Here is a 115,343-nt window from a genome sequence, read left to right as displayed (position 1 = left end):
AGATCCACGGCGGCGACCCCTGCGGCTGCCACCAGGTCCCGTGTATCGAGCTTGAACAGTAAGTCGCCTTTTTCCACGCGCTGACCGGCATCGATATAACGATGCTGAATCCGACCGGCGATCTGAAAGGCCTGAGGAACTTCGTGGCGGCCTCGCAGGGTTCCTGAAAATCTCTGCGCTGTTGGGCCGGCGTCCTTTAGTTCAACTGTTTTTACCCAGGGATAGGGGCGCGGGCATCTGGGGGCGGTTCCGAAGACTGCTGACAACCAGACAGCATGAGCAGCGAGATAAACAGGGTCAGCATACAGCGCATGGCAGGTGTCCCGATTGGCAAAATCCAGATTTGAGTATCAGCTCTCACGGTAGCCGGACAAAACAAGTTGCAGGATGGCATCGCGAACGGTTTCCCTCCGCTCCATAGGCAGAAAATGAGTCGCCTCGCCGAGGACATTTACGTCAGCCTCAGGCAGCAGGATCTGCAGGCGTTTTCGCGCGGCCGGCGAGAAGGTTGACCCGCGTTCCGCCGCCAGCACGATAACCGGGCACCGCAACTGACGAATACCGGGCCAGGGGTTGTGTTCGGTATGGGCAAAAGTGGTGCTCTCCCACTCCGGCGCACACGCCAACTGAACTTGATCTTCCTGCGGTTCGAAGGCGTGCTGGATATAGGCTTCCAGCCATGCTTCGGGCCAGGTCTTGAAGCCACCGCGGCCCCGATAGTTGTCCAACGCAGCAGCGTGCGAGTCGAATACCGGGCGCCGACGTGCGGCTCCGGCGGCCAGTGACAACCGATGTGACTGGCGTAGCAGCTTGGCCAGCCACAACCTCAGGCCCTGCCCCGGATCCATGATTACGGGTTCCGCCAGAATCAGGCCCAGCACTTTGTCTGGCCGTCGGGCAGCGGCCATGATGCTGGTGGTGGCCCCAATGGAGTGGCCGGCAAGCCAGACCGGCTCATCCAGGCTATCCAGCAGAGCGGTCATGTCGCGATAGTAGGTTTCCCAGCCCCGGAATGTCGAAAAGTTCGCCGCACCGGCGCTGGCCCCGTGCCCCCGCATGTCCCAGGCCAGGACATTGACGTCCGTGGCAAGCTCATCAAGGAGGGGGCGGTACAGGCGGCCATGGAAACCCGTTGCATGCGCCCAGTGCAACGTGGGGCGCGCTTTGGATTGCGGCCAGCGCCACAGGGCGATCTCCGCGCCATCCGGCGCCTGGAATTGGTCGCGTTCAGGGTTGTTGTGCTTATTGTCCATGAAGATCTGCTTCTTTGGCCGCCATTGTCGGGAGCAACAACTGAACCTGACCGCTGGCGATCGGCTTGCGCTTATCGCCCTGCCAGCAGGTCACCCGGACCAGGCTGCTCCGCCTGCCTTGCCGGACAATTTCGGCGCTGGCGAACGTCGATCGGGCCTGCGCGGAGCGGAGGTAGTTAATGTGGCTGTCGAGAATGCGTGGGCAACGTTTGTCTGTATCCTGGCGTTGCGCAGCGACCCGCGCGGTAAGCTCCATCAGGGCGCCAAGCACGCCGCCATGGAGAGCAGGTAGCATAAAGTTGCCAATCAGCGCTTCACGACACGGCATATGAACCACTAGACCTACATCGTCGCGTTGAACCTCAAGACCAAGGTGCCGTGCGTAGGGAGTGCGCTCCAGCAGGGCCTGCCAGTCGGAACATTCTTTCCCGCTTTCTTGCCCGCTTTCGGAAGGGCCTGAGATGGGTTGTGCCGAATCGCCAGTCGTACTCATGCGCCCTCCTTTTTTCGTCCACCGGCCTGAAATTGCTGGCCCTGGGTGTTGCGCATGAAGGTGGCGCTTGCCGTCGCTAACAGCTCACTGTCACTCTCGCTGAGGATGTCGCAATGGATGAACGCGACCTCGTCCGTTAAATGACGACAGGTGGCCACCGCTACCAGGGCACGGTCGCCGCTGGCAGGCCGCAGATAATCCATGCGCAGATCCAGCGTGGCAATGGGCATCAGCTCCAGGGCCCCCGCAAATACCGCCAGGCCTCCGGCGGAGTCTGCCAGTGAGTAGAGCACGCTGGTGCAGATTTCTTTTGTATCCTCTTCGGCGAACATCCATGGCTGTGGGGTCAGGCGCATACAGACCTGGCCCTTATCGACAGAGACAACCTGCATACCCAGATCCCTGCCGTGGGGAACCTGTTCGGTGAACTGCCACGCCGTCGTCACAGCGTCACTGTGCTGAGCTCTGTTCGACTCCGTCATCAGATCTGCCCACCCCGGTTTGCATTTCGCGCAGGGGTGGAAGTGGGGGGAAACAGCTGATTTTGATAGGTCATTGCCATGTCAGTTTCTTCCGAATAACATTGTTGCTGGATTTTGGTTGGTTAACCAACCAAATGTCAAGAATCTGTTGTGGCAAATGGCACGCCACCCGTGCGATGGCGCACCACCAATGCAATGAGTCAGGTGGTTGCCGCTCTGATGAACAAATAGCTGGCTTGCTGAGGAGATGTTTAAGCCATGGTTAACAGACAGATGACTCCTGCAAGCAAACTGGGCGACCAGGGCGACGTTTTGTCTAACGCAGCCCGGCTTTTTCGTGAGAAAGGCTTTGAAAGGACGTCGCTCAAGGAGATTGCCGAGGCCTGCAATATGCTGCCCGGAAGTCTGTATTATCGTTACAACAGCAAGGAAGCGCTGCTTGTCGAGCTGATGCGCCGGGGGGTGGACCTGGTTACCGCAGAGGTCGAGTCGGCTTACGCCAGTTCGGATGACCCGGTTGAACGGTTGCGTCTTTGTATCAACGCGCATCTGCGAGCCCTGTTGGTCGATTCGGACGCGGTTTACGTGCTGCTGTTTGAATGGCGAGCGCTGGGCCCGGAGGCCCGCGAGGAAATCATCGAACTGCGTGACCAGTACGAGTCCTTGTGGGCCGATATCCTCGAAACGATGATTGCACAGGGCGTGATCCGGAAGAATGTTGACGGCCGTTTGCTCCGCCTGATCGGCCTTGGGGCGCTCAACTGGGTTGCAACCTGGTTCGACCCGAACGGGGCTCATTCACTCGACGCCATTGGCGACTTGATCTGGCAGATCGCGATGGACGGTGTGATCAATAAAGGGGGGCAGGCATAGGTTCTGGCTTCACAAACGCAAGCAAGTAGCCTCTGTTTATGATCGCTAATCATGCGGATGCACGGTTTGTCATCTGACATTTTGCCTGAACTGCTCAGGCGACTGGTCAAACCAGCGCTTGAAGGCGCGTCTGAAATTGGCAATGTCGTGATAGTTCATCAACGCGGAAATGGCCTCGATTGACAGTTGGCTTTCACGCAAATAGGTCGCTGCCTGCTGGGACAGAATCTCGTCGCGAACTTTCCGAAAACCGCTGCGTTCCTGCTTGAGTTTGCGTGCCAGAGTGCGTTTGCTCATGAACAACGAGGCCGCTGCTTCGTCTTCACTGAGCGTTCCGGGCGGTCGGGACAACATCATCATCTTCAGCTGGGTCTGATAGCTCGGTTGATCCGACTGAAGTTGCACAAGCATCGATTCACACTGTTGCAAGGCCAGACGATAGTTTTCGTGATTGGCGGACGCATTCGGTTCCCGACACAATGACATCGGCAACGTAAGTTTTACCTGATCGCAATCATAGTGAATCTGCCCGGATAAAAAATCGGCATACATTGCCTTATACTTTGGTTCAGGATGAGCGAAGTATATTTCAGCCTCATGCAAAGGGCGACCAATTATAAATTCGCCAAATTCAAAAAGGGCCTTAATCATCGCATCCGACAGGCACTGCTGTATGTCATCGTCCAGCGACTCCTGATAGTCCAGAATACACTCCAGGCGCTCGTTGACTTGCTGCAAATGCAGGTGGATGAAGCTAGCACGCGTGGGCAGAAAAGTATGAATCGCCTGCAGCGCAGTGAGAAAGTCGGGGCTGCTGTAAGCAACGAACCCCATTGCTCCATGGGTTGCCGGTGTCAGTCGCTTGCCGAGCCGCAACCCGAATTCCGGCAGGCCGGACAAGTCCAGTGCGTTGCGCAGAATCCGCATCTGCTGAGCTGCGGTAAGCAGGCTTTCCTCACTCAATAATTGCGCCACACCAAGCCCGGTGCCGAGCAGCAGACGTGGCAGTTGTTTGGCTGTTAAATCAAGCTCACGCGCAATTAGCCGTGAGTAATTCGATGGAATACCTGGACCGGTTTTTTGCAAATCACCCGCCTTCTGCGTCGTCATCATTGATCATCTCCGTCCTGAACGACCACTATTTTGTCTTTAAATGACTCTATGTTGTCAAGAAATGACCTGACAGAAGTATCGCCAGACAGCCAATATCTATCGGTGAATACTACGGGCAGGAGAACAACAATGGGTAAGATTACTTTTATAGAACATGATCAAACTAAACATGTCGCTGAGTTCAAAACTGGTTCCTCGGTAATGCAAATCGCCGTTGACAATCTGATCCCCGGTATTGACGGGGACTGCGGGGGGGAATGTGCCTGTGGCACCTGCCACGTCATCGTCTCGGACGATTGGTTCAGAAAGACAGGTACGCCTGGTGGTGAGGAAGAGCAAATGCTGTCAATGACCCCGGAGCGGGAGAGCACTTCGCGCCTGGGCTGCCAGGTGGTCATTACTGATGAAATGGACGGCATGACCGTGCATTTACCCGAGTTCCAGATGTGAACATAGGAGGACGCATGCCAACACTGTCTAAAACATTTGACGACATTCAATCCCGAGTGATCAATGCTACCTCCAGGGTGGTACCGATGCACAGGCAGATCCAGGGGCTGAAACTGTTAATGAGCGCCAAGAAGAAGGCCTTCGGCCCACGCCGGCCGGTGCCCGAATTTGTTGAATCAGTCATCCCGGACGTTAACACGCTGGCCCTTGAGGACATCGATGTCAGCAATCCATTTTTGTATCGGCAGGATCAGTGGCGCGCCTATTTCAAACGGTTGCGCGATGAGGCTCCGGCGCATTACCAGAAGAACAGCCCCTTCGGCCCCTTTTGGTCGGTGACTCGCTTTGAGGACATCATGTTCGTAGACAAGAGTCACGACCTGTTTTCCGCCGAGCCGCAAATCATATTAGGCGACCCTCCAGAGGGGCTGTCGGTGGAAATGTTCATAGCCATGGATCCGCCAAAACACGATGTGCAGCGCAGCTCGGTTCAAGGCGTGGTGGCACCGAAGAACCTGAAGGAAATGGAGGAGCTGATCCGATCGCGTACCGGCGATGTGCTTGACAGCCTGCCTCTGGGCCAGCCCTTCAACTGGGTGCCCACTGTATCGAAGGAACTCACCGGTCGCATGCTCGCAACCCTTCTGGATTTTCCTTACGAGGAACGTCACAAGCTGGTTGAGTGGTCGGATCGGATGGCCGGGGCAGCATCGGCAACCGGCGGCGAGTATGCCGAAGAAGAGATCATGTTTGACGACGCGGCTGACATGGCCTGGTCCTTCTCCAGGCTCTGGAGGGATAAGGAAGCGCGCCGCGCGGCGGGCGAAGAGCCCGGTTTCGATTTGATCAGCCTGCTACAGAGCAACGACGACACCAAAGATCTGATCAATCGCCCGATGGAGTTTATCGGCAATCTGACGCTGCTTATCGTTGGCGGCAATGATACCACTCGCAACTCAATGAGTGGTGGCCTGGTGGCCATGAACGAATTCCCAAAGGAGTTCGAAAAACTGAAGGCAAAACCGGAACTGATTCCGAACATGGTGTCGGAAATCATCCGCTGGCAAACGCCGCTGGCCTATATGCGCCGAGTCGCCAAGCAAGATGTTGAGCTGGGCGGCCAGACCATCAAAAAGGGCGATCGCGTTGTGATGTGGTACGCCTCGGGCAACCGTGACGAGCGCAAGTTCGAGGACCCCGATCACTTCATTATCGATCGCAAGGACGCACGAAACCATATGTCATTTGGCTACGGTGTTCACCGTTGCATGGGCAACCGCCTGGCCGAATTGCAACTGCGTATCCTATGGGAAGAGATTCTCAAACGCTTTGACAAGATCGAAGTCGTCGGCGAGCCGGAGCGCGTGCAGTCCAACTTCGTGCGGGGCTATTCGGAGCTGATGGTCCAGCTGACACCAAAAAGTTAATGAACAGGCTAACCAGGATGACGACCGAACAATTTGACTATGTCGTGGTTGGCGCGGGCTCGGCCGGATGTGCTGTCGCCAGCCGCCTGTCGGAGAGCGGTCGCCATTCTGTGCTGCTGCTTGAAGCCGGTCCGGAGAGCCGCCGCAACCCTTTCGTGAACATGCCGCTGGGTTTCCTGCAGCTAATGTTCAGCCGCCGCTACAACTGGCAGTTCAATACCGAACCGCAGCGTCACATGCACGACCGGGCGCTTTTTCAGCCGCGGGGCAAGATGCTTGGCGGTTCCAGCGGCATGAACGCGCAGGTCTATATTCGCGGGCATGCCCGGGACTACGACGAGTGGGCACGGCTGGGGTGCAAAGGGTGGTCATACGCCGAGGTGTTGCCCTACTTCCGCCGATCGGAACATTTCGAGCCCAAACTTACGCCGAATGAGGCAGAATTTCATGGTCAGGGTGGTCCGCTGAACGTTGCCGAGCGCCGCTATACCAATCCGCTGAGCACGGCGTTTGTCGAGGCGGCGACCCAGGCAAAGTACCGGCTCAATACAGATTTCAACGGCAGTGAGCAGGAGGGCGTGGGCTTCTACTACGCCTACCAGAAAGACGGCACACGCTGTAGCAACGCGCGGGCCTATCTCGAACCCGCCACGGCGCGTTCCAACCTGACGGTTTGCAGCGGCGCGTATGTCACCCGGGTGCTACTCGAAGACACCCGCGCCACCGGTGTCGAATACCGCGATACAAAGGGGCTGACGCAGGTCCGTGCCGGGCGCGAAGTTGTGCTCTGCGGCGGCGCGTTCAACTCGCCGCAACTGCTGATGCTGTCCGGGATCGGTCCGCGGGAGGAACTGTCCCGGCATGGCATAGAACTGCGCCATGCGTTGGGGGGCGTCGGGCAGAATCTTCAGGATCATATCGACGTGTTCGTGCGCGTCAGCGCCCGCAGCCGCCAAAGCATCTCGATGCATCCGAGTTACTGGCTCAAGGGGCTGTGGGGCGCTCTGACGTATCTGAGCGGCCGGCGGGGCGTGCTGTCGAGCAACGGCGCCGAGGCCGGCGGGTTCATCCGCTCCCGGCCCGAGGAGCCGGTACCCGACCTGCAGCTGCACTTCGCGCCAATGCTGTACGACGATCACGGGCGAGACCTGAAGACCGCGATGAGCGGTTATGGCTACGCGGTGATGATCTACGGGCTCAGGCCGTCGTCGCGCGGGCGCGTCGGTCTGCACAGTGCCGACCCGTTTGCCGCGCCGCTGATCGACCCCAACTACATGGCCGAGTCCGCCGATGTCGAGCGACTGGTGCGCGGTGTCCACCTGGTGCGCAAGATCCTGGCGCAGGCGGCGTTTGCCCCGCACCACGAGGTTGAGGTCTTGCCCGGGCCGGCGCTGCAGAATGACGACGATCTCGCCGCATGGGTACGGCGCAGCGGTGAATCAGCGTACCACCCGGTTGGCACCTGCAAGATGGGTGTTGATCCGATGGCGGTGGTCGATCCGCGCCTGCGCGTGCATGGCCTGCAATGCCTGCGGGTGGTCGATGCCTCCATCATGCCGACGCTGGTCGGCGGAAACACCAATCAGCCGGCAACCATGATCGGCGAGAAAGGTGCCGCGATGATACTTGAGGATGCCGGGGAGATGGTCGGCTGAGCTCCGCGCGCGCGGGCGTCACAGGGCTCAGTTGGCATCTGGACTTCTGATCAATCTGATTCCAAAGAACAGTAGAAAGAGACAGGCTATGGCAAACCAACAGAAAGAGACGACAGTCATCGTTGGCGGCGGGCACGCAGCAGGTGCGCTCCTGACAACCTTGCTGCAAAAGAAATATCAACATGAAGTGGTCCTGGTGGGCGAAGAGCCACATCCACCCTATCAGCGGCCGCCCCTGTCCAAGAACTACCTGGCAGGCGAGGTGGATCAGGAGTCGCTGTACCTCAAGCCGCGCTCGGTGTACGAGAACGCCGGCCATCAGTTGCGGCTCGGTGTACGTGCCGAACAAATTGATCGGGACAACAAGACCATCAGTTTGTCGGACCAGAGCACATTGAAATACGATCGACTGGTCCTGGCCACGGGGTCACACGTTCGACGCCTGAACGCACCCGGGGCTGACTTGAAGGGCATTCATTACCTACATGACATAGCTGACTCGGATGCCCTGCGTGAACAACTGGTTCCGGGGAAACGCTTGGTCATCGTGGGTGGTGGTTACATTGGCCTTGAAGTGGCATCCAGCGCTACCAAAAAAGGCGTTGATGTCACGGTACTGGAAGCGGCCGAGCGTCTTATGCAGCGTGTAACAGGCCCGGAAATGTCGGAGTTTTTTTACACCAAACACAGTAACGCTGGCGTGGATCTACGCCTGAACACGGCGGTAACCGGTTTCGAAGCTAGCGATCAGGGGCATGTGGCTGGCGTGACATTGGCGAGCGGCGGCACTGTACCGGCCGACATAGTGCTCGTTTCAGTGGGTGTGGCGCCAGAAACCGCCCTGGCTGAGGCCGCCGGCCTGCCCTGTGATGACGGCATTATTGTTGACGAGTTTACCCGCACAGAAGATCCAGCCATCCTGGCGATCGGCGACTGTACCCGCCACCGGAATCTTTTCTTCGAGAAGATGCAGCGCCTTGAATCTGTCGCCAACGCGGTTGATCAGGCCCGGACAGTGGCGGCAACCCTGATGGGCGAGAAGAAACCCTATAATAGCGCTCCATGGTTCTGGTCGAACCAGTATGACGTGCGTCTGCAGATGGTGGGGTTGTCGCAATATCATGATCAGCGTGTGCTGCGCGGAAGCCCGGAAGACAAGGGATTTGCGGTGTTTTATCTCCGCGACGGCTGTGTCATTGCTGTTGATGCGGTTAACCTGCCCATCGCTTTTATGGTCGGCAAGACCCTCGTTCAACAACGCAGGCAGGTCAATCCTGAAATGTTGAAGGATCCGGATATTGAACTGAAGTCCTTGGTGAGCGGTCAGTCCATAAATTGAAATTGACGACCGAGTAGAGCTGTGCCCTTAGTTTGCCCAAAATTGCGAAAGCAATGCACAACTCATACGGCCTATGGATATCATATCCTACGACCGACAGCTTTCAGTGAGCGCAAAGAATGCGTGAGCCACAACCGGCGGAATTTCCCGTAGCCAGACACATTACTGTTGCTCTGGTAAACCGAGAGCACCATAGCGGTGAAATAATTCTCTATATATCCCACTAATAACCTCACCTTGCAATTACCGACGAAAATATGAACTTGATTTTATCCACAAAGATAAAGCGAAGTCTCTATCGGCCATTATGGGTAGAGGTTCCGATCACTCAATCCTTCATAAGCAACATCGCCCATTCGGTGTCGACCTCTTGTTTTGGTTCATCTGAGCATATGCTTTTTCATGCGGATGGGTGGTGGCAGCCAAGACAGGGCTTTTCAGACTGCAAGCTTCAAGCGGTGTGTAAATCAAACACAGTAAGATTCCGGCTTATTGATGGTGGACATCAAGAACCGATAGTTACGAGCGGTATTAATGTTAAGACACTTGCTCGATTAAATGAAACTTGCGGGACTACTGAAAAGGTTTTCTATAGTAAGGACGTGCCGGTCCTGATGGCTATATACTACTCGACTAAACGATACGAGACCTTTAAATGATGTATAAGGCTGGGGCTATATACCTAAGGAAGATCTGAATAACCGCTGGTTTTTGCCCCTTTTCCGCAATCTTGGCGGAAAAGGGGCGCATTGGTCTTACGCTGCAGGTTTTTTATCAATCAGCAGGTTGCTGAAAGCGACCAGCAAATGCAGACGGTTGGTATACTTGGCATTTAAAAGCGATATGCGACTCCGATGCTCACGATAGTGGGGTCCACTTCCACTTCTGCCTGAACAGGGGCCGGGCCCAGGTTACCGGTGATATCCGCCTTGAAGGGTGCATATCTAACGTCAAAATTTGCCGACCAGTTATTGTGTATCTTCCAGCGAAAACCAGCCTGAACCGCAGGGGCCCATGTATCTTCGACGTCGAAGTCGGTTAGTGCGCGATCCTTTTCATCTAAAAAGAGAATCCGTCCTACACCCGCTCCAAAGTACGGAGAGAAGTTGCTACCCGTCAAGACATGATACTGAAGCGAAAGAATTACCGGACCATAATCTGTTTGACCAAGAAAAAGACCGGAGAGAGACTCTTCGCCCTGGAGGTCCGCACTAGCGGGAATGCCGCCAAAAATGTTGAATGCCAGCTGATTACTCAGAAAATACGACACGTCGAATGATATGGTCGTATCGTTGTTAATAGACAGGTTGGAATTTGGAACGGGGGCACCCCCCGCAGAGGCTGATCGCAAATCTTCATCGGTTAGAACTCTAGTGGCATTCAGCCCAACCACCCAGTCGCCTCTACTGTAAACCGGCTCAGATTGAGCGTTGGCCAGGCTCGCAGCAAGTGAAAGTAAAAGGAACGCCACTAACGAGACTTTACTAATTATTTTAGGTTTCATTTTTTTATTATCCTTTTTGGTATTAAAACAAATTGGCTTTAGGTAAAACTGCAATTTTTCGTAACACAAATGTCACTCATTGATGCTAGCTTGCCGGTTTACTGACTAATACTTCCCCATACTCAGAACGCAGCTTGTTTTTTAATACTTTCCCAGTGGCATTGCGTGGCAATCCTTCCACAAAGATCGCGCGATCCGGGATCTGCCACTTGGCGACTTTCCCCTGATAATGAGCAAGAAGTTCCTCCTCAGTAATATTTGCGTCGGGTATTTTTACTGCCAACAGGATCGGTCGTTCGTCCCATTTATCATGGGAGGCCGCCACTACGGCAGCTTCATTGATGGCAGAATGGCCCATTGCGATTCCCTCCAATTCGACTGTAGATATCCATTCACCACCAGATTTAATAATATCTTTTGAGCGGTCACGTATTGTCATAAATCCATCATCATTGATCGAAGCAACATCACCTGTCTCGAACCAACCGTCTTCCTCAAGAGTCTGATTTGGTTCAACACCGAAGTAATCGGCTACCACCCAATGACCACGGATGCGGAGATTTCCCTGAGCAATGCCATCTTCGGGCAGTTGATGACCGTCTTCTCCTACAATTTTGAGCTGCACCCCGTAGGGAGGCCGTCCCTGGCTTTCACGGATTTTGTTTCTTCCTTCCTCCGAAAGAGTATTGTGTTTCGACAGCAGTGCGTTGACGGTCCCGATCGGTGATGTTTCTGTCATTCCCCATGCATGGACAACTTCTACGCCATACTTACCACGAAACTCCGACATCATTGAGGGCGGACAAGCGCTACCCCCTATCACCGTCCGTTTAAGCGACTGTGCCGAGGAGCCAAGCTCGTCCAAAGCCGAGAGAAGTCCCTGCCAAATCGTAGGCACACCCAGCGCAATCGTTACGCTTTCTGAATCGATCAGCTTGACCAAACTTTGCCCATCCAGGCCAGGACCAGGCAACACCAGTTTGGCTCCAACCATCGCCGTAATGTAGGGTACCCCCCACGCATTTACGTGAAACATAGGAACAACCGGCATCACCACGTCCCGTGCCGATAAATTCAGTGCGTCGGGTTGAGCAGCTACCAGCGCGTGCAGAACGGTGGAGCGGTGTGAATAGAGCACCCCTTTGGGATTTCCGGTGGTGCCCGATGTATAGCAGAGGCTTGAGGCCTGGTTTTCGGCGATTTCAGGCCAATTCGCGTTAGGCGTTCCTCGCTGGAGAAACTCTTCATAAAACAACAAGCCTGGAAATTGCGCTGCAATTTCTTCGTCCGGTTCGGACATCAATACAAATTTCTCAACCGTCTCCAGTCGGTCTCGGATATTTGAAACAATGGTAAGGAACGTTTTGTCAAAGAATATGACTTTGTCTTGAGCATTGTTGATAACGTAAACGAGTTGTTCTGGAAACAGTCGCGGGTTAATGGTGTGACACACCATCCCGCCACCAGAGATGCCAAGGTAACATTCCAGGTGCCCCACGTTATTCCAACAAATGGTCGCGCACCGATCCCCCTGGACATAGCCTGCCGTTCGAAGCGCTGACGCAAGTTGTCGCGACCGCTCCGAAACAGTTGCCCAGTCAGATCGACTGGGATTTCCATCCGTTCCTATCGACACAATCTCAGCGTCTCCATGGTAGCGAGCAGCATGGTCGATCAAGGAATTCACGGTGAGCTCCATGTTCATCATTTGGCCAAGCACGTTTATCTCCTGTCGTTTTTGTAGTTGGTTGACGCGAGTATCTGGCGTCATTAAGGTCCAATGTAGAAGGCATAATCCGGGTTTGAACCTAAACATTTCCCAAGAGGATGTCGGCTGCATTTTCGGCAATCATCATGGTGGGTGCGTTGGTGTTACCGGCAACCAAACTGGGCATTATCGAGGCATCGACAACTCTTAGCCCTTCAATCCCTCTGACTTTTAATTCCGGATCAACGACTGAATCCGGATCCGCGCCCATACGACAAGTGCCAACGGGGTGGTAAATAGTCTCTGCATTTTCCCGGATAAAGTCCGCAATCTGACTGTCCGAAGACACCGAGTTTCCGGGCTTAATTTCTCGTTTACTATGTAAAGCCATTGTTGGTGCCCCGAGTATCCGTCGTCCAAATTTAACGGCCGAGATCATTGTTTTGATGTCTTCGGGGTTACTGAGATAATTGGGTTGAATCAACGGGTCGGCCAATGGGTCAGGGCTTTTGAGACCAATAAAACCGCGGCTTCTGGGCATTAGATCGCAAATATGCAAGGTGTACCCATACCCGGCCATCACTTTTCGTCCATGATCCTTCAGGTAAGTTGGCAAAAAGTGGAATTGCACATTTGGCCGTTCGCACGAGCGCTCGGATTTAACAAAGCCTCCGGACTCGGCAACATTACTGGTAAGAAATCCACGTCGCGCAAAGATATATGAGAATAATGCGCTCACGCCCCGAAACAGGAAACTGGGAGCAACGCCAATGGGCAAACGTGAGTTTGCCGCGTGCATGATCGTAATATCCAAATGATCAACCAGATTCTGGCCGACCTCAGGAAGATGATGCACAAGGGGGATCCCGTGTTTTCCAAGCTCTTCGCTATCACCGATTCCCGAAAGCATAAGTAGTTGTGGTGAATTAACCGCACCACCAGACAATATGACTTCACCGCCGTTATTGAGTCTAAGCTGGCGATATTCGCCCCCCTGGTTCAGTGTCACGCCGACTGCCCGCTTACCGTCCATTACCACCCGGGTTACCCGCGCGTCCGTTAGCACATCAAGATTAGGCCGGTTCTCCGCGACACGCAGAAATGCCTGCGCTGAACTCCAACGGCGACCATTTTTTTGTGTCACCTGGTAGAGTCCCAATCCCTCTTGCGTCTCTCCATTAAAGTCCGTGTTTATCGGGAGCTCTACATGAGGTGCCGCTCGAACAAAATCTCGACTCAACGGATTGACTGATTTGAGTTCACTTACGGTGAGCTCACCGCCCTCCCCATGGTAAGAATCTGCGCCAAAACGTTTATTATCTTCCAGTCGACGAAACAATTTTAAAGCGCGATCCCATCCCCAGAGGTCGGTCCCGGCAACTTGACCCCAGTGGTCATAATCGGCTTTGTGACCTCTGATATAGACCATGGCGTTGATAGAAGAGGACCCGCCAAGTGTTTTCCCACGAGGCCAAAACAGGCGGCGCTCCTTCAGATGTTCTTGAGGTTCGGTTTCAAGAGCCCAATTCAGCTTTTTACTATTGGAAAGGAGTGCTATACCTATAGGCATATGTATGAGTGGATTTTTATCCTTTGGGCCCGCTTCTAGCAACGCTACTCGCTTTGAAGAGTCCGCCGTAAGCCGATTGGCCAATACACAGCCCGCCGATCCCGCACCGACAATAATGTAATCGTACATAATAACTCTCTTATTATTTGATTATACTCAGCCCAGAATACGAACAGCAGCCTCTATAAGACGCCGGACCCAGGCTGTATAGGGTGGAAAAAGAAGATGCATAAGAGAATGTTTATCCTCCATCAACGCCTTTTCATGCGAAAAAGCGCGGAAACCGTATTCACCGTGTGCCGCCCCTATCCCGGAATTATTAACTCCACCAAACGGCAGGCCCGGATGTAGAAAATGCACAACTGTAAGGTTGACTCCTACAGCGCCGGAGCTCGTTCGCTCGATAATATCCGTGGCAAAAGCCTCGTTTTTGTCGAATATGTAAAGCGCAAGCGGTTTAGGGTTATCGTTGATTTTCTTGATAACCAGATCAATATCGTCGAATTCAATAACGGGTAAGATCGGGCCGAATAACTCCTCACGTGAAATATCCATGTCGCTCGATACATTTGAAATCAACGTCGGAGCAATAAAATTCTCTTCAGCATCTGTAACACCGCCTTCAAAGACTCTTGCACCTTTGTTTTTGGCATCATCTATCAGGTTTGAAACTCGCTGGAAATGACGTCGATTTACAATCCGGCAATAGTCGGCGGTCGATTTCTGGGCTTCTGGTGTTTTTCCATAGACTCGCCCAATTTCCGTTTTAAGTGCTTCATTGAATTGATCTGCGATATTAACGTGCACAAAAACATGATCTGGGGCGATACAGGTCTGTCCATTATTGGCAAACTTACCCCAGACAATGTTTCTCGCAGCCCTCTTTATGTTGGCATCTGGGCCAACAATGGTCGGGGACTTACCCCCCAATTCCAGTGTCACTGAGGAAAGGTTCTTGGCGGCAGCCTCCATGACCACCTTGCCTACCGCAGGACTGCCCGTGAAGAATATGTGGTCGAAGGGTAAGGCCAACAGTTTCTGCGCTACCGCGGCATCACCCTCAATCACGGAAACCAGATCGGGAGGGAAGGTTTCGGCGACAATGTTGGCAATCACCTTTGAGGTATGTGGTGTCATTTCCGAGGGTTTAATGATGGCTCCGTTCCCTGCAGCCAACGCTGAGACGAGAGGTCCGAGCGCAAGATTGAGCGGATAATTCCACGGTGCAATAATCAGGCACACTCCCTTTGGTTCTGGCCGAACATAAGATTTCGTGCCCAGAACACCAACGGATGCAGCCACTCGCTTCGGACGCATCCATTTACGCAAGTGTTTTTTAGTGTGTCGAATTTCCTGAAGCACCGGCAGGAGTTCAGTTAATTTGACTTCTGGAGCGGGTTTTCGAAAGTCCGCCGCGCAAGCCGCAATGATGTTTGATTCGTAGCGTTTAATTGAATCCCGCAGCTGGTCGAGCTGCGCTATTCGAGCCTCCAAGGTAAAACTTCCGCGACGCGCAAGTTGTGCCCGCTGTAGGGCCGCGAACGTTGAATCAATCGTATCGCTGGTTGACACATTGGGCAGCCCAACCTTCGCCAGACTAGCAATCTGCATTATAAAATCACCTCTTGCCGAACGAGACTGTTGTTATTTTCCATCGGATTACTAGTCTTCATAGAGGACATAGTCCTCTTTTGTGGCACCACAGTCCGGACAGCACCAATCGTCTGGAATATCTTCAAAACGAGTGCCGGCAGGGAAGCCTTCGGCTTCATCTCCGAGAGCTTCATCGTAGATATGGCCGCAAGTGATGCAGACCCACTTCCGATAGGTATCTTTTTGAGTCGAGTCTTTCGGCGATTTTGAAGAGTTAGGCTTGGGTTTCGCTTTGGGCTTTGTTTTATTTTTAGCTGAAGGAGTAGATGCGCCCGTTGCTTTCTGCGATGCTCCCTCGGTCTTAGCTTGGCTGGCAGGGCGGACCGCTGTATTGGTTGCGGACACCGAAAGTTCCGGGTTCGCTTCTTGAAGCGCAACGAAGTCAACCTTATCCCTGACGGCACAGTCTGGACAGGACCAGTCTTCAGGAATTTTTTCCCATGTCGTTCCTGCAGGAAAGCCTTCGTGCGGATCACCAACCACTTCGTCGTATACATAACCACAATCAGGGCATTGATACTTAGCCATTTAGAGCACCTTTCAAACGATATTATTGTCTTTGTTTTGGTAGCGCCCGACGCGCACCCTCTTTCAGGTGCACGTCAGAGGCTCTTTTTCTGCAACGTAAATAAAGTAAACGAGGTATATAAGTTCCGATTAGCCGATCATTTAGCCGCGGCGGTATCGACTGATTCAGAATCAGTCCCACCAAATTTACGCTCATAGAATTCACGCTTGCCGGGTTGAATCTGAATCTTATCGAGATCTCCTTTAGCCCAATCCAGCACCCGGTGGTCCATTATCGAACGAAACCATGAGGGAAACATTGCGGCCAGGAACATCCCGGGATATCCCGATGGTAAGGAAGGCAGGTCTTTGAAGTCGCGAAGCGATTGATAGGACCTTGTAGGATGGGCGTGATGGTCGGAATGTCGTTGCAAATGAAACAGAATCAGGTTCGACATAATATGGTTTGAGTTCCATGAGTGGTGCGGTTGTTGACGCTCATAACGTCCATCCGACATCTTCTCGCGCAGCAATCCGTAATGCTCAATGTAGTTGGCGCTGGTCAGCTGCCACCAGCCAAAGGCCATTTGAATGGGCAAAAAGATCAGCATTAAGGGACCAAAAAACGCCAGCAATCCCGCATAAAGCACAGCGGTCAAAATCATAGGCTGAAGAACTTCGTTCTCCAGGCTCCAGACACTTTTTCCACAACGACTGAGGCGCTGTTCCTCTAAATCCCATGCCCGCTTGAAAGCACCGGGAATTTCACGCAGTGAGAATGAGTAAATGGACTCACCCATGCGGGATGTCGCCGGGTCCATCGGCGTAGCCACATCACGGTGATGCCCCTTATTGTGCTCAATGAAGAAATGACCATATCCGACCACGGCGAGGACAAGCTTCGCCATCCAACGGTCAAACGTTTCTTTTTTATGGCCAAGTTCGTGGCCTGTGTTCAGAGCCAGACCATTCACGATTCCCAGGGAAAGGGCCAATGCCAGAAACTCGAAAACATTCATTGGTTGCGTGGATACCCACCAGGCACTGACAATCAAGGCCGCATAATGAATAGGAACAGTTAAGTAGGTCAGTACCCGGTAGTAACGATCCTGTTCAAGCCGAGGCACGGCCGACTCGGGGGGGTTGGAAAAATCCTCTCCAAACATGGCATCAATCAAGGGAACTGCGCCATACCAAAGGATCAACACCAATCCGTACCAAATGCTCCATCCAGTTTGGGATACCAAATAAAGGCCAATAAGAGGCGTCGCTGGCCACAGCACAGAAAGGACCCACAGGTGGCGTTTTCTGTCCACATAACCTTCGGCATCAGGGTCTCTCTGAAGAGACTCTGTTGTTAAGACATTTTCTGACATTGACATTAGGATCACCTTATTGTTTTTCAGCTTGATCATTTTTCTACATTGTGCGAACACCGAGTCCCTCAGGTGAACGGACAAGTTGTAGGCATGAACAGGTTTGGCCAGAACCGGAGATCAAACAACTACTCTAAGGGGTAGTTTTCGCACTAGACATCTATCAATATGCTTTCACCCCATAGCGCCCTCGCGTTTCGGGGAGACGAAGCAGGAGATCGGATTGTCATGACCCGCCATAGCTTGGAAGACTGGTGTCGGAGGATGTCTGAAAGGATGTGGGCTCGTCAGTGTTTCATTACTCAAGGGTGTTTAGACCGCTATTGCCTGAGCGCTTCTGCTACGCCTGAATCAAAGGTAGTTCTGTATCGGGCCCCGCCAGGCTATGGAAAATCTGTACAAGTGGCCTTGGCAGCAAACACTCGCGAACTGGAACTTGAGAGCGCCGTTTATATCAATACCCGGTCGTGCCCTGACTCATGTGACGTTAATGGCAGTTTGTTTGCAGCGTTAGTTTTATATCAACTCGAAGGAGTTGAATCCTGGCGCACGATAAAAAGTGACATCGACACCATCGAAGTTCTTCGAAACGCACTGTGTAATGCAAAAAAGACGATAAGAATTTGCCTTGATGGGGTTGGCGAGGCTAAACATACCGCGGATTTGATTGAGGATTTAATCTGTGAAACACCGAGCAATGTGAAATTTTTCATTGCACCGAGTCGCGTCGGGGCGTTGCCACGTTTGTCTATGATGGCGGGTGTTGTAACGTATGGTGCTGATGAACTTGTATTTACAGAAGAGGAGGTTAGTGAATTATCGGGTATGGGTGGCCCCGAAGCCAGCAACATCATAAAAGCGACCGGTGGATGGCCAGCACTTGTCAGGCTTATGTGCCGAACCCCAAACCCAAATCTCCCCGCAGCGACTTGGCCGGAAACTCGCTCGTATTTCAGGGACAACCTCTTAACTGCGTTACCCAATAGTACGAGGACCTTTCTTTGCAATGCAGCGATGCTCGAAGTAATCAGCGCTGAATGCTATGGCTATGTCTATAAGACAGAAGAGGCCGACCGGGAAATTACGTTTCTTAACGAACATTATGCTCTTTTAGCTCCCACCGGGACTTCTGCTGATCGTATGGATATGCACCCTGTGCTGCGAGAGTATTTGCGTAGTTTATTTAACACCACCCAACGAGAACGTCGCTCGTATGTACTGAAACGGGTCGCGTTCTGGCATTGGCGTAGGGGAGAGTACCTCCATTCAATCAATGCAGCTCTGGAAGCCAGTGACCATCGATGGGCTCGCGTCGTAAGTGACAGCATTATCCTGGACGTGGCACTCAGACAGGGTGAAATCGAAGTACTTCGTACCTGGTTTGGAAAAGTACCGGCTCGTACGATAAAAAAAATCGCTGCCTTGAGCATAGGTTACGCGTGGATTTTGTATTTCAGCCAACAAGCTCGTCAAGCAGAGGAAATACTGGTTAGTTCGCTTCATCCGAGCTCCAGGGGGGTGGGCGATCTTGATGAGGAAGGATGGCGGGAATTGGTTAATGCGATAGGCAAAGCTACACAGGATAAATTACTGGAGAGTCAGGTTCTCTGTCAAAAATGGATAGACGCCTTTGGCGACCGTAACATGGTTGGCAAAGGCGCAGCACTTACTTGCCAGGCATTCATTGCCTCCAGTGGACGCCATTTTGAAGAGTTGGAGCGATTGTCCCATCGAGCGGCTGTGGCCATCCAGTCATCCAATCAACATTACGCTTTTATTTGGCTTAAAACTGCAGAAATTCAGGGTGAACTGTTCAAGGGGGACATCGCCCGAGCAAGGAGTGTGTTGCTTCAAGCGAATAAAACAGCAGAAAAGATTCAGGTGCCAAAAACTTTTTTAAATAAAATGTTTGGCACCCTTGAGTTACAAATCCTGCACGAACAGAACCATCACCTGGTTACCCAGGAATCTGCACAGGCTTCGTTCGATTTCGCTTTGAACTATGGCGTTACAGATATTCTGTGGGGGTGTACACAGGCCTACAGCCGTTTTCTGTACCACCAAGGGTTCCGAGATAGAGCCATGGCCTTGTTGGAACAATCCCGCTTAGCCTCCTGCGAGCGAGAGCTCTCTCGTCTAAATATCCTGACTAAAGTTCAGTTAGCTGAGTTTACTCTCCTGAACAACGAGGAATTGGGTCCACCTATACTCCCCGATGAATGTGAGCTGACGTTCCTGCCAAATCAAAACCAGGCCATTCAAGCACGTATGGCCCTGGTAACCTCAATGTATAGACTACGGCTTGGGAAACAGTTTGGTGTCGCCGAAAAATATGCCAAACAAGCACTACAAAGCGCCAGCGCAATTTCAGACGCTAGAACCAGGATCGCCGCCCACTATTGTCAGGCCCTGGCAGCGTTTGCCCTCGGTTCATCAAAATCGGCGAAGCGCATGATTCTTGATGCAAACCTACTTTCGGAACATTTGAACTGTCACTTCACACGGCTCTGGATCAAAGAAGCGCTACTTTCTCTTAGCCCCCTTGCTCAGGATCTTTTTAACGATCTGCCAGACGACTCTGAAGCTAAAGCTACGAAGGATCCCGATGTCAGAATAGAAGACTCCAGCGTGCCACCTGTGCCCGGCAATGCCCACTCAACCATCACGATAAAGCAGATTTCTCTGTTGAAATGCGTAAGCAACGGAATGACCAACAGAGAAATCGCTGAACGGCTTCTTGTGACGGAGGATACCGTCAAATGGCATATGAAGAAGATTTTCAGCGAACTTAAAGTAACCAACCGGGTTCAGGCAGTCACTGAAGCTCGACTGCGCGGACTTTTATAGTGCTACAAAAACAAAAGAGGAATCGAGCGAATATGCAAAAAATAGTTATCATTGGCGCTGGAATAGCCAGCCTGACCGCCGCAGAGGCTCTCCGCCAGAATGGATTCGACGGAACGATTACCATTTTGGGCGAGGAAAACACGCTGCCTTACCAGCGTCCCCCGTTGTCCAAAGCCTATTTGACCTCAGATGAGTTGCCCTCGCCAACTCCGATCCGTTCTCCTAATTTCTTTCGGGACAACAAAGTTGAATTTGAACAAGGCGGTAAAGTAATAGCGCTTGAACGATCGGCAAAGCAAGTAGTGATTCAAGGCGGCAGGAAAATTAAATACGACACGCTGATTTTGGCAACAGGAGCGAGGCCACGTCCTATTGATTTACCTGGTGAGAGCGCAAAAAATGTTTTCTATCTCAGGAATCTTGACCACTCCACCGCATTACGTAATGCCCTGTTAGCCCCGGAATGCGAGAAGGTGGCCATTCTCGGCGCGGGTGTTATCGGGCTTGAAGTCGCCTCCGCTGCCAATCTACAGGGAAAACAAGTCTCTGTGTTTGAGGCCAACAGCCGAGCGATGTGTCGAGTAGCGTCACCATTAACAAGTAATTTTGTCAGAAACCGCATGGCCTCCGCCGGCGTAATGTTCTACTTCAATGCTAGCGTCAACCAGATTCTCACTGAGGGAGACCGAGTTTCCGGTATCCGTTTGTCCGACGGCACTACCAAACCCGCAGACGTCGTTGTTATCGGTATAGGAGCCATCCCCAATGCCGAACTTGCGCAAGACGCAAACCTGGATTGCGACGGTGGTATTATAGTAGACAGCGGCATGCGTAGCTCCGACCCTGACATATTTGCGATCGGAGATTGCGCTAAAGCCGTCAACGTTTCCACCAATACACCCATCCGAATAGAAACTATTCACAATGCCATGCTTCAAGCACAAATTGCGGCGGCTCATATTTGTGGTAAACCGTCTCCGCCTGCCTCTCCTCCTCGTTTTTGGTCAGATCTCAACGGCATGAAAGTCCAGTGTATTGGAATCGCCACTGGATACGACCGAATTCAGCGGCGTCCCACAGAGAGTGACAATGCCTGTGAATTCTGGCTCTTTTCCGGAGACCGGATGATCGCAGCTGAAACGGTCAATCTTCCCACCCGGCAAGCCAAGCTATCTAAAGCTCTCTCCGGGTAAGTGTAAGCGAGATGGGATGCAGCTCATTCTCATCTCTGAGATTTCTATGTGTCGAGCCTCGTGACTGAGCATATCCAGCTGCAGGGGGATTCTGGCCCTCCCACAAGCTCTGCTGTAGAGCAGGAGATACAGAATCGCCCAGCCCAGCTGTGATGGCCACAGTGACCAGTCATTCACCCGGGGCTTACCTAACGACCAGGAAAGTGGAGCAATTGCCAAAGCGATTATTCAGATGGGACATAGCCTAGGACTCGATGTACTGGCCGAGGGAATTGAGACCAAAGAGCAAGAAAACCATCTCCGAATCCTTGGCTGTGATGCGGGACAAGGCTATCTATATGCTAAGCCGCTCTCAGTCAAAAGGTGCGAGGAGTACCTACAAGTTACTGACTGGGTTTAATTGGCCCGATGGTGGTCATCGAATCAATTTGGGATCACCGGACGCTTAGTGTGCGCCGGCGTTATCGCACCATCTGAACGTTCGCTTTGCGACCCCTTCGGCCACTTTATGGTGTCAATCTCCGGCCACAATATGGTGGCATGACCAAGTGGTTTGAGCTGTGATTGCGAGTTATCCACAGAAATCGATGGATAAGTTGGCAAAAAAATATGGAAATCGTCGTTACGGCAAGGAGTTACATGGATGGTTAATTTATGATCAAACCAAGTTCAAAAGTACAACTCAAGGCAGCGACTAAAGGAGACTATTGGCTGTTCAGGATTGGCCTGTGTGTAGGATCGACAGCTCTGGTGCTTTCGCTGGTCAGCCAGTCTTTATTTGCTCCGATATTTCTGATGTTGGGTACAGGTTTGTGCCTCTACGGAAAGAGGCACGGTGTAGTTTCGTTGGTCAATCATATGGACGAGAAGTATGGAGAGTTCGCTGGTTATCGAATTCTCAGGTGGATACTCCGAGCCGTGTTGTACTGTGCCGCCTTGATTATTGGCGCTATTTTTGGGCTCATTACAGCGGAAACGAGAGCTAACCGCCGCCACTCTGGAATGGCCGACATGGTTGAACCGAATTTAGATGCAATTTGGGAGAGCGATCCCGCCAGGTATTATGAAAAGCAGGCACCGGGTCCCTTTGACCGATAAACCGTGATCAGTGGCATCCATGCCTGATTAATCGTTATTCCCTTGTTTTTTGAGTTTGATAACCGCTTTAGGCCGGTTTCTAACCGAGGTCTGTTAACGGGTGGATGTCTTGAGTCTCTCCGTCCAACGACGGATACACAGAGGTACGGTTCCAGGTAGGCCAGGACGCTGGCCATGCCCCCCCTTCTACCACTTGTGAGGACGGGAGCCACTATTCGGCAGCTCCCTTAACCAATTTATGGTCGGCCGCTCCGGCCTCCCATTTTGCTTGCCACCCTACCCGCGCCCCGTGCAGCAGCCATACCTCCAGCTGCGGCTCCACCGACGCCGCGAGAGAAGCCCGTTGCACCTGCTGCTGTGCCACCAGCAACGCCACCACCAGATATTCCTCTTAACATACCCGCCCCTGCGTAGGCCATGACGGACAACCAGACCATCGGTAGTAGCAGGATCGATGACGTAGCAACGGTGGAAATCAGCAACGAATTAGTTGCTTCATCAAACCATCCCGCCTGGGAGCCATACATATCGAGGATTCGGTTATCAAACCAGTAGGCAGCTGCCCAGATCGCATTGATGAACTCAAGGCTGAAATAGGTCAGGGCCAGCCCGAAAAATGAAACAAGACCGTAGTTACCAAACAGCATGACAAAAGGGGCCGCCAGGATAATCACCATCTGCAGCATCACCAAGATCATCGGACCCGCAATCTTGAACATCTGGCGAATGGAGTTTGCCTGCAGAAACTCGTTTGCAGAGGTACCAACATTGGCGATATCGAAGAGCTTGTCCAAAACCGAACGCCACTGTGACTGTTCAGCCTCGAAATTATTGCTCATATCGACGTCTGTGCTGGACTTCAGGTTCGCAGCGTTATTCTGCAGCACCAGCTTCAGGATCATGTCTTCTTTAAGCTCTTCGGTCACATTGGTCGTGGTGAAGACGTTGAAGCCCCACGTTTTCCAGTCACCAAGAATATCGCCGGCTTCATCCATAGGTATGTCATTGAGAAGTTTATGTCTTAGCCCCAGGCTCGCATTGACGCCGCCCCCAAGACTTTCTTCACCCAGCCAGACTTCTTTACAGGAGGGGTTAGCACCGAATTCATTGACCTGATCGCTCTGGCGCATCACAGTTTGTCGAGTGAAGCCTTTATCCTCCATCCGGTGCATGTAAGCCGAGGGATGTTCGTAGTATTCGTCCAGGTAGCCCAGCAGGATGTGGCTTCCCATCCAGTCAATGTTCGCCCAGGGTGTCACGTTGGCCGGCAGCTCCGGCGTCGGTGGATTTTCCCGGAAACGCGCTATGGCCTTCTGGTAACACACCTCGTTGAATTGCTGTACTTCTTCCCGAAGCCGTTCGGACTGGATGCTGACGTTAGAAATCCGCATCAACATGTATTCGTAGTTATTCACGCACGTCATGCTCTTGATGGTGGTGTGCGTGATCGCTGTCGAAAGGAACTCCACAAAGCTCCAGGCCACCGGCTTGTGAACCTGCCAGCCGGAAAGGTCACTGAACGTGGAGTTGTAGGCCGGAGATACATTGTTTCCCGTCCCGGAGATATTGGACGGGGCGTTGCAGTCCGGCACGCCGAGTTCATAGCGCACCGTCGACAACTGTGTTGAGAAACCTTTATAAGGAAGCACGCACAACATCAGAACCAGGATCATTCCCAGCAATGTGGTTTCCATGCTTCTGATGGTTTGAGCGGCTTCGCCCGTCGAGTAGTTATCCTTGAAGTTAGAGATGATGGCGACGATGAACGGGACCAACGCCAGTCCGGAACCGACCAGCACGTCCCAGATCGCCTCATACATGTTCCACCCGAACATCAGGGTGTAAATTTCCAGCAGCGTATTGGCAACCATCCCTGTCAGCCCCCCAGACCCAATTGTTGAATCAAAACCAGTTCAATGAAGATCAGCAACAAAACAATCTTCCACCACTGCGAGCACATGTGCAGATAGTCCGCGTGGCGTTTCTCCAGGATATCCTCTGACTCGGAGCCATTTGCACCTTGTCCTGCGCGAGTTGCCCAACGGGAAATGAAAGGCCAGCAGCCCACTAAAGCTGCGTACATGGCCATCCGATACCATTTCCATTCAGAAATCAGGTTCAGCGTGGATAACTCTTCAGCCGAGGTTTCGGTAAAGACGGAAATGACCATGCCAACCAGCATTAATGCAATCAAACCACCGACACTTATCAGTAAGAACTTCCGTGTCCTGTTCATTCAAGGCTGCCCCAGCGAATTCAGGCCGGTTGGTTTTGCCCTCGAAGGTGCCCGAGTATTCTGGATTTCACGCTCTTCAGCACCAACGATGCGTTGAATGGTCAGTTTCGCAATGGCCTGACGGGTTTTGATTTCATTATCGAGTTGGTCGAGTTCAACCTGCAGATGATCAATTGCATCATTGACCACAGCTTTGGCCGACTGCAGATTGGACACATTGGGCTCTTTAACACCCGAACGAAGCATTTGTGTCAGTAACCTGCCCTGCTCGACCAGGCGGGTGTAAGCAATTTCACCGGCTAACTTCCGAATCATGGTTGGCTGGCTATCCAGCGGTCGCTTTCGGATCGCCGCAATCACCGTGTCGTCAACCAACACCCCCGGTGGTGCAGACACTCTGTTCAGGTTCTGCCAGGTCATTGGCGTCACTCCGTTCACGAGGTCTTCCAAGTCGTTGTAGATACTGTCCGACATATCCCGGTGCTTGTAGGTCAGGCCTTTACCCGGCGTGGTTTCCAGTTTTTTACAGGTCTCACACGTTCGGATTTCGGTGTCACCCACCACTTCCATGGCCCATGTGGCGGCGGCGACCGGACCACTCCAGTACTCCCAGAGCGGTGTCCCCTGACCGGCAGCCGGAGGAATACTGGCCGTGGTGCAGGGGTTACTCTGATCGAACAGCACGTTGTACCCGACAATCACGACATCTCGCAGCGCATTGATGGGCGGCATTGCTACGCCCCCTTTCTTGACGCCGCAGATCCACTCCGCCCCTTCGTTACCCGCTTCCAGCCTATCAACTTCATCCTTGGTGGCTTTAGCATCACCACCTTTAGCCCCAATTTGGTAAGCCCACTCGGAAACCTGGGCATTCACTTTGAATTTCTCAAACGGAAAGCCCTGATCGCCCATCATGACCGACGCCATTTCCTGACAGGAGGTCTCGGCCCACTCAAAGTCCATTTTTCCCTGCAGAATACCCTGCTGAAGAAGGTCATAGAGCGCTGGGTCCGCCCGCTGGATTGCCAGCGCGGGTAAGGATGCTACCGCTCCGGTGGCCGACTGGATGATGTTGTTCATCATGTTCTTGAAGCCATCGGTGATGCCGTTTAACTGATTTGACACCGTAATCTTCGGATCAAACTTTCCGCACTCCATACCGAGATCCCAGCCTGAGCCGAAACTGAGCACCGGAACGGTATGAACGGCCGTTGGGGGCCCGGACAGCATTCCGCCTCCGATTCGGTAATCAAACGCATTTTTCAATCGCGGTGAGCTGGTATCCAGCGCAAACGCTGGTGCCACCAGTGACACTGCCAGCGCAAAGCAAACCAAACGTTCTTTTGGGTTTTTCATACACCTATCCTTGTCGTAAACAGCTTACCTGGTGGCGGTCATCAACCACTGTGCCAAACGAGGGTCTGTCCAACCCGCTGGCAGCACTTGTAGGCTTTCCAGAAATTCCAAACGTAAGAACCATCCGAGCTGCGCTTACTAGGACCCGGCATCGCGGACATGGGGAACTGGGCGCAGGAACTCTCGTTGTCCGGATAAAGCATCTGAAACACACCCGTGTCCTTGTCGTTTTGATCCAAGGGGCCGGCGGGCCAGTAGCCATCTTCACTGGGCTGGCCAATTGAGAAATACAGGTGAGGTTCAAACGTACGCGTGATGAAATGCATCGCCCGGAAGGACGTCAGAACCGCACTTTTCAACCCATCGGCCTGTGTCAGAAACCCCATTCTCGGGAAGATCGAGCCGTAGTTATTCGTCATCGTGCCGAGATTGTAGGCAGGCACGCCAACAGCCCAGGACTGCGGGTAGAAGAGTTCTGGCAGATTCCAGCGCCAGGCAATGGAGTCCAGGTTTGAAATGTAATACGGAAAAAAGGGAAACGACCGGCCGGAGCAGACCATACCAAACAGGCCGGTCGCCATCGCATTGTAGGCAACCAACGCGGGGTTTCCGTAGGCGTCGACGAGTTTAAAGTCCAGGTTAACGTGGTCATTTTTGACCGCTTCGTTCGATTGTCCGCCTCGGACCTCAGTGACATTGTAATTCTCGACCCAGGAAATCATCGTCGTCACCCAGCTGCTATCCGACGTTCCCTGGCTGACTTGATTGATGTCCTGGCTTTCTGTCCAGGGCTCACCATTTGCCCTGTCATAACTCTGAACCACTAGATCGGGGACAAAGTTTTTGACCTTGATGCTGGTGGTAAAAGTACAGATCGGCGGAACCACACAGCTCATCCAAACACAGGCGCCCCGTAACTCCCAGTCCATACAGGACATGGCCGCGGCCATTGTCTGCTGCGTAATATCGATCGTATTGATGACCCCGCTATACTGGTCGTTGGTTTCGCCGTGGCAAGCGATGCACTCAACCGTGCCGCGCTGTTCAAGCAGCTGTTGAGTGCTGCCAATCGTAGTGTCCCGAACAGCGTCCGTGGAGGACGGGTTATAGTTGGTCCAATCTGACGGGTATCCAACGGCCCATCCGGATGCCAGCAACAACCAGACTGAAGCGAGTAATTTCAGACACGGGTTCACCGCCTACCCTCCTTGTTGTAAACCTCCAGAGCGGCCTTGAGCGAGCGCTGGCCGTAGACAACTTTTTGGTCGTTAAACACCACTGCAGGTATTTTTTTGATCTGTAACCTAACTGCGGCTTCGATCGCCCGGCTACCCACTTCAATTTGCTGATAGACGCCCCCCCAATCAGGACTGTTCAACAAGTCGCTGAAGGCGCGCCGGTGGGCATCTTCGTAGGTCTGGAGATTGAGATCCTCTTGCAAGCGGGATCGAACCTGCCGGTTAAGCTCCTCTGTCGCTCGTTGGCTCGCATCCAGCTCATAAACCTCGACCGGTAGCCCGGGAGGCAATGAAACGTCATCCAGCACAAACGTTTCCTGGGTCTGAAATATCCGAAGGCTGTGGATGGGCTCCAACGCCTGGGCATTTCCCGTGATCAGGCTGACCAGAAGGGAAAGGGCAACAGTCGTCGTCCTCACAAGGCTGTCTCCTTCTCGGCGGCCACATCAGCACGCAGCGTTTCCAATACTTCCTTGGCTACCGCGTCCTGGCCCTGATCAGCGTGCATTTTCTCCAGCCGCTCAAGCGTTGCCTCTGCCGCGGTTTTTCTTTCGCGGTTCGGAACGGGATCCGCCGGCTTTTCCGCAATACCCCGGTAGTAGTCGATCATTTTCCCGACGTATTCAGCGGCCTCTACCTCAGTGATTCCGAACTGTTTCATGTATCGGGCACGTTCCGTTTTCTCATCTTTCTCTGTACCTGCAAGACTCAGGTACAACGACGGCGGCACGTTTCGGAACAACGCCTCCATGTTTTCCGACAGAACGACCCCTTCCGTGTACTTCTTGGGTTCTTTGCGGGCCGACAGCATCAGTTGCTTCTGCTCTTCTGTCAGGTTCTTGAAGCGGGCGATATCCTCAATCTCGTCCTGTGGCATCACCAGACAAATCCACCACTCAATCATGTTGAGCATCTTTTTCGCAGAACTCGGAAAGTCGGCCATGTTTTGAGTCGCCACCCACCACCAGGCACCCAGCTTTCGCCACATTTTCACGACTTTGACGACAAACGGCGCCAGCAAAGGATTGGTTGTTATGATGTGGCCTTCATCGGTGAGCATGACGATGGGCCGTTCGTCATGCTGGTGTTTCTCGGCAAGGTTGTTGATTCGCATCATGATCGATGTATAGGCAATGGCCAGCTGGGCGTTGTAGCCTTCCCGGGCAAACGTCGCGAGATCCACGATGGTCACATCGGTATCGGGCCAGGCTTCACCGTCTGTATTAAAAACCTCACCCTCGAACCCATCACAGAACATCCGAAGGGATTCGCCCATCTCGAAGGCCCGCATTCTCCGGTGCTCCGGATAGTCCTTGTCTTCGTTGATCACCCGAAAGCCGTCAGCCACATCCGAGGTCATGGTTCTCCGGCCGGCTTGCTCTGCTTTTCGGGCACCATTGAAAATGGCATCCCTGATCATTCGGCGGTCTGCGCGGGACAGCTTTTTCGCCTCCTCCTCTTCGCCCCCGGTGATCATGAGCGTGGCGATAATTTCCATTTCACCCATGATGTCGCGCTGGTCATCACCATCGTCATCGGCGGTTGTGTCCTCGGCCATCATCATCTCTGCCAGAACATCCATTGCCGCTTTTGCCCGCACCTGCTTCTGCTCGGCGTCGTTCAGCTCGTGAAACGATTTCATCACACCATCGCTTCGGATCTTTTCCGGAATGTGAGCCGCCAGGTCCTCCTCGCCGACTAATGAGCTATCGCTGACGATCCGAGACCCCAGAAGATCCTCTTTATTGGTCTGGAGAAGTTTGTCAGCGTCCACGAACGGAGGCAGGCATACCCCCGCGCCGGGCTTGAGCTGAACTTTGTTCACGGACAGGCCCTTGCTGGCGAAATAGTCACCCAAAAGCCCGAAGGAGTTACCCGCCTCGACAATGAAAAGCCGGGGCCGAAGCAAGGCCATGATCTGGCCTGCCATATTCGTGATGTGCGCGGATTTGCCCGCACCGGTTGGGCCCAGGATCAGCCCATGAGCGTTTTTCTTTCGGTCTGCCCCATTGAAAGGATCGAAGGACACCGGCTCCCCACCCCGGTTGTACTGGGTTTGTCCCGGATTGCCTGTGCCTCTGTGGCGACCAAAAACGGAAGAGAGATTTGCCAGGTGCTGAGACCAAACCGGACGCGTGGCTTTAAAGTTAGCGTCCATGCCGGGCTCATAAACCATGGGCAGGTTGTAAACATAGGCATCGAGGCCAAGAGATTCGTCTTCCTCTCGCACCGGTGATAGCTGGTTGGTCAGAAGGATCGTACTCACTGCGTTGGACTTCTTGCGAAGATCGCGAAGATTCTCACCGCGAATATAGACGCACATCATCGCCCGATAGAGCTTGTGCTTGTTGCCCATTAAAGCCTTGGCGGTTTCACAGTCACCCCGGGCCATCGTCGCATCAACTGACTCGCCCTTGGATTTATCCTGGATCCTGTTGATATGGTTCTGAACTTCATCCTGAGGCGTGATGATGATGGTCGTCGCCATGACTGTGCCCGGCGGCATTTTATCCATCATGCAGGACGCTTTACCGGTGGTGAGACCGTCCGGCGTTACCGCGCTGACCTCCCCTGCGATCTGGCCGATTTTCGGTGTTCGACGGATCTTATGAACACGAATGCACCGATGCGGCAAGCCATCAAACCACCAGGTTTGCGAATCGGCATCCGACCTGGGCATGCTGAAAAACAGGGATTCCGCAAAGTCATCACCGTAAGGCAACGCCTCTTCTCCGGGATAACTGGCTAATTCAACAAATTTCCGGCGGTTGCCACCGGTCAGCTCCGGGCGCGGATTGAACCATTTGAGCAGCCACTCATAATAGGTTTTGCCGTCATTGCGCACCAACGTGATGCCCGCATCGCGGAAAGAGGCTTCAAGCTTTTCAATCGTATCGTTCAGTTCTTCTTCTGGTGTCATCCCCGCGTACGATTTCCACTTTGCCGGCAGTCTGCGATAGACCACCATTTTGATGCGGCGAATTTTCCCGCTCCAGGGGGCATCCAGGACTTCTTTGTCCTCGAACAGGCCGCCTTCTTTACAAATCCCTCTCAGGTGGGCTTCCATTTTTTCGAGCCAGTCCTGGGTGAACTCTGAGCCTTGACAGTAGTGCTTGGGATACGCCCTCAACGCTGCGATGTAGGACTCCATGTCGTCATCGTCGTAGGTGTACTGCTGTATAATCCAGGGACCGCTGGTCAGCTCCTCAAAACAGTCCTGCAACGCATCCTGAATCATGTCCCGCCGGTTCTGGAGCCAGTTGTAGGATCGGCCCTCGGTCGCGATCGGCATGATGTCAAAGACAGCCCCTACGCTCTTACCGTCATCGAGCAGGACGGTTTTCGAGTCGGTCTGGAATTCGTACCAAGGCAGCTTCTGAACGAACGACGAAGGCCGCCCATACATGCGCTTGGCCTCCAGTGTACTAAGCGGTTTGGCTTTCGATTTATGTTCAATTTGCGCGGGAGATTCAGCTGTTCCCTCTCTCTGGCGGGCATTCCCTGAGGGGGAGAAAACATCTTTAAGTGCCTTGGCGAAATCCATATCGTTACTCTCCGAATTCGTTCCGCATATCACTGAGCTCGCCCGGCATCGCGTAGTGATCTTTCTCCCACATACGGAACTCGGTCAAATAACCGGGTATAGGGACCTGGTCACTGGTGGCCAAGTGCGGAGCGACAAACATGTACATCGTCGGATTGGGAAGCAGTTTGAATCGTTTCTGCAGCTGATTTTTTTCGGAACGCACGTAATCGCTGAGCCGAACGTCCCCCTCGACCATTGGACGGCGAACCAGAGCACGGGTATCCAGCAACTGTCCATCACCAACTCCGCTCATGTGATTTGCATAAACGGCTTTCATGTCCTGACTGGGCTGAGGAATAAAGTTGTCCTTACTCGCGCAACCGGTCAGCGCAACGCTAATCAAGGAAATACTCAGAGCGGCGATTGACATTCGCATAGTGGTTTACCTTTCTACCTTCGGGATCGTAATCAATGGCCAGTTGTTCCGAGATGTGAATCACCAGCTCCGTTCCTGGCTCAACGTAAATGGCGTCAAACGAATTGCTTTGGCGGGCATCAAGCCAATCCGTCACCTCATCGAGGCTACTGGAAATGGCATCGTTCTTTGCGACCACCATGGGATCGCCCGTCAGGCCTTTGGTCTGTCCACCAAGGGCATTGGTTGAGGTGGTAAATTCGGAGTCCGCTTTGGCTTTGGAATAAGAACTGGCCCCCGTCAGGAGAACTTTCTGAGCGAGATAACTTGGCGCGTTTGTAATCCGCTGGCCTGTCACGCAAGGAATACCGTATTTATCCGAAAACCACGCAATGGCCTCTATAGACTTTTCGCCTGGCTCGGGATAGCTCACTATTGTTCCGTCCTGGAACGTGAACGTCATCGAGTCGATCTGTCCGCTGACACAGCTCAGAGTCCAGTCGCCCTTGGCAATCCCGGACATCTTGATGCCAGTAAGGCCGGGAATTTTGATGCCATTTGAAGACAGATTCTCAGGTCCAACGATCAGCTTGAACGGATACGGGTCAACCACCTGCCCCCCGATTGGAATGCGCCCCAACAGGGCTGTCATCGAGACTGAACCGAGTAACGTAGCGTTATCGGGAATGGTGTACGCTTTCACCAGCCGCTCTTCTTTAGACTTTTGCTTTTGCTGTGGCATATCCAGGCCTGTGACCGAGGAAACACTGCTGGCGCCCAGATCAAAATCTGGCAGCGAAATCTTTGATGGATCCCGGGGGTCTACCTCAGCTTCCAGGGGGTTTGTCCAAATCACTTGATCAAAGTCGACGGGCGAGCCGCTGTCGTCATAACCAAGGCCCGTAGGGATTCCGGCTGAGTTAATGTCGTATCCGTTGGCCGTGGTCTGGCTTTTTTCGTTCGAGCCCTGAAGTTCCTCCAGCCGGCTTTCCAATTGAGCAATCAGGCCTCGCGTGCGATCCTGAGTGTTTTCAAGCTGTCGCTTCTGTACCGCTGCATCTCTCTCGGCATTCTCGAATCGATTGGCAATTCGCTTATTGAGGCTCTCCTCCATCTTCAGAAGACTGTCGATCCTCGCCTTCAGGCGTTCGTTTTCTTCCTGCAGCTTAATGCTGTCCTCGCGAACCGCACGCGTCTCATTGGTCAACGTCCGCATCGTTTCAACGGGAGTATCAACGTCTACACCGAACTCTTCCTGAAGGTAATCCGCTTCCAAGGGATCTATCCCAAGACCGTTATCGATCTGACCGGGACCGCTCTCAATAGCTGAGAGACCCGAAGTCTCGATCGAGCCGGGATCAGATTGGGCCTGAGAGTCATTGGAACTGCCGCCTTTCATGATGATGACGAAGAGAACCGCAACCACGACGACGGCCAGTGTTTTGACAACAATGTTGGCTTTCATCAGGCTCTCCTTTAGCTGTCCGCTACAGACGCTTGGGTTTCACGCTTCAGGTCCTGGTAGTAAGTCCAGGGATAGAGTGTCTCTTTGAGGGACTGCTCAGAGATCAGGTACAACACCGTGCTATCGCCGGGCGTTCCCTGTGGCTCAAGACTATGGTGCTGTAACGTGGCATGTGAAAACGGCAGGTTGAGGTCCAGATAATCCAGTTGAACCGTTTCGTCAGAAACATTCCGGATGTACAGCGCCGCAAGGTAATACCCGCCGCCCTGGTAGGCCACAACAGGCGTTGAAAGGGTTTTGTAACGGGCCGGGCCTTTGAAAATTCGTACCGCGCCTTTGACCGCAAGCGGCGTTTCCGAAATCCCGGCTTGATCGTGGTGCAGTCGGGTGGGGCCGTAGAGCCTTTGCGCCGCGTAGCGAGTCAGATCAATGGGCGTAATCAGCTCAACCTTTTCAGGCATAGATGCGGCAGCGTCGTCCGAAGAAACCACATTGTCCGATGCCAGCACGATCCGGACGTCCTCAAGTGATTTTTCTCCATCTGCTTTGTCGGTAGCGATGAGATCGAGAAGGATCACTTTTCCGTCGTCCATGCGTCGGATTTGAACGCGCTGTTTATCAAATGCTTCGTAAGGGAGGAAATGAACGGCCCCCTGCGCGGACTGGGCCCGGAAGAGTTTCTTAACCTGCTGTCCTTTGGTGATGCCAACCTGAACATGGGAACCGAACTGAATGGATCGTTCCTCGCCATTATGCAGCTCAATGGTCACCGGCAGATTGTCATAATGAATAATCTGTTCCGCCCAACTTGATGTGGCGACACACAGGAAGGCGACTGATGTGATAATGAATTTCCGCATGTTTATTCACCGATTTCCGAAGAGGTGTTCTGAACGTCATCCTGCTCCCGGCTGCCGCCTTCCAGTCGCCTCGGTTTTTTATAGAAACCGTCAAGCGCCAGGCCCCACAGATTGCACTCGGGATCCACATCCCAGCGCACGACTCGAAGGGGGTATCGAACAAAAATGTCTTTGACGATCTCGGACCGGAACGTCTCTTTTACGTTGACGTCGTAGAACGCCACCCAACTGTCTCCAGATTCCACATAGACTCGTTTGGCCGTGTACGGGCGATCCGGCATTTCCTGAAGTGCGCGAGAGCGGGTGAGCTCGTGGTTTAAAAGGCGCTGCTGATAATCCCGCTCCAGTTCACCCTTAAATCGTGGAGTGATGTAGCAGCTCAGGCGCTCGATCTGTTGTTTATAGTTATCGGTGCCTTCAACTGGCCAATTGTTCATCTGTTGCCAGATGTAGTAGCCAAACGCATAAATATTGAATGGATGCCGTTCGTCGATTCCTCGGGTAGAGCCAGAACGAAGATCGGGCGGTATATCCACTTTGATGTGCTCGGGTGCATCCCTCCATCCCATGATCGTAAGAATCAGTGCGACACTTAAAAGTCCGAGCAGTATGCGTAGGGTCAGAATGTGCGAATCGCGACCATCGAGAGCTTTTTTTGTACGCCCCATTGTCACTCCTCCGTCTCCATGTGAATTCGAACAACGGGCTTCTCGCGCCGTATATCCCAGCCTTGGGACGTCTCGATGTAGTTGAAATTGATAAAACTGAATTTTTTCTGAGCAAGTTTCTTCAGATAGACGATATGCAAACCGTCAGGTCTGCGGCGCTTCAGCTCCTGAAGGTATTTCCCTATGACCAGCAAACTGGCGATGGCCATACCCACTCCGATCCCAACGCCAAACAACCCCCACCCGAACGGCAGTAGCAACAGAACTGAGACAGGAATCCAAAAAACTAGGCCAACGCTGATGAGAACAACGACTTCCGTATCCGTTAGCCCCCGGAAAACAACCGGCTCTTCAATGAGCCGGTCGGGGATGAAGTCGATTTCTCGACCCTTCATTCCTGGTTGATTCATCAGAAGATAACGGTTGAGGCTTCGGTAAGCAGGAAGACAACAAAGACGAGCAGCAGAACGCCCATACCACCGTGCATCCCCATATCGCCCCAGGTTTTCTTGCCGTCCCCAATTTCGTTGTAGGTCGAAATCATGTTCCGAGCGACGGCCAGAAACGCGATGGTGCCCAGAATCAAACCAAGTACGATGGCGATGTCATAGGCGTAGCCTTTGAGCAGTCCGATGTAATCGCCTTGGGCAGGCGCTTGGGAGGGGTTAGTTGTCGTCGGCAATGCAGCATGGACCTGTGTTCCAAACGCCAACATCGCCATGGCAACACCGTGTTTAAAGGCCCGCGCTTTGTGCAAACCTTGATGAATCGCTCTTTCCATTTTTCAATTACCCGGTTGTTTAGGTTGGTTTATTAGCTAACGAGTAGGTACAAAAGAACCATCAACAGAAAAACACTCCGACACCAGATGACGAGCATGCTTGTACCGCTGATTCGCTCCGCACCAAAATCCTCATAGGCCTGCATACAGAGCCAGGCCGTGTAGAGGAAAAACGCCGTCCCACCAATGAGCTGAATTGCATCGAGCATGGCCGCAGAGGTCTGGAAGCAAGGACCGCCCCCACACCCTGCGCCTTCAGCGAACCACTGCTGTTGTTGCGCATTCATTACTGATGCTCCGTGTAGGATTCACTGAGAGCATCAATAGCCGACGGAATAATGGGCTCCATCGGAACAGTCAGATGATGGGCAATACCTGCCTGTATCTTGCGCAGGTCAGCCAAGAGAGTTTCGTATTCGAACTGGGTGCGTTCGTTTGAGTTGGAACGGGCCTTAGCACTCATAACCAACACTTCAAGAGCGGCAAGTTCTGTTCTGATATTGGAAAGGGCCTCACGCTCAGCCCATACGTCCGCGTTGGACACGGGCACAAATGCGAGGAGGCAAAACAGCAGAAGGTGTTTCAGGTTACTCATCACGAATCCATTGGACTGGCTTACCGGAGATGAGTTGAATTTAATCAGAGCGAGCGGAGGGCATCGGGTTTATTAGGTCAACAGAAGTTGACCTATTTTGTTACGGATTGGCAAAGAAAAATTGGCTTACCAAGGACAAAACAGATGTAGTGAAAGTGAAGCAATGGCTGAGGTGATGGCTACGTTCGAGCGCAGGAAAATCCAGCACGAGGTGATTGGGCAGTAGTGCGTTTCGCCAGCCGGATACTGGAAACATAGCCGCCGCCCCCATACCCCCAAGGTCAAGGGAGTATGGGGGAATAAGAACAACCAGCATTCAAAGATACTTTTTGAACTTCGAGGTCATGACCATCAGACAAAGCCCAAATAGAACCGCAAACGGCGTGATAATAAAGTTCGGATGGATCGAATTTGGAATCGACAGGTAGAGAATCCAGGCGAGGGCCAATACCGGTAGGGAGAATCGTTTTGCCCAGTGATAGACATACCCGGATTCATTCCCGCCACACCAGCGCCGAAGATCCCGCTGCATCAGCCCATCGCTGATCCCCACAATGCCGAACAGTATGAAAGCCGGCATCGACAGAAAGAGAATGGCCATTCGAACCAGGAACATGATCAGAACGTAAACTGCCGCCATGAGGTAGTCGTAATATCCTGCTACTAGCCTCTTTACTGCAGCTTTGATCTCACCGTCATCCGGAGACACCGTTTTTACCGCTTGAAGATTGTCGACAATACCTGAATCGATAAAAAGAAAATTCGCTACGGTACTTACGGTGTCACTGGCCGATGAAATCGCACCTTCATTCATGCCGTCCCCGCCTGTCAGGGACTCGCTCAAATACCCAATCTCCGTTTGCATCATGGACTCGGCGTGGGCGTATCCTGGCTCGTCGTAGAAAAACGCCATACCGACCCACTCGATTACTACGGACATAAAGGCAGAAAAAAGGAGCAATCCGATTATTTTGAGAACCAGCTCAATCGTCTTGCCTATGGGCCCTCGCCGCCTGGCCGGGTGTTCAGTGCTCGCCTCAGCCATTACTCATGCCCACCAATTTTCCGCCGTGTGATAGTTTTTATCCATTTCCCGGGTGAGCGCCTGAAGATTCTCGGGCATGTCTTCATCATCTTCCACGGGCAGCGGAAATCTAACTTTCCAGAGTTGACCGCCATCCAACAGGCAAAAAGCCTGCCCTTTTGGCAATGAGGTTATGTGTCCGGGCTCCAGCATCGGTACACGGAGCATTGAGATCCGGTCCTGGGTATTAGACGTGAAGTCCACACTGGACTCGGTGTCTGAGGAATCACTCGCGCCCGATACCGTCATGATCTGCGCAATTTCAACTTCAGGCAGTTGATTGGTGAGCAGCTCAGCTGTTTCCTTTTCCTTGACCCGCAGCATAATCAGGTTGTTGAAGTTGCCTTCCACCTGGCGGGCCTTCGCGGTATTCCCCAAACGAGCCTCGATGTCGCCCCGGGACTGCGTATAGGCGGTAATTTGCATGCCGCTACCGCCCGATTTATTGACCATGGGGAGGAATTCGTCCCCCATCAGTTCATTGAACTCGTCTGCATGTAAGCATACTTTGGGCATAACGTTCGCCTTGCCTTCGAGCATTCCATGTTCGAAGCCGTGCTTATAGATAGATCCACAGACGCTGACCAGGTCTGAGAACATTGAGTTGCCAACGGCTGAGGAGATTTCTGTGTCCGTCATGGCATCCAGACCTATATAGACAATACCTCGCTTACGAATGATCTGCGTCCAGTCGAAAATCGGCCGGTCATCGTCGACATCGAAGTAGTCGGGTGCCAGTAGCTTGCCAATTCTGCCTGTGGTGAGTTTCTCAAGAAGGGGCAAAAGACTCGCTACCAGCTTGTCGAAGTACGTTTTGTCGTAGCGTAAGGCTGAAAGCAGTCCGTGCAGGATCGGATCACTCACCTGCATTTGCTCAACGTATTTCCTTAAAGCCTCGGTTCGCGGATTGGCATGTTTAGCCATGCGGGGATTGGATCTGTATTGCCGTTCGGCATCAGCGGTCATCGCATTGATGTCTTCCATCCAGCCTTCATCACCGTTCATTGGCAGCCACCAATCCAGGTACTGATTGAAAAGAGGCTCAATGTCCGTCACGTACCGGAGAATGTTGTTGTAGTCCGGGCGCATTCCCAGGGAAACAAGCGCACGAGCGACAATATTAATGAAGCGCCACGCAAACTCCTTGAAAGCAGCACTGTTTCCTTCAGACGACAGCTGACCAGAAATGCGGCCGGCAATTTCAGTGATACGCGAGAAGTTACCGATAGCGTTGTAACGAGCACTGATCTCCGGGAAACCGAGGTGAAACATGTAAAAATCGTCCGTTCTTCCTGTTCGCTTAGCCGCCATATACATCCTGGTCAGAAGCCCGGGATCTGATTTTGGGTCGAATACGATGACGGGCCCTTCGTTACGGCGTATGTCCTGCTCAATCAGAATTTCGGCGAGGCGGCTCTTACCGACTCGGGTCGTTCCCATACAAAGGGTGTGACCGACTCGCTCTGACATGGCCAGAAGCACTTCTTTTTCGTTAAGTTCAACTGCATGGATGGCCGGATTTCCGCCGACAGCGGGATAAGGTCGCACGGGATTCAGTGGATGATCTTTACTGGTCAATTCCGCAAGGAAGCCTAATCTGGTGTGCTCTATGTTTCTCTCAAATTGCCGAAACCAGGCGTTGATTCGAGACGGCCTCGTGTATTTGGCAAATGCTGGAGCCATCGTATCTTTCAAGCGCTGGGTATGGTGCTGGCCCCAGCGAAATCCCTGCCCCAAATAGAGGTGTTTTCGATAGCAGGGAATCTGGCGCGATGACATCTCAAATCGTGGCAGACGCTTGAGGTTGCGCTGATATCGGGTAACCCGTGTTCCCTGAATGAAGCGGTATACAGCGAACGCGGTTAATACCGTCGCCGAGGTGAAGCCAACACTCGGTGTCATCATCAATGTGGAGGGTGATAGCAGGCAGATCCCGGCCGCACCAATGCTGACACTCATCGACCAGTATTCCACTGGCGGCCTGAGCAGCCCTTCAAGTGGGTAATTGGCCACTAGCGCATAACTCCATCTCGATCCAGATAGAACGGGTAGTGTTTGATGTTCATGTATTCAGCGAAACGGTCACCGGGCATGGGTTGAAGCGTAATACCCTCGCCCGCGATGGACTGCAGTTCGTTCATCTGGGGAATTGTCTGTACGTTTACAACAAAGCCCACGGCATTCTTTGATGCCAGGAACTGGCGGTTTTCCTTAAGCCAGTTCCGGGAAACGGGGTCGTACCCAATCAGGAACATGGCCCGGGAGACCATGTGGTACGGGACATTTCTGGCTTCTTCATCGGTCACTCTGCCGATTGATAGCGATGGCGATGACACGGGAATGTTTGAGGTCATGAACCTGCGGCCCTTCCGCTCTTGTTGCAGCTTTTGCAGTTGGGCCCGAAAGTCTGCTTTCTGGGGCAGAAATGGCTGCGCAGACTGTCCACCAAAGTCACCGATGACCTCAAGCTCGTGGACTCCTGTCAGTGCTTCAGGGCTCGCTTTCGGGCTTGATGCCACTGTCGCCGAGCTCATCATCAGACCCAAGAGAAGCACGCTCAGATGTTTGACCATAGTTTCATAACTCTCTCTCGGTAGTTGGCAGCAATTCTTTTATCCAATGGCTTCTGTGCGGGTCTGTGATAACAACCAATGGCAAGATCCCAGGAATTACACTCGGGGCGTTCGTATTGCTCCCTCAGGTGTGCGGCTGACGCTGTCAGGTTCATGTATGGATCCAACGCATCCCACAGGTCACTAAAACGATGGCGATGCCAGCGCCAGTTCATCTGTCCAAGACCGACATCGAACTGGTAATCACCAGATTCCACCAGCTGCCGAGCAAACCGATAAGCAGCGGCTCTGTTATGGAAAAAATGTGGAGTGCCCCGGTGGTTAATGGTCCAGGGCCAGGGCAATACTCTGTTGATATGCTTATTGGCGCTGCGGCTTTCATTCAAAATGATCGCGTAAAAAAGCTTTGCAGGAACATCTTGTTCTTCTGCGACCTGTAGATACATTCCAGGTATGTCTGAAGCGGCGCTCGGGCCACTAATGAATAGAAGCAGTAGGGTAAACATACGAACGAGGCTCATGCTTCAAACCTCACTCGTAATCCCGAATCTGACCGGTCTCAACGTCCATCACTTTGACGGCCGGCAGGCTGGAAAGGTCGACACCAAACTCCGCCGCTTTTCCGGACTCAAAGTTGAGGGTCACCTTCCGGGCTCTAACGATTTCCGGATCAATCTTCATGTGATTCGCCCAATGGCCGATGGACTCGGCTGTGGCATCACCGGCGAACCAGATATCAAGCCGGGCGGTTCTCGAAACGGAGGCACTGACTTCGTGAAAAAGGTCTTCGCAGTCTTCCAGGCAATCATCCGTAACAAAAAAACCAATGTACTGAGTCATTGAGTTGTACTTTCTGTTCCAGTCCTCAATCCACTCTCGGTTGTCGATCACCGGTTTAGTCCCTAGCAGCTGCTGAGCGGCTTTCTGGCGCTCGACCTCAAACGCTAACTCCAGCTCCATTCTTCGGGATTCAACCTTCATCCAGATCTCGGCATACCGGGCACGCTCTTTGGGATCGGTCTCGGACACCCCCAGAGCGGTCAAGGGATCAAGGCCGGGCGACCAGACACCCCTTGGTCCACTCATAATCTGCTTGTACTTTGTCCAATCGCTTTCTTCGAGCATCCACTGTTTGGCGAGACTTTTCTCTTCGTTAGTAAGGGCGGCTGGAGAGTTTCGATCCAAGCTAGACGATGAACTGGTATCAATCTGAGAGCTTCCGGAAAATGCCGAAGGCGAAACCTGAGCCTGAACCATCGTGGATAACACCACCGCTGAGGCGATCAATATCGCTTTGCCAAAATGCATGAACCTATCCCCCGCACCCCAGGTCAACGGATTCGACAGGTAGTGTCTGGCCAGACTTAGGCACACTGAGGTCGGATACCAGCACTGGTTTGTCACAACCCGCAGGCTGAATCGGTTCAGGTGTCAGGTTCGAGATGTAGTAGCCATCGTCTGACCACGCAAAATAGCCGCGTTCGTACCCAACGGGAGCGTTTGTTCTGACCAGCTCATTATGTGAACCTTGCTCAGGATCTCTAATGTCTGCCGCAGAATGATCGTTTATAAGGATGTCCCCGCCGACGAACAGAATGAATGCTGATGCCATCAAAATTGGTTCCATGCTTCACTCCACCGCCAACCGGCGTGTTTTACTTCCGGACTTGAATATCGCCTCATTTCCTACGGCACCTTGCAGACGCCAGCCCTGGTAATATTCACCGGTCTGTAGTGGGATCCATCCACCGTTGCGATCGCGAAGAACAACATACGGCTGACTCCCCCACATATCGATCGAGGCAACCGTTGCACCTTCCAATGAATGGTTGAGTTGGGGCTGAGGAGCCGGAGCGGCTACTTTCTGGACGATGGTTTTTACAACCGGGCGATCATTCAGGATCTTGACCTGCTTGCCCATGTTGTCGATATCCTGGCGATGTTCATCAATAACCTTTTTCTGGGTATCGAGGACGGTTTTAATACCTCCCAGCTCAACTTGGATGTCCTCGATCGCAACCTGCATCGTTCTAAGATCCCGCCCGAATTGCTCAATCGTTGTCACTCTTGAACCGTTGACCTGAACGATCGACTGCGTGTCCGACAAGTCTTCGGCGATTTCATTGTCGCGACTCGCGAGGGCGGACAGGCTTTCTTTGATATCGCTAATCGACTGACTGACACTAACTTCGCCTGTTACTTGCTGGAATCCGATATAGCCACTTGTAACGAGTGCAGCCAATGAGATGGTTAAGGCGGACGCTATGAGAATCTTTCCGCCGCCTGGGTTCGATTTACGACTTTTTTGGTTCGGCTGTTCTGAAACGGGAATGGGTTCCGGTTCCCCGCGAGACTCGACTTCCGGTTGAACAAATATCTCTTCAGGCAAATCCAGCGTCGGGTCTTCAATACCTCCACTCTGGTCCGCGACAGACTCAGAAAGTCCAGCTTCTGCGAATGCATCATCAGACGCCCCTTGGTCAACCCGATCTCGACGTTTACCACCCTCAATGGAGCGAATAATACTTTGACCCAGCTTCGGCATTACTGATTCCTCGCAACCAGGTTTGACCCAAGCTCAAATGCAACTTTCCGGTGCACAGGGTCAACGACAAGTTCAAATGCCTCACCGGAGAGAGTCGTCAGCGCTTTGTCGAGCGTCATTGGTCCTATTTTTCGATGGATTGCTGGCAACGGGAGGTTAAGCAACGCTTTAGCCTCTTCACTTAACACCGCCGCATCCGCCAGGACGTACCCGGAACGTGCGAGTAAAAACTCAACGGTTTGTCCGACAGAGTTGACTGATTGCGGAATGTTGGTGCGGACCACGACCTTTAAGGGATTCAGTTGATCTGCCGGCGGGATGTTCTTTACGTAGCTGTAGCGGCCCGTTTGAATCCGCTCGACAGTTTCGTCTGGGCTTCCAGGGTGTGTGTCTGCCTGTGCGAATGAGCTCAAACAACTCAGAGCTAGGGCAAGTGAGATTGATTTCATTAGAGTTACCTCAACACGGTTAAGCAGACTCACGGTAACTCGGGGGTGGGCCTGTCTTTGCTTTTTTAGGTCAGGGCCTGTTGACCTATTCGGAGGGTTATAAAGTAGTTAAGGGCGCGAACGTAATTGCTGAGGGGAGATGAGCCTGTAAATAAATCTGTGTAACTGCCCACCCCATTACAGGTGGCCGTCCAGGCGGTCACCGAATTCGATAATAAAGCGATTTAATGCCGGCTTCCAATCACGGATCGGCATGGTCCATTTCTTTGAGGCCTGCTGGATCGCCAGGAAGGCCACTTTCAGTGCCGAGTCATCGGTGGGGAACAGCTTGCGGCGCTTGGTGGCTTTGCGGATCACGCTGTTCAGCGACTCAATGGCATTGGTGGTGTAGATTACCTTCCGGATCGCCGGCGGGTACTCGAAGATGGTGATCAGGTTATCCCAGTGGCTTTGCCAGGAACGAGAGATCTGTGGGTATTGGCTGTCCCAGCGCTCTCCAAAGGCCTCCAGTGCCTGTCGGGCTTCATGTTCCGTAGCAGACTGGTAGATCTGCTTCAGGTCCGCAGTAACCGCCCTGTAGTCCTTCCAGGACACGTAGCGCAGCGAGTTACGAACCATATGCACGATGCAGAGCTGAACCTTGGTTTGGGGGTATTCAGCCGCAATGGCATCCGGGAACCCTTTGAGGCCATCCACACAGGCGATCAGGATGTCCTCCAAGCCACGGTTCTTCAGTTCTGTCAGTACCGATAGCCAGAACTTCGCGCCTTCGGTCTCGGCCAGCCAGAGGCCCAGCAGTTCCTTCTGGCCCTCCATGTTGATGCCCAGAGCTAGGTATAGGGACTTGTTGATCACCCTCTTGTCCTGACGAATTTTCAGAACAATGCAGTCCAGATAAACAATGGGGCAGATCGGATCAACAGGGCGATTCTGCCACTCGTGAACCTGATCAATCACACGTTCCGTCACCTTGGAAACCAGTGTTGCCGAGATGTCCGCGTCGTACATCTCCTTGAAGGCACCCACGATATCCCGGGTGCTCAGGCCCTTGGCGTATAGCGCCAGGATCTGGTCATCCATCTGGGTCAGGCGGGACTGGCCTTTACGGACGAACTGAGGCTCGAAGGAACCGTCCCGGTCACGAGGAGCCTGTATCGGTACTTCGCCGTGCTGGCCCTTCAGGCGCTTGGCAGAATAGCCGTTACGGCTGTTACCGGTGCCACGGCCTTCAAGAGCGTGCTTCTCGTATCCAAGATGCTCATCCAGTTCGGCGTTGAGTGCGGTCTCGACGGTGAGCTTGACCAGCTGCTGTGTGAGGGCTCCGAGATCTTTTTCAGACTTGATGTCCTTGGCCAGCTCGGCGGCCATAGCTTTAAGTTTTTCTTGGTCCAATTGCGTACCCACGATGGTATCCTTTTGAAAAGATTACTCAGTCGTGGGCAGTTACACAATTTGGTTTACAGCCTCGGGGAGATCAATCAATGATCTCCCCTCATTCAATAAAGACTGGGCTCAGCGAAACCCATATTTGGAGACTGATCCGAAAATGGGGCGGCGGGATCGTTTTTCCCCTAGTTTTTCGTGCGGGCCTATAGCACTCGCACGGCATAGCTTCGCTACACAAAAGCCACTCGGCGTTTGGCGTCATCATCATACAAGAATCGCTTGCTTGCTGACCGAGTTTCCAGCATCGAGAAGGTTGTATTGTGAACGCTAACCGGACTCCCCTACCCTGCTTCGCAGGTGACTCTGATTAGCGCTCAAAATAGTGCAGGTAAAAGCAAGATTGCCTGATCCGATGCCGGGTTGGCTAAATGGAGGTGCTGTTCAGAATAGCGAAGGGACTCTTCGCAGATAAGCCCGTAGGCTGGGGGTATTTCAGAAACTATTACAGAAGCCCTTCCGTTTTTCAACTAAATAGCCAGCTCTCGCAGCTCAGCGATTTCATTTTCCGACTGCTCAATTGAGTCTGCCATTGCCTTCAGCAGGCGCAAATTCGCATTGAGATAGATAATCTCCTCCTCCAGAACCTTCAAGTGACGCATCTCTTCATGATCGAGACTTCTGAGGTAGTCCTGAATGGAGACTGCCGCAAGTCGGACATACTTCCGATCCCGTTTGCTCGATCGAAACCGCCAAAAGTATTTTCTTGTCGTTCCGTCTGATCTCGAGCTGATCGCCAACTCAAAGTTTTCACCAAAAATAGTCGCGAGATCATCCCCAATCTCTGATGCCCTCGCATCCAACTGTGCTCGGAATTTCTCGATCTCGGCCTTGTAGAGATTACGTCGAGCACCACTATTATCCTTAAAAGGTATTAGTAAATTTATATTTAAAGAATCGGCCATCAAATTTCTGCCCCTGATCCAACCACTGATAACCGGTTCTGATCCAGCTCCAGGACTGGTTATGATCCAGGATCAGTCCGGTTCTGATCCAAGTACCTATCGAAAAAAGGCGCCGAATGAGGGCGCCTTAATAATTACGTTTCTCAAGCACTCATGCCGTTGCAGAAGCTTCAGCTTCCTGTTCGGCAAGAACTCGGTCTAGCTCTGACTCCAGATCAGTCAAGCGAGGATCCTGTATTTTTCCTTTCGCCTTAGAGTGTCTCGTCAGTTCACCGCCAAGCGTCTGGAGCCTTTTAACCGGTAACGTCGGGGCATTATCCGATCTTGTACTGCCTTCAAGATATCCGATCTCCAAATCACCCATCAGCTCTTTCGCTTTTTGCGCTCGCTGATTGTTTGCTGCCATATCGTCCCGGGTCACTCCGGTATGGCGATACCGATAAACGAGGTGCAGGACTCCTCTTACTCTTTTCTCAACCCTAGCCAATGTCTGGAACTTCTCCTTATTCGGAAGCAAGCCAATGTGATTGGCCAATAGAACACTCAGAACAATCTGATCAACTTTCAGCAACTGGTACACCAACTGAAACCCCAACCTTGAAGCAAACCGCACTGGAACTACTGCTGGATTCTTACTCGCGACATCTGGCAGACGCATCGCAGGTGGAATGTTTTCATCAATGAACGCTTTAATGTCTTTCAGTTCTTCATCCAGATCTTCGGAGAGGTGCTCGATGCCCTCCTCAATCTGAGCAAAGTGATAGTCAGCGTAGGGGTCGTCATCTCTGATGGCCTGCTCAATGGAGCGAACTCGAGAGCAGAAACCGGGCAAGCCCAGAATGCCGTGACGATTCTCTGTCTTTTCACGGCCTTGCCAAAGCCGTAATGCTGGCCTTGTGGCTAACTCGATTTCGATATCCTGTGTTGGAGCAATCGATGCCATTTTGCTTTTTGCTTCTTTCGTCATTGTTCTATCCTCAAGCGCAGATTCGGGAGGCATTGCTGTGGGCTGTTGCAGCAACTTGTTCGATGATTTGGACTTCACGGTAAATCTGCGAAAGCGGGATTCCCGTGCTTTTAGCAACGACAAGCATGCGCTGACGATTATCGGCAATCGTTATATTGGCTAACCATGCATCATAAACTCTGCGCTGTTCATCGAGAGTCGTAGCTGGAAGGCGCCCTTTCACAGTCGGAACATTCAGGAATCGTTTTCGGCTTGCAACCTGGGTGCTTCGAAGTCCAAACAACTCAGCCATCATCTCTTTGCATGCGCCTCGACGAAGAAATTCATCGATCATGACATAGCGCTGTGCTTCCCTAGCTTCTATCTCAATGATTCGCGTCAGCTTAGACACATCAACGGGAAACCATTTGAGATTAGGCACGTCCCGGACGTAATTTTCTGAGATCGACTGGATCTGATCAGCCTTCAACTGATCCAAAGCCTGCATCGCTTCAAGCGATAGGCCCAGATCTTCTTGTAACCCGAAATCCCCTTCACGGCAGGATTCGAGTGCGCTAACCAAAATAGTGGAAAGAAACCTTGAAGATTCAGTTTTGAGTTTTACATTGGTGGCCACGACGTTTTCCCCTGTGTCGGCTAACCATGGGTCATGGCTGTTAGAAAAGCTAAGCCCGGGCGCAGTTATTCGCCACGGAACCCTTCTTTTCGAACACTAGAGGAGACCTCGGAACTCGAGAGCAGCATCCGTACTTCAGAACAAACTCTATGCCATGTTTTTCCGACATAATTAGTCCGAAGTGGCTTTCTGTCAATTTTTTTCGACTTACTTAGAGTTTAAAAATTTATTGGGACGATTTTTTTAGACATTGATCACGATTGTGAGGCAATGCAGGGGCCTGGCAAAGCAGACGTAACACCAGGCTTCAGACTGGCCTGCTCGATGTTAGCGAAACTTTCGCCAAGGCGCATGATGGCTTTCCATGGCGTCCTCGGCGAAATTTGTATGGCGACCCGCCCTACCCTCACCAGCCGCACTATACAAATGACAGCGATCATGGTCCGACCTAACCAATAACATTAGTCATATGACTAAACGCTGATGATTAGGCCTTCCCACAACGTGACGTTTTATTTTTTAGTCACGTGACTATAATGATAGGCAAGGATACTACCCCACTCGGTTGCAACCCATACCTACACGCAAAGGTCGGTCAGAATGGCACATTTACCGCTTTTAACGGACGCCGAAGAGGCAATCAACTACTACAAGTCCCAACCACACTTCTCTTCTGACCCTATCACAGCCCACGTCATTCGGATTCTGGTCCAGGATGGATACAAGAACAGAGACATCCGTGAAGCCCTGGGTATTGAGAAGGTTTATACAGTTACTCATTTCATCAGAGTCAGCCAGGCTTTAACCGATGGGGAAATGGATCTGTGGTTTAACAATCCTGATCGAATTACCCTGGGTCACCTTCGTGCCATCGCAAAGCTCGATTTCCCAACACGTGAGAGCCTGTTGAGAAAACTCTTAGTAGCCCGCTCCCCTGTCCATGAGTTTGAATCGATAGCTCGTGGGGATGCGCAGGAAAAGGATGTCGACATTGCTCGGTTTGCTAGCACAATGAGTGAAGTGACCGGCCGCCCCACAGACATTCGATTCAACAAGAAGAGAAAGAACGGAACCATCACTCTGAACTTTTATGACCTGGATGACCTGGATGATCTGTGTCGAAAACTGGGTTTTAATCCATCGGAGTACTTTTGATCTCTCATCTCAGATCCCGAATTCCTCACGCTTTATTCCCGGGATTTAACGGAAATTCTTCCCCCGTTTTCTCTCCGGTTCCGCCGTTAAAGGAGGAAAAAGTTTCCCTGATTTCTCAGCTATGTTGCCCAAAAAGCCGGAAACTTTTTCCGCACTTTTAAAGGCGATCCATAAACATACCCTTTTCATTTCAAGTGGTTAGGGGTAAAGAAAAGCCGGATTCCCGCGGCGGGAATCCGGCTTTTTGCTAAAGATTCCCGCAACGGGAATCTCCGGGATTTCCTAGCAATTCCCGTCGCGGGAATTGCCAGAACCTCACTTGCTCTCGTTAAGTTCAACCCCTAACGTCTTTGTCAGAAACTCCACAATCTTCGAGAGAGATTCTTCGTCCGCACCATCAATCTCAAACTTTGTGGTCCCCTTGTTAGTAATGCCATGCTTCAGAAAACGATCACCTTCAGGCGACTTGTACAGCACAGGAGCTTTAGCTTTTGGCTGGGCTTGCCTAACTCGAACAGAGCTTTTAAGCGCTTTGATAACCTCCTCAACACCCAGCGACTCCCCACCCTCTTTCATCGACTCTTTGCGAAGCTCTAACAGCTCATCCACTTTGGCTAAAAGGGATCTTTCATTCTTCTTTCTCAGCTTCGAAATCATCTCTCCATAAGAGAGAGGCATATCAGAGGGTGATGGCAGAATGCGCACAAACTTTTCATCAAGCTCAACACACGCCTTGTATCTGTTGATATTTGACGAACTAATACCCTTGGCGGCCCCCAACTGTGTCCAGTTGGCAAACTCACCATCATTAATTTGCCGCTCCCAGGCTTTCGCTTTTTCGAAATAACTAACATCCTGATGCTTGTTCTCAATGACACTCAATTCACGTACGTCGGCGTCTGGAACGTCCCCAACAAGAGCCAGGTACGGCTTCTTGGCAAGCACAGCCGCCTTTAACCGCCGAGAACCTTCAATGAGCTCAAAGCGACCATCTTTCTTAGGCCTTACAGTGCCGGGGAACTGCTGCCCTTGTTTTCTGATAGATGGAAGAATGTCTCTCAGTGAAATCTCATCAAGAAACTCCTGAATACGCTCATTTTCCGGAGATACATCGATTTTGGATGGGTCAATTCTCTGAAGCTCGAAAACCACTTCCTGCTGAGTAACAGGCATTGTCAAAACAATAGGCTTGCCCTTCTCCTCAGACTCTTTGCTCTCAAGAAGGCGTAGAAGCTCTTGTTTCTCTTCCTCAAACTTCGATGTAGCTTCTTCAAGCGCCCGCTCGGCTTTAGCCTTCTCCTCTTTCAGAGATTCTGTAACAGAAATTGGGCGCCTTTCCCCCTGCATCGCACCAAGAGCTGGCGATGGACGCCTCCTCTTACGAGTACTGGATGACGAATCCGTTTCTTCACCCCCACCAGGGAGAAGCTCATCGATATTTCCATACTTGTTAGGCTTAACCATCTTTAGGCCTCCTTATCTGACAAGCGGTTGGCTCTTTTAAGGTCATCACGAGCGAGATCCGCACTAGACATAATTTCGTCGATTTTATCCAAGTGTGATGAGCGCAAGGCATCCTCGAAACAAGTTTCCCAGACCGCATCATGCATTTCTTCAAAGAGCCGATCGAACATCTCTATCGTTTTCTTCAGTCGTTTTCGGTTATCTGACTCAGCGGGGTTCTTCTCATAGATGGAGTAAGTGCTGGTATTGGCTTTCCCTATTTCATCCGAGGCGTGAGCCTCCGTAGATAGAACATCACCTCTCTCAACAGTGAAAACGCGACGAATTATTTGCCCCATAAAGTGGGCATAGCTTGATCCGCTGTATTTTGTGATGAAATAACGCATATCCGGAATGTTCGGATACATTTTTTCTTGCTTGTACATCTCAGCAGTCTCCGCAACCAGGCCTGCAAACTGAAGCGTAGAGGCAAAGTCCAGCATCGCAGCTGGTGTCGGGACGAAACAGACATCACAAGCGCTTACAACATTCAGCGTTGACAGGTTTAGTGAGGGGGTACCATCAATGATAATGAAATCGTAGTTTTCACCCACTTCCAACAGACCGTTTCGTAATTTCATGATGCGATCCAACATTGGTACGTTGGCTTCATTCATTACGGAAGGCATCAAAAGATCAATATTGAGGTTTTGAAGGCAGGCAGGAATGATATCGATGTTATCCCAGTAGGTTTTCTGAATTGCATAGTGCAAAGACCTCGAAGATCCTTCCGGGTGGCCTGCCTCGACTAGAGCTTCATCGTCTTCCAGAAAAAAAGGGGCGACAGTGTTTTCGTAATGAACATTGTCATCAGGGCGTTTGCCAAAATAGAAGCTCAAAGAACCTTGGGGATCGGTATCCAGAAGCAAGCAGCGATACCCGCGAATTGCGAGGTACTGTGAGAATAGGTGGCAGGTCGTTGTTTTCTGAGACCCGCCCTTCAAATTCAAAATTCCAGCAATCGCAGCAGACGAACCCTCTGGTTTCCTGGGGGCGGTATTGAAGACACGTTGGATATGGTTGATATGGTTTATGGTGTAACCAGCTCGTACCTTCCTCGCCGTATCGCTGCGATATTCTGGTTCAGGCAACCGACCATCTTGCTCAGCAGCATAGAGAAGGCCTACACTAATTCCTGCTAACTCAGCAGCTTGCGTGGTTCCATATCGACGCTGTTGAACCCTATCATCAACCTCACTCTCCTCAAGCCAGGTCAAGTCGTGCTTATCTATCTGAGCTTTCTTTACAAGGCCAGGGATCTCCTTCATGATTTTTTCACCGCGCGCCACGACCGTATTGATCTTTTTCAACGCAGCTTCGAGGTAGCTCTTTTCCGAATCATTGTCAGCCATATTGATACCCTTCCTGATTATTTGACATCCAGAATACATGTAGGATAATCATAGTCTAATGTTACCGAATGCCTTTGAAAATGCCTTTTTGGTGACATACACAAAACCAAACGATTCATTGATAATTTTGGCTCGTAAAATCCGACGTTCGATATCGGAATACCGGACACTTAGCTTGACGCGGAAGGGCACATGGACAGGAAGGTTCTCAAACAAAAAGAAAAGTCTCAGCTGAAGCTTGATCTTTTCGGGTTGGATCCCTTAATAGATCAGAATTACAGCCATTCCTTCGAGATCTATGACACCGTAGGAAAATTCGAGTACGACAAAAAGAAGAAATATCGGCTCTCAGCTGCTGCGGATGACACTGAGTTCGTGCGGCAAACGGAGTACAACGGCTTAATCATTAATGTTTCGGTCACCGATGCAAACATTGAACGCATTATGCCCGATGGCACAAAGAAAAGAGTCTTTGTGCGACCTGGAGCCAGAGAAGAGATCATTGAAGACGTACTTCGAAAGCTCGCCACAGAGAGAAGGGCAGAAGCCTATGAAATTACCTCGGGTGACAGCAAGGGACAGCAGTTAGTTGGAATTGAGTTCAGCCTTTATGAGGTCTATGAAGAGCTCAAACGGATCAATAACGGTAAGGTTCAATATTCTTACTCCGAAATCCGAGAAGCAATCACCGTACTAAACCGGGCCCATCTCCAATTCGATGCCGAAGATGGCTCCATCAGCTTTTCTGCACCGTTCCTCCCATTTCTAGCCTTCGCAGAAAAGGCCACGAAAGGTGAGACCAAATCCTTTGTTTGCTTTCATCCGATGGTGACCAGCATCATCATGACAGCAAACTACCGTCGCTATAACTACAAAAAGGCTCTTTCTTTTAAGGGACAGTACACACGTTTGATTTATAAGCGGCTGTGTAATCGCTGGATCCAAGCCGGGCCGGGGAACCCGTATCGCGTCAAACTTTCAACCCTGGTTGCCGCCATGAAAGCTCCCTACAAAAACCTCTACCAGGATAAAGCGCTCCTGCAGGACATCCTTGAAGAGCTTATCGCTGAGCGGGTGATTGAAAGCTATGAAGCCACACCAAAGAAGATAAAAGCCAAGATCGTCGACTGGCTGTTTGAGTTAAGAGCTACGAATGAGTTTGCAAAGCAGCAAGCGGCCAGTAACAAAACAGCAAATCGCATTGCTGGAAAAGCACAGGCCCAGATCTCAGACAAGCGAGATCATCAACAGGCTGACGAAAAAGGTTGGTGGTCAGAAGCGAGGGCAGGGCAGGGCGACGACTCAGTCCAAGATATCGATCAGATTCCTTTCGATGAGTAAAGCCTAAGACTCCATCCAGTAAGCCCCTTACGAAACCACCATCACAAAAGCCTCTCCTTGCCTTTTCTATCTCAAACCATAGTTTTTTGGCTTTAAATCTTGTCTATCCCAGCCTGCAGTATTTCCTGAAGAACACACTTCTATCTCAAACCCAAGCAAACGGCTAACTAACCACACGCCTGCTTTCTCAAACCCTAGTACTCTGACCCACATAATTTAAACTCCTATCTCAAACCTGAGTAACCTTTAGGCCAAAAATCGAGCAATTCAGGAATTATTTAATGCGAAAAGTACAATACTAGGGTTTGCCATAGAGTTTGTTCCTCAGGGCTTGTCCCTTGTCGCACAAGGGATTGGAGGCTTGCCTGTCTTAGAGTCACCATAGCTTGCTTGCTGGGCTCAGATCCCAGGGACACTAAGGGCAGACGTTGACTATCGATTGCTTTAAAAAAGCATTGAAGTGTCCGAGGATAATTTTCTGAGGCAAAAAAATAACTGGGGGGATTGATCACTTAATAGCAGGGAAAAATGCTTTAAATTATAAGAAAATCTCTATCTAATTGTTTTATATTGTTTTTTTAAGGAGGCTGTCGAACCAAAGCTAAAGAAAACACTCGGACCATTACTACGGTTGGAGATAGAGAATTACTAGGGTTTGAGATAGATGTCGAAAATATTACTGTGGTTTGAGATAGAAATTGATAGATTGACAGTGATCAGGCAACTACTAAGTAGATTTTTGTGGACAAAGCTGTGTGTATCATGTGTATACCCTGTGGATAGGAATGTGTAAATTTGAGTGTTTAGGGTTTGAGATAGAAAAACACTAAGGTTTGCCCGAGCAATCCACTCCGTTTAAAGAGAGCGCTTTACTCTGGTTACACGCAGCAAACTACTAAGGTTTGTCATAGCAGTTTCTTCGCTAAACCGTTATCCCACAAGGCCTACAGGCCCGATCGAACCAAGGTCTTCCGTAGCACTACCGTTCTTAACCCGTTATTAATCCGTTTTTGTCTTTAATAATCAGAGAAAAAAACTTGTCAGCTTTTTTCTTTAAGCCGATCTACGATCCACAATACTCCGCAACAAACTACAAGATTTTCTGACATTATCAATTAAAGAATTTTCTGAGCAGGGCAGGGCAGAGCAGCCACGGATCACAACTGAACGTTAGTCAACAACAGCCGCTCGAGCTCTAAGAAAATGAAACAGGGCCGTATGCAGAGCACGAGTGGTATTACAGTTCCAGAAAGACTGCAGATGCATCAACAATTCCGTTGACTCACAGATATAGTAGCTTTTGCTAACACCATTCCTCTGAGGGGCAATGGGCATCAATGAGACACGATGCTCAAAGGCCCAGGCTACTGCCGAGTCCAAAAGCTGGTATTGGTAATCGATGGAATCATCCTTCGCGCAAAGAATCTTAACCAGCCGCTGGTCTTTTGGATCAATCTTCAAAGTGAATGGGACGAGTTTCGGGATGGCCACATCTGACTCTAGGGTAGGGGGTTAGATGCCCAATGTTCTAACACCAAGCTATTACGTTCACTTCGTTTTGGGTCATCTTGATTCGACCCTTTTTAGTACAGATTTAAATGGGGTTCGATCAGAATCACTCTGCGGAGGACTCTATGTTTAAACGATTGATGCGGAAAGAACTAACTAGCTCACCAGAACCCAAAACACCTGAATACGCAGTAGCCCTTTCAGGTAAGGATCTATTAAAACAGCCAAAAAGGACTGAGCTTATCTCGAGGGTCAAGAGATTGTTCAGTGTCACGGAGCAAGTATGGAACAAACACTATCTTTACGCTATTGAGCAATTCGCCGAGCTAGTCCAGGAAGTCCCAGCCTCCGAGATCCATCACCATTCAGAGTCAGGCGGATTAATCGATCACACTCTGGAAGCACTCTACGCAGGCGTCCGCATATCCCAGGGATACATCCTGCCACCCAACGCGGAACCAGAATCTATTGCGGAGTCCGCGGACCGTTGGCGATTCGCAGCCATGATCGCAATACTCTCTCACGATTTAGGCAAAATCGTTACTGATATCGAAGTGGTCTACCGGTTACCTGAAAAACAATTTCAAATTTGGCACCCTTGGTATGGAAACATCCCACCAGGTGCTGCGTACCGTTACCGGTTCAGAAGAAAAATCGAGAACACACGGCTAGCCAAGACATTGCATGAGAAATCAGCGATGTCGCTACTACCAAGACTTCTCACCAAGGAAGCTGCCACCTGGCTATTCAAGGATCTAGAGTTAATTTCACAGTTGTTTAGCACAATTTCACATTCTACTTTTGGAGGTCAGGTAATCGCAGAAATTGTTCGTGCTGCTGATGGGGCAAGTGTTTCAAAGAACGTTGGTGCGAATACCGGCAAGAAAGCTGACCACACAAACACAGTCCCACTCTATGAAAAGCTCATCGTTTCACTCCGTAAACTGGTTAACGATGGCGACCTCAAGCGAAACAAACCAGGCGCCGCAGTTTGGGTTACCGATCAGGATACCTGGGTGGTATCTAAGGCAACAATGGAGGCAGTACGAATCCAACTGATCAACGAAGGTCACTCCGGGATCCCCAAAAATGTTGTCACTCTTTTCGGCATTCTGAATGACCACGACTGCCTTGTTCCAAATCCCGATGGAGATAGCGTCTGGTACGCTGAAATCAATGACCACGGAAAGAATTGGCAGCAAAAACTAACTTTCCTGAGATTTAAAAACGAGATCATCTGGCCAACAAGCCAGCCAGACATGTTTGATGGCACTGTCACGCCAATCGACCGTAATGGTACCCCCTTGGAGATATCTCGGGTCGTTGAACCAAATCCAGAGGCAGGGGAAGGCCACTTGGATCACCTGCGCATAGAAAGCCATAACAATGAGCACAATCAGAAAGCACCAAAAGTAGCCACCGGTCCTGTCACTTCAAAGATAACTACGGCTCACAAAGAGAAGGGCGGTGCGGAACCTGAAGAGGCCAAGGAAAAACAATCGCAGGCTCGAGCTCAACCAGGAAGCAAAGCTCACGGTTTGACCTCAGAGAAGGCTGTAGAGCACTGGAAGACCAAACGTGAAGTGCAGGAAGATATTTTGAGAGACAATGACTTCCTGGCCTGGTTATTGAAAGGCATTGCCCGCCGGCAAATTCGGGTAAATGAGCCTAAGGCGCCTGTCCACATCCTCGATGGCCATATTGCACTGGTCACTCCGGCAATTTTTAATCTCTTCCTCGATAAGAACTCGCTAAAGAAACGCCTGTACGAAAAGAGAGCAGGGGATAAGCGGGTTTACACAGTTCTCCAACGAGAACTGGAAGTTTTGGATATTCATCAGAGGGGAACAGATGGACAAAATATCGTGACCGTTTCAGTGGAGGGCCAGCGTTCAAAGAGTGAACTGAAGGTCTACTTACTAAATCGAGCCTGTTTCCCATCCTTGAGAGCCTTTGCAGCTAATCCTGCGATCAAAATTCACCTTTAGTGGGGGGCTTGCATTTGGCCATCGTGTGCTGAGGGGAGGGGAGGGGAGAATAGTAGCGATCGCTGGGTGTAGTTCGTATAGGTGCCGGAAACTAGCTCCCAAAGATTGGATTAACCACTTTCCATGATGGACTGACGAAAAATTCTGGCGTATTGTTTTCAATGTCATATTTTTACGACCCGCGACACTAATCACTAATATCGAGAATTAGCGCTGGACTGTAACCGGCCAAGGCAACAAGAACGAATCTTATAATGGTCGTCATGGAAAAGGACAACGCCGAGCAGTTCCAGACCCCTGGATCGCGCTTGGAACATCTTCTCGCTCAGATTGGCTTCGAAAAAAATCGAGGGAAAATCACTGATCTCCATAACTATCTGGTTCAAGCAAGCCCAGAGCATTTTGGAGACCTTTCCTATGGCGCTGTCCGTGGTTGGTTTTCCGAGAATGCGCCACCGATGAGGAAGATCGGTCTCGTTCTTGATGCACTTAAAAAGAAATATCCGATCAATTTTGACGAAAAACACCTGAAAACCTGGTGGAAAGTCGGCGGTTTTTACCCATTCCAGTCAGCCATCTCACAGGAAGAGCTCAATACCCTGGATAGTCAAGCGAAGGTGAAGCGAGAGAAAGCTGCCTATGTTGTAATGTCTCTGATTCATGAGGAAAGTGGAGAATTATTCAACGATCTCTCAACAGACGAACTGGATCGGATCAGCCAGATAACGAATGCGTTCGTCAATGACTTTACGGATCCTTACCAAACCAACTGTCCCAATAGCTACATCAGAGCAATTATTCGAGACCAGCTCAGAAATTTAGAGTGAAAGAACCGATTCTAAAAGGGCGCTTACAAAGTAGTTGTGGAGGCCCGGAGTGTCATGGTCTGAGATCACTCCGGTGTATTGAAGTCTAGGAGCAGTTCTAAGGTAAGGTGCGTTTTATTTACCCGCTGATGTGTGCTCTACCGGCTATGGTCGTCTGTCTTCTGAAGTGTCTTTGGTCTGATCACTAGAGATCTGAAACTTCTCAATCAAAGACCGAAGAAAGGCGCAATCATTCTCTAGCCGTGTATTGTCGTTGGACAGCGATACGTTACGAGCCTTGATTGCAGAAAGCTCTTGTTGGGATTCTTGTTTTTCGAGCTGGTGCGAATCGCGTTCTTTAGAGAGACGTTGCTCGACCTTCTTAACTTGCTCTCTGAGGGATGCTATCTGCTGCTCCCTATTGACGACTTCGGACTTCAAGCTTTCAACTTCGCCATTGGCGGCTTCTTTTTCGATTACTTGCTGACGTATCTTTTCCTGTAGAGATTCGCTGCTTGAACGGGCTGCTTCCAGTTCTGCTGAAAGGGCACTGTAATCTTCACTGCGTTTATCCAGCTCTTCTTTGTATATCTTGATTTCCGCCTCGTGATTCTCCTGCATAGCCTGGCGCGCGATGTTGTTGTCTTTAATGATGATTCTCATTTCGTTGCGAGCTTCGGCCGTTTCAGATTCCTTCTGCTGTATTACTGATTTTGCGGCTTCTAATTGCTCAGCTTGTTGGATCACTTTCTCCTCAAGTCTGGCGAGCTCTACTTCAAGTTTTTGACTCTTATCGCGACTGAGATCCCTCTCCGCAATAGCTTTTTCTAACTTTGCTTCAAACTCGTCGATTACTGACTGCTTGTCCCCGAGCTGGCGCTCCAAACTGCTTACCAGAGTAGCTTTTTCTTCTAGCTCGGTATTGAGCTGTTGGGTTGCTTGTCGAATTCGTTCTTTGGACTGCTCATCCAGCTCAAGGGCAACCGGCCTGAGCATGTTGACCAGCTTCAGTGTAAGGGGGTCGTCTTTTTCGGCGCTGTAGTCCGTCGTATGTCCCAGAGCTTTCAGGAAGTAACCGATTTTGGCGATGGATCCTTCACCAAGAATTTTGCGGACCTGGTAAGGGTTGACTGGTGTATGGGTGCTTTTTAGCTCAGCCACAGCTGATTCGACGGCTGATTCAGTGATTTTGGCTGGTCTAGGCATGACAGTAAGTCTCCACACAGAAAAAATGATCAAAAACAATGAATTAGTGACTTTTCAGAGTTTGATCCCTAGCGCTCTTCGAATTTCCGGCATTCATCTTTGGGCATTGCTACGAATAGTATAACGAAACGAACGAAAAGAAACACGAAATAAGAAAAAGGCCTCTTTTTATGTTAAAAATCAAGATTCGATAATAGAAGGTTATCGCATCTTGATGCTATACTGGGAGAGTAGGGTGGCTAAGTCTTGGTTTTTGGGATCGGGTCATCCGAAACCACGATGAAATGAAGCAGGCAGGTAAAGAGCAGTTCGAATATCCCTGGCACCTGGTTACACAGCAATGAAGAAACTGACTGAGCTAGATGCCAAGCTGTATGACATTCAGCGGGGTACCTTGTCGGTTCTGATTACTGGGGTACGGTGGATATTGATACAGTCAATGGAGAGCTGCTGATGGAATTAACTTGCTTCGAGAACGGATTGGAACAGCATGCGAATGCTATTCGCGCGACCATTAGACGTTTTGGTTTACACGTCCGGCATGTAGATGGTCTCAGCTATACGGTGGGTTTTGATAAAATTGGGTTTCCGGAACTGCTCATTGAGACCGCTCCGGCTGCACATGCGGAGGAGTTATTTCTGACCATGTACACAGCAGCCAGGTATCGGCTTCGTAACACTGATCATTGGCACACCTTAGCCGGAACGCTAGATCCAAAACCTCTGTTCTTGGATCTCCCGGAAGACCGTAAAAGGCAGGTTTTCGTTGATGCAAGGACCGGTTACGGACATTGGGATTTTCGGGCCAATCTGGTGCAACTCCCTCATCAGAGTGGCGGCCTGTGTCGGGCCTTCTGAATGTTACAAATTGAAATTCACTTGCGGACAAGTAAGCGCAGCGGGAGCCAGTGAAATGACCAGAAATGGATCCTACGAAAGCCAGGGTAATGAGCGTAAACGGGGCCTCGAAGATGAGAGCTTGTCCCACTCTCCAGGGCACCCAGACCAGTCAAAACTCACTAAATACCTAGAAGCTGCGCGGAGCACCAACACCGAGCTCGCCACCGCTAACGCGATTAAGCATTATCGGGAAGTGTATAAAGGCCCCTTCCCTTGCACGCCACATGATCTGTCTCTTTATCTGAGTCATTATGCCGGGACACTGAAAGTGGCGACGTTGGAACAGCGCCGCTCATTGATTGGCAAGTGGCACGAAGAGATGACCGGCTCTAACCCGAACAAGAGCAAACTCGTTCTAGAAACCATGCGAGGAATTCGGAAATTCCATAATGCCAGCCAGAAACAGGCGAATGCTCTGCCTTTAGACACCCTCAGGGAAACCGTGAGCTTTCTTGCGGATAAAAGAAATCGTCAAGAAGGTGCGGCTAATCGGGAGTGGCGCCGTTATTCGCGGGACAGGGCCATGCTACTCACGGCATTTTGGTTTGGTCTTCGAGGGAGCGAATTGGTGAATATACGGCTTTCCCACCTGACTTTTGATTGGAGAAGTCATCCGCCAAAATTGACGGTGATGATTCCCACCTCAAAGGCCGACCGCAGCAGTTCGGGGCGAGAGGTAACGCTTGTTGCTTTATCGGAACTATGCCCTATTTACGCAATTTCCGAGTGGATCGAGGACAGATTTGGGGGACTCGATATCGGCTCTGAAACAATTAAAGACCAGTTCTTGTTCAGTAAAGTCGACCGCTGGGGGGCGGTTTGGTCTGATGGCCTTAACTCGAATTCCATCAATAAAATTTTGAAGAGGGTTTTTGACGAGGCGCGCGAGAATGGAGCGCACATTCCGGAACATTTCAGTTCGCATTCGATGCGTCGTGGCGTCTCAGATTGGTTGATTGATCAGGGCGCGTCGTGGTCCCAATTAATGCATTGGGTCGGCTGGCGAGATGTCCGGTCGGCCAGAAAATACGTAGACTCAAAAGAGAGTCTGCCTTCGATCTTTATGGACAACAATCAGCGACTGAGTGTAGAACAATCAAACAAAGATAAAGGTCACGGTCAACCTAGTAAGATTGGGCATGATGAAAACCGGTAGGATGATCACTTAGAAAAGCCGATTTTACGCAGAAGATTTTTCCCTCGATATGTGAGTGAGTCCGGCCCCGATTTTTGTAACTCCTCCTGCTTCAATCGCAGAAACACCTCTTTACGATGCACTGGAACATGGGAGGGGGCCTCTATCATCAGTCTGATTCGGTTGGTATCGATCAGGGTTACGGTCACTTCGATGTCCTCTCCAATGATGATGGACTCATTGGGGTCAGTTCACGAAACGGAAAAAATTGTACGCTAAGCCTTTGGCATCAATGATATCGACACCATTTTTTCCACAATTCATAAAGTTGCGCAGTAATTAGTCGACGACTGGCCCTTGCTAAATAATTTTCATTTCAGCATGAGTTGTGCTTTAAAAATTCAATTCTGCAACTACACTCATTGGGCGAACAGAGCGAGAAATCCGCCGTTAATTCCAATAGCGGGTACGCGAATGAATATCAGCTCTTAGGGGAATATTATGTTAAATTGTCTATTCACCGCTGAAGAACTAACCCCCCAATAACCCCTGCGCAAAATGCCCAGTAGCAAACGCCAGCCCCGCTGCGGCCGTACCCATGATCAAAGTCCGGAGTCCTGATCGCATTGCTGGTAAGCCATAGACGATACTTTTAAGCATTCCGATACCCAAGAAGACGACGCCTGCCAAACCAAGACTCGTCAGGAACTGAATCTGACTCTCCATACCCGGGATGGCATAAGGCAGTAAAGGTAAAGCACCAACCGACAAAAATGCGGCGAAGGTAGTCAACGCGGCTCGGCGTGGGCTGAGTCCGGCACCCGAGAGTCCGTACTCTTCTCGCAACATGGTTGCTACCCACACATCGGGATTACGACTGATAGCCTCCACTACTTGCTCCAGCAATTCGCCGTCGAATCCCTTCGCCTGAAACAGCTGGCGAATTTCCTCACGTTCACCTTCTGGCACAGCACGGATATGTTCACGTTCTGTGCGTTCAGCAAATTTGATCTGATTCAACTGCGCCTGGCCCGCTTCGTAATTACTTACCGCCATGCTGAAGCCGTCTGCAATCAGGTTTGCAAAGCCGAGTACCAACGCAACCTGTGGCGAGAAACCTGCGCCGAACGCACCCGATACAACCGCAAACGTTGTAACGCAGCCATCGATGCCGCCAAGCACAGCATCTGGTAGCGTCGAGGCCTTAACGGGACCAGCAAGCCGTGCACGAACGGCATTAGGCTGGTGCTCGCTGAGCAGTCTTTCATTTTCTGTGGATGGCATCTTTCAGCTTCCTGTTCAGGACGCGATTTGGTGCTTTGGGATTATAGGCTCAGTTCGACCTTGTCACTTTATCTGTCAATATACATCTTCAAGATAACGTCCCTGGCCTCTCAGAGTTTCAATATCGATGTGCAAGGGTTTGAGAATGTCTTCTATAACCTGCCGCACAGCCGCCGCCATATCCCGGCCACCACAGACCAGTATCTGCGCACCGGTGTTAACCATCTGTCGCACGGCTAATTCATCCTGTTTGAGCTTATCCTGCACGTAGGCGCGCTCGTCTGTTCTTGAGAAGGCTGTGTTCAGCCCGCTCAGTCGATGATCCTCAAGATAGCGCCCAAGCTCAGGTTGGTAGAGAAAATCTGACCTGGCATCGCGACCGCCCCAGTACAGATACATAGGGTTGCAACTGGTATTGTTTCTGATGAAACCGGTTAACGGACCAATCCCGGCACCTGCACCAACAAGAATCACTGGTCGGTTACCGGTAGCTGGCCGAAAGCCTGGATTGGGGCGGATGAAGCCATCGATACAATCACCCGGCTTGAGGTCATGCAAATAACCGGAGCAAAGACCGCCGGCCTGCTTACGGACGCATATCTCAACAATTTCGTCATTTGCCGAGGACGCGAGCGAGTAGAACCGCGGGGGTTGACCGTGTGGGGGAATAACCCCCAAAAGGTCTCCCGCCTCGAACGGTGGCAGCGCTTTAAATCTTCTTGGAGAAGCCGTTAGCCATCCGCCCTGCTCCGCCGGTTTGAACCGGAAGATACTGGTGGGCGCCTGAACCGCAATCCCGTAATCCGCCCTTTCTACCAGTTCCAGTTTGACCGTTGCTGGCTGCAATGCACAGTAGTTCAAGAAAAGCGGAGTACCGATAACCTCACCAACCCGGTTTCCCCACTCACTGAATTGCGAGGCAGAACACCGATCAATCAGTTCAATGGCGTGCAAACGGCTGACGCCTTTACCGGCGAGCGCAGCATCCACCGACAAGGCAAACTGACAGAAGTTCGGAAACTGCCGGTCACCAAAACCCAGTACCGTGTATCGCAGGTTCTTCTCAGCCCGGAATTCTTTGAGCCTGGCCATAAACTGCCGGGCCGATGCGGGTGCATCACCATCACCGTATGTCGAAGTCAGCACGAACAGCCTGGAAGCCTGCGGATACTGCTTAGCCAGGGCATTCATCTCGCTGCAATGCACGCGGAAACCGGCCTTATTCAGGCTGCTATGGAGTTCCTGGGCAAATCCCCAGGTGGCATTACCTTCGGAGCCGACCAGAATAATTGTATCCGCCTGAGCGGCATCGGCGTTGTCAGGAAGCTGCCCTGAAGACCGGCGACGCTGCCACCAGATGGTTGCACCTGTTATCGAGAGAGCTGGCACAGTCAGTGCCGCAGCGCCAAGAATCAGGCCAAGCCACCATAGGCCTTCACCGGTGTGCAAACGTACAATCCAGTCCTGCAATACGCCGCTGTCAGAGCGCGGCTGGAACTGCAGCAACTCGCCCGTAGCCTGGTCCACGAATCCGGAGCCGCCGGCGGTTGACAGCGAATAGACGTCCTGCGGATCACCGGGATAGGGAAACACCAGTTCCCGGAGTTCGCCAAGATCGAAATTGCCTAGCGCTTTTAAGGTGCCCACAGGCGATGGTTGCCCGCCCGAGACCTCAGCCGGAAACCCTGGCCCTGTGTCAGGCGCTTCCGGCAGCAAACCAAAGCGCTGTGCCGACATATAGCTACCGGTCAGTGCGGATAACAGTAGGCCGAGCACGGCAAACCGGGCCAGCTCGGCATGGATTCGTTTCCCGCCTGAGCCGGAAAGCGGTCTTAGTATATTCTTCCAACCCCCGGTACGCCGGGCTATCAACAATATTCCCGAAAGACACAGAAGTACCATCAAAGCAGCTAATACGCCGGCCAGCGCTCTACCGGCATCATCCAGCATAAACGCACGGTGCAGGTCCTTGACCCAGCCAAAAAATGCGGAAGGTTCGTAGGGTGCGGTGCCCTCACCTGTTACCGGATTCACCAGATCCGCACCGGCCTGGCCGTCACGGCTGTAATAGACAATGACCTTGCCAGAAGGCTCTCGCACGATCTGCTCAGTCCCGGGATAGTGAGCAACGACCCGGTCTGCCAGCTCGGCAATACTGACTTCACCGGAAGCCGGAATGACCGCTGACACTCTATCCAGCGTCGGAGCCAAAGCCAACACAGCTCCCGTGACCGAGAGAACGATCAGGAACACGCCTGCAAGCAAACCCGGTAAACTGTGGAACTTGCGCAACATAATAGTCGATGCTCCTGGTGAATTATTGAAGCTCGTAGGTCAGAGCGCGCACGTAACCACGTCCTGAAACCGGCTTTCCGGACCCTTCGGTGGTCAGGGGGGCTATCACATCGGCTCTGATATCGCGCATATCTTCAACAGCAGAGTCGACTCGAACCTCATAGCCGTTGTCGATCAGCGAATCATCGAGGTTCAGAGTCACTTTCAGCGTGCGGCCACTGGTAACACTGGCGCCAGTCAAGCCGTCATACTCTGCAGGATCAAGCCCACTGCCCCGGGCCCAGCCTCCCAGGTGTTTGTAGTATTTAGATTTCTTCCCGGAAACCCAAAGGGTACCCTGATACTCTCCGGCGGCATCGGTAAGATACAGCGCCAGATAGGCTCCATCGCCGCCGTAATTCTGTAGTTCCGTAGTGAAGGTCACGTCACGGGCCTGGGCGAATACCGGTAAAGCCAAGGCGGCGAAAAGGCTGCAAGTGAGAACAAACGTTTTCATAAATGGTCTCCAAAAACCTGATGAACGTTAAAGGAACAGGGCAAATTCGCTGAGTTACTCAACGGTAACCGTGGGACGCCCCTTGACGATGCCGTTGCGTGGCGCCTGACTTTTGGGATTGTCCTGTCCATTTTTCCTGTTGCCGCGGTCCCTCTCCTCATCGTCACTGTCTTCACGCTCCCATTTCATCATGGTCAATGAAGCGGGCGCGAAAGAGGCTTCTGCCCTGACCCCATCGGCATCGAGGCCCCGGACTTCATAACAACCGTCGTCAACCTTTATTCGGTGAACTGTCCAGCCTTCGGCTTCCAGCTTTTCACGCAGATTTTCACGGGGCTGCCAACTCGCCACCGGATCATCGCAGTCGTCATCGGCCACTGCGGTACCGCTCAGAAGTAACAAAGACAGGCTCAGAATAATGGGTTTGGTCTTCATGGTGTCTCTCCTGCTGGTTGTGTTAAATCCACTCTAAGGCGCTAACCTGACAACGACCTGAACAAACGAGGCCATTTCAGCGGAACTGAAAAGCTTCTTTATGGAAGCGAGTCAGGCGGAAGGGTGCTGCCCGCAAGCCGTTTCTAATGGCTTCCCCCAGCCCTGCCGGGCCGCAGAACCAGACCTCTGCGCCTGCTGCCGAGCGTCCGTTGGTAGACAACGTCTCGGCAGACAACCTCTGCCCCTTGCTGCTGTCATGAATCTCGAGGTGTATCCCGGGAAAGCCATCGCAAAGCGCCCGAAGTCGATCCACCATGGGATCCTGGCCGGCGTTGCGCGTGCAGTAATGCAGATCGGCTTCAGGCACGGTGGCGTCGGTGGCGCTGCTTAGAGCTTCGAGCCAGGCCAGAAACGGCGTGATCCCGATGCCACCGGCTATCCAGATCTGGTGGGATTTGCGGTTGCGGCGATCGAAGTTAAAACAGCCGTAAGGGCCTTCTATATTTACGGTTTGCCCCACGCTGATTTTTTGGCTCAGATTGCGGGTGAAGTCGCCGAGCGATTTAATGATGAACGTAACCGTGCCATTTTCCCTATCGGCACTGGCAATCGTGAACGGGTGCGCGCCCTCTAGTCGGTCGAAGGTCACAAAGGCGAATTGCCCCGCACGGTGACCGGGCCATGCCGGCCCCATGTGGCAGGTAACTTCGGTGACGTCCCGGTCTGGTGTTTTGATCGCGGTGACCATGCCGCGAACCTGGCGACGACGACCAACTCTGCCGGTCAGGGATAGCCCGCTGGCGATGCTGCCGCCAAAGAGCAAAATGGCCATCAGCACACCGATTGGCTGCTGCCACCATTGCAGCGGAGTAAGCCACGCCGCGTGGAAAGCGAGCAACAGATAAAGCACCGGCATGCCGCGATGCAAATAGCGCCAGTATTTGTAGGGGAACTTGCGCAACAAGGTGATCAGCAGCATGGCGAACAGCAGATAGATGGCGAACTCCCCTACCTCTTCCGCCGCATCGCGCATGGTGTCGATGAACCCGGAATAATCCTGATCGTGCAGCTTGCCGGCTTTTCCGAACACCGACTCTATTACATCGTCACCCATTTCAATCAGCCAATGGGCGGCGGCGAATACCACTGCCAGAATGCCCGCCCATTTGTGGGTGCGATAGATCTGATCCAACCCGCCCAGCGGTCTCTCCAACCAGGCTGGGCGCAGTGCCAACATCATGGCTAGTGACATCAGAGCAATGGATAACAGCCCACTGAGCAGCAGGCTCTGGTCATAGACTGCCCAGGGAGAACCGGCCCCAGGACCTGCAAAGAGGTTCCAGGCCCATAGGCCCAAAACCAACACAACGAAAGGAAAAATCATCCGCATCATCACATCTCCTGCGATCGGTACCTGGAATATTCCCCCGAAGGCTAGCGCCCAAACCTGACAGCCAGCTGAAGGTCGGTGAAGAGAGATCGAAGCGTTATTGACCATTCAGGCTGTTGTCAGGTTCGAGCTGTAGTATCTTGATTTCAGGGCTGGGTCAGAGGTGAACAATGCGGGTTCTTTTGGTGGAGGATACGGCGGGATTGGGCGAGGCGGTCCGGGATCAGATTGCGGACGACGGCCACGCCGTGGACTGGGTGCAAACTCTGCGCTTTGCTGAGGCGAGTATCAGGACCACAGCCTACGACCTGATTCTGCTGGACCTGATGCTGCCCGACGGCCATGGCTTCGGCTTTTTGCGAACGATCCGGGCTACCGGAATAACAACACCGGTGATCATTCTGACCGCCAGGGATCAGGTGTCTGACCGGATTGAAGGATTGAATGCCGGTGCTGACGACTACCTGGTCAAACCCTTTGATCTTTCGGAGTTGTCGGCCCGCGTGGCCGCGGTGGCTCGCCGATATCGCGGCAATCCAAGCCCGATCATACAAGTGGGCGAGCTGATGATTGATCTTGGCGATCACCGCATCAGTCGCAACGGCCTGCCGGTAGAACTTACGGCACGGGAGTGGGCATTGTTTGAGGGCTTTATCCAGCGACCCGGAATGCTGTTATCGCGATCGCAACTGGAGGATCGTCTATACGCTTTCGGGGCCGAAATCGAAAGTAACACCATCGAAGTTTATGTCAGCCGTCTGCGTAAAAAGCTGGGGCGGGACGCTATCGTAACCGTCAGGGGAATGGGCTATCGCCTGGAAACACATGACCACTAGAACCAGCCTGCAAAAAACACTCGGTATCGGCCTGACACTCGGTGTCACCCTACTCTGGCTGTTGGGCGTGACCGCTTCGGGACTGGTGGCACAGCATGAAATGAACGAGGTCTTCGACAGTGCCCTGGAAGAAACCGCCCAGCGCATACTGCCACTGGCGGTCACCGACATCCTGAACCGTGAGAACGGCGCGGGCAATCAAAAGGCCCCAGCCCTGAAAGACCATGACGAATACCTGACCTATCTGGTACGGGACGAAGCTGGAAATATTCTGCTCCAGTCCCACGATGCCGACCCTGGCGTGTTTAGCAGGACCCCCGCGGAAGGGTTTTCAGATACTCTGACCCACCGGCTATATGGCGTATCTGCAGTCAGCTATACCATCTATCTTGAAGTGGCCGAACCCTTGGCGCACCGGCGTGAATCCGCTCTGGAGGCGGGATTAGCCTTACTGTTGCCTTTACTGGTGCTGATTCCGGTCAGCCTGTTGGGTGTCTGGTGGATTGTCCGGCTTTCCCTTCGTAAGGTGGTCGATTTTCAGCAAGACATTGAATCCCGCGGCGCGGGAGATCTGTCCCCTGTTGTAGAAGAGCAGTTACCCCGTGAATTTGAACCAATCGCCGGTGCCATCAACCGGCTGCTTGAGCGTTTGCATCGTGCTCTCGAATCAGAACGCAGCTTTACCGCCAACAGTGCCCATGAACTGCGAACTCCCCTGGCAACAGCGCTTGCCAAAGTGCAGCGACTGAAAACCAGAATGCCCGATGATTATCTCAAGAATGATGTTGCAGAAATTGAAGAAGCGTTACGCAGTCTCTCGGTGCTGTCCGGAAAACTGCTCGAGTTGGCAAAAGCAGAAGGTGGCGGTGCACTCTCACAAAGTCAGCAGGATCTTGTGCCCATCCTCGCGATGATTGCCCGGGATTTTGAGGCCCAGGCACCCGGGCGAGTTGTTTTATCCCTGCCGGAGCGCGAAGTGAACTCCTTTCTTGATCCCGATGCCTTCGCCATCCTGGTGCGTAACCTGATCGAGAATGCCCTTAAGCATGGTTCCCGTAGCGAGCCGGTGAAGATCAACCTGAACGATAATGGGGTTTTAAGGGTCTGCAATGGCGGTGCAAGAGTGCCACCGGAACAGCTCGCTCTTTTAAGAAACCGGTTTGCACGCGCCAAAACGGACGCTGCAGGTTCTGGCCTGGGCCTCGCGATTGCCGATGCGATTGCTAAAGGTGCCGGCATGACCCTGCATCTCAGATCGCCGGCAACAGGACGGCAGGATGGTTTTGAAGCGGAGCTGAATCTGGCATGTATCTGACACTCACCGACATTGTGCTGCTGACGAGCATCATTCAATCGCTGGCTCTTGCCGTTTTTCTCCTACTTCCATCCAACAGTGGGCTCATATCTAACCGACTCCTGGTTGCCACTCTGGTGTTCTTCGCCGCCGGGCTGGGAGAGATCTTCCTCTATGGCAGCGGGCTTGCGCTCCAGTACCCAAACTTCGCCTACCTCGGAACACTCATCGGACTTCTACAAGCCGGCACGCTCTATCTATATGCGCAATCGCTGATGTATCAGAATTTCCAGTTACGCGGGAAGCATCTCGTGCACACGTTGCTCTTCTGGGTGGTCGGCGCAATTTTTCTGATTGAATATTATTTACAGCCAAGCGAGACCAAAGTTCAGATTCTGCTTGAACGGGACCACCCGGGCGTACTTACCTCTCCCCTTCTTGCAGTCGCTATTCACGCGGTCTTTCTGGGCTACCTGTACGCGACTATTCGTGCGATTAACCGTTTCGGCCTTGGTATTCGACAGATTTTCTCGAGTATTGAAAACAAACAACTTGCGTGGTTACGGACGCTTCTGATCGGCTATGCAGTGGCCTGGACCGTGAGCATGATGTACTGCCTTGCAGCGCATGTGTTTAGAAGCGTGCCCGGAACCGAGTGGGTGGCCGGCGCTGGCGCTGTAACGGGCTTCATTTTCATCAATTTTCTGATGATAAACTCTCTTCGCCAACCCGTTGTTTTCTCTGGATTGGCAGCAGACCAGGCCGCCTTGCTGGAAGAAGAGCCCACGCCGCAGTTTGATCAAACTTTAAAGGTCAGGCTCCAACAGTTAATGCACCAGGAAAAGCCCCACTTGCACCCCAACCTGACCCTGGAACAACTTTCACGGAAATTGGGCGCCCCTTCAAGAGAGGTTTCACGGGCCATTAACCAAGGCTTTGGCTGCAATTTCTTTGAGTTCGTCAGTCGCTATCGCATCGACGAGGCGAAATCGCGCCTGGCCGATGCAGCCAATCAGGCAAATATTCTGCAAACTATGTATGACTCTGGCTTCAACTCGAAGTCCGTATTCAACACTGCTTTCAAGAAAGAGACAGGATTTACCCCCAGTGAATATCGCCGACGAGCCCTGCAGGGCGATATCCGACCCTAGCCACGATCCTGAACCTGGCTACCCGGCGTTCGAGTACGCTCTCACCCGATACTGAAACCTCTATCCTTTTGAATTATATATTTTATTTCCAAACCATGGAATCGGTTCGGTTTCGTACCTGAGAACGCTTCTTTGACCTCCCTTCCGTACTCTGATTGCCAAGCGACACCAAACCCGGTGCTCGTGAAGCTCAACGCAATATGAAGAGGTCATGTATGAAAACCAAATTACGCAAAACCGCTGTTCCCGCAGTGGCCGCAGCAATCTTCAGCCTGATGTTTGCCGGTAGCGCCCAAGCTCATTGTGATGCTCTGGACGGTCCCGTGATTACCGAAGCCCGTGCGGCACTGGAGTCAGGCAATGTTAAGCCCTTGCTCAAATGGGTGCCGGCAAAGGATGAGGCCGAAATCAAAAGGGTATTCGCCGATGTGCGCCAAGTCCGCGGGCAAAGCGAAACTGCGAAAAACATTGCCGATCAGCATCTGTTCTCGACGCTCGTTGAGGTTCATCGTGCCTCCGAAGGCGCACCCTTTACCGGCATCAAGCCTTCCGGACAGATTGATCCGGGTTTAATGGCGGCGGATGCGGCGTTGGAAAACGGGCAAATTGATCGCCTCGTGGCAAATATAACCCGCAAGATCGAGAACGGTATTCGTGAGCGTTATCATGAGGCTCAGCGTGCAAGGGCCATGGCTGATCAAAGCAGCGATAAGGGGCGTGCCTTTGTCGCTGACTACGTCAATTACATTCACTATATAGAGGGCGTGCATGGCGCTGCTGGAGGGCAGGGGCACTAATTCCTATCTTCACGCAGACGCAAAGCAGGCTGACGGCCTGCTTTGCCGTTGTATTCATTTCCAGTTTCGCCTTCGGCTGAATTGGTACCATCATTCTATTAAGGCGCATCAAAAAACATAAATGAAGCCAACACCAATCTCCGCTTCATAATCATTCCGGGATATCGGGCAGCCATATTACTAACTGAGGGGCGTGCTGTGTTTTATCTAATTTCGGTATTTCCGCAATTAGAGAAAAAAATTCCAAGCGCCAGGTATGGAAGGCGTATCAGCGCGTTAAATCAAATCGAGGTGCGGCCGGTGTAGATGGCCAGACGATTCAGGACTTTGATCGAGACTTGAGTAAGAACCTCTATCTAATTTGGAATCGGATGTCCTCCGGCAGCTATTTCCCACCGTCCGTCAAAGCAGTTCCAATTCCGAAGAAAAGTGGAGGAGAAAGATTGCTCGGGGTACCCACGGTTAGCGATCGTATAGCGTAAACTGTGGTTACTATGACGCTGGAACCTATCCTGGAACCTGTCTTTCATGTGGACTCGTACGGGTATCGGTGCGGGAAATCCGCGCATGATGCGCTTGTGATCACGCGAAAGCGGTGCTGGGAAAGGGACTGGGTGCTGGAGTATGACATCCGTGGCTTGTTTGATCATATTGATCATGAGCTATTGCTCAAGGCTCTTGACCACCATTGCTCTGAATCCTGGGTGCTGCTGTATGTGAGGCGCTGGCTAACGGCACCGATGCAGACGAAAGATGGTAAGCAGGAACGACGGAACGTTGGCACACCACAAGGTGGCCCGTTATCGCCAGTTCTGGCAAACCTGTTTCTGCATTATGCATTGGATCGTTGGCTGACCGTTCGTCATCCGGATATCCCATTCTGCCGATATGCAGATGACGGAATACTGCGTTGTCGAAGTGAGCGTGAGGCTCAGTATCTGCATTCCCAGCTAGATATGCGTGAGGTGGACCCAATAGCTATTCACAGAGATGCCCAACAAACGAGTATACTGGCCTGTGTTTGTCCAGGCTGCTCGGATAAATCACCATCAGCTCCTTGCTAAGGCCAGGCTCACTCACGGGAATAGCCACCAGACTTCCATTTTGGACCTCCTCCCGTACAGAACTTTCAAGCACCAACGATGCGCCAAGTCCGACCTTAACCGCTTGCTTGACGGCTTCGGTGCTACCCAGCTGCATAGATACCGTCGGAAATGGCCCATGCTCACCGAAGTAGGTCGCCAAAAGCCGGCCAGTGCCGGTGCCGGGTTCGCCGCCGATCAGAGCCATGTTAGACAGCGTATCGCGGTCGATATCGGTTCGACGGGCTAACGGGTGACCAGGCGGAACGATTAGAACAACGGGCTCGTTACGCCACGCCTGAGCATGGAATCCGGGTAGATCATGCCACCACTCCATAATCGCCACGTCCAGCTCACCGTCCGATAAATGCCGTGCAATAGTCGGATTGGAATCTATTACCACATCCACCTCGGGCCCTACGCCCAGCTCCTTGTAACGACGGATGTAGGGCTGGAGCATATAAATCCCAATATTGGAGCTCGCCCCAACGCGAAGTCGAGCCTCCATAATGGAAGATCTCGCCTGCTCCTCCAGCCGGAGCAGACTTCGGGCAAAAGGCAACAAGGTTAAGGCAGCCCGGGTTGGCTCACAGCCAGAGCGCCCCCTGTGGACCAATAAAACGCCAAGTTGGTTTTCGAGTTTTTGAAGGTGCTGGGACAGTGTGGGTTGTGCGATGTCCAACTGGCGGGCTGCGGCCTGAAACCCGTTGTGGTCCAGCACCGCCACGAAACTCTTCAGCCAGACAAGATTCAGCATGGGCCGCTCTCGCGGCCACTGGGATCATTGATCGCATCACCCGGCCGCTCACCCCGAAGCACTTGCAGAATGTTCCGAGCAGCGCGTTGCTCGATAGCCAGACGCACCTGGCTGACTGCCGATCCGATGTGAGCAGTAAACAGCGTGTTGGGGTGGGCCCTGAGCCCCTGGGCGATCTCCCTCGGACGATCTTCTCTCGCCCAATCTTCCATCTCAAACACATCAGCGGCGTACCCCCCAACTGACCGGATTGAAGCGCTTGCAGAACACTACCCTCATCCACCACAGATCCACGGCAGGGATTGATAAGGAATGCGCCCGGTTTCATTCCTGTTAGCGTTTCGCGATTAATGGTGTGGAGGGTTTGCTCATTGAGCGCCAGTGCCAGGATCACAATATCTGACTGGGCCAGCAGCATCTTGAGGGGAGTATGGGACAAACCCAGTGCCTGCTCATGCTGCACGGGTAAACGTTCCGGCTGGGAATAGATTAAATCCGCTCCCCATCCGTTCAGGCGCTGCGCCACCGCTTGGCCGATGGCCCCCATACCCACAATACCAATCCGTGAGCCTTCGATCCCCTGCCCATAGAAGCGTGGTGTCCAGCCAGTAAATTCACCGGATCGAACGAAGTGGTCCGCCGCCTTGACTTGTCGGGTGAGACTGATCGTCAGCCCGACCGTTAGCTCTGCAGTAGGCACGGTTAGCAAATCCGGTACAAATGTCAGCCAAACCCCATGACGCGTGCAGGCATCCACATCAAAGTTGTCATAGCCTTTCAGGGCTGCACCAATCACCTTCAAGCGCGGACACCCCTGTAGGAACTCCACTCCAACTCGGTCTGGCATGAACGCCATCATCGCATCAGCGTCTGCAACGCGCGCAGCCACTTCCTCCTGGGGCAACGTGGCGCCGGATTGGTTGGTGACCAGCTCGCAATCTTGGGCAAGTTCATCCAGAACACTGTCATGGATCTTATGGGTTATCACAACCTTGGGTTTCATCGACGTTCCTTATTTGAATTTCTTACGAAGGCGGCCACTGAGACTGTCCACGACGGTGACCATCAACAAGATGACAATGAGAATGGCGCTGACTTCCTGATACTGCATGATTCTCAGCGAGCCCATCAATTCGAAGCCAATACCACCGGCACCCACCATGCCCATTACGGTCGAGGCACGGAAATTGTATTCCCAGCGATAAATGGACACGTCCGCGAATTGAGGAAGTGCTTGTGGCAGCACGGCGTGATAGAGCACCTGCAAGCGAGTAGCGCCGGCAGCATCGGCCGCTTCCACTGGCGCCTCATCTACATGCTCAATCGCTTCGGCAAAAAACTTTCCAACCATGCCAATGGAGTGAAGACCGAGCGCCAGTACGCCAGGCAACGCCCCAAAACCAACAGCAGCCACGAAGATGATGCCCATGATCAGTTCCGGGACTGAACGCAAACCGTTTAAAAGGGTTCGAGTTACTTGGAACACCACCGGATGTGGAGAGGTGTTGCGCGCAGCCAGGAATGCCAGTGGCACAGACAAGGTTACTGCAATGGCAGTACCGGCAATGCTCATCGCAAGCGTGTCGATTAACGGCGACACCCAGCTGGCCACATTGGTGAAGTCAGGTGGAAGAGATTCGCCAATGAGTGTGCCTATGGCTGGCACGCCATTGGCAAGTGTATTGAAATTGAGCAGCCCTACGTACCAACTTGCGACAAAAATGATGAGCAGCACTAACAGCGACTGTCCGAGTTTTTTCCGCCAGCCTTTCGCGTGCTCATCCAGCACGGAGGCCGACGGGGCCGGCGACAGAGTCGCCGGTTCCGTCGTTGTATAGTTCATGGGGCACTCCTCACATTTTTGCGAAATCAAGATTGAGCAGGCCACCCATAGCGCGGATGACATCGTAATCTTCGTCGGTAATTGCCGCGAATCCCTCAGCCTTCAGGTTGTCGAGAATCTCCGGGTCATCGATCTGCAGAAAGGCTTTCTGAATGTTGCTCTTCAGCTCAGGGGCCAGGTTCGAACGCATGGCCCAGGGGTATTGAGGAAAGTCACCGCTGTAGCCCAGCACTTTGACCTTGCTCCGATCAATCAAACCGCGGTCCATCACATGCTCGAAGATAACTTCGGACAACCCTCCGGCGTCGGCATTGCCATTGGCGACGTTAACCGCAACAGCGTCATGGCTACCGACGAAATGAGCCTCATAGTCCTTTCCGGCTTCGAGCTCTGCCTTCTCAAGGAGTACGGTCTTGGGGATCAGGTGGCTGGAAGTGGATGCGCGGTCACCGTAGGCCATTTTCTTGCCTTTGATATCCGCGAAGGAGCCAACGCCAGAGTCCGCATTGGCAATAATGATGGAGCGATAAGTCGGCTTCCCGTCTACCACCATGGCGGCAAAGGGTTCAATGTCACTCTTACTCTTGGCCATCACATAGGACAACGGACCAAAGTAAGCCAGGTCAATTCGGCCAAAACGCATGGCTTCGATCATGGAGGAGTAATCGGTGGTAACAATCAGTTCTACTTCCTTACCAAGAGTGGTTTCCAGGTAATCCTTCAAAGGTTGGTTTCGCTTGATCAGTTCTGACGCGTTCTCATCCGGCAGCAAGGCAACTTTCAAAAGATCAGGGTCTGTATCTGCGGCATGGGCTGACCAATGGATGCCGAGCATCATTATCAGAGCCAGCAAAGAGTGAATCATTGTCTTCATTGTGCTATCTCCAGTACGTCTGTCGTTATCGGGGTGGTCTTAGGTTTATGGATGGCTGGTTTGCCTTCCGCAGCTACCACGCTGGGTGAACGGTGGTAAATCTCGTCCAGGTGTTTCGATTTCAGGTTTTCAGGAGCATCGTCAAAAACGATATGAGCGTTCGAAAGGCCGATGATCCGGTCTGCAAAACGCTGGGCGTATTCCAATTGGTGCAAGGAAATAACCGCGGTGATTCCATCTTCCTGACAAATATCGCGCAGTAGGCCGAGTACCTTTTCAGAAGTGGCCGGATCCAGGCTGGCAACGGGCTCATCGGCAAGAATCATGGATGGTTGCTGCACCAATGCTCTGGCGATTCCAACCCGCTGCTGCTGGCCGCCGGACAACTGATCTACTCGGGAAAGCGCTTTGTCAGCCAGACCTACGCGGTCGAGGCATTGCAGAGCCAACTCCAGGTCCTGCCGGGGCAGGGGAAGCAGGCTTCGCCAAGTACCGTGATACGCAAGTCTGCCTGTCAGCACATTCTGTAACGCGGTGTATCGTTCGATCAGCTGGTGATGCTGGAACACCATGGCGGTGCGGCTGCGGTGCTGTCGCAGGATTCTACGGTTGGTCAGTTCACCAAACTCGCCAGACACAACCTTCCCGGTTGTGGGCTTAACCAGGTGATTCAGTGAACGAAGCAGAGTGGATTTACCCGCGCCTGAAAGTCCCAGTAGCACGGTGAATTCGCCCTTGTGAAAGTGAACGTTGGTGGGTTTGAGCGCGAGGACGTTTCCCGGGTAGGTTACGCCCATACTCTCGACTCGAAGCATCACATTGGTTGATTGAGTTGGCGCCACAGGATCACCTTTTGCAATAAATAAGCTCGCCGTATTGCGAGTTACAATTGAACGGTAAAGCTGAGAGATGACACTGTCGTGTCACTGACGTGACAGGTTGATGAAGTGCTTTTGGTTCGCAAGGATTTTCCGAAGGGCTCTGTGAAATACATGGAGCTCAGCCAAAGTGGAACGAGCCACCCAGGAGCTTAAGCAACAAAAATTGCGTTCCACCGTCAGTCGGCGAATCTCACGGTACAGTTCGTCCGTGCTGAGTTCATCGAATTGCTTACCGACTATACTCTTGCCTTCGAGGAGGTCGGACGCGCTCTCCAATAGGTCGCGCTTCCAGGTGCTGACTATGGTGGGGTGGATCTGGAAACGGGCAGCAATTCAAGGTGTGGCCTTAAGGGTGGGCAAGGACAGCCTTGCACTTACTAATTCGAAATAAAGTAAGCGAACATTACCCGGAGATATAAGCCAAATCCGGATGGCCAAAAAACGATTTCAATAGTCGTGGCAATTTTTGCAAACGTCGAACTGCGTCGCCGCGTGCAGGTTGGTTTGAATAAGGGCGAGGCTAAGAACGCGCTGGCTCGTGCCGTCTTCCTGAACCGGCTCGGTGAACTCCGCGATCGCAGTTACGAGAATCAACGCTACCGTGCAAGCGGACTCAATCTCGTCGTCAGCGCTATTATCCTTTGGAATACGGTTTATATGGAGCGGGCGGTTCAAGCACTGCGCGAAGACGGCCGGGATATCGACGAGACGCTTCTGCGGCATCTTTCTCCCTTGGGCTGGGAGCACATCAACCTGACCGGCGACTATATCTGGCAGCAGGACAAACAGGTCGAACAAGGAAAGTACCGATCGTTACGAACACTGCAGAGGTCTTAGCGTACGATTTTTTCCGTTTCGTGAGCTGACCCCTCATTCAGTGCGCGTTGCAGGACCAGAGGCATATCAGTTTCCTTGTTAGTCAGGAGGTGAAAATGAGCTCACCAGTATGGAAGGTTCGCAAAGGTTGGACTCCAGAAGTCCTGTCGGGAAGGAGCCCTTCGAACACTTTGATAACTTCAATTCCAGGAATCGACTTGTACGCAGTCCGTTTCGTAAGCTGAACATAGGCGTCCAACGGGTTCATTGCCGGTACGTCGAAGCTGAACGTCTTGCGTTGTTCGGTAACAATATCGATGCTGAATGGGCGAGCACGTCCTGGGCGATCTCCGTCTGAAACGTCGGCCCTGGAGAAGAGTGTTGCCACCAACGGTTCAATGAAACCGTTATCCATTTGATCGGATACGGCTAAACCCTCCAGGTAGCCTGAAAGCCGATATCTCCATTCCAGGCCTTCGATCTCGTCTTTCGACGGATGCAGATTCTTCAGATAGCGAATTGGATTTGGATTGCCGCGTTTGATGCGCCCTTCAATATCCCTGAATAGATCTTTTACCCGGTCTTCGCTCAGATGTGTCATAGGTGATCCGTTGTGGTCTCGATTTCCGAAATAGCGTCTGCCAACAACCGCTGAAAGTCGGGACTATATGGAGAGGCAATCTGTGGTTGAACCAGGAAATTGGAGCTACCCATGGTGGTTTAACCTCTCGTTCCGATGCTTGAGAGAATCGAAAGAGCCTCTCCATTAGTCAAACCTCCGGGCAGCTTTTCCTGAAGGAGAGCGTGGGCCTGAGGGCTTTTCCTGGCAAGGTTGAATAAAACCTCGGTTACTTCTATGGATGCGGGATCCTGGGCAGGATGGAGTTCGGCCAGTGACCTGGCTATCTCAACTCGTTCGCTGATGGCATTGTGGGCGGCTGTATTCTCGAACTCTGAAGGATGTGTGGCATTAATCGTATTGGAAGTAAGCGGTTGGTCATTTGAGAAAAAGCGCTCGAAATTAACCTCTGGTAGTAGGACTGTCAGCTTGAAGAGGCTGGGCATCGAGTAGTAGGAGGTAACAACACCAAGGACGAAGCCTATAAATAGTCTCAACATGGTGTTTCTCCCTTTGTCTGATGGGCGACCACCCTGGTCGCCCAGCCGTTATTAACGGGTTAACGCGGCTTTGGTTCTGAGTGCGAGACTGCCTGCAACATCGGCCGGTGTTATCGGGGAGTCTTCTCTAACCCAAACGGTAATGGTGATTTGGCTTTTATCGGTAGCCTGCTTTTCGATCTTATGATCGATGACGTATCTACCATTACCGTGCTCTCTCGGTGCACGCATGTGATAGTAGGCAGAAGGCGACGCGCTATAGGCAGTGTCAAATTGATTGAGCTTGTCGTCAGCAACGATGCCCCACTCCTGGCGAATCTCCTGTTCCGTATAATATCGGTACTCTTTTTTTACCTTCACAAACGCAACATCCACGTCGATTGGAGCCGAGAACGTTGTTGTTTGCTCAATGTATGAAGAGCTTTTCTTTGCTGGTTCATCCGCCTGAGCAGTCTCGGCGATAGAGGCTGAGTTTCGGGACTCAATGGTGCTGCCGGGCGCTGATCCATCGTGATTGATGGGTTTGCCGGTAAGAGGATTGTTGATGCAGGTAAGGCACCTGCCATCGTTGGTGTAGATGTGTTCGCCACCGGCGCAACCAGCAAGTACGCCGATAAGCCCGAGGGCCAAACCGAGGTTGATCAATTTCACTGGGTTCTCCTTGCACGTCTTTTTCTTGGTTTGCTTCGAAAACCAGGGCCCGGGCGGACTGAGAGTCTGACGAGGAAAAGGAAACCCATGAGTGACCATCCTGAAGCCGGATTGAGTTTGCCGTTAAACGGCAATCAACCTGGCAAAAATGGGTCACAGCACAAAGACCTATTTGGTTGGTGGTAGACGTGGGTGAACCCGGGGGTTCGCACACAAGCCTCTCACGGAGAGAAATCCCATTCCTGAACTCGACCCAGATCTCTGGGGCACTTTCCTTAGTTGATGGCCAGATCGGGCCATTGAGTTTTAAGGATTCAGATACAAGTTTGCCCCCGATTGGTGTATCGGAGCAACGTCCTGAGGTCGTTCGAAGAGTGTCGGATTCAATATTGAGAGCAAAATCATGTTTCCCTGATTATTTATTGACCACATGCGACATGCACATAGTAGAATCAGGCTGGTGCCATGGAGGCGCTGAATAAAAGCTTTCACGCTTTTTTTGACGACAGGGATGTACATACCATGATCAAACCCCGCGCCATCATCGCTGGGATTATTCCCGCCATCTTTATCGTTCTGTTACTGGCCTTGCTGCTGGCCAAGCAAATGGATTCGTTTCAAAAGCACACACACCCATGGCCACCACTATCAGGAGCACCACTGAGCGCTTTTGAAAACCCGCATCCACTCGAGTCGGACAACGGTACGCTGAACCTGGATGAAATCCCCTCGACTGTGTTGTTGTCGGTATTTTTGTTCCTCTTAGCCGTTGCAGCGATTGCCTGCTCCCGCGCGATGAGAGGTTCCAGGGGCACCATGGTTTTTCTGTGGGCTCTGGCGAGTTTGCTGTCCGGGCTGTACCTCCTCTCGTTACGGAGTTTTCCCTTCGATTCGTACCTCTCGGAATTGACCGTCGCAGCGCTTGTCTTCGCTGTTGTTGGCAATCTTCTGCTCGGATTTTGGCTTTCACAGCTTAAAGGACGGTATGTCGCTCAGGGTAAAGCGATTGTGATGAAGCAAAATCTGCTGGCCATTGCTGCACATGAGCTGCGCACACCGATCACAAATCTCCGATCTCAAGCGGATTTGGCATTGGCCTATATCGATGGGGCCGCTCTTGGGGATGCCAGGGGAATCCTGCAAATGAGTCTTGATGACTTGGATACGCTTGACCATCACATAAAGTCTATCCTCGCCCTGGCGGCTCTGGAGAACGGGACTCTCAAGTCCAGAAAAGACTGGTTTGCAGTGACGAAAATGTGCAATGAGTTGAACGGACAGTTCGCCGGCACGGCGAATGTCGCCCTGATATGGGATTGCGTCAGTGATCCTAGAATTGGAGTTACTGAGGTTTACTCAGACTACGATTTAATCAAAGTGGTGGTTCGGAACGCGATCGAAAACGCGTTTAAACATACGTCCGATGGTTTCGTGAAAATATCGATGTCTCTCCGAGACAAAGGAATTTCGATTTCTGTGCGAGACACCGGGGCTGGCATGTCCACCGCTGAGATGAATGCGCTGCTATGGCACAAAGACCCGCTTTCGCTTGGTATCCGTCGCGGAAAAGATGGATGGGGCATCGGGATGCCAGTAATGAAGAAATTCTCCGAATTCCTTGGTGGGAGAATCAGGATCGACAGTAAGCCAGGCTTCGGGACCTGCCTGACGATCGATCTGCCCGTTGATTACCGGACCGGAGAGCTCCCCAAGCAAGCTGCAGTTCTGCCGGATCATGATATGGATCACGAGCCTGGGTCGATCCGGACATCAGAAAGCGGAGACCAGAAAACAAAGGTACTGTTGATTGACGATAACCACACTTTTCTTAAGCAAATGCAGCGTTTTTTTGCACCGAAGATTCTTGGAATTCCAGACGTCGAATTAACGGTCTGCGATGACCCGGTTTCGGGTATCACGAGACTCGAAGAACAACGATTTGATCTGCTCTTGGTCGATTTCCACATGCCCCATGTTGATGGCCTAAAGCTGCTCGAATGGCTGGCCAGTCATGAGCATCCAAACCAGGGAATGGTTAAGATTATGCTCACCGCCGACCCAAGTATTCCGGAACGAAAGCGTGCGGCGATTGTTGCTGCCGGTGCAAGAATTGTCTCTAAAGGGATGCCAATCGAAGACATGAAGATCTTGGTTGCGGGGGTTAAGGAACAGAAAGTCCGAAACCAGGCGCAGATACGTGCAGCTGTCGAACTGACCGCTATCTGAAGGTGGCTGACACCCACGAATAGTTTTCCACGACTGGTATAGCATCGAAGAGAACGTCCAGGCTGTCTTTGTTTGAGGGATTTAACTGATTGCCACGGGGATGTCAGCCCATCGAGTCGTGTAAGCAGGCGAAAGATTTTCTCTTCGCATTTGCCAGCTTTGGTTTTTGTGAATCTGCCGGCCAAACTGGATCGTGTTTTTGCCAGCGATGCTGTTGATCTTGTCTAAGGTCCGCATCAGCTTCCGGTTGCGCTCGTCGTCCTCGACCTGGCTGAAAAAATCGGATTGGCAAGCACCAGGCACCCGGAAGTCTGTCAGTACAATGCCCGCTTTGTTGTATCGGTACCCCTCCCGCCACAACGACCGGGCAATACTGACCGCATGTCGTACGATTTCCCGGGTGTCTGAGGTCGGGAATGGCAGAGTAATCCCTTGCTGGTTGGCGTAGTGGTGACCGGTTCGAAACCGGCTCGTTGACATGAACGCGGCCAGATACCCGCAATCCCGGTTTTCGCGACGCAGCTTCTCAGACGCTCGGGATGCGTGAGCGGTAATCGCGGCAAGCATGGAGTTCAGATCGGTGACGGGTGCCCCGAAGGACTTTGAACATAGAATCTGCTGCTTTGCCGGTGCTACTTCGAGAAGGTCTGAATGACATGGTATGCCGTTCAGCTCCCTGACGGTGCGCTCGACCACGACTGAAAAGTGATCTCGTATCCATTTAGGATCGGAATCGGCTAGATCCAGAGCGGTCTTTATTCCCAGGGCATCCAGTCGTTTGCTCAGTTTCCTGCCGATTCCCCATACTTCTTCCACCGGTGTCAGGTGCATAAGACGTCGTTGCCGGTCTCGGTCAGTCAGATCCACGACACCCCGGGTGGCGGGATAGTGTTTTGCGGCGTGGTTAGCTAATTTTGCCAATGTCGGACTTGGAGCGATTCCGACACAGATAGGTAAGCCCGTCCATATTCGCACCAGCTCTTTGACGTGGTGGCCGAAATCCAGATACGACACAACGGAATCGATACCGGTCAGATCAAGAAAGGCTTCATCAATACTGTAGGGCATGACCCGAGGTGCGCATTCCGCCAGGGCAAGCATGAATCGATGGGACATATCTCCGTAGAGTGCATAGTTGGATGAGCAAACAATCAGGCCGTGCTTTTCGACGTACTCCCGCAACTCAAAAATGGGTTGGCCCATCTTTATACCGAGCGCTTTCGCCTCCGGTGATCGTGCAACGGCACAGCCATCGTTGTTACTGGCGACAACGACTGGCCGGCCACGAAACGCTGGATTGAATAACTGCTCGCAGCTGGCGTAAAAGCTGTTCATGTCACAAAGAGCGAACACCTGTTTCATGTCAGAGCGCATGCACCACGGTGGTTACAACACCGAAAATTTCGAGTTCATCCTCCTCCCGAAGCGTGATGTCGGGGTAATCTTCGCTTTCTGCCCGCAACACAGGCCGGCTCGGAACACTCAGGTCCAGGCGTTTGCACACAAACTCGCCGTCAACGGACGCAATGACGATCTTGCGATGTCCCGGTGGCAGACTGCGATCGACAACCAGCACATCGCCATCGTGAATCCCCGCCCTTTCCATGGAGGAGCCGGATGCACGAACGAAGTAGGTTGCAGCCGGCGTCCGAATACACAGGTCGTCCAAAGACAGTGTTTTTTCAATGTAATCTTGGGCCGGAGACGGGAAGCCGGCCTTGACCGCATCACTGAAGAAGGCAATGGAGCTTCGGAGTTGCTCTGTTGGACGGAAAATCTGTTTGATCAGCATTGGACACCGCATCTCAATAAACTGTATGGATGAACAGTATATTGCTTGAAGGTGGTTTGATCGACCCCCGCAAACTTTGGTCTGAATTTTTATACCAGATCCGCTTCCGACACCCAGAGTGGCCAGCCTTCATCTTCGGAGCATGGCTAAACAAAGGAGAAGGCTTTTCCGTCCTGAGCGTTGCGCGGCGTAGCCGTGCCAAGGTTATGTCAGGTTATTAAAGAGAATTGAAGGTTAGTTCAGGAGCGAGTTTGGATTTCATCTGAGAGGTTGCGGGATACTCCTGCTTTTCTTCGTTTGCTAAAGCCGATCTGGTATAAAAAACCATATCATTAAAGATTAAGATGACGCTAATTCTCGGATCATCCGAAAACCGCAGGGGCATAACGCACAACTATAAACCGTGGACCAACGTTTCCCTGGTCAGCTTGAGAGCCCCCTTACCCAATTATCAAATTCGGCAGGTAGGTGCAGCTCCGCTTTAACACGCGAGATCGCGGTGTACACGCTGGACACGAGAGCATCTTTTGAGACCATGTTGGCCTGACTGAAAAAATCGTCGGCAATAACAACTTTTTCAAATTCCATGTTCTTGGTGTGTTCTGGCATCCCTAGCCACAGAACATTTGCAGAGCCCCTCGCCTGCCGAGACAATGATTCATCGAGGTGTTTGAGCTGATAACCGCGGGAAAGCAGGTCGACAATACGACTGATATCGGCGTGCTGCGATTCTCGCTTTACCAGTTCGTCGAAGGTTCCGTACCGGAATAAGCTTGGGAAGCTTGGGCGCGTACCGTGATTGAACAGCTCGATTACGTCGCCCATGAACCACTGCAGGGCTTTCTCCGATCCTGGCATCAACGTGAAAGCGGCTTTTTCATGGGCGCATCGCTGGAACTGCTCAAACAAGGCCCAGTATGAGCGAAAAATGATGGCGCAGTTTCCGCTCGGCGCCGGCAGGGTCTGGTAGGACACAACCCGGGTGTTTTCTGGTCTGATGCCGACAAACTCCAGCTCCGGAGTAATGGGGTGTGCCGCAAGAACCTGGTTAAAAAGCTCCGTTGTGCTCTCACCAGCCCTGACTGATACGCCTAGTTCTCGACCTCGTGATCGCCCTGGTCGCTGAGTTCCTCCGGCCCCGAAAAGGTGTTGGTATCGATCACCAAAGGTAAATGTCGCCTGTGGTGGCGGCGTTCGCTCAAGAATATTAATAATGGGCAGGGGCAGATCGTGGGCTTCATCGACCAGGGCGATACGGATCGAAGGAGGAAGCACCTTGCCTTCAACATCAGCATGCTTGATTTGGTGATAGATCCGCATTGGCAGTTCAGATTCCTGATTTGGCGGATTCACAATGACTTCCCACATCCTGCGAGCAACTTCTACCAGTATGACTTTGTCTGAGGCGGACCAGTGAGATTTTATCGTAGCGGGTAGATGTTCAGTCGTGATCTCATGACCGGAGTTGTGGCAAAACGACGTTACCGTCTTCCACGCAATTTTGGCAACCTCGGGAGGCTTCGCTCGCTGAAGCGGTTGGATCCCCAGAATATGTGCCATTTGCTCATAGGTGCGGTTGAAGCGCTGCCCCATCCGGTAACGCGAGCCCCGGGAGGGCCTGGGTGCAGGCTCTCCAGGATAGACCAGCTCTTTCATCAATTCCGCTAACGTCAATCCCCGAACGGCTTGCGTGCGTTCCATGAGCGCTGTGAGTTGCTGACGGGTGTGAGCCAGAGCTACAACAGAGAGACCTTTGGCGCTCAAGGATGCTGCAAGCGTTGTGATGAGGTAGGTCTTACCCACACCGGCGAAGCCTTGAATGGCCATGGGTTCGTCCGGCTCGGCCTCGATGGCTCGAATCAAGCGGTCATGCTCAATTGACAGCGACACATTCCGCTGCAGACCCAGGATGTTACGTTTGATGAACACCTGGTTGAACTCTTTCGAGCAACCGTAACGCCATCGGTTTTTTTGTTCCAGGTAGCTTTTGTTGGCAACGTCCGAGACTGACATGAGAAAGAACATGTCGCTGTTACCCGGAGCCAGGTCAGAAAAGTGCTCAACTCGATCCTGTACCAGGTCCTCAATTTCTGATCTGGCCTCTTGAGAATCACCAATCAGCTGGAGGCTTTCCGCAAGGAGACGTTCACTCGCAGGGCCATTAAAGGGTTTTGATGAGTTGGCCAGTTTAAACAGGGTAAACAAACCCGCCAGCTCAGCATTGGTTAAGCCGGAGAGTCTTGTCCGGTCTTTATCCAGCTCTTGTAACGTCTCAAGGCTTAGTGGGATCGCAAGTTTCGTCATGGTGTCCAATTCGTGAGTTCAGGCAATCTCAAGGATCTTTTGCTTAGGTGCAACCAAGATACCGTCAGAGTCTGGTATTGGCTAATGAAGAGATTCGTCTGCAGGAATATATGGTATAATAAACCAGACCTTAAAGTTTTTTGTGTTCACACAGTGTCCGTGCCGTACTCTGATATTGGGAGATCCAAAACATGTTGAACTCTGATGTTGGCGATGTCCCTGTCCCGCGTGACTTGATCGAGGAGCTTTCGACTGCTTATCAATCCCTCGTGGATCATTGTGAGGGGCTAAAGAAGCTATCAGAAGCGGATCATGCCAGAAATTTTGAAGTGTATATCCCAACTTTTGGCGCCACTGAAAAACAGCGCTATACCGCGGATGCGCGCAGAGCTGCGATTATAGATGCGGTTGGGCTGACCATTGACGATACTCACAACAGGAAATATGAAGCGGGCATTATTTGTGCTTCAGATGCGACAGTGTCGGCGGTCGAGCAGCTAAATGCAGCTAAAAGTCACTTCAAGGAAACTGTTCTGAAAATCCGGAACCTTTCCCTTGAGAAGCGCGGGGTATCACGAGAAACGGTGCTAAAGAACGCTCTGAAAAGTGCAGGAATTCAGACGCTTGATCTGCGGGAGTGTTACCGACAGATCCGGATCATGCCTCGTAATTTGGATTCAATCTCCTGGACCTGGGCAACCAGTCACGCCCGGATCCAGAAACTCAGCTTTGATGAGGCCATGGCGCTTGCCGAAGGACTCAGGGATCGCGATGTGGAGTTGGCAGACACCGCCGTAGATGTCCTGAGGCGAAAATGTTCACCCGATCAGCCTTTGGTCCGCCGAATCACTCTGCCGAATCAATTGCGAGCAAACTACGCCTATCGCGAGGCGGGTAAGGTCCTCCGGAAGAGTTGCCCGATTTCGGGAGTAGTTATTGCACAGCAGGAGACTCTCCCGAGGTTGGCTTGGCGTGAAAATCCAGCATTTCGTAATGAGGTTCCAGTTCGACTCCAGCGCGAATCCAAGATAGAGCCAGAACCTGTCATTCAAGCATTGAGCATTCATCGCTATGTCGACGGTCAAGCCTGAACACCCTGCTCTCCAGGCAAAGGTACGCTGTTTCGGTTCAAAGGCGGCTCTCACTGCAGAAGCGACCTACATCACCCAAGAGGGTGGCGTGCCGCTGGCTGCACTGAATTTGGAAGTCGCACCACGCCAAGGTGAACGCATTGAATGGAATAGAAAGATCGTTCTCCAATTGGGCGAGGACGACCTACCACTTCTTTGTTGTGTGTGTCTGGGCTATTTACCCAAGGCCGAGTTTAAGAGGCCAACAAAGGGGATAACGATTGAGCGCCAGCCCGGCAGGATTTACCTGGCTGCCAGCCAAGGATCAGGTACCGGATACGCCCTACCCCTGCCCATTTCACAAAGTTTTCGGCTTGGCGCACTTGCTCTTGCACAACTTAAGAAGCAGTCCGTTTGTGACGACGAGCAATTGGTATTGGCAGCGCTAAGAGGGGCGGCAGCACTGTATAAAGGTTAGGTAGAATGCCACCTGCAGCTCTCTTGCGGCTTGACTCATCCGCCAGAGATCGTGGACTCGTCGGTTTGGTATGTGGAAAGGAGCTCCAGCCCTGCCTGAGAGCAGCGCCAGGCTTCATACCCCTTATGCTGAGACGGACTGGCAGCGAGAGTATTCATTTTCTGAACGGAACCAAAATCTCACTACAGCCCGTTATTCAAAGCTTTGAACGCTCGTTCGGGCGGCAATTCCTGGTTGCGATCATCCTCAAGATGGAAGATCAATCAGCTGACCAATTGTACCCATCGGCAAGTAAAGCGACTGCAGATCTCCAAATTGCCTTCCCATAGGCAGGAAACCGTAGCGCTTAAAAAAGCGATCACTGCTCTGGGTAAGAGGGTCCGTTACAACCGCTATTCCCATGCCACTGTATTGAACAATCCGGTACGCCTCCTCCAAGGCCTCAAGAAGCAGCGTTTCACCGTATCGGTGTCCGGAGCCGTGTAGTTTGCTATCCACACCCAGCCACGCAAGCTTGATCACTGGAATGGGATAGGCCGGATATCGACTACGGGTCTCCTGATCTGGCAACTCATCACGCACCACGGTTGCGCTGGTCAGGGTGAAATACCCCAGGACCTGAGCTGGCAACATATTTGTAGGTTCATCATCCACCAGCACCCAGGTGCGATTAATTTTCTTGTCCATTTGCTTGCGAGCTTCTCGCCTAAGGAACTCATTTACCCGTTCCAGCCCACAATCAAACGATTTCCGGTCATGCGACTTCTTATCTAATGGCTCTAACCTCAAGGTCACCGTTTTCCATCCTTTTACTCCGGCGACGTTTCGCCCTCAGCAATGCCTCGTTCGGTGCTGGAGCTGCTTCGCAGGCTGCTACAAAAGCATCAAACGACTGGCTGTTCAGGCGATACACCTCAGCCTCCTCGATCACGCGAACCGACTTCTCCCGGATTGCCTGGATGACAAAGTCTGAGAGACTGTGACTCCCGGTCAGAGCTGAAGCGCGCGCCGCCAATTCTTTAATAGCCGGATCAATTCGTAAATCCAGCCGCGCGCTTGTCTTTGACATGCGGTGTTCCTCTTTCAACTGGCTGGCCAATCGGCCAGAACCTCTGTTTTGGTGTTTTCCATTATGCTGCACTACTGGCTTAAACCTAGAAGCCATAATGTACGGAAAATAACCGTACATTAACTATCGGCTAAAGCTATCCCAATGTCAACGGGGCTTAATCCACTGACACGCCGTATTGTAGAACAATTACAAAATGTGTGATCACAGAAGAAACCGCTCATATGCTATGAGCAAGTCTGTATAGCTGCCCAACCGCTATCCTGGAACGCACTTCGCAAGGTGAAACATTGGGATACGAATCATTACATCGATTAAGCCTGGCCCCGGCGGGTGCGGAAGGTTTAACTGGTTGTCAGAAAATCGCACCCTGTCCGCAAAAAAACCAGAGACTGATTTCACGACCCCTCGCCCATTCAACGGAACAACGTATTTGTTCCGCAAAAGAGTGACCGTTCGATGAGCCCCCTTTGGATGAGATCGGAACAAGCTATTGGTACTCGGTATGGTCGCAGAGCAGACACTCGGTGCAATTCCACCCCTGACAATCCCCAATACCGAACCATTCTCGCTGCCATGTTTGACCATTATCTTAGCCTGCTCTGATGAAAAAACGGTCCTTAAAAATTCCTTTTGGCTCCCTCGATGGCAGACTCGTCGCTCCAGAAAATGTGGCTCGCGGGCGAGACTGTAATTGCCGGTGTCCAAATTGTGATTGGCCCCTTATTGCCAATCAAGGTGAACAAACCCGGCCCTATTTTTCTCATGATCGCGGACCCGAGTGTGTCGGCGGCTTCGAAACAGCCGTTCACAAGATGGCCAAGCAAATCATCTTGGATCACTTAACCGTAGTGCTTCCCGCTCACTCCGTGGAGATAACGGTTCCCGTCACTTCTGAGGACGATGTTCTGACAGGCCGCGTTCTTTACCCAGAGCGTCTCGTTCAGTTGGTGTCGGCCGTGTCAGAAAAGCAGGCAGAAGAGCCCGGTCGTTGGATACCCGACATCACCGCAACGCTGAAGAACAATGCCAAGCTCTACATTGAGATCAAGGTTACTCATGGTGTGGAGCGACCCAAAGCCGAAGCCTTGGATAACCTCATGGAGATAGACCTGGGCGACTGGGAGATTGATGCCTTGGCGAATACCGAAGTGCTAGAACGCGCAGTGCTGAGAATGGCTGCTCGTTGCTGGTACCGCTGTTCACTGTATTCCAATTTAAAAAAAGTTCGACAGAAACAAGCGGAACTGGAGGCCAAGGTATCTGAGGTGCTTGATCGCCGGCGCCGACGTGAAGATAAAGAGCGTGATGCTGCTCGCGAACATCAAAGGCAGCGTGAAGCCGCAAGAGCCAACTATCAGGAAGATCTGAAAAAACTCATCGAGCTCAACACGGTCGCTGGTCAGGAAGCGAGAGAAAAGCTCCTCGCAGCGAATTCGAGAAAGCTTTTACTCGACATTCCACAGCGCTTTCCCAGGGAGTTTGCCAGTGGTCGCTGGCCCAAGTATCTATCGGTACGAGTCGCTGGAGACTGGTTGTTCAACATAGACCGGCGGGTATGGCAAACCTACATTTACGAGCGGGCAATCGCTGACGTTCAGAGGGGGCATCAGGTTTCAGTCAAGCCACTCACTGACAGTGTTGTTCGTCATTTCGGCGTTGTCGACTGGGCTAAGCGTCTAAGCGATCTCAAGCTTGAAGCCCTGTTTGCAACGAGTAATCGCAAGACCCCGGTTGCCGAAAAAAATGTATGGTTTCTTACCAGCGAGGAGAATGCCCTAATACGAACCCCGTCAAGCATCGTTCGAAGCTATCTTGATGCCCTTGTTGCATTTGGTCTACTGAAACGGTCCGGCCCACATACTTACCAGGTAGAAACATAGAAGGGGTGCGCAAATGCTGGGCTGCAAAGCAGACTGTCGGTTGTGACCCATTAGCGACATCGCCGCAGAAAGTCTTTGATCCACTCAGTTTCAGTTGGTTGAGGTTCTAGCCGGTATTTCTTCGTAATCCTGGAAAACCGCGCCACGTACCCACATTGCCCGGAGGGTGGCAACCATTCCATCGGGCCTCTTGCACCCTTACTGCGATTCAGCGATGCCTCGACCGGCAGAAGATTTACAGGGTCATTGGCAAACCGTTCTCGATTTGCATCACTCCAATGATTGGCTCCCCGATCCCAGGCCCATTTCAATGGGACAACATGATCGATGTCCGCTTCAGACGCATTCTGAATGACATTTCCCGAGAAAGGGCTTATCCATCTGCCGGTCACGACCCGGCAGCGTCGATCTGTTGTAAATCTGACCGGTGTTGATGACATCTGAATAAGCACTTCTGCCCTACTGTCCTGGCAATCACCATTTGCATCATCCCATCCGTGGCCAAAGGCTGACCTGGAGTAGCTATCTGAATCGGACGACTTGATAACTCTCCGATCACTTACAGAAGGACGAGCCATCCCCTTCGGCAGGCGACCGCCAGAGGCAAGGCACGCTTCAACAGAATCAAATGGCTGAAAGGTTTTGGTTCGGTCATACCAGCTGCTTTGTGGTGGATGGCAGATACCGCTGTTCGACATTTTAACGACTGAAGCGAAAGCTGGGTTGGCGGCGGTCAGAAGGGCAAGAAATACGATCTTCAATACTGCATTGATCAAGTTTTTTGATTCCTTAGAGATGCGGAATGGCTCAATTTGAGGTGCTGGGCTGCTCAAGCACGTCCAGATTCATCATCAGTGGAGTCGCCCTCAGGCTCCTTTTCCATAAACTCAGCAACGAGTTGTTCGGCTACAGGATCGCTCTCCCCACCATTCTCCCGAATCACCATATACCAGCCAAGAATCAAGCCGACCACATTATCATCAGGGCCTTCTTCGAGGTGATCTAAAGGAATCCTCTCACTGCGCTCACAGATTTGCTTGATTACGTCCCAGTCGAATTCAATTTTGCCTGTCTCAAGGCGTCTCAGACCGAGATCTGCGAAAGATAAGTGATCCGGAATGATCACGCGCGCCTTACGTTGCTCCATTGAAGAGTTCCTTGTTTATTCGAATGCTCAAACCTTAATCGTCTGTAGCTTATCGATCAAATTCATGTATCGAGTCCCAGAGACGAACTCCAAGCCATCGAGCCAGGCGTTCACAATCTCCGATAAGCGCCCTTCTGCCAGCGGAGGTCAACGGTCGGCGCTGGGTGAATACTTCTCGCCTTGATCTGTCGCTCAAAACAGCGTTCAGCTGGTAAACAACGCCGGCTGATTTCGGATCGCCGTCCGAGTAAAAGTAAGAGATCAGCTGGAGTGCATGAATGTCGGCCAGCTCAACTACCCCCGTGTGCCGAGATTCGCTTGAGCCTTTCCAAAAGGTCCCTGATTTGCGATCAAACACGGGCCGACCCGCCGAGCGATAGAAGACGTAGCCAATTGTGAGGTACCCAGGAATCAGGATGAACGGTGCGATAAACTGAAACTTGTGCCAAGTGTCGACGACCGGAATCATCGGAAGGGTAATCAAAACAGGCATTACAGCCATCAGGATCTTCAGCGACGATGGCAACGCAAATGACAAAGCAAGAGGCCCGAGGGAAACGAGTCTTCGGCGTAACAGCACGCTTTGCGTGACCATCGGAGACCATGAGACTTTGCTGGCAAGCTGGTCCGCATACTGACTTGTATCAACGGGCTCAGGATTAAAGCGATGTTTCATTCGAGCCCGAAACTCAGCCCACCCCAGAAATTTCAGCACAGCTTTCTTCATGGCTTTGATTGCGACCAACGATGTCGATTACCGAGTGCTCTTGCGTTAACCAGGGCGTTCAGGATCAGTAGCAAGACTAGATAAAGCAACATCCATGGAGCCGACAACAGAACCATCAGTGGCCACAGGTTGCTAGCCAGAAGGATTGTGATGATTGTGTACGCGGTGATGAGGGCGCCAATGACCGCTGAAACGACCGCAGCGGACTTCAAATGGCAGCGAAAGACTCTCAAGCTGAAAAGCTGGAGAATGGCGTAGGCGGCAAAAGTCAGAAACAGCAGTTCAATCTTCAACGGCACTCCTAATCTTTCTGCCGACGTCTATCCAGTCTAGGAGAGACTCATGAGTTTCATCCAGCTGAGTTGGGTGGATGCTCACCGATCCGTACCCACCATCAGGAGTGATTGCGTAGGCCGCCACTCTAAATGCCTCGATTCCTGACGATAGAACGGCAATCACATCCGAGTTAGATTCCGCAACAATGGCACAGTGACCTGTGTACCCGGCGGGCAGGTAACTGGTTGCCGCCTCGCCGCCAATTTGATCGGCGACCTGTGCGATCACGGTTCCACTACTTTGGGTCTTCAAAGTCAGGGTCTGCCTCTTAGTGGGCCAGTCAAATCACCAGCCATTTCTGTTTAGAAATAAGTGCTGGAATTCTATTGGTAGGAACAATGGCTGGCAGAAAACAAAAGGTCATGCCTACCTGACCGTTTGAACCTTATTAATCGGTCCGGAGCCGATAGGATGGTGAAAATTTATTCCGGACCTTTTGTCATGCCCAAACTCTCGCAAGTAGCTGTCTTCGCGGCTCTTGGCGTTCTCTCGCTGAGCCACGCCCACCAGTTTTCAGAGATAAAAGCACTCAAACAAGGGCAATCACAGGTCACGCAGACGCTTACAAGCAATGAAGTCGTGTCCATCGTGGATCAGAGGTTGGATCTAGCCGAACAAAGGGTGGCAAAGAACGCCTTTCAAACTCTCATCGGAGAATATGAATTGGCCTCCCCTCGAACACCGGATGACCGGCTCGTATACGGCAACCTGAACGCTCGGCTCACCATGCAGGAATTTAGCGATATTGAGTGTCCGTTTTGCCGCAAAATGCATGGTGGATTGAAATCGGTCGTTGATAACTCCAGCGGCGTCGTAAACTGGGAATTCAAGCATTTCCCTTTAAGCGGTCATAACCCGGCGGCCGCCATGCAAGCCAAAGCCGTCGAGTGCGTGCGAGAGTCCTATGGCAATCAGGTTGCCTGGGCAGCCCTTGACCAATTTTTTGAGAAGACTCGAAGCAATGGTCAGGGGGTGGGTGATCTGCCGACGTTTGCCAGATCGATGGGCTTGAGTGGCAAAGCGATAGAGCTCTGCCTGGACTCTGATGCCCACGAAGACCGAATCTCCGGGGATTATCGTGAGGGATCCAAGCTGGGTATTACCGGAACACCGGCTCTGAGGATTCTTGATCACAAAACCGGTCGTGATTACCTCATCAAAGGCTATAAAACGCCAGAGCAGCTGACCCAGGCCCTTCAGCAGATTCTCGGGAGCTGATATGGCAATTTGCTTTATTGTCGGGCGAGAGGCCCCCTATGAGCCCGACATTCTCACTCCTGTTGCCCACCATACTCTGTCTGTCCTGGACGCAGACCGGAATCTTGTTTTTGAAATGCCGGCGCCTGAATCCGGTTGGTCACAACGGATGCTGGAATCTGTGACAGCACATCTCACTTTGCCTGAGCTGGATGCTTATCTCGGAGATACATGGGTGGGGTCGACAGAGATTTGAGAGTAATCGGGTCCAGCCGTTGAAGCCTTGGCAGCGTTCGATTTTCCATAATCTGAGATTATGCGCAGTAGTTTTGATGGGAAGTAAGACGCCAGCAGGGCACCTAAAACCTGCATATTGACAAAAAAACCAAAGCCAGTACCATATATGGTGATTTTTGGCATATTGACACTGATCATTCTGGTTGGGAAGTCGCCACTATCGTTTAACGCCACTAATCGTGGTTGGTGAAAGATAGGTTGGTGCTCTCAACCGCTGAAGATAGCTGATACCACCTAGAATAGGTGGTGCGGGAATCCGGTTAGAATCCGGGACTGACGCGCAGCGGTGTTGGGGAACAAGTGTGGCATAACGACACTGGTTTAGACCGGGAAGTCGCCACGCAAGGCGAATCAAACGATTCATGCCCCTGAGTCCGAAGACCAAGCTATCAATCGCAACACGATTATTGCGTGGGCGACTGATAGTAGTGGTGAGGACTCAACCATTCTTCGACCCTCCCCTACCCAAAGTTGCCCACCTCATATCAAGTAACGGTGGGTAGCATGGATAAAGAGCCTCAACAGAGACCAACTGCATTTTCTCGAACCATAATAGTGTTTTGCTTGGCGGCTATTTTGACGCCGATCGGCATTTTGTTTGCGGTTGATATTCCGGAGTCGCTTCGCACTGATTGGCAGCCATGGGCTATGGGCCTCTATGCCGTAGGCGTCCTGAGAATACTGTCTATAAGCACGAAGCTATAGATGACAATGACTTCAGATTGAAAGCACTCGGTGATCGAGGCGTGACCTGGGTCCGCCAAGGCCATGATGGTGTCCACTCTTTAGTGGACACCTAGCATCACGTAAACCTAGAGAACTTCCAATTTCGGCAGGCCTCTGACGATCTCCTGAGTTCTGAGACTTACAGTAACCACGCGCTGAAACAGTTCCAAGGGATACTTTGGATTCCCCATGGTTTCAGTGGCCCAGTCGTTTGCATCGTTGACGATGCCGCTGGCCTTGTGAGGGGTCACAGCCTGGCGTTCCATCACCCAGTTTAATGCTGCCTTACCGTTCACGACGTAGTCCCACGCTTCCTCCGGGATTCCGCTCATTGTGATCTTACCATTGTAGATGACAGTGCTGAGATCGTTAATGTTTTTCCCGGTTGACTCACAGCGCTTTTTACCGAATTTCATCTTGGTGACGCGGTAATCCCCGTCCACCAGGTTGCCCTTGTCTTGAATGTTCAACGGGTACATTTCTACGGTTTCGTAGTTCAGATGCAAATTGGCCAAGTCACGGCCAGCCTCTGAAAATGCCCAAAAATCGGCTGAGCTTTTAACTCTCGGTATGCGCGGAAGCTCTTTGCTCAGGTTATAGGCAAAGCGGGTACGGTAGTCCTCGCTGTGAAGGATGCCGTATACGTAATAGAAAAGGCCTTCCTTCGTGATCAGCTCACCGGGGTATACTTCTTGGAAGTGAGCCAGTCCTTCATCGGTGATCGCATCGCGACGCTTGAGGCCAGCTTTATGTTGCTCATCTTGTGCAAACATGTCCTTGCTGCTGCTACCTTGCTCTTGGGCCTGCTCATCGTAAAGGTAAAGCGGGAAGCATTGGCCCTTTTCGATGTTGTCTAAACATGGAAGCGCATCGGAAATAAGGACAGAAAAGTTTTTCGCCCCTGCGCCCGTGGTCTGAATCACCAAGTTTTCCGCCCCTTCATGCGGAAATATACGAGGCATTTGGAGCACCATCTCGTTGAAAGAGCGATTGAAATACAGCCATTGTTTCGTGAACGGTCGATAAAGGGAGGTGGTAACCGATGGCTCTTCGAAGGCAAAGCATTTATTTCTAGCCAGCTCCTGTTTGAGAGCACGTGTCCAGCTGATGCGTGTTGGATCGGTATTGATAAAGTCATCTACTTTCGCATGACGTGCCTTTGTACCCAGCCCTGGATAGACTGCATTAAAACGCTGTAACTCGGCGTTGTAAAAGTCAATCATGCTGTTCACATTGTGTTTAAGCTTTACCTTACTAGCGTTGTAAACCCAAGCATCGCGGTTAGTTGCCACTCCCAATGAGTAGTTACTGAATAGTTTGGGGCCATCGCCTTTCTTATCACCCAAAACGATATGCTCGCCAAAGCTATCATCGCGCTGATTAAGCCAATCGCCATGCTGATCAGGAACAATTCGCTGCCAGCTCGGGATACCATTCAGGCTGGCATAGCCTGCAATCATTTCCAGCTTTTCAGTACGACTCAGGTAGTCACCAATGTCATGAAACAGGACACGTCCGTGCTCAGCTGCTTCGGGATTTTTAACCAGAAGAGAAATCGCAATAGGGGCCCGGCTGCCGCTATCGAAAATTTTCCCGCCCTCCCTTCGCGATAGCTCGCCAGAGGTGCGCTGATTTCCCCGTAAGTGAAACACGTGAATGCTGGAAAACTCCTCCGTCAAACACTTGCGCAAGCCGTCGGTAGCATTGGCCTCCAAAAAGCCACCATTGGTCACAAAACCAATCACTCCCGCGTCACCAATGCGGTCGGATGCCCAACGAATAGCGCGAATGTAGCTGTCGTAAAGACCCTTCGATAGGGTTGCCTTTGACTGGGAGGCATAAGTCTCTTCGATCCGGCTATCCAGCTTGGGGTAGCTGACGTTAGCATTGTTATCGTTCTGGCTAACTTGCCCAATGGAATATGGCGGGTTACCCATGATGACGCGAATATCCAGTTCTTTTTGGCGCTTGCGGCGTGAACTGTTTTCAACCAAAAGGTCGTCAATCATGTCTTCACTCTCATACATCTGGAATGTATCGGTGAGGCAAATCCCATTAAATGGCTCGTAAGGGACCTCAAAAATTTGGTCGCCATCTTCCAGACCCGTCACGTTGTCATTCATTATGCCGTGGTATGTGGCTTCGATATTAATGGCGGCAATATAATAGGCCAGCAGTACCAGCTCGTTGGCGTGAAGTTCATGTTTGTACTTATGTGGTAACCGATCTTTGGGAATCAGGCCGGATTGAAGCAGCCGGGTAACAAATGTTCCAGTGCCAGTGAATGGGTCGATGATGTGCACGTTCTCATCGGCCACGCTTTTACCAAACTCAGTTTTGAGCACGTCTTCAATACTATGGATGATGAAGTCCACCACCTCGACGGGGGTATACACGAGGCCCAGACGATCCGTCATCCGAGGAAAAGCGTTTCGGAAAAACTTATCGTAGAGTTCCACGATAATTCTTTGTTTGCCCTCTGCACTGTTAATGCCTTCGGCCCGAAGCTTTACTGATTCATAGAATGACTCCAGTGTTTTGCGCTCTTTGTCCAAGCTATGTTCATGCAGCTTGTCCAACACGTGCTGCATCGCTAGAGACATCGGATTGTGTTTGGCAAAGCTGTACTGCTCAAACAGAGCGTCAAAAACAGGCTTGGTGATCAGATGTTGAGCCAGCATTTCGATGATTTCTTCATCTGGAATGCTATTGTTCAAATCGTCGCGTAGTTCATTTGCAAATGCATTGAACGCGGTAATTTCCTCAACGTGGCTTTCATCTTCCAATATCGCCCTGATCCGGTCGATATGGGTGTTGGCGATCTTGGCAATATCATTCGCCCAGTCTTCCCAGTGGTGCCGATTGCCACATTTCTTAACGATCTTGGCGTAAAGTGCTCGCTCAATATCGCCGACCTCGAACACCAGCTCTGCCTGCTGATGATTCGGATTCGGATCATTAGAGCCAATTGAACGTCCACCACGGGCACGACCGGCTTTACGCTCTTTGGTCGATTTTTTGGTGGCCTTCGGTGTCACCTTGTCTGCAACCGCCACAACCTCCATTTTGCTGGGCATACTGCCGTTGAATTCCAGCTTATTGATCATGGCGTCAAAGCGATCATCGTGGGACCGAAGGGCGTTTAGAACCTGCCAAACCACTCGGTAGGTTTCGTTATTATTGAGGGCTTCTTCGGGCTCAACGCCGGCGGGAATAACGACCGGAAGAATCACGTACCCCAGGTCTTTTTCCGGAGCCAGGCGCATCACCCGGCCAACGGACTGCACCACATCCACTTGAGAGGATCTTGGTGTCAGGAACAGCACGGCATCCAGTGCGGGCACATCAACCCCTTCAGACAAACAGCGCACATTCGAGAGAATACGGCAGGTATTGTCCTCCGTAGTGGCTTTCAACCATTCCAGCTTGGCTTCCTTTTCACTGGCGTTCATACCACCGTCGACATGTTCGGCCTCGCAGGTCATGGTCAGCGCCTGATCGAGCGTGGCATCAGGATCTTTGTCGCGGAGCGCTGCTATTTCGGCTTCCTGATACTGCGACACAACCGCACCAAACATCTCAGAGATCAGTTTCGAGCTGACCTTGTGGTTTTTGCCCTTGTATTCCTTTTCGATGACCTGGCAAAAAGCGACCGCTCGCTTCATGGGATCGGGCTCTTGCCCCATGGTTTCAACCAAGCCCTGTTTCGATAGGGCTTTCCAGCAACCCACGATCTTTGCGGCATCATCCACTTTGAGTGAGTTGTCGGCATCTTTCAGAAGGCTCTGCAGGCGCCGGTTGACGTGGGTTTCCTCAACAGCGAGGACAATCACTTTGTAATCGACGAGCAGCTTGCGGGCCACGGCTTCGGAGAATGTGATGACATACAGTTCCTCTCCGTATAGCGACTTGTCGTCCATTGAGCATAGTGTGACGTTCTCGGTGCTCTTGGCATCGTCTCCATAGATGCGGGGGGTTGCTGTCATGTAGAGGCGTTTGTTGCCCTGGATGTAGCTATTGTCATGGACTCGAACAAAAGCTGATTCTTCCTCACCGTCAAAAGTTGCACCGGTGGTTCGGTGCGCCTCGTCGCAGACGATTAGGTCAAAGGCCGGGATCGGGTTGGCTCCAGTGGTCTGAGCTTCGTTCAGAACCCCAATGGAGTGATAGGTGGAGAACACAACAGTCATAGCGTCACCGCTGTGGTGATCTGCCATGTGTTTCTGCAGTGAGGCCGCGTTGGTGGTGGCTGGATATTGCAGATCACTGATGCCGGCAATCACTCGGTCATCATCTTTGCCGCGCCGCTTCCCGACATCGCTATCTGAGCAGACTGCAAAGCTTTTCAGGGGGATTGCAGATTCCTGAGTCCACTCGGTGAGTGTCTGGCCGAGAAGAGAGAGGCTGGGGACAAGGAACAGTACCCGTTTACCTTTGCCAGCCATTGCTTCGGCTATCTTCAGCGAAGTGAATGTTTTGCCTGTGCCACAGGCCATAATCAGCTTGCCACGATCAGCGCTCTTCAGCCCGTTCGCCGCAGCGTTGAGAGCATCAATCTGGTGTTCACGGAGTTGCTTCTGAGCCTTGAGGGCTGGCTTTGTACCCTCATGATACTGCGACCAGTCGATGACACTGTTTTCCAGGTTATGGAGGTCAATTCGGGACACGGGTGGGTGCTGATTCTCCAGGGAGTCCTGGGCATTGCCCGTCCATTTATCCGTTGTTGTGACAATGATCCGGTGACTGAAGTAGGTTTTGCCGGAGGCTGTGAAGAAGCTGTCGATGTCGCTTTTGCCGATCGTGTGGTCTGGCGAATAGTTCTTGCACTGAATTGCATGGAACTCGCCATCGGTGGTGATGGCTACCAGGTCGATACCAGTATCTTTCTTCGTGCTGATGCCAAGGTTTGTGCCGTATCGGTCAACCCAGTCGGAGTAAGACAGCACCTCAGAATATTGTTCTTTATAGAAGGGTTCCGTTTTGAAGTATTGAACCATCAGGTTCTCGAAGCTGGTTCCTTTGTCACGCTCTGTCAGCGTCATTTCTCTGAACTGCGACAGTATTCTTTGGAGGGCTGTCATCATCATTCCTTGGTCCATTGTTTTCATCCGCAGTCTAGGACTACGGCTTCTGGAATCTTTGCGGTAAAAATACCAGTTAGTTAGCACACAAGCTAAATAGGGTGCCCATTACGCCGAAGTGAAGCGTTGAGCGTGGTCCGACTAATCCCAAAGTGCTGCGCCACCTCGGTCTTGGTGATCTTCGGGTCCAATAACATTGCGGCAGCTTTCTGTGTGTCCGTCTTTGACAGCGAGGGCTTCCGACCGCCCTTACGTCCCCTGGCCCGGGCAGCCTCCAATCCAGCCATCGTCCGTTCCCGAATCAGGTCACGCTCAAACTCAGCCAGAGCCCCGAAGATATGGAACACCAAGCGGCCACCTGAACTGGTGGTGTCGATGGATTCCGTCAGGGACTTAAAGCCTATTCCGCGATCCTGGAGGTCCTGAACAATTTCCACCAGGTCTTTTAATGATCGAGCGAGACGGTCCAGCTTCCACACGACCAAAACATCGCCCTGCCGGAGCATACGGAGACACTGCGACAACTCGGGTCGCTCGCGCTGGGTACCGGTAAACTTTTCCTGGAAGATCTGTTCAGCCCCGGATTTTTTCAGTGCATCGACCTGGAGTTCGGGATTTTGGTCGTTAGTGCTGACGCGCGCATAACCTATGATCATGAAAGGTACCTTTTCTGCTCATAGATTGTTGTACGTGATTGTTGGACAGGAAACAAGCCGAAACTGGGTATTTTTGAGGGGTAGCCGAGAGCGTACAACAAACGACCGCTTCCCCAACAAACACCCAACGTGAACCAATTTGTCGCTTCTCGTGCTTCGCCTGAGAGTAGCACTTCTGCTTGAGCTACCGGTAATGCCATTGCTGGTAGTGCATCCCCAGTGCCGCGCGGTGCTCAGTCATTGATTCTCCATAACCCAGCGTGAAGCCCTGGTTATGGTTGGTGCTATGGATTGTGGTGTCGACTGGAAGGAATGGGAAGCGTTCCCGGTTTGGGTGACGATTCCGATCCTAGTGGTTGCGCCGGTCTTTTCTATTTCCTGGTGGGTTCGATGAAACCAGCTAGCTATCAGCGGAGATAACCTCCACATCGCCTACCGGGTCCAAGTTATGAGTACTCCGTACGGGCTCGCACACCAACGGTGCAGAAATATGCGTTCGCATCAGCCCCCGAAACGCATCCGTCTCGTGAAACTCCGGATCCAGCCACAGATCAAACTCCTCTGGCCGCAGCATCAGCGGAATGCTTTTCGGGTGGATATGGCTGAACCTCGGGTGCGGCGGCAGTGTGATGACGGTGAAGGAATTCACCTGCTCCTCCCCGAAGTGCCAGGATTGCCATAACCCCGCAAGTGCCGTGGCTTCATTCTGCGGGTGAATGTTGTAGACCTGCTTACCTTTCCATTCGTGAAATGCGCTGACTGGAATAATGCAACGCTTGGTGGGATACACCTTTTTCCATAACGGACTGCTGGTCAGCCGATCGCTGCGGGCATTGAAGGTGTGAAATTTCGGGTTGGGCCGGAAGCCATAGCCGTTCGGGTTTGGCTCGATCAATAGCGACCAGATACCTGGTAGCAGATACCGGTCATCCGCCGCTTCTATGACAAACTCGCCGATTCCGCCCGGTGGGACGTTGTGCTGGGGTCTGGGTGCAATGCCAGACAGCCCCAATTGTTCCATCAGCGTTTGGACTTCCGGAGAGTCGGTTACGTTGTAACGTCCGCACATAACTGAATCCTTGCCCGACCTATCTGAGGCAGTGTAGCCAAAATCCAAGGGCGCTCTAGGCCCAGGCTTGAGGCGAATTCGCAGTTACCAGGCTTAGTGCAGGACATGCTTACCTCATACACTGTTCTAATGTACAGTATTTTGGCGAGACAACACGAGTGGATCAACCCATCGTCGGACACAATGTCCTATACTCGGACTAATGCAGCTGCCTAGAAGGCGGGAGAAGTCTGTATGAAAAGCGTGATACTGATGTTTGTTGGTGGCTTGGTCGGCGGCCTGATCGGACCGGTGACAGCGTTGGTCGGTGTGGCAGCCGGCTACGTGGTAGGCCGCGCCCTGACGCTCTCAGGAGTTACCCGGAAGCCTGCTGAGAATCAAGCTCCCTGTCGGTGAGGCCTCAATATAAACCGTATTTCCTGATCCTTTTGGCGTAACAGGTGACCTCGGGGGCAGCTCCAGATATCTGTCCACCAGAAATAGGCCCTGCCGGCCTGGACTTCGTTTGCCTTCGTGATCGCAATGTCTTGGACTTCATGGCCGCATTCCGGGCAATACACCGTAGCGGTTCCATCGGTCACCCAGTCATTAATCCGCTCTTCAACGAGGCCGAAATGGCCGCCCGGTAACCGACTCACCTTGCGGGTGTCGAAGGTCGAGTTCGCTAGCCAGATCGGCAGAGCCTCCCTCGCCGCTTGGGCACTGACGTTTTGAATCACCGTTTTCTCGGCGTCTTCCCTGGCCCAGGCCAACAACACTCTTGCAGGCACCGTAACATCGCAGAAAAAACCCTCTTCCTGGTCCTCGCTGGTGGCTACCAGTATTTGCCCCTCACATCTGGGAAGTTTCTCAAGATGCTCTTGAATCAAGACCTTCAGCTCGCTTTGGCGTTCTTCAGCGGCAAGCTGACGGCGATACGCCCGAGAAAACAGTTTTTTTAGATAGTGCGGAATGGAGTTCATAGTTACCCGATTACGGCCAAGCTCCTCGCTTTGGTACATCGCGCTGTCAGCGCGGCTAACCGCTGCTGCAATATTCTTTCAATCCTACTTGATTGATCAAGACTGGGCGTACGTTAACGAGGGGCTACGGAGAATCCCGTAGCCATCCAGAGCGGGTATATGAACCTGGATGTGGTGAGTTTGGGTTTCCTGGACAAGACCCTTTTCATCACTCCACCTGATCCCCCGTTGATAAGCTCGCTGGCCAGAAACCTCAGGCAGGGCGAACAATGATCTCTAAGCAGCGTGTGGCTCTTATCCTCCTACTGGAGGGTCTCGCCAGTTCTGGCGTACAAATGGTCACTATCCGCCAGACGGTGGCGTTTGTCGGCAGTTCCGTGCTTTGCACCTCTATTATCATCAGTTGCTTTTTAGCGGCCCTGGCGCTTGGCTATTATCAGGGCGGGAAAGCGGCACCTGAAAAATTTACCAGAGCCCTGTTGGTAAATCTCATTGTTGCCATCGGATTGTTCGGCATCGGTCTCTCCTACCCGTTTGTCAGCTGGTATTTTCTGACGGTCGCAGACATTACTGCGGGCATCCCGGGACTCCGCAATCCCCTGATCCATCTGCTGAGTTTCTGTATGGTCATCATGGGACCACTGGTTTTCTTACTCGGACAGACAGTTCCCCTGCTACTCAACACAGCAGACCAAAACACTCGAAAAAGTGAAGCAGCCGGCAGCGCCACGGCATTGAGCACGATCGGTAATGTTGTTGGCTGCCTGCTAACCTCTTTGGTGCTGATGTACTTTCTTGGCGTGGGCTATTCCATCGTCATTAATTGCGCAATACTGGCTATTTGCGCTGTATTGGTGATCAGTCCCGAGCGATCGCCCTTGAAATCCGCCCTGCTGGGCGTCGCCGCAATCTCACTCGCCATCACATTTGTTGCCAACGTGCGCATCCCGGGCCAGCTGTTTGCCGCGACCACCCCGTACAGCGATATTCATATTGCGCAGGATGCCGACGGCAAGCGCTTAATCATCAACCGCAGCTCCGCCTCCTATATTGGCAGGGAGAATCGCAAAGGCTGGCCCTACATTGAGATAATGAAGCAGGCCATTTTTTCCGATGATGTGACCGGAAAGAACATCCTCGTGTTAGGCGCCGGCGGATTCACTTTGTCCGCAGAAATGTCCGGTGGTGCGCGACTTACCTACCTCGACATTGATCCAAAGCTGAAATCGGTGGTTGAGGAAAACTTTCTGGAGGAAAAGATTCAGGGGAACTTCGTTGCTCAGGATGCCCGAGCCTATTTGCTGACCAGCAAGCGGCAATGGGATGTCATCGTCGTGGATCTTTACACGAACGCCGCCACCATCCCGATGCATACAGCCACCTTTGAATTCTTTTCGCTCGTATCCGAACGCCTGTTACCTGACGGCAAAGCCATTCTGAATATCGCGGCCAACCCCAGGCTGACGGATCAGTATTCCCTGACAATGGATAACACGGTTCGCCGGGCGTTTTCCCGGTGCGTGACAGACATCACTGGCTACCGGGATGGACTGGAGAATCTGGTGTACCTATGCGGAAAGCCGTCCAGCAAAGACCCGGTTGCGGGTTTGTATCGAGATGATACAACCAGAGTAACGGTAGACGGATATTTGTCTGCACTGAATGGCACGACCGAGCAGGACTGAACATGGGGAAGAATCAGCCTCAACAACGAACAGAGTGGATTTCGGCTTCTGACGTCGGACGCACCGTTTTCTGCCCGCATTCTGTGGCGCTCAAATATCAGGGTGCCACGCCAACCAAGCAGGCTGTCCTGGCCCGGCAGCAGGGTGACTTAAAGCATGAGGCATTGAACCGGCAGGCTCGACAGGACAAGCGCTGCTACGTGGCGTCATATCTCTATGGCGTGGATGATCCACGAACCAATGTTCTCCGAAAGTTTCGAGATGACGCGATATTAAAGTGGCCCGGAGGAGCCCTGCTCGTCAGGCTCTATTATCGACTGTCCCCACTGGCCATTCATTTGAGCCAGTCATCGCCCAGGATTGCAGGCATTGTGCGCTTCCTGGCGGATCGACTGGTGTGCTGGTGCTCCCGAAGAGGGAATCAGTCATGACAGGTTTTCTTGCCTCGGCACTGCTTTTATTCGCTATCGCAGTCGTCATTCTCTGGCACCGTCTCAAACGTTCAGATGCGCTTGGCATTGATGGCCGTTTAATCTGGGTCGACGACGGACGGCGTACCAAGCCGTTTTTTAACGCCAGGTACAAGGTGTTCGGCAAACCGGATCTGCTCTATCGCGTGAACGGCGGTGTTCTGGCGGTCGAATACAAAAGCCGGAATGGTCCGATCTTTGAGAGTGACATCGTGCAGGCAAAATGCGCCGCATTGTCCGCAAGGGGCGATCAGTACAAAGTCTCCAGAATCCTAGTCAAAACAGGACAGGCCGAGAAATACATTACCCTGCCCCGCTCTGACCATGCCCTGTACCGGGAGATTGAATCCGCAACAATTCTGGCCAGAAAAGCAAAAAATGGCGAGGCGGTACCCTGTCTGCCGGCGCCCCAGAAATGCCGTTCCTGTGCCTACCGGGACCATTGTCGGGAATCTGCAGGTAATTAATACATACACCGAGCAATGCTCTTCAATACCGGCCAACCGCGGCTCCGACCGAACTCAGCGATTTTGGTACTCTGAAATCTCCTGCTTCAGGCTGGCATACCAACCCAGCAAATCATCCTCGGTGACCTCACCCTGGGTTTGCTCACTGGCCTTTTGACGCTCGATCTGGGCGCGTTGTTCAGCATACACATTGTGAAGTGCTTCAACCGAGATGTTGTAGCCTTCATGTTCGTTGAGTTGTTTACGAAGCGCTTTAAAGGCAGAAGGGCCAACCGGATGTTTGCGCTTCATTTCAATATCTTTAGGCCGAATATCGAAAACCTCACCCCAATGGTCGACCGCTTGCTCCCAGGCTTGGGATAAGGTGCAGTCTTTTGTGATGAAGAAGCGGACTGGATTTCCGGGCTCATTCACGGAGAAATAACACCGCTCCTGATCAATCCGTTCCCCGGTCGTGATCCCCATCGTGATACCCCGGAACCCCACACCACGGCATGGGCGCGTGTTTGGGTGATTCGTTTTTAAGGCATCGATGTATTTCAAAGCCGCCGAGCGGGCAGACCATCGGGCATCGTAATAACGCGCTCGTGTTTCCTGATAGCGATGCCAGAATTCATTTGGGATCGCAGACACTGGAGGAATCAGGCTGAAGTACTTTTGGTAGCGCTTACCTCTTAGTGTCGCTGTCACTTGCCAGCCGTGAAAACCAGAGGATAGCTGGCCTTTCTCATAGAAATGGATGGCCATAGGTCGGTATCAGACCTCCGTTTGGTTAGTGGAAAATTGCACAAATGGGTCTTACTTCTGAAAGCCGTCCGCCAAGTACCAGGAATACGACTCACCCCAGCATCCAGTTTCCCCTCAGCGAGGCCCTTTCTCCACCGGGTCGCCCTCGACTAAAAAATGATGCAACGTCGTGCGGCGGGCTCAAACAACCAGGAGAACCATTTCTGACTCACTGAGTTTCCCGGCTCAAGGTAAGAACGCCTGATTGCTGAGTGAAGTTCAGCTGGCTGAGGACGCTCATTCCCAACAACACCATGTCGGGATCCATGGCGGGACTGATGGTGCCGGGCACGTTAGTGAACCTCATATCGCCCAGACGGAGCTCCGGTATGATAGTACTCCACACTTTCACCTTACCAGCCGCCGTCTGTGCAACGCCGGGGCGGCCCCGAGTAAGGCCCGCTTTCTGGGCTACCGATTCTGAAATCGACACGGTAGTGGCGCCAGTGTCCAAAATAAAGGTGACGCTGTGGTTATTGATGGTGCCGTCCACCAGATAATGCCCTTGGCGATTGGCTTTCAGCTCAATTTCGGTGGCACCGCCACGGACATGGCTGACCAGTTGCTGATTGGGGTTGTTATTGCGGGCATCCACTCGGTCGAATAAATATGTCACAACACCGATCAATACAGCCCAAAAAACAGCAAAGTAAAGAATGTATCTGATTTCGGGTCTGATGGCACCGGGTTTACTCATCCCATTCCTTGCTGTGAATCCGCGACAGGCTGTTTTCTATTCTAACCCATCCTGAATTCCGGAACAGCCGGCCAACACGACGATGAATTCGAATCAGTATCCGTAAAGTACGGGCCACCAGAGCCGCACATAAATCACGGTTGTTCTGTCGCCCCTCCTCCTCGCGTACGAAAGGATCACGCAGAATCTGCAACGGCGCTCAGTTCAACTGCAGGCTGAGCTGGTGGGAGTCGCACTTTTCGGGCTCATTATCTAAACAAGCCACAATCAAGAGCTCCGCTGTTTTAGGAATGACATTCAGAAACTCTGTGATATCCACCACATGACTTTCAAGCCCCCGTTCTCGCCCAGCCGGTAAGCTTGAGCAGACAAGCTCATGTCTATTGTCAGGGGCATAGTCACACCGGAACGATGCAAACTGACCACAGGCCGTCTGTTCTGAGGAGGGAAAAACACACTGAACCGAAAACAGCTCTACGTCATCTTCCACCTGGAACGCGCCGTCCTCACTCAGATAAACAGACGCTGTATAGGGAAAGGTCTCATCGAACCCGGGAACCGAGAGGTCGTCATAGTAGACATCCGTATTCCAGGTCAGACTGATGATATCTCCCGGTGAGAACTGATTTTCCTGGTCTTCTGAGAACGCGGCCAGATTGAAAACACTCGGTTCCAGTGGTGAACCGGAAAACTCGAAAACAAGTTCCTTGTTTGCGTCAGTGTTGCCTGATGATGAGGATTTCTCGATAGCAGCCCCATCGCCCCCTCCCCCACCACAACCGAGGAGAAGAGAGGTTGTGAGTCCTATTAACGCAAACTTAAGGTGGGGCATGGCAAGGCTCCTCAGAAAAAAATCCATGGTATGCCGGGACTGCGGGGAGTAAATCGAGAATAGGTCTTTCGTTGATGTCCCTTTAACGGTTGAAAAAGGGCCCTCTTTCGAGGGCCAACCTCACTCAACACCCACCACAGGATCCGCGCACTCTCAATATGAGTAATGTCTCATGGGTTTTGAAACCCGCAACCCCAGAGGTAGGCCCATCTTTATGCAGAGTGTTGCCGCCGGGCCGCTTGGTCCTATACTGAGATAAGTGCAGCCGAATCCATCAGTCCTTTGAAGTGCGCCTGGGTTTGGGCCTACCCCCGGCCGTGAGTGGTGTTATTGACAGCATATTTTGGCCGGCTCGACCAAGTTATGGTGACATAACCCTTAGTCGTGACCGCCGCTCTTAAACAAAAGCGGACATTCAAGTTAGCCTCCGCTCAGGGCCGACGAGCAAATCACTTATGCTTCATACAGCCTAATTGATGGAGCAAATCACGGACGCCAGACGATCACATGGAAAGGAAGCTGGGTGCAGGTCAGGGGTTTCAGCTAGCTTTGGGATGCCTGAACCAGTCTAAACTGTGGGGCCGATCTAATCTCAGCGTTCGTTCTTTAATCGAAACCAAAGGGCATAAAGCGCCGGCACAAACAATAGCGTGATCAGAGTGCCGACCGCCACGCCACCGATAAGGACATAAGCCAGCGGCCCCCAGAACAGGTCAAAGGTCAGAGGTACAAACGCCAGAACGGCCGCCAGGGCGGTGAGTACCACGGGGCGGGCACGTTGGACTGCCGCTTCGACAACGGCTTCCCGGGCAGCCATTCCTGCTTTGAAGTTGTCCTGCACCTGCTGCGTCAGAATCATGGTATTTCGCATCAGGATGCCGCCCAGGCCAATCAGCCCCAGCAGCGCGGTAAAGCCAAAGGGTTGATTAAACAGCAGCAAAGCCAGCACAGCCCCAATCAGCCCCAGTGGCGCGGTGGCAAGAACAGTCAATGTGCCGATAAAGGAACGCATCTGAAGCATGATAAAGATCAGCATCAACGCCAACATCACCGGTTGTAATGTCTGGATTGAAGCATTGGCTTTGGCTGATTGTTCCACCGTACCGCCGATTTCAATACGGTAACCCTCCGACAACTGTTCGCGCAGGCCCGTCATCGCACTCCATATCTCCTTGGTGACATCCGGTGGCTGGGCACCTTCTACATCGGCCTGAACGGCCAGGAAGGGGTCACGGTTGTAACGCTTTATGACGGGGTCCTCGTAACGAACCTGCCACTTGCCCAGTTGCTGTACGGAAAGTTTGCGGCCGTCGCGGGTTTTGATCTCAAGATCTTCCGGCATGATCACTTCGCCACGTGCATTACGCGCCACCAGTTGAACGCTCCTTATGCCCTGGCGCAGTTCGGTGACGGCCACTCCGCGGAGTTGGAACTGCAGTTGCCGGGCAACCTCTGCCGGAGTCAGGCCCATCCAACCCAGATTTTCCGGATCCATATCAAGATAGAGAGTGGGCACACGCTCATCCCATTCGAGATGCGGCATGACGATGTTCGGATGCCCGGTCATGAGAGTGCGGATCTGGTGCGCGATCTCTCTGAGTTGATCGGATTCCGGACCCAGCACACGAAAACTGACCGGCCAGACCACCGGGGGACCGTACAGCAAACGCGTCACCCGCACTCGTGCCTCCGGAAATTCACCCGCCGCGATTCTGGTTTCCAGCGCCGAGATGATGCGATCGCGCCCTTTAACGTCCTGCCCAATGGCAATCAACTTGGCAAATGCCGGGTCCGGCTGCTCGGGGTTGGCCGATACGAAGAATCGGGGCGCACCGGCACCGATGTAAGCGGAAAGGCTTTTCACCTCCGGCATGTCCATCAGAATCGCTTCCAGGCGTCTGACACTTTGATCCGTGGTGGCAATAGCGCTCCCCTGCGGAGCGTAGACACTGATCAGAACTTCGGGGCGATCAGAACTGGGAAAAAATTGCTTCTGCACCTGGGTTGCCATCCCGAAAGCACTGATCGCCAGCAAACCCACTGTGATAAAAACGACGGTTTTCCGGTACTGAACACACGCTGTGATCACCCCACGCAACCGCTGATAAAACGCGCTTTGGTAAAGGTCCTGGCCCATATGCCCGGTGTAATCGGGCAAGAGCTTGACGCCCAAATAAGGCGTAAAAGTTACCGCCACCACCCAGGAAATCAACAACGAAAAAGCCAGCACCCAGAAGATGTTGCCGGTGTATTCTCCCACTCCGGACTGGGCAAATCCGATGGGGACAAATCCGGCCACCGTCACCAGCGTACCGAACAGCATGGGCGCGGCGGTTACGCTCCAGGCATGACTGGCTGCCCGTACCCGGTCCCAGCCGCTCTCCATCTTCACGATCATCATTTCAATGGCGATGATCGCATCGTCCACTAACAGACCCAGTGCGATAATCAACGCACCCAGGGTGATGCGGTCCAGGTTTATGCCCGCCATTTTCATCAACAAGAAAGTCAGGCCGAGGGTCACAGGAATCGCAATGCCCACCACCAAACCCGCGCGCAGACCGATCGCCAGTATGCTAACCCCCATCACCACGACCAACGCAACCAGAAACTTGACCTGAAAAAGATCAACCGCCTGAGTGATGGCTTCCGCCTGATCGGTCAGGGTCTGTATTGACATTCCCAGCGGCAGCCTGCCCTGTTCGGTACTGACAAACTCGCGCAGCCGCGCGCCAAATTCCAGGCCATTTTCACCCGCACGCATGACCACACCCAGGAGGATCGCATCCTCACCGTTGGAGCGGACGATGTAGCTCAAAGGATCTTCATACCCTAAACGCACCTCGGCCAGATCAGATACGGTAATAAGCTGGTCGCCGATACGGAGAGGTACTGAGGTGAGGCGCTCAAGGTCAGACAGGTCGATGTTGCTGCGGACATAAACCCGCGGGCCGGCAAGATCAACAAAGCCAAGAGGCTGAAGACGGTTGTTGGCCTCTATCGCCTGCAACACCTCTTCTGCCGACAAACCGAGGTTGTTGAGCCGGTCCTGATCAAATTCGAGATACACCCGCTCAGGACGCTCCGCCAGGAGCTGTGCTTTTTGCAAGCCGGGCAGCCGTTGCAGGCGATCCCGTATCGATTCTGCCTCGCGGGTCAGTTCACGCATTGGCATCCCGGGTGCCGTCAGCGCCAGCAGGGAGAAATACACATCCGCGAAATCATCGTTGACGATGGGGCCGATCACACCCTGGGGGAGGTTGGGTCGCTCATCGAGCATGCGCTTGCGGACTTGATAGAAGAGGTCCGACACTTTTTCACTCGGAGTAGAATCCAGGAATCGGATAACCATGGCGGCCTGCCCGGGCCGAATGGTTGTCTCAATATTATCGAAATACACCACCTCCTGGATTCGCTTTTCCAAACGATCCACGACCTGGTTCTGCAGCACCTCGGGGGTTGCCCCTGGCCAGACGACAGAAACCACCATCGCCCGGACGGTGAACGCAGGGTCTTCCGCCCGACCCAGGGACGAGAACGCGTAGAAACCGGCAACAACGGACAGCAAAAGAAAAAAGAGGGTGACCGAACGCTCGCGCACTGCCAGCGCGGAAAGATTCGGTAAGCTCATTGAACCAGCTCCCGCACTGCCATGCCAGGCGTGAGCAGGTGTGTCCCCAACGCGACGATGGGCGTTCCCGCCTTGATGTCGACCTTGATCTTCGCATACTCCTCACCCAGATCGATCACCTCGACCGCCAGGGGCGTTACCGTGCCGTCGGAAACCAACCAGATCTGCGGCGTTTGCCCTCTCTCATCCAGGGCACCCAGCGGTACGCGATGGCTGGGGGCGGTTTGCTTCTGCGCTAACCGCACACTCACCACCGACCCCAGGGTTAAAGACGAGGGGTAGGGCCCCTCCAGGCTGTATCGGGCACGCCAGCTCCGGCTTGCGGGGTCGGCAGCCCCGGCAATCTCTCTCAAGCTCACAGCAAGCTGTTCGCCATTGGGTAAAGGGACATAACCGCGCATGGACGGGTTACTGCCCTCTGGTAAAAAAACCTCGACTTCCAGCGATTGATCTTCGGCCAGAACGGCAAGGGTTTGTCCGACACCCACAACCTGGCCAGGTTCAACGATGACCTCAGTGACCACGCCTGCATGGGCGGCTTTCAGTTCCGCATACCCCAGGGCATTCTGAGCCTGCTGATTGCGTGCAGAAGCGGTTTGCACCTGGCTGCGCGCCTCACGCTCTGCCAACTCAAGGCGTTGCAGGGTTTGTTCGCTGACAAACTGATGCGCCACAAGTTGCTGCTGGCGCTGGAGTTCATTGGTGGCAATTGCCAGGGCCGCTTTTGCACGCTTAAGATCCACGGCGGCGACCCCTGCGGCTGCCACCAGGTCCCGTGTATCGAGCTTGAACAGTAAGTCGCCTTTTTCCACGCGCTGACCGGCATCGATATAACGATGCTGAATCCGACCGGCGATCTGAAAGGCCTGAGGAACTTCGTGGCGGCCTCGCAGGGTTCCTGAAAATCTCTGCGCTGTTGGGCCGGCGTCCTTTAGTTCAACTGTTTTTACCCAGGGGATAGGGGCGCGGGCATCTGGGGGCGGTTCCGAAGACTGCTGACAACCAGACAGCATGAGCAGCGAGATAAACAGGGTCAGCATACAGCGCATGGCAGGTGTCCCGATTGGCAAAATCCAGATTTGAGTATCAGCTCTCACGGTAGCCGGACAAAACAAGTTGCAGGATGGCATCGCGAACGGTTTCCCTCCGCTCCATAGGCAGAAAATGAGTCGCCTCGCCGAGGACATTTACGTCAGCCTCAGGCAGCAGGATCTGCAGGCGTTTTCGCGCGGCCGGCGAGAAGGTTGACCCGCGTTCCGCCGCCAGCACGATAACCGGGCACCGCAACTGACGAATACCGGGCCAGGGGTTGTGTTCGGTATGGGCAAAAGTGGTGCTCTCCCACTCCGGCGCACACGCCAACTGAACTTGATCTTCCTGCGGTTCGAAGGCGTGCTGGATATAGGCTTCCAGCCATGCTTCGGGCCAGGTCTTGAAGCCACCGCGGCCCCGATAGTTGTCCAACGCAGCAGCGTGCGAGTCGAATACCGGGCGCCGACGTGCGGCTCCGGCGGCCAGTGACAACCGATGTGACTGGCGTAGCAGCTTGGCCAGCCACAACCTCAGGCCCTGCCCCGGATCCATGATTACGGGTTCCGCCAGAATCAGGCCCAGCACTTTGTCTGGCCGTCGGGCAGCGGCCATGATGCTGGTGGTGGCCCCAATGGAGTGGCCGGCAAGCCAGACCGGCTCATCCAGGCTATCCAGCAGAGCGGTCATGTCGCGATAGTAGGTTTCCCAGCCCCGGAATGTCGAAAAGTTCGCCGCACCGGCGCTGGCCCCGTGCCCCCGCATGTCCCAGGCCAGGACATTGACGTCCGTGGCAAGCTCATCAAGGAGGGGGCGGTACAGGCGGCCATGGAAACCCGTTGCATGCGCCCAGTGCAACGTGGGGCGCGCTTTGGATTGCGGCCAGCGCCACAGGGCGATCTCCGCGCCATCCGGCGCCTGGAATTGGTCGCGTTCAGGGTTGTTGTGCTTATTGTCCATGAAGATCTGCTTCTTTGGCCGCCATTGTCGGGAGCAACAACTGAACCTGACCGCTGGCGATCGGCTTGCGCTTATCGCCCTGCCAGCAGGTCACCCGGACCAGGCTGCTCCGCCTGCCTTGCCGGACAATTTCGGCGCTGGCGAACGTCGATCGGGCCTGCGCGGAGCGGAGGTAGTTAATGTGGCTGTCGAGAATGCGTGGGCAACGTTTGTCTGTATCCTGGCGTTGCGCAGCGACCCGCGCGGTAAGCTCCATCAGGGCGCCAAGCACGCCGCCATGGAGAGCAGGTAGCATAAAGTTGCCAATCAGCGCTTCACGACACGGCATATGAACCACTAGACCTACATCGTCGCGTTGAACCTCAAGACCAAGGTGCCGTGCGTAGGGAGTGCGCTCCAGCAGGGCCTGCCAGTCGGAACATTCTTTCCCGCTTTCTTGCCCGCTTTCGGAAGGGCCTGAGATGGGTTGTGCCGAATCGCCAGTCGTACTCATGCGCCCTCCTTTTTTCGTCCACCGGCCTGAAATTGCTGGCCCTGGGTGTTGCGCATGAAGGTGGCGCTTGCCGTCGCTAACAGCTCACTGTCACTCTCGCTGAGGATGTCGCAATGGATGAACGCGACCTCGTCCGTTAAATGACGACAGGTGGCCACCGCTACCAGGGCACGGTCGCCGCTGGCAGGCCGCAGATAATCCATGCGCAGATCCAGCGTGGCAATGGGCATCAGCTCCAGGGCCCCCGCAAATACCGCCAGGCCTCCGGCGGAGTCTGCCAGTGAGTAGAGCACGCTGGTGCAGATTTCTTTTGTATCCTCTTCGGCGAACATCCATGGCTGTGGGGTCAGGCGCATACAGACCTGGCCCTTATCGACAGAGACAACCTGCATACCCAGATCCCTGCCGTGGGGAACCTGTTCGGTGAACTGCCACGCCGTCGTCACAGCGTCACTGTGCTGAGCTCTGTTCGACTCCGTCATCAGATCTGCCCACCCCGGTTTGCATTTCGCGCAGGGGTGGAAGTGGGGGGAAACAGCTGATTTTGATAGGTCATTGCCATGTCAGTTTCTTCCGAATAACATTGTTGCTGGATTTTGGTTGGTTAACCAACCAAATGTCAAGAATCTGTTGTGGCAAATGGCACGCCACCCGTGCGATGGCGCACCACCAATGCAATGAGTCAGGTGGTTGCCGCTCTGATGAACAAATAGCTGGCTTGCTGAGGAGATGTTTAAGCCATGGTTAACAGACAGATGACTCCTGCAAGCAAACTGGGCGACCAGGGCGACGTTTTGTCTAACGCAGCCCGGCTTTTTCGTGAGAAAGGCTTTGAAAGGACGTCGCTCAAGGAGATTGCCGAGGCCTGCAATATGCTGCCCGGAAGTCTGTATTATCGTTACAACAGCAAGGAAGCGCTGCTTGTCGAGCTGATGCGCCGGGGGGTGGACCTGGTTACCGCAGAGGTCGAGTCGGCTTACGCCAGTTCGGATGACCCGGTTGAACGGTTGCGTCTTTGTATCAACGCGCATCTGCGAGCCCTGTTGGTCGATTCGGACGCGGTTTACGTGCTGCTGTTTGAATGGCGAGCGCTGGGCCCGGAGGCCCGCGAGGAAATCATCGAACTGCGTGACCAGTACGAGTCCTTGTGGGCCGATATCCTCGAAACGATGATTGCACAGGGCGTGATCCGGAAGAATGTTGACGGCCGTTTGCTCCGCCTGATCGGCCTTGGGGCGCTCAACTGGGTTGCAACCTGGTTCGACCCGAACGGGGCTCATTCACTCGACGCCATTGGCGACTTGATCTGGCAGATCGCGATGGACGGTGTGATCAATAAAGGGGGGCAGGCATAGGTTCTGGCTTCACAAACGCAAGCAAGTAGCCTCTGTTTATGATCGCTAATCATGCGGATGCACGGTTTGTCATCTGACATTTTGCCTGAACTGCTCAGGCGACTGGTCAAACCAGCGCTTGAAGGCGCGTCTGAAATTGGCAATGTCGTGATAGTTCATCAACGCGGAAATGGCCTCGATTGACAGTTGGCTTTCACGCAAATAGGTCGCTGCCTGCTGGGACAGAATCTCGTCGCGAACTTTCCGAAAACCGCTGCGTTCCTGCTTGAGTTTGCGTGCCAGAGTGCGTTTGCTCATGAACAACGAGGCCGCTGCTTCGTCTTCACTGAGCGTTCCGGGCGGTCGGGACAACATCATCATCTTCAGCTGGGTCTGATAGCTCGGTTGATCCGACTGAAGTTGCACAAGCATCGATTCACACTGTTGCAAGGCCAGACGATAGTTTTCGTGATTGGCGGACGCATTCGGTTCCCGACACAATGACATCGGCAACGTAAGTTTTACCTGATCGCAATCATAGTGAATCTGCCCGGATAAAAAATCGGCATACATTGCCTTATACTTTGGTTCAGGATGAGCGAAGTATATTTCAGCCTCATGCAAAGGGCGACCAATTATAAATTCGCCAAATTCAAAAAGGGCCTTAATCATCGCATCCGACAGGCACTGCTGTATGTCATCGTCCAGCGACTCCTGATAGTCCAGAATACACTCCAGGCGCTCGTTGACTTGCTGCAAATGCAGGTGGATGAAGCTAGCACGCGTGGGCAGAAAAGTATGAATCGCCTGCAGCGCAGTGAGAAAGTCGGGGCTGCTGTAAGCAACGAACCCCATTGCTCCATGGGTTGCCGGTGTCAGTCGCTTGCCGAGCCGCAACCCGAATTCCGGCAGGCCGGACAAGTCCAGTGCGTTGCGCAGAATCCGCATCTGCTGAGCTGCGGTAAGCAGGCTTTCCTCACTCAATAATTGCGCCACACCAAGCCCGGTGCCGAGCAGCAGACGTGGCAGTTGTTTGGCTGTTAAATCAAGCTCACGCGCAATTAGCCGTGAGTAATTCGATGGAATACCTGGACCGGTTTTTGCAAATCACCCGCCTTCTGCGTCGTCATCATTGATCATCTCCGTCCTGAACGACCACTATTTTGTCTTTAAATGACTCTATGTTGTCAAGAAATGACCTGACAGAAGTATCGCCAGACAGCCAATATCTATCGGTGAATACTACGGGCAGGAGAACAACAATGGGTAAGATTACTTTTATAGAACATGATCAAACTAAACATGTCGCTGAGTTCAAAACTGGTTCCTCGGTAATGCAAATCGCCGTTGACAATCTGATCCCCGGTATTGACGGGGACTGCGGGGGGGAATGTGCCTGTGGCACCTGCCACGTCATCGTCTCGGACGATTGGTTCAGAAAGACAGGTACGCCTGGTGGTGAGGAAGAGCAAATGCTGTCAATGACCCCGGAGCGGGAGAGCACTTCGCGCCTGGGCTGCCAGGTGGTCATTACTGATGAAATGGACGGCATGACCGTGCATTTACCCGAGTTCCAGATGTGAACATAGGAGGACGCATGCCAACACTGTCTAAAACATTTGACGACATTCAATCCCGAGTGATCAATGCTACCTCCAGGGTGGTACCGATGCACAGGCAGATCCAGGGGCTGAAACTGTTAATGAGCGCCAAGAAGAAGGCCTTCGGCCCACGCCGGCCGGTGCCCGAATTTGTTGAATCAGTCATCCCGGACGTTAACACGCTGGCCCTTGAGGACATCGATGTCAGCAATCCATTTTTGTATCGGCAGGATCAGTGGCGCGCCTATTTCAAACGGTTGCGCGATGAGGCTCCGGCGCATTACCAGAAGAACAGCCCCTTCGGCCCCTTTTGGTCGGTGACTCGCTTTGAGGACATCATGTTCGTAGACAAGAGTCACGACCTGTTTTCCGCCGAGCCGCAAATCATATTAGGCGACCCTCCAGAGGGGCTGTCGGTGGAAATGTTCATAGCCATGGATCCGCCAAAACACGATGTGCAGCGCAGCTCGGTTCAAGGCGTGGTGGCACCGAAGAACCTGAAGGAAATGGAGGAGCTGATCCGATCGCGTACCGGCGATGTGCTTGACAGCCTGCCTCTGGGCCAGCCCTTCAACTGGGTGCCCACTGTATCGAAGGAACTCACCGGTCGCATGCTCGCAACCCTTCTGGATTTTCCTTACGAGGAACGTCACAAGCTGGTTGAGTGGTCGGATCGGATGGCCGGGCAGCATCGGCAACCGGCGGCGAGTATGCCGAAGAAGAGATCATGTTTGACGACGCGGCTGACATGGCCTGGTCCTTCTCCAGGCTCTGGAGGGATAAGGAAGCGCGCCGCGCGGCGGGCGAAGAGCCCGGTTTCGATTTGATCAGCCTGCTACAGAGCAACGACGACACCAAAGATCTGATCAATCGCCCGATGGAGTTTATCGGCAATCTGACGCTGCTTATCGTTGGCGGCAATGATACCACTCGCAACTCAATGAGTGGTGGCCTGGTGGCCATGAACGAATTCCCAAAGGAGTTCGAAAAACTGAAGGCAAAACCGGAACTGATTCCGAACATGGTGTCGGAAATCATCCGCTGGCAAACGCCGCTGGCCTATATGCGCCGAGTCGCCAAGCAAGATGTTGAGCTGGGCGGCCAGACCATCAAAAAGGGCGATCGCGTTGTGATGTGGTACGCCTCGGGCAACCGTGACGAGCGCAAGTTCGAGGACCC

Annotated in this window: 104 protein-coding genes, 4 pseudogenes and 1 riboswitch (1 of these 109 running past the window's edge); of the genes and pseudogenes, 33 read left to right on the top strand and 75 right to left on the bottom strand. The window is 52.5% G+C overall.

Annotation, left to right across the window (positions count from 1 at the left end):
- The 4 genes from EHN06_RS20875 to EHN06_RS20860 form a co-directional block, all read right to left on the bottom strand.
- Window positions 1-266 carry the start of an efflux RND transporter periplasmic adaptor subunit gene (locus EHN06_RS20875; RefSeq protein ID WP_228257511.1) on the bottom strand. It extends 550 nt beyond the left edge of the window, so the window shows 266 of its 816 coding nt (coding positions 1-266); its start codon is at window positions 264-266; its stop codon lies beyond the left edge, outside the window.
- A gap of 84 nt (window positions 267-350) precedes the next feature.
- Complete coding sequence (locus tag EHN06_RS20870; protein ID WP_091642674.1) at window positions 351-1,253, bottom strand: alpha/beta fold hydrolase; 903 nt, start codon at window positions 1,251-1,253, stop codon at window positions 351-353.
- Complete coding sequence (locus EHN06_RS20865; RefSeq protein WP_091642677.1) at window positions 1,243-1,746, bottom strand: PaaI family thioesterase; 504 nt, start codon at window positions 1,744-1,746, stop codon at window positions 1,243-1,245. Before EHN06_RS20865 ends, EHN06_RS20870 begins: the two co-directional genes overlap by 11 nt.
- Window positions 1,743-2,228 (bottom strand): PaaI family thioesterase, encoded by a 486-nt coding sequence (locus EHN06_RS20860; protein ID WP_091642679.1) that lies wholly within the window; start codon window positions 2,226-2,228, stop codon window positions 1,743-1,745. Before EHN06_RS20860 ends, EHN06_RS20865 begins: the two co-directional genes overlap by 4 nt.
- A gap of 258 nt (window positions 2,229-2,486) precedes the next feature.
- On the opposite strand from EHN06_RS20860, the gene EHN06_RS20855 reads away from it, so the two are divergent.
- Window positions 2,487-3,101 (top strand): TetR/AcrR family transcriptional regulator, encoded by a 615-nt coding sequence (locus EHN06_RS20855; protein ID WP_091642682.1) that lies wholly within the window; start codon window positions 2,487-2,489, stop codon window positions 3,099-3,101.
- Between the two features lie 69 nt (window positions 3,102-3,170).
- Here the strand turns inward: EHN06_RS20855 and EHN06_RS20850 are convergent, their stop codons facing one another.
- Window positions 3,171-4,214, bottom strand: coding sequence for an AraC family transcriptional regulator (locus EHN06_RS20850; RefSeq protein WP_091642684.1), 1,044 nt, complete (start codon window positions 4,212-4,214; stop codon window positions 3,171-3,173).
- 129 nt (window positions 4,215-4,343) lie between these two features.
- Between EHN06_RS20850 and EHN06_RS20845 the strand changes: the two genes are divergently transcribed.
- From EHN06_RS20845 to EHN06_RS20830, 4 genes are all read left to right on the top strand, one after another.
- Window positions 4,344-4,664 carry a 2Fe-2S iron-sulfur cluster-binding protein gene (locus EHN06_RS20845; RefSeq protein ID WP_091642688.1) on the top strand — a complete coding sequence of 107 codons (321 nt, stop codon included), beginning with the start codon at window positions 4,344-4,346 and terminating at the stop codon, window positions 4,662-4,664.
- 14 nt (window positions 4,665-4,678) lie between these two features.
- Window positions 4,679-6,091 (top strand): cytochrome P450, encoded by a 1,413-nt coding sequence (locus EHN06_RS20840; RefSeq protein WP_091642690.1) that lies wholly within the window; start codon window positions 4,679-4,681, stop codon window positions 6,089-6,091.
- Window positions 6,092-6,108: 17 nt separating this feature from the next.
- Window positions 6,109-7,746 carry a GMC family oxidoreductase gene (locus tag EHN06_RS20835; protein ID WP_227663913.1) on the top strand — a complete coding sequence of 546 codons (1,638 nt, stop codon included), beginning with the start codon at window positions 6,109-6,111 and terminating at the stop codon, window positions 7,744-7,746.
- Window positions 7,747-7,834: 88 nt separating this feature from the next.
- Complete coding sequence (locus EHN06_RS20830; protein WP_091642696.1) at window positions 7,835-9,085, top strand: NAD(P)/FAD-dependent oxidoreductase; 1,251 nt, start codon at window positions 7,835-7,837, stop codon at window positions 9,083-9,085.
- A gap of 832 nt (window positions 9,086-9,917) precedes the next feature.
- On the opposite strand, the gene EHN06_RS20825 is transcribed toward EHN06_RS20830, so the two are convergent.
- The 6 genes from EHN06_RS20825 to EHN06_RS20800 form a co-directional block, all read right to left on the bottom strand.
- Window positions 9,918-10,589, bottom strand: coding sequence for an OmpW/AlkL family protein (locus EHN06_RS20825; RefSeq protein WP_091642699.1), 672 nt, complete (start codon window positions 10,587-10,589; stop codon window positions 9,918-9,920).
- 85 nt (window positions 10,590-10,674) lie between these two features.
- Entirely contained in the window at window positions 10,675-12,297 is a 1,623-nt protein-coding gene (locus EHN06_RS20820) for a long-chain fatty acid--CoA ligase (protein WP_172972330.1), read from the bottom strand.
- A 100-nt stretch (window positions 12,298-12,397) separates the two neighbouring features.
- Complete coding sequence (locus EHN06_RS20815) at window positions 12,398-13,996, bottom strand: GMC family oxidoreductase (protein ID WP_091642703.1); 1,599 nt, start codon at window positions 13,994-13,996, stop codon at window positions 12,398-12,400.
- Window positions 13,997-14,023: 27 nt separating this feature from the next.
- Window positions 14,024-15,478, bottom strand: coding sequence for an aldehyde dehydrogenase family protein (locus EHN06_RS20810; protein WP_011783983.1), 1,455 nt, complete (start codon window positions 15,476-15,478; stop codon window positions 14,024-14,026).
- 51 nt (window positions 15,479-15,529) lie between these two features.
- Complete coding sequence (locus EHN06_RS21735) at window positions 15,530-16,048, bottom strand: rubredoxin (RefSeq protein ID WP_011783984.1); 519 nt, start codon at window positions 16,046-16,048, stop codon at window positions 15,530-15,532.
- Between the two features lie 137 nt (window positions 16,049-16,185).
- Window positions 16,186-17,403 carry an alkane 1-monooxygenase gene (locus EHN06_RS20800; RefSeq protein ID WP_053115583.1) on the bottom strand — a complete coding sequence of 406 codons (1,218 nt, stop codon included), beginning with the start codon at window positions 17,401-17,403 and terminating at the stop codon, window positions 16,186-16,188.
- Window positions 17,404-17,631: 228 nt separating this feature from the next.
- On the opposite strand from EHN06_RS20800, the gene EHN06_RS20795 reads away from it, so the two are divergent.
- From EHN06_RS20795 to EHN06_RS20780, 4 genes are all read left to right on the top strand, one after another.
- Window positions 17,632-20,250, top strand: coding sequence for a helix-turn-helix transcriptional regulator (locus EHN06_RS20795; RefSeq protein ID WP_104270339.1), 2,619 nt, complete (start codon window positions 17,632-17,634; stop codon window positions 20,248-20,250).
- A gap of 32 nt (window positions 20,251-20,282) precedes the next feature.
- On the top strand, window positions 20,283-21,443 hold the full coding sequence (locus tag EHN06_RS20790; protein ID WP_053115264.1) for an NAD(P)/FAD-dependent oxidoreductase: 1,161 nt from the start codon (window positions 20,283-20,285) through the stop codon (window positions 21,441-21,443).
- A gap of 133 nt (window positions 21,444-21,576) precedes the next feature.
- Entirely contained in the window at window positions 21,577-21,843 is a 267-nt protein-coding gene (locus tag EHN06_RS20785) for an EAL domain-containing protein (RefSeq protein WP_081496573.1), read from the top strand.
- Window positions 21,844-22,097: 254 nt separating this feature from the next.
- Window positions 22,098-22,541, top strand: coding sequence for a hypothetical protein (locus EHN06_RS20780; RefSeq protein WP_127334580.1), 444 nt, complete (start codon window positions 22,098-22,100; stop codon window positions 22,539-22,541).
- 236 nt (window positions 22,542-22,777) lie between these two features.
- Here EHN06_RS20780 and EHN06_RS20775 read toward each other — a convergent pair whose 3' ends face one another.
- The 25 genes from EHN06_RS20775 to EHN06_RS20655 form a co-directional block, all read right to left on the bottom strand.
- Window positions 22,778-24,412, bottom strand: a complete 1,635-nt coding sequence (locus EHN06_RS20775; protein WP_127334579.1) for a conjugal transfer protein TraG N-terminal domain-containing protein — start codon at window positions 24,410-24,412, stop codon at window positions 22,778-22,780.
- A 5-nt stretch (window positions 24,413-24,417) separates the two neighbouring features.
- Window positions 24,418-24,777, bottom strand: a complete 360-nt coding sequence (locus EHN06_RS20770) for a hypothetical protein (RefSeq protein WP_127334578.1) — start codon at window positions 24,775-24,777, stop codon at window positions 24,418-24,420.
- Window positions 24,778-26,133 carry an integrating conjugative element protein gene (locus EHN06_RS20765; RefSeq protein WP_127334577.1) on the bottom strand — a complete coding sequence of 452 codons (1,356 nt, stop codon included), beginning with the start codon at window positions 26,131-26,133 and terminating at the stop codon, window positions 24,778-24,780.
- Window positions 26,134-26,174: 41 nt separating this feature from the next.
- The gene (locus tag EHN06_RS20760; protein ID WP_127334576.1) at window positions 26,175-27,329 is read right to left on the bottom strand and encodes a TIGR03756 family integrating conjugative element protein; all 1,155 of its coding nucleotides are present in this window, start codon (window positions 27,327-27,329) and stop codon (window positions 26,175-26,177) included.
- Window positions 27,326-27,790, bottom strand: coding sequence for a DUF1525 domain-containing protein (locus EHN06_RS20755; protein WP_011783556.1), 465 nt, complete (start codon window positions 27,788-27,790; stop codon window positions 27,326-27,328). The genes EHN06_RS20760 and EHN06_RS20755 overlap by 4 nt, the downstream gene beginning before the upstream one ends.
- Window positions 27,787-30,915, bottom strand: a complete 3,129-nt coding sequence (locus EHN06_RS20750; protein ID WP_127334575.1) for a conjugative transfer ATPase — start codon at window positions 30,913-30,915, stop codon at window positions 27,787-27,789. The genes EHN06_RS20755 and EHN06_RS20750 overlap by 4 nt, the downstream gene beginning before the upstream one ends.
- 4 nt (window positions 30,916-30,919) lie before the next feature.
- Window positions 30,920-31,327, bottom strand: coding sequence for a TIGR03751 family conjugal transfer lipoprotein (locus EHN06_RS20745; protein WP_178338804.1), 408 nt, complete (start codon window positions 31,325-31,327; stop codon window positions 30,920-30,922).
- Window positions 31,293-32,777, bottom strand: coding sequence for a TIGR03752 family integrating conjugative element protein (locus tag EHN06_RS20740; protein WP_127334574.1), 1,485 nt, complete (start codon window positions 32,775-32,777; stop codon window positions 31,293-31,295). The genes EHN06_RS20745 and EHN06_RS20740 overlap by 35 nt, the downstream gene beginning before the upstream one ends.
- Window positions 32,778-32,788: 11 nt before the next feature.
- The gene (locus EHN06_RS20735; RefSeq protein WP_127334573.1) at window positions 32,789-33,637 is read right to left on the bottom strand and encodes a TIGR03749 family integrating conjugative element protein; all 849 of its coding nucleotides are present in this window, start codon (window positions 33,635-33,637) and stop codon (window positions 32,789-32,791) included.
- Window positions 33,638-33,639: 2 nt separating this feature from the next.
- Window positions 33,640-34,305 carry a PFL_4703 family integrating conjugative element protein gene (locus tag EHN06_RS20730; protein ID WP_011783551.1) on the bottom strand — a complete coding sequence of 222 codons (666 nt, stop codon included), beginning with the start codon at window positions 34,303-34,305 and terminating at the stop codon, window positions 33,640-33,642.
- Window positions 34,306-34,307: 2 nt separating this feature from the next.
- Window positions 34,308-34,700, bottom strand: coding sequence for a TIGR03750 family conjugal transfer protein (locus tag EHN06_RS20725; RefSeq protein ID WP_228257510.1), 393 nt, complete (start codon window positions 34,698-34,700; stop codon window positions 34,308-34,310).
- A 14-nt stretch (window positions 34,701-34,714) separates the two neighbouring features.
- Window positions 34,715-35,086: a TIGR03745 family integrating conjugative element membrane protein gene (locus EHN06_RS20720; RefSeq protein ID WP_011783549.1), complete on the bottom strand. Its 372-nt coding sequence runs from the start codon at window positions 35,084-35,086 to the stop codon at window positions 34,715-34,717.
- Window positions 35,087-35,118: 32 nt separating this feature from the next.
- Entirely contained in the window at window positions 35,119-35,373 is a 255-nt protein-coding gene (locus EHN06_RS20715; RefSeq protein WP_041657474.1) for a DUF3262 family protein, read from the bottom strand.
- A complete protein-coding gene (locus EHN06_RS20710) occupies window positions 35,373-35,681 on the bottom strand; it encodes an RAQPRD family integrative conjugative element protein (RefSeq protein WP_127334571.1) in 309 nt (102 codons plus the stop codon). The genes EHN06_RS20715 and EHN06_RS20710 overlap by 1 nt, the downstream gene beginning before the upstream one ends.
- A gap of 316 nt (window positions 35,682-35,997) precedes the next feature.
- Complete coding sequence (locus EHN06_RS20705; protein WP_127334570.1) at window positions 35,998-36,726, bottom strand: TIGR03747 family integrating conjugative element membrane protein; 729 nt, start codon at window positions 36,724-36,726, stop codon at window positions 35,998-36,000.
- A 3-nt stretch (window positions 36,727-36,729) separates the two neighbouring features.
- Window positions 36,730-38,778 (bottom strand): type IV conjugative transfer system coupling protein TraD, encoded by a 2,049-nt coding sequence (gene traD, locus EHN06_RS20700; protein ID WP_127334569.1) that lies wholly within the window; start codon window positions 38,776-38,778, stop codon window positions 36,730-36,732.
- Window positions 38,778-39,338, bottom strand: coding sequence for an integrating conjugative element protein (locus EHN06_RS20695; protein ID WP_228257509.1), 561 nt, complete (start codon window positions 39,336-39,338; stop codon window positions 38,778-38,780). The genes traD and EHN06_RS20695 overlap by 1 nt, the downstream gene beginning before the upstream one ends.
- On the bottom strand, window positions 39,323-39,859 hold the full coding sequence (locus EHN06_RS20690) for a transglycosylase SLT domain-containing protein (RefSeq protein ID WP_127334568.1): 537 nt from the start codon (window positions 39,857-39,859) through the stop codon (window positions 39,323-39,325). The genes EHN06_RS20695 and EHN06_RS20690 overlap by 16 nt, the downstream gene beginning before the upstream one ends.
- A gap of 10 nt (window positions 39,860-39,869) precedes the next feature.
- On the bottom strand, window positions 39,870-40,463 hold the full coding sequence (locus EHN06_RS20685; protein ID WP_265936937.1) for a TIGR03759 family integrating conjugative element protein: 594 nt from the start codon (window positions 40,461-40,463) through the stop codon (window positions 39,870-39,872).
- Window positions 40,464-40,968: 505 nt separating this feature from the next.
- Complete coding sequence (locus tag EHN06_RS20680) at window positions 40,969-41,883, bottom strand: hypothetical protein (RefSeq protein WP_127334566.1); 915 nt, start codon at window positions 41,881-41,883, stop codon at window positions 40,969-40,971.
- Window positions 41,883-42,332: a PilL N-terminal domain-containing protein gene (locus tag EHN06_RS20675; protein ID WP_127334565.1), complete on the bottom strand. Its 450-nt coding sequence runs from the start codon at window positions 42,330-42,332 to the stop codon at window positions 41,883-41,885. The genes EHN06_RS20680 and EHN06_RS20675 overlap by 1 nt, the downstream gene beginning before the upstream one ends.
- A 177-nt stretch (window positions 42,333-42,509) precedes the next feature.
- Window positions 42,510-43,724, bottom strand: coding sequence for an IS256 family transposase (locus tag EHN06_RS20670; RefSeq protein ID WP_127334588.1), 1,215 nt, complete (start codon window positions 43,722-43,724; stop codon window positions 42,510-42,512).
- Between the two features lie 521 nt (window positions 43,725-44,245).
- Window positions 44,246-44,680 carry a hypothetical protein gene (locus EHN06_RS20665; protein ID WP_127334564.1) on the bottom strand — a complete coding sequence of 145 codons (435 nt, stop codon included), beginning with the start codon at window positions 44,678-44,680 and terminating at the stop codon, window positions 44,246-44,248.
- Window positions 44,681-44,831: 151 nt separating this feature from the next.
- The gene (locus EHN06_RS20660) at window positions 44,832-45,647 is read right to left on the bottom strand and encodes a PFL_4669 family integrating conjugative element protein (RefSeq protein WP_127334563.1); all 816 of its coding nucleotides are present in this window, start codon (window positions 45,645-45,647) and stop codon (window positions 44,832-44,834) included.
- Window positions 45,648-45,657: 10 nt separating this feature from the next.
- A complete protein-coding gene (locus EHN06_RS20655; RefSeq protein WP_072678421.1) occupies window positions 45,658-46,263 on the bottom strand; it encodes an STY4526/YPO1902 family pathogenicity island replication protein in 606 nt (201 codons plus the stop codon).
- A gap of 600 nt (window positions 46,264-46,863) precedes the next feature.
- On the opposite strand from EHN06_RS20655, the gene EHN06_RS20650 reads away from it, so the two are divergent.
- Window positions 46,864-47,418 carry a transcriptional regulator gene (locus EHN06_RS20650; protein WP_127334562.1) on the top strand — a complete coding sequence of 185 codons (555 nt, stop codon included), beginning with the start codon at window positions 46,864-46,866 and terminating at the stop codon, window positions 47,416-47,418.
- A 315-nt stretch (window positions 47,419-47,733) separates the two neighbouring features.
- Here EHN06_RS20650 and EHN06_RS20645 read toward each other — a convergent pair whose 3' ends face one another.
- Both EHN06_RS20645 and EHN06_RS20640 read right to left on the bottom strand, forming a co-directional pair.
- Entirely contained in the window at window positions 47,734-48,882 is a 1,149-nt protein-coding gene (locus EHN06_RS20645) for a ParB/RepB/Spo0J family partition protein (protein WP_127334561.1), read from the bottom strand.
- 2 nt (window positions 48,883-48,884) lie between these two features.
- Window positions 48,885-50,273, bottom strand: coding sequence for an AAA family ATPase (locus EHN06_RS20640; protein WP_228257508.1), 1,389 nt, complete (start codon window positions 50,271-50,273; stop codon window positions 48,885-48,887).
- A gap of 192 nt (window positions 50,274-50,465) precedes the next feature.
- Here EHN06_RS20640 and EHN06_RS20635 point away from each other — a divergent pair, with 192 nt between their 5' ends.
- The 3 genes from EHN06_RS20635 to EHN06_RS20625 all read left to right on the top strand — a co-directional run bounded on the left by EHN06_RS20635 (window position 50,466) and on the right by EHN06_RS20625 (window position 55,938).
- Window positions 50,466-51,614, top strand: coding sequence for a RepB family plasmid replication initiator protein (locus EHN06_RS20635; RefSeq protein WP_011783533.1), 1,149 nt, complete (start codon window positions 50,466-50,468; stop codon window positions 51,612-51,614).
- A gap of 1,634 nt (window positions 51,615-53,248) precedes the next feature.
- On the top strand, window positions 53,249-55,111 hold the full coding sequence (gene mobH / locus EHN06_RS20630) for a MobH family relaxase (RefSeq protein ID WP_127334560.1): 1,863 nt from the start codon (window positions 53,249-53,251) through the stop codon (window positions 55,109-55,111).
- Window positions 55,112-55,365: 254 nt separating this feature from the next.
- On the top strand, window positions 55,366-55,938 hold the full coding sequence (locus EHN06_RS20625) for a hypothetical protein (RefSeq protein WP_127334559.1): 573 nt from the start codon (window positions 55,366-55,368) through the stop codon (window positions 55,936-55,938).
- 144 nt (window positions 55,939-56,082) lie between these two features.
- On the opposite strand, the gene EHN06_RS20620 is transcribed toward EHN06_RS20625, so the two are convergent.
- The gene (locus EHN06_RS20620; protein ID WP_127334558.1) at window positions 56,083-57,123 is read right to left on the bottom strand and encodes a hypothetical protein; all 1,041 of its coding nucleotides are present in this window, start codon (window positions 57,121-57,123) and stop codon (window positions 56,083-56,085) included.
- A gap of 420 nt (window positions 57,124-57,543) precedes the next feature.
- Between EHN06_RS20620 and EHN06_RS20615 the strand changes: the two genes are divergently transcribed.
- Window positions 57,544-57,981, top strand: a complete 438-nt coding sequence (locus EHN06_RS20615; protein ID WP_127334557.1) for a hypothetical protein — start codon at window positions 57,544-57,546, stop codon at window positions 57,979-57,981.
- Window positions 57,982-58,036: 55 nt separating this feature from the next.
- Entirely contained in the window at window positions 58,037-59,179 is a 1,143-nt protein-coding gene (locus tag EHN06_RS20610; RefSeq protein ID WP_072678565.1) for a tyrosine-type recombinase/integrase, read from the top strand.
- A gap of 5 nt (window positions 59,180-59,184) precedes the next feature.
- On the opposite strand, the gene EHN06_RS21810 is transcribed toward EHN06_RS20610, so the two are convergent.
- The 6 genes from EHN06_RS21810 to EHN06_RS20580 form a co-directional block, all read right to left on the bottom strand.
- On the bottom strand, window positions 59,185-59,367 hold the full coding sequence (locus EHN06_RS21810; protein ID WP_157680777.1) for a carbon storage regulator: 183 nt from the start codon (window positions 59,365-59,367) through the stop codon (window positions 59,185-59,187).
- 322 nt (window positions 59,368-59,689) lie between these two features.
- The gene (locus EHN06_RS20600) at window positions 59,690-60,442 is read right to left on the bottom strand and encodes a VIT1/CCC1 transporter family protein (protein ID WP_011784790.1); all 753 of its coding nucleotides are present in this window, start codon (window positions 60,440-60,442) and stop codon (window positions 59,690-59,692) included.
- A gap of 75 nt (window positions 60,443-60,517) precedes the next feature.
- A complete protein-coding gene (locus EHN06_RS20595; RefSeq protein ID WP_041154766.1) occupies window positions 60,518-62,737 on the bottom strand; it encodes a PepSY domain-containing protein in 2,220 nt (739 codons plus the stop codon).
- Window positions 62,738-62,759: 22 nt separating this feature from the next.
- Window positions 62,760-63,233 (bottom strand): DUF2271 domain-containing protein, encoded by a 474-nt coding sequence (locus EHN06_RS20590; RefSeq protein ID WP_011784788.1) that lies wholly within the window; start codon window positions 63,231-63,233, stop codon window positions 62,760-62,762.
- A 54-nt stretch (window positions 63,234-63,287) separates the two neighbouring features.
- Window positions 63,288-63,668, bottom strand: coding sequence for a PepSY domain-containing protein (locus EHN06_RS20585; protein WP_011784787.1), 381 nt, complete (start codon window positions 63,666-63,668; stop codon window positions 63,288-63,290).
- A 76-nt stretch (window positions 63,669-63,744) separates the two neighbouring features.
- Window positions 63,745-65,061, bottom strand: a complete 1,317-nt coding sequence (locus EHN06_RS20580) for a ferric reductase-like transmembrane domain-containing protein (protein WP_011784786.1) — start codon at window positions 65,059-65,061, stop codon at window positions 63,745-63,747.
- Window positions 65,062-65,228: 167 nt separating this feature from the next.
- Here EHN06_RS20580 and EHN06_RS20575 point away from each other — a divergent pair, with 167 nt between their 5' ends.
- From EHN06_RS20575 to EHN06_RS21805, 5 genes are all read left to right on the top strand, one after another.
- A complete protein-coding gene (locus EHN06_RS20575) occupies window positions 65,229-65,894 on the top strand; it encodes a response regulator transcription factor (RefSeq protein ID WP_011786648.1) in 666 nt (221 codons plus the stop codon).
- Entirely contained in the window at window positions 65,884-67,209 is a 1,326-nt protein-coding gene (locus EHN06_RS20570; RefSeq protein WP_019677803.1) for an ATP-binding protein, read from the top strand. Before EHN06_RS20575 ends, EHN06_RS20570 begins: the two co-directional genes overlap by 11 nt.
- Window positions 67,200-68,339: a helix-turn-helix domain-containing protein gene (locus EHN06_RS20565; protein WP_127334556.1), complete on the top strand. Its 1,140-nt coding sequence runs from the start codon at window positions 67,200-67,202 to the stop codon at window positions 68,337-68,339. The genes EHN06_RS20570 and EHN06_RS20565 overlap by 10 nt, the downstream gene beginning before the upstream one ends.
- Before the next feature lie 215 nt (window positions 68,340-68,554).
- On the top strand, window positions 68,555-69,136 hold the full coding sequence (locus EHN06_RS20560; RefSeq protein WP_011784782.1) for a DUF6448 family protein: 582 nt from the start codon (window positions 68,555-68,557) through the stop codon (window positions 69,134-69,136).
- A 494-nt stretch (window positions 69,137-69,630) separates the two neighbouring features.
- Window positions 69,631-70,200, top strand: coding sequence for a reverse transcriptase domain-containing protein (locus EHN06_RS21805; protein WP_081432065.1), 570 nt, complete (start codon window positions 69,631-69,633; stop codon window positions 70,198-70,200).
- On the opposite strand, the gene EHN06_RS20545 is transcribed toward EHN06_RS21805, so the two are convergent.
- From EHN06_RS20545 to phnC, 5 genes and pseudogenes are all read right to left on the bottom strand, one after another.
- The gene (locus tag EHN06_RS20545; protein WP_011783503.1) at window positions 70,115-70,975 is read right to left on the bottom strand and encodes a LysR family transcriptional regulator; all 861 of its coding nucleotides are present in this window, start codon (window positions 70,973-70,975) and stop codon (window positions 70,115-70,117) included. The genes EHN06_RS21805 and EHN06_RS20545 overlap by 86 nt on opposite strands.
- Window positions 70,969-71,978: pseudogene (locus tag EHN06_RS20540) on the bottom strand (phosphonate dehydrogenase). The gene EHN06_RS20545 and the pseudogene EHN06_RS20540 overlap by 7 nt, the downstream one beginning before the upstream one ends.
- A 9-nt stretch (window positions 71,979-71,987) precedes the next feature.
- On the bottom strand, window positions 71,988-72,818 hold the full coding sequence (gene phnE / locus EHN06_RS20535) for a phosphonate ABC transporter, permease protein PhnE (protein WP_011784781.1): 831 nt from the start codon (window positions 72,816-72,818) through the stop codon (window positions 71,988-71,990).
- Between the two features lie 10 nt (window positions 72,819-72,828).
- Entirely contained in the window at window positions 72,829-73,692 is an 864-nt protein-coding gene (gene phnD / locus EHN06_RS20530) for a phosphate/phosphite/phosphonate ABC transporter substrate-binding protein (RefSeq protein WP_011784780.1), read from the bottom strand.
- 95 nt (window positions 73,693-73,787) lie between these two features.
- Window positions 73,788-74,534: pseudogene (gene phnC, locus EHN06_RS20525) on the bottom strand (phosphonate ABC transporter ATP-binding protein); the annotation flags it as partial.
- 510 nt (window positions 74,535-75,044) lie between these two features.
- Between phnC and EHN06_RS20520 the strand changes: the two are divergent.
- A pseudogene (locus tag EHN06_RS20520) lies at window positions 75,045-75,410 on the top strand (Tn3 family transposase); the annotation flags it as partial.
- Between the two features lie 82 nt (window positions 75,411-75,492).
- Here EHN06_RS20520 and EHN06_RS20515 read toward each other — a convergent pair.
- From EHN06_RS20515 to EHN06_RS20505, 3 genes are all read right to left on the bottom strand, one after another.
- A complete protein-coding gene (locus EHN06_RS20515; protein ID WP_011783497.1) occupies window positions 75,493-75,990 on the bottom strand; it encodes a hypothetical protein in 498 nt (165 codons plus the stop codon).
- 119 nt (window positions 75,991-76,109) lie between these two features.
- On the bottom strand, window positions 76,110-76,508 hold the full coding sequence (locus EHN06_RS20510; protein WP_127334555.1) for a hypothetical protein: 399 nt from the start codon (window positions 76,506-76,508) through the stop codon (window positions 76,110-76,112).
- Window positions 76,509-76,559: 51 nt separating this feature from the next.
- Window positions 76,560-77,159: a hypothetical protein gene (locus EHN06_RS20505; protein ID WP_072678562.1), complete on the bottom strand. Its 600-nt coding sequence runs from the start codon at window positions 77,157-77,159 to the stop codon at window positions 76,560-76,562.
- Between the two features lie 465 nt (window positions 77,160-77,624).
- On the opposite strand from EHN06_RS20505, the gene EHN06_RS20500 reads away from it, so the two are divergent.
- Window positions 77,625-79,385, top strand: a complete 1,761-nt coding sequence (locus EHN06_RS20500) for a hybrid sensor histidine kinase/response regulator (RefSeq protein ID WP_227664044.1) — start codon at window positions 77,625-77,627, stop codon at window positions 79,383-79,385.
- Window positions 79,386-79,466: 81 nt separating this feature from the next.
- Here the strand turns inward: EHN06_RS20500 and umuC are convergent, their stop codons facing one another.
- The 3 genes from umuC to EHN06_RS20485 form a co-directional block, all read right to left on the bottom strand.
- On the bottom strand, window positions 79,467-80,747 hold the full coding sequence (gene umuC, locus EHN06_RS20495; protein ID WP_227664045.1) for a translesion error-prone DNA polymerase V subunit UmuC: 1,281 nt from the start codon (window positions 80,745-80,747) through the stop codon (window positions 79,467-79,469).
- A gap of 1 nt (window position 80,748) precedes the next feature.
- Window positions 80,749-81,177 carry a translesion error-prone DNA polymerase V autoproteolytic subunit gene (umuD, locus tag EHN06_RS20490; protein ID WP_011783492.1) on the bottom strand — a complete coding sequence of 143 codons (429 nt, stop codon included), beginning with the start codon at window positions 81,175-81,177 and terminating at the stop codon, window positions 80,749-80,751.
- Window positions 81,178-81,600: 423 nt separating this feature from the next.
- Window positions 81,601-83,481, bottom strand: a complete 1,881-nt coding sequence (locus EHN06_RS20485) for an AAA family ATPase (protein WP_127334552.1) — start codon at window positions 83,479-83,481, stop codon at window positions 81,601-81,603.
- A 191-nt stretch (window positions 83,482-83,672) separates the two neighbouring features.
- On the opposite strand from EHN06_RS20485, the gene EHN06_RS20480 reads away from it, so the two are divergent.
- Together EHN06_RS20480 and EHN06_RS20475 are read left to right on the top strand one after the other, a co-directional pair.
- Window positions 83,673-84,572, top strand: coding sequence for a DNA replication terminus site-binding protein (locus EHN06_RS20480; protein ID WP_058341907.1), 900 nt, complete (start codon window positions 83,673-83,675; stop codon window positions 84,570-84,572).
- Window positions 84,553-85,029: a hypothetical protein gene (locus EHN06_RS20475; RefSeq protein WP_011783486.1), complete on the top strand. Its 477-nt coding sequence runs from the start codon at window positions 84,553-84,555 to the stop codon at window positions 85,027-85,029. The genes EHN06_RS20480 and EHN06_RS20475 overlap by 20 nt, the downstream gene beginning before the upstream one ends.
- A gap of 246 nt (window positions 85,030-85,275) precedes the next feature.
- Here EHN06_RS20475 and EHN06_RS20470 read toward each other — a convergent pair whose 3' ends face one another.
- Both EHN06_RS20470 and EHN06_RS20465 read right to left on the bottom strand, forming a co-directional pair.
- On the bottom strand, window positions 85,276-85,716 hold the full coding sequence (locus EHN06_RS20470; RefSeq protein WP_227664046.1) for a hypothetical protein: 441 nt from the start codon (window positions 85,714-85,716) through the stop codon (window positions 85,276-85,278).
- A 79-nt stretch (window positions 85,717-85,795) separates the two neighbouring features.
- Complete coding sequence (locus tag EHN06_RS20465; RefSeq protein ID WP_227664047.1) at window positions 85,796-86,098, bottom strand: DUF1778 domain-containing protein; 303 nt, start codon at window positions 86,096-86,098, stop codon at window positions 85,796-85,798.
- A gap of 815 nt (window positions 86,099-86,913) precedes the next feature.
- On the opposite strand from EHN06_RS20465, the gene EHN06_RS20460 reads away from it, so the two are divergent.
- Complete coding sequence (locus EHN06_RS20460; protein ID WP_127334549.1) at window positions 86,914-87,981, top strand: hypothetical protein; 1,068 nt, start codon at window positions 86,914-86,916, stop codon at window positions 87,979-87,981.
- Window positions 87,982-88,031: 50 nt separating this feature from the next.
- Here EHN06_RS20460 and EHN06_RS21225 read toward each other — a convergent pair whose 3' ends face one another.
- The 4 genes from EHN06_RS21225 to EHN06_RS20440 are packed head-to-tail and all read right to left on the bottom strand — an operon-like array spanning window position 88,032 to window position 90,148.
- Window positions 88,032-88,757: an HNH endonuclease family protein gene (locus tag EHN06_RS21225; protein ID WP_323053032.1), complete on the bottom strand. Its 726-nt coding sequence runs from the start codon at window positions 88,755-88,757 to the stop codon at window positions 88,032-88,034.
- 53 nt (window positions 88,758-88,810) lie between these two features.
- Window positions 88,811-89,128: a hypothetical protein gene (locus EHN06_RS20450; RefSeq protein WP_127334548.1), complete on the bottom strand. Its 318-nt coding sequence runs from the start codon at window positions 89,126-89,128 to the stop codon at window positions 88,811-88,813.
- Window positions 89,129-89,177: 49 nt separating this feature from the next.
- Window positions 89,178-89,855, bottom strand: a complete 678-nt coding sequence (locus EHN06_RS20445) for a hypothetical protein (protein WP_127334547.1) — start codon at window positions 89,853-89,855, stop codon at window positions 89,178-89,180.
- Complete coding sequence (locus EHN06_RS20440) at window positions 89,852-90,148, bottom strand: hypothetical protein (protein ID WP_127334546.1); 297 nt, start codon at window positions 90,146-90,148, stop codon at window positions 89,852-89,854. Before EHN06_RS20440 ends, EHN06_RS20445 begins: the two co-directional genes overlap by 4 nt.
- Window positions 90,149-90,602: 454 nt before the next feature.
- Here EHN06_RS20440 and EHN06_RS20435 point away from each other — a divergent pair, with 454 nt between their 5' ends.
- A complete protein-coding gene (locus EHN06_RS20435; RefSeq protein ID WP_228257513.1) occupies window positions 90,603-91,409 on the top strand; it encodes a DsbA family protein in 807 nt (268 codons plus the stop codon).
- 481 nt (window positions 91,410-91,890) lie between these two features.
- A riboswitch (cobalamin riboswitch) is annotated at window positions 91,891-92,090 on the top strand.
- A gap of 407 nt (window positions 92,091-92,497) precedes the next feature.
- Here EHN06_RS20435 and EHN06_RS20425 read toward each other — a convergent pair.
- From EHN06_RS20425 to EHN06_RS20415, 3 genes are all read right to left on the bottom strand, one after another.
- Complete coding sequence (locus tag EHN06_RS20425; protein ID WP_127334583.1) at window positions 92,498-97,492, bottom strand: DEAD/DEAH box helicase; 4,995 nt, start codon at window positions 97,490-97,492, stop codon at window positions 92,498-92,500.
- 92 nt (window positions 97,493-97,584) lie between these two features.
- Complete coding sequence (locus EHN06_RS20420) at window positions 97,585-98,148, bottom strand: recombinase family protein (RefSeq protein WP_127334544.1); 564 nt, start codon at window positions 98,146-98,148, stop codon at window positions 97,585-97,587.
- 400 nt (window positions 98,149-98,548) lie between these two features.
- On the bottom strand, window positions 98,549-99,217 hold the full coding sequence (locus tag EHN06_RS20415; protein ID WP_127334543.1) for an SOS response-associated peptidase: 669 nt from the start codon (window positions 99,215-99,217) through the stop codon (window positions 98,549-98,551).
- Window positions 99,218-99,451: 234 nt separating this feature from the next.
- Here EHN06_RS20415 and EHN06_RS21220 point away from each other — a divergent pair, with 234 nt between their 5' ends.
- Window positions 99,452-99,613 carry a hypothetical protein gene (locus tag EHN06_RS21220; RefSeq protein WP_157680786.1) on the top strand — a complete coding sequence of 54 codons (162 nt, stop codon included), beginning with the start codon at window positions 99,452-99,454 and terminating at the stop codon, window positions 99,611-99,613.
- On the opposite strand, the gene EHN06_RS20410 is transcribed toward EHN06_RS21220, so the two are convergent.
- Window positions 99,595-100,179 carry a hypothetical protein gene (locus EHN06_RS20410; RefSeq protein ID WP_127334582.1) on the bottom strand — a complete coding sequence of 195 codons (585 nt, stop codon included), beginning with the start codon at window positions 100,177-100,179 and terminating at the stop codon, window positions 99,595-99,597. The genes EHN06_RS21220 and EHN06_RS20410 overlap by 19 nt on opposite strands.
- A gap of 269 nt (window positions 100,180-100,448) precedes the next feature.
- On the opposite strand from EHN06_RS20410, the gene EHN06_RS20405 reads away from it, so the two are divergent.
- From EHN06_RS20405 to EHN06_RS20395, 3 genes are read left to right on the top strand one after another with little or no spacing between them, the layout of a single operon-like run.
- On the top strand, window positions 100,449-101,864 hold the full coding sequence (locus EHN06_RS20405) for a fused MFS/spermidine synthase (protein ID WP_127334542.1): 1,416 nt from the start codon (window positions 100,449-100,451) through the stop codon (window positions 101,862-101,864).
- 2 nt (window positions 101,865-101,866) lie between these two features.
- Window positions 101,867-102,295 (top strand): CFI-box-CTERM domain-containing protein, encoded by a 429-nt coding sequence (locus EHN06_RS20400; protein ID WP_127334541.1) that lies wholly within the window; start codon window positions 101,867-101,869, stop codon window positions 102,293-102,295.
- Window positions 102,292-102,801 (top strand): PD-(D/E)XK nuclease family protein, encoded by a 510-nt coding sequence (locus EHN06_RS20395; protein WP_127334540.1) that lies wholly within the window; start codon window positions 102,292-102,294, stop codon window positions 102,799-102,801. The genes EHN06_RS20400 and EHN06_RS20395 overlap by 4 nt, the downstream gene beginning before the upstream one ends.
- A 54-nt stretch (window positions 102,802-102,855) precedes the next feature.
- On the opposite strand, the gene EHN06_RS20390 is transcribed toward EHN06_RS20395, so the two are convergent.
- From EHN06_RS20390 to EHN06_RS20355, 8 genes are all read right to left on the bottom strand, one after another.
- Window positions 102,856-103,548: a hypothetical protein gene (locus EHN06_RS20390; protein WP_127334539.1), complete on the bottom strand. Its 693-nt coding sequence runs from the start codon at window positions 103,546-103,548 to the stop codon at window positions 102,856-102,858.
- 208 nt (window positions 103,549-103,756) lie between these two features.
- Window positions 103,757-104,284: a retropepsin-like aspartic protease family protein gene (locus EHN06_RS20385; RefSeq protein ID WP_127334538.1), complete on the bottom strand. Its 528-nt coding sequence runs from the start codon at window positions 104,282-104,284 to the stop codon at window positions 103,757-103,759.
- Window positions 104,285-104,483: 199 nt separating this feature from the next.
- Entirely contained in the window at window positions 104,484-105,116 is a 633-nt protein-coding gene (locus tag EHN06_RS20380; RefSeq protein ID WP_011783392.1) for a hypothetical protein, read from the bottom strand.
- Window positions 105,117-105,708: 592 nt separating this feature from the next.
- Complete coding sequence (locus tag EHN06_RS20375) at window positions 105,709-108,747, bottom strand: efflux RND transporter permease subunit (protein WP_072678648.1); 3,039 nt, start codon at window positions 108,745-108,747, stop codon at window positions 105,709-105,711.
- Entirely contained in the window at window positions 108,744-109,796 is a 1,053-nt protein-coding gene (locus EHN06_RS20370; RefSeq protein ID WP_072678647.1) for an efflux RND transporter periplasmic adaptor subunit, read from the bottom strand. Before EHN06_RS20370 ends, EHN06_RS20375 begins: the two co-directional genes overlap by 4 nt.
- 37 nt (window positions 109,797-109,833) lie before the next feature.
- The gene (locus EHN06_RS20365; protein ID WP_091642674.1) at window positions 109,834-110,736 is read right to left on the bottom strand and encodes an alpha/beta fold hydrolase; all 903 of its coding nucleotides are present in this window, start codon (window positions 110,734-110,736) and stop codon (window positions 109,834-109,836) included.
- Window positions 110,726-111,229, bottom strand: a complete 504-nt coding sequence (locus tag EHN06_RS20360; protein ID WP_091642677.1) for a PaaI family thioesterase — start codon at window positions 111,227-111,229, stop codon at window positions 110,726-110,728. Before EHN06_RS20360 ends, EHN06_RS20365 begins: the two co-directional genes overlap by 11 nt.
- The gene (locus tag EHN06_RS20355; protein ID WP_091642679.1) at window positions 111,226-111,711 is read right to left on the bottom strand and encodes a PaaI family thioesterase; all 486 of its coding nucleotides are present in this window, start codon (window positions 111,709-111,711) and stop codon (window positions 111,226-111,228) included. The genes EHN06_RS20360 and EHN06_RS20355 overlap by 4 nt, the downstream gene beginning before the upstream one ends.
- 258 nt (window positions 111,712-111,969) lie before the next feature.
- Between EHN06_RS20355 and EHN06_RS20350 the strand changes: the two genes are divergently transcribed.
- Window positions 111,970-112,584, top strand: coding sequence for a TetR/AcrR family transcriptional regulator (locus tag EHN06_RS20350; protein WP_091642682.1), 615 nt, complete (start codon window positions 111,970-111,972; stop codon window positions 112,582-112,584).
- Between the two features lie 69 nt (window positions 112,585-112,653).
- On the opposite strand, the gene EHN06_RS20345 is transcribed toward EHN06_RS20350, so the two are convergent.
- Window positions 112,654-113,649, bottom strand: a complete 996-nt coding sequence (locus tag EHN06_RS20345; RefSeq protein WP_164735659.1) for an AraC family transcriptional regulator — start codon at window positions 113,647-113,649, stop codon at window positions 112,654-112,656.
- A 176-nt stretch (window positions 113,650-113,825) separates the two neighbouring features.
- Between EHN06_RS20345 and EHN06_RS20340 the strand changes: the two genes are divergently transcribed.
- Window positions 113,826-114,146, top strand: coding sequence for a 2Fe-2S iron-sulfur cluster-binding protein (locus EHN06_RS20340; RefSeq protein ID WP_091642688.1), 321 nt, complete (start codon window positions 113,826-113,828; stop codon window positions 114,144-114,146).
- A gap of 14 nt (window positions 114,147-114,160) precedes the next feature.
- A pseudogene (locus tag EHN06_RS20335) lies at window positions 114,161-115,341 on the top strand (cytochrome P450); the annotation flags it as partial.
- Window positions 115,342-115,343: the final 2 nt, after the last annotated feature.

This window comes from Marinobacter sp. NP-4(2019) (genome assembly GCF_003994855.1).
Lineage (GTDB): Bacteria > Pseudomonadota > Gammaproteobacteria > Pseudomonadales > Oleiphilaceae > Marinobacter.
The sequence above is the reverse complement of the archived record's forward strand: the minus strand, read 5'-3'. Positions and strand labels throughout refer to the sequence as shown.

What these genes read in the sequence shown, in the direction of transcription:
- EHN06_RS20870 (WP_091642674.1), bottom strand. Translation starts at nt 1,253, where the DNA reads ATGGACAATAAGCACAACAACCCTGAACGCGACCAATTCCAGGCGCCG.
- EHN06_RS20865 (WP_091642677.1), bottom strand. Translation starts at nt 1,746, where the DNA reads ATGAGTACGACTGGCGATTCGGCACAACCCATCTCAGGCCCTTCCGAA.
- EHN06_RS20860 (WP_091642679.1), bottom strand. Translation starts at nt 2,228, where the DNA reads ATGACGGAGTCGAACAGAGCTCAGCACAGTGACGCTGTGACGACGGCG.
- EHN06_RS20855 (WP_091642682.1), top strand. Translation starts at nt 2,487, where the DNA reads ATGGTTAACAGACAGATGACTCCTGCAAGCAAACTGGGCGACCAGGGC.
- EHN06_RS20850 (WP_091642684.1), bottom strand. Translation starts at nt 4,214, where the DNA reads ATGATGACGACGCAGAAGGCGGGTGATTTGCAAAAAACCGGTCCAGGT.
- EHN06_RS20845 (WP_091642688.1), top strand. Translation starts at nt 4,344, where the DNA reads ATGGGTAAGATTACTTTTATAGAACATGATCAAACTAAACATGTCGCT.
- EHN06_RS20840 (WP_091642690.1), top strand. Translation starts at nt 4,679, where the DNA reads ATGCCAACACTGTCTAAAACATTTGACGACATTCAATCCCGAGTGATC.
- EHN06_RS20835 (WP_227663913.1), top strand. Translation starts at nt 6,109, where the DNA reads ATGACGACCGAACAATTTGACTATGTCGTGGTTGGCGCGGGCTCGGCC.
- EHN06_RS20830 (WP_091642696.1), top strand. Translation starts at nt 7,835, where the DNA reads ATGGCAAACCAACAGAAAGAGACGACAGTCATCGTTGGCGGCGGGCAC.
- EHN06_RS20825 (WP_091642699.1), bottom strand. Translation starts at nt 10,589, where the DNA reads ATGAAACCTAAAATAATTAGTAAAGTCTCGTTAGTGGCGTTCCTTTTA.
- EHN06_RS20820 (WP_172972330.1), bottom strand. Translation starts at nt 12,297, where the DNA reads ATGATGAACATGGAGCTCACCGTGAATTCCTTGATCGACCATGCTGCT.
- EHN06_RS20815 (WP_091642703.1), bottom strand. Translation starts at nt 13,996, where the DNA reads ATGTACGATTACATTATTGTCGGTGCGGGATCGGCGGGCTGTGTATTG.
- EHN06_RS20810 (WP_011783983.1), bottom strand. Translation starts at nt 15,478, where the DNA reads ATGCAGATTGCTAGTCTGGCGAAGGTTGGGCTGCCCAATGTGTCAACC.
- EHN06_RS21735 (WP_011783984.1), bottom strand. Translation starts at nt 16,048, where the DNA reads ATGGCTAAGTATCAATGCCCTGATTGTGGTTATGTATACGACGAAGTG.
- EHN06_RS20800 (WP_053115583.1), bottom strand. Translation starts at nt 17,403, where the DNA reads ATGTCAGAAAATGTCTTAACAACAGAGTCTCTTCAGAGAGACCCTGAT.
- EHN06_RS20795 (WP_104270339.1), top strand. Translation starts at nt 17,632, where the DNA reads ATGACCCGCCATAGCTTGGAAGACTGGTGTCGGAGGATGTCTGAAAGG.
- EHN06_RS20790 (WP_053115264.1), top strand. Translation starts at nt 20,283, where the DNA reads ATGCAAAAAATAGTTATCATTGGCGCTGGAATAGCCAGCCTGACCGCC.
- EHN06_RS20780 (WP_127334580.1), top strand. Translation starts at nt 22,098, where the DNA reads ATGATCAAACCAAGTTCAAAAGTACAACTCAAGGCAGCGACTAAAGGA.
- EHN06_RS20775 (WP_127334579.1), bottom strand. Translation starts at nt 24,412, where the DNA reads ATGGTTGCCAATACGCTGCTGGAAATTTACACCCTGATGTTCGGGTGG.
- EHN06_RS20770 (WP_127334578.1), bottom strand. Translation starts at nt 24,777, where the DNA reads ATGAACAGGACACGGAAGTTCTTACTGATAAGTGTCGGTGGTTTGATT.
- EHN06_RS20765 (WP_127334577.1), bottom strand. Translation starts at nt 26,133, where the DNA reads ATGAAAAACCCAAAAGAACGTTTGGTTTGCTTTGCGCTGGCAGTGTCA.
- EHN06_RS20750 (WP_127334575.1), bottom strand. Translation starts at nt 30,915, where the DNA reads ATGGATTTCGCCAAGGCACTTAAAGATGTTTTCTCCCCCTCAGGGAAT.
- EHN06_RS20745 (WP_178338804.1), bottom strand. Translation starts at nt 31,327, where the DNA reads ATGTCAATCGCCGCTCTGAGTATTTCCTTGATTAGCGTTGCGCTGACC.
- EHN06_RS20740 (WP_127334574.1), bottom strand. Translation starts at nt 32,777, where the DNA reads ATGAAAGCCAACATTGTTGTCAAAACACTGGCCGTCGTCGTGGTTGCG.
- EHN06_RS20735 (WP_127334573.1), bottom strand. Translation starts at nt 33,637, where the DNA reads ATGCGGAAATTCATTATCACATCAGTCGCCTTCCTGTGTGTCGCCACA.
- EHN06_RS20730 (WP_011783551.1), bottom strand. Translation starts at nt 34,305, where the DNA reads ATGGGGCGTACAAAAAAAGCTCTCGATGGTCGCGATTCGCACATTCTG.
- EHN06_RS20725 (WP_228257510.1), bottom strand. Translation starts at nt 34,700, where the DNA reads ATGAAGGGTCGAGAAATCGACTTCATCCCCGACCGGCTCATTGAAGAG.
- EHN06_RS20720 (WP_011783549.1), bottom strand. Translation starts at nt 35,086, where the DNA reads ATGGAAAGAGCGATTCATCAAGGTTTGCACAAAGCGCGGGCCTTTAAA.
- EHN06_RS20715 (WP_041657474.1), bottom strand. Translation starts at nt 35,373, where the DNA reads ATGAATGCGCAACAACAGCAGTGGTTCGCTGAAGGCGCAGGGTGTGGG.
- EHN06_RS20710 (WP_127334571.1), bottom strand. Translation starts at nt 35,681, where the DNA reads ATGAGTAACCTGAAACACCTTCTGCTGTTTTGCCTCCTCGCATTTGTG.
- EHN06_RS20705 (WP_127334570.1), bottom strand. Translation starts at nt 36,726, where the DNA reads ATGGCTGAGGCGAGCACTGAACACCCGGCCAGGCGGCGAGGGCCCATA.
- EHN06_RS20695 (WP_228257509.1), bottom strand. Translation starts at nt 39,338, where the DNA reads ATGGTCAAACATCTGAGCGTGCTTCTCTTGGGTCTGATGATGAGCTCG.
- EHN06_RS20690 (WP_127334568.1), bottom strand. Translation starts at nt 39,859, where the DNA reads ATGAGCCTCGTTCGTATGTTTACCCTACTGCTTCTATTCATTAGTGGC.
- EHN06_RS20685 (WP_265936937.1), bottom strand. Translation starts at nt 40,463, where the DNA reads ATGCTCGAAGAAAGCGATTGGACAAAGTACAAGCAGATTATGAGTGGA.
- EHN06_RS20680 (WP_127334566.1), bottom strand. Translation starts at nt 41,883, where the DNA reads ATGCCGAAGCTGGGTCAAAGTATTATTCGCTCCATTGAGGGTGGTAAA.
- EHN06_RS20675 (WP_127334565.1), bottom strand. Translation starts at nt 42,332, where the DNA reads ATGAAATCAATCTCACTTGCCCTAGCTCTGAGTTGTTTGAGCTCATTC.
- EHN06_RS20665 (WP_127334564.1), bottom strand. Translation starts at nt 44,680, where the DNA reads ATGGCCGATTCTTTAAATATAAATTTACTAATACCTTTTAAGGATAAT.
- EHN06_RS20660 (WP_127334563.1), bottom strand. Translation starts at nt 45,647, where the DNA reads ATGACGAAAGAAGCAAAAAGCAAAATGGCATCGATTGCTCCAACACAG.
- EHN06_RS20650 (WP_127334562.1), top strand. Translation starts at nt 46,864, where the DNA reads ATGGCACATTTACCGCTTTTAACGGACGCCGAAGAGGCAATCAACTAC.
- EHN06_RS20645 (WP_127334561.1), bottom strand. Translation starts at nt 48,882, where the DNA reads ATGGTTAAGCCTAACAAGTATGGAAATATCGATGAGCTTCTCCCTGGT.
- EHN06_RS20640 (WP_228257508.1), bottom strand. Translation starts at nt 50,273, where the DNA reads ATGGCTGACAATGATTCGGAAAAGAGCTACCTCGAAGCTGCGTTGAAA.
- EHN06_RS20635 (WP_011783533.1), top strand. Translation starts at nt 50,466, where the DNA reads ATGGACAGGAAGGTTCTCAAACAAAAAGAAAAGTCTCAGCTGAAGCTT.
- mobH (WP_127334560.1), top strand. Translation starts at nt 53,249, where the DNA reads ATGTTTAAACGATTGATGCGGAAAGAACTAACTAGCTCACCAGAACCC.
- EHN06_RS20625 (WP_127334559.1), top strand. Translation starts at nt 55,366, where the DNA reads ATGGTCGTCATGGAAAAGGACAACGCCGAGCAGTTCCAGACCCCTGGA.
- EHN06_RS20620 (WP_127334558.1), bottom strand. Translation starts at nt 57,123, where the DNA reads ATGCCTAGACCAGCCAAAATCACTGAATCAGCCGTCGAATCAGCTGTG.
- EHN06_RS20610 (WP_072678565.1), top strand. Translation starts at nt 58,037, where the DNA reads ATGACCAGAAATGGATCCTACGAAAGCCAGGGTAATGAGCGTAAACGG.
- EHN06_RS20600 (WP_011784790.1), bottom strand. Translation starts at nt 60,442, where the DNA reads ATGCCATCCACAGAAAATGAAAGACTGCTCAGCGAGCACCAGCCTAAT.
- EHN06_RS20595 (WP_041154766.1), bottom strand. Translation starts at nt 62,737, where the DNA reads ATGTTGCGCAAGTTCCACAGTTTACCGGGTTTGCTTGCAGGCGTGTTC.
- EHN06_RS20590 (WP_011784788.1), bottom strand. Translation starts at nt 63,233, where the DNA reads ATGAAAACGTTTGTTCTCACTTGCAGCCTTTTCGCCGCCTTGGCTTTA.
- EHN06_RS20585 (WP_011784787.1), bottom strand. Translation starts at nt 63,668, where the DNA reads ATGAAGACCAAACCCATTATTCTGAGCCTGTCTTTGTTACTTCTGAGC.
- EHN06_RS20580 (WP_011784786.1), bottom strand. Translation starts at nt 65,061, where the DNA reads ATGATGCGGATGATTTTTCCTTTCGTTGTGTTGGTTTTGGGCCTATGG.
- EHN06_RS20575 (WP_011786648.1), top strand. Translation starts at nt 65,229, where the DNA reads ATGCGGGTTCTTTTGGTGGAGGATACGGCGGGATTGGGCGAGGCGGTC.
- EHN06_RS20570 (WP_019677803.1), top strand. Translation starts at nt 65,884, where the DNA reads ATGACCACTAGAACCAGCCTGCAAAAAACACTCGGTATCGGCCTGACA.
- EHN06_RS20565 (WP_127334556.1), top strand. Translation starts at nt 67,200, where the DNA reads ATGTATCTGACACTCACCGACATTGTGCTGCTGACGAGCATCATTCAA.
- EHN06_RS20560 (WP_011784782.1), top strand. Translation starts at nt 68,555, where the DNA reads ATGAAAACCAAATTACGCAAAACCGCTGTTCCCGCAGTGGCCGCAGCA.
- EHN06_RS21805 (WP_081432065.1), top strand. Translation starts at nt 69,631, where the DNA reads ATGACGCTGGAACCTATCCTGGAACCTGTCTTTCATGTGGACTCGTAC.
- EHN06_RS20545 (WP_011783503.1), bottom strand. Translation starts at nt 70,975, where the DNA reads ATGCTGAATCTTGTCTGGCTGAAGAGTTTCGTGGCGGTGCTGGACCAC.
- phnE (WP_011784781.1), bottom strand. Translation starts at nt 72,818, where the DNA reads ATGAACTATACAACGACGGAACCGGCGACTCTGTCGCCGGCCCCGTCG.
- phnD (WP_011784780.1), bottom strand. Translation starts at nt 73,692, where the DNA reads ATGAAGACAATGATTCACTCTTTGCTGGCTCTGATAATGATGCTCGGC.
- EHN06_RS20515 (WP_011783497.1), bottom strand. Translation starts at nt 75,990, where the DNA reads ATGACACATCTGAGCGAAGACCGGGTAAAAGATCTATTCAGGGATATT.
- EHN06_RS20510 (WP_127334555.1), bottom strand. Translation starts at nt 76,508, where the DNA reads ATGTTGAGACTATTTATAGGCTTCGTCCTTGGTGTTGTTACCTCCTAC.
- EHN06_RS20500 (WP_227664044.1), top strand. Translation starts at nt 77,625, where the DNA reads ATGGAGGCGCTGAATAAAAGCTTTCACGCTTTTTTTGACGACAGGGAT.
- umuC (WP_227664045.1), bottom strand. Translation starts at nt 80,747, where the DNA reads ATGAAACAGGTGTTCGCTCTTTGTGACATGAACAGCTTTTACGCCAGC.
- umuD (WP_011783492.1), bottom strand. Translation starts at nt 81,177, where the DNA reads ATGCTGATCAAACAGATTTTCCGTCCAACAGAGCAACTCCGAAGCTCC.
- EHN06_RS20485 (WP_127334552.1), bottom strand. Translation starts at nt 83,481, where the DNA reads ATGACGAAACTTGCGATCCCACTAAGCCTTGAGACGTTACAAGAGCTG.
- EHN06_RS20480 (WP_058341907.1), top strand. Translation starts at nt 83,673, where the DNA reads ATGTTGAACTCTGATGTTGGCGATGTCCCTGTCCCGCGTGACTTGATC.
- EHN06_RS20475 (WP_011783486.1), top strand. Translation starts at nt 84,553, where the DNA reads ATGTCGACGGTCAAGCCTGAACACCCTGCTCTCCAGGCAAAGGTACGC.
- EHN06_RS20470 (WP_227664046.1), bottom strand. Translation starts at nt 85,716, where the DNA reads ATGGACAAGAAAATTAATCGCACCTGGGTGCTGGTGGATGATGAACCT.
- EHN06_RS20465 (WP_227664047.1), bottom strand. Translation starts at nt 86,098, where the DNA reads ATGTCAAAGACAAGCGCGCGGCTGGATTTACGAATTGATCCGGCTATT.
- EHN06_RS20460 (WP_127334549.1), top strand. Translation starts at nt 86,914, where the DNA reads ATGGCCAAGCAAATCATCTTGGATCACTTAACCGTAGTGCTTCCCGCT.
- EHN06_RS20450 (WP_127334548.1), bottom strand. Translation starts at nt 89,128, where the DNA reads ATGGAGCAACGTAAGGCGCGCGTGATCATTCCGGATCACTTATCTTTC.
- EHN06_RS20445 (WP_127334547.1), bottom strand. Translation starts at nt 89,855, where the DNA reads ATGAAGAAAGCTGTGCTGAAATTTCTGGGGTGGGCTGAGTTTCGGGCT.
- EHN06_RS20435 (WP_228257513.1), top strand. Translation starts at nt 90,603, where the DNA reads ATGGTGAAAATTTATTCCGGACCTTTTGTCATGCCCAAACTCTCGCAA.
- EHN06_RS20425 (WP_127334583.1), bottom strand. Translation starts at nt 97,492, where the DNA reads ATGACAGCCCTCCAAAGAATACTGTCGCAGTTCAGAGAAATGACGCTG.
- EHN06_RS20420 (WP_127334544.1), bottom strand. Translation starts at nt 98,148, where the DNA reads ATGATCATAGGTTATGCGCGCGTCAGCACTAACGACCAAAATCCCGAA.
- EHN06_RS20415 (WP_127334543.1), bottom strand. Translation starts at nt 99,217, where the DNA reads ATGTGCGGACGTTACAACGTAACCGACTCTCCGGAAGTCCAAACGCTG.
- EHN06_RS21220 (WP_157680786.1), top strand. Translation starts at nt 99,452, where the DNA reads ATGAAAAGCGTGATACTGATGTTTGTTGGTGGCTTGGTCGGCGGCCTG.
- EHN06_RS20410 (WP_127334582.1), bottom strand. Translation starts at nt 100,179, where the DNA reads ATGAACTCCATTCCGCACTATCTAAAAAAACTGTTTTCTCGGGCGTAT.
- EHN06_RS20405 (WP_127334542.1), top strand. Translation starts at nt 100,449, where the DNA reads ATGATCTCTAAGCAGCGTGTGGCTCTTATCCTCCTACTGGAGGGTCTC.
- EHN06_RS20400 (WP_127334541.1), top strand. Translation starts at nt 101,867, where the DNA reads ATGGGGAAGAATCAGCCTCAACAACGAACAGAGTGGATTTCGGCTTCT.
- EHN06_RS20395 (WP_127334540.1), top strand. Translation starts at nt 102,292, where the DNA reads ATGACAGGTTTTCTTGCCTCGGCACTGCTTTTATTCGCTATCGCAGTC.
- EHN06_RS20390 (WP_127334539.1), bottom strand. Translation starts at nt 103,548, where the DNA reads ATGGCCATCCATTTCTATGAGAAAGGCCAGCTATCCTCTGGTTTTCAC.
- EHN06_RS20385 (WP_127334538.1), bottom strand. Translation starts at nt 104,284, where the DNA reads ATGAGTAAACCCGGTGCCATCAGACCCGAAATCAGATACATTCTTTAC.
- EHN06_RS20380 (WP_011783392.1), bottom strand. Translation starts at nt 105,116, where the DNA reads ATGCCCCACCTTAAGTTTGCGTTAATAGGACTCACAACCTCTCTTCTC.
- EHN06_RS20375 (WP_072678648.1), bottom strand. Translation starts at nt 108,747, where the DNA reads ATGAGCTTACCGAATCTTTCCGCGCTGGCAGTGCGCGAGCGTTCGGTC.
- EHN06_RS20370 (WP_072678647.1), bottom strand. Translation starts at nt 109,796, where the DNA reads ATGCGCTGTATGCTGACCCTGTTTATCTCGCTGCTCATGCTGTCTGGT.
- EHN06_RS20365 (WP_091642674.1), bottom strand. Translation starts at nt 110,736, where the DNA reads ATGGACAATAAGCACAACAACCCTGAACGCGACCAATTCCAGGCGCCG.
- EHN06_RS20360 (WP_091642677.1), bottom strand. Translation starts at nt 111,229, where the DNA reads ATGAGTACGACTGGCGATTCGGCACAACCCATCTCAGGCCCTTCCGAA.
- EHN06_RS20355 (WP_091642679.1), bottom strand. Translation starts at nt 111,711, where the DNA reads ATGACGGAGTCGAACAGAGCTCAGCACAGTGACGCTGTGACGACGGCG.
- EHN06_RS20350 (WP_091642682.1), top strand. Translation starts at nt 111,970, where the DNA reads ATGGTTAACAGACAGATGACTCCTGCAAGCAAACTGGGCGACCAGGGC.
- EHN06_RS20340 (WP_091642688.1), top strand. Translation starts at nt 113,826, where the DNA reads ATGGGTAAGATTACTTTTATAGAACATGATCAAACTAAACATGTCGCT.